Below are 112,250 nucleotides of genomic sequence, written 5' to 3'. Positions count from 1 at the left end.
CCATGAGCCAACGCCCTTTCCAACAAGTCGACGTCTTCACCGAAACCGCCGGGTACGGCAACCCGCTGGCCGTGGTGCTGGACGGGCGCGGCCTCGACGACGAGGCCATGCAGCGCTTTGCGCGCTGGACCAACCTGTCCGAGACCACTTTTGTGCTGCTGCCCAGCGAGGCCGCCCGCGCTCAGGGCGCGGACTACCAAGTCCGCATCTTCACGCCCGGCGGCGAACTGCCTTTTGCCGGCCACCCCACGCTGGGCAGCTGCCACGCCTGGCTGCGCCAAGGCGGCCAGCCGCAGCGCGCCGATGAAGTGGTGCAAGAGTGCCGCGTCGGCCTGGTGCGCATCCGCCGTGACGGCAGCGGCGCGCAGCAGCGCCTGGCCTTTGCCGCGCCGCCGCTGACGCGCAGCGACCCCAGCCCGGCCGTGCTGTCGCAAGTGGCGCGGGCCCTGGGCCTCAAGCCGCAGCAGGTGCTGGCGGCCCAGGTGCTGGACAACGGCCCGGTCTGGATGGGCCTGCTGCTGGACCACCCGCAAACCGTGCTGGCCCTGCAACCCAACCACCTGGAGCTCAAAGCCCTGGGTCAAAAAGTGGGCGTGGTGGCCATCGAACACCCTGAGGTGCGCACCGGCCTGATCGTGCGCTCCAACCGCGAGGCACGCGCCTTTGGTCAAAACCAGCGCATGGCCCCGCCCGTGCAAGACGCCACGGCGCCCAGCCTGGAGGTGCGCGCCTTTGCCGCCCCCATCGGCGTGCCGGAAGACCCGGTCACCGGCAGCCTCAACGCCAGCCTGGCCCAGTGGCTGATCGCCGACGGCCATGCGCCGCGCGAGTACATCGCCGCCCAAGGCACTTGCCTGGACCGCGCCGGGCGCGTGCACATCCGCTGCGACGACAGCCAGCAAGTGTGGGTGGGCGGTGCCAGCGTGACCTGCATCGAAGGCACGGTGGACCTGTGAGCGCCGCCACCCTCGACCACCTGGTGGTGCTGGCCGCCACCCTGGACGAGGGTGTGGCCTGGTGCGAAGCCACGCTGGGCCTGACGCCCGGACCGGGTGGCGCCCACCCGCTGATGGGCACGCACAACCGCCTGCTGCGCCTGGACCGCCCCAACGGCCCGCCCAGCTACCTGGAAATCCTGGCCATCGATCCCTCGCAAACCCCGCAACGCCAGCCCCCCTTGAAGCGCTGGTTCGACCTGGACCAGCCTGAACTGCAAGCCCAGTTGCGCCAGCAGGGCCCCAGCCTGCAGCACTGGGTGGCGCGCTGCCCCGATGTGCAGGCTGCCTGCCGGGCCTGGCAAACGCAGGGCCTGGCGCGTGGCCCGGTGTTGGCCGCCTCGCGCCAAACCGCCAGCGGCCTGCTGTCCTGGCAGATCACCGTGCGCGACGATGGCCAGCGCCTGCTCGGCGGCACCCTGCCCACCTTGATCCAGTGGGGTGCGCAGCACCCGGTCGACCAGTTGCCCGCCTCGGGCCTGCAGTTGCTGGACTTCAGCCTGTCCCTGCCCGAGCCCGCCCCGCTCAGTGCGGCCCTGCAAGCCTTGGCGCTGGAGGTGCCGGTGCAGCGCGGCCCGGCCCAATTGCACGCCCGCTTGCTCAGCCCCCGCGGCCCAGTGAGCCTGAGCACCCCCGTCTGACCACCGCCCCACCGAAAGCCCGCCATGCCCTTGAATGCCTTGCCCACGCTGTCCGACATCGAAGCCGCGGCCCAGGTCGTGTACCGGGCCTTCCCGCCCACACCGCAGTACCGCTGGGGACTGTTGAGCGAGCGCCTGGGCGCCGACTGCTGGCTCAAGCACGAAAACCACACCCCGGTGGGTGCCTTCAAGATCCGTGGCGGCCTGACCTACTTCGAGCAACTGGCCAAGCGAGGCGAACTGCCGCGCGAGGTGATCAGCGCCACCCGAGGCAACCATGGCCAGAGCATTGGCTGGGCCGCGCGCCAGCATGGCGTGACCTGCACCATCGTCGTGCCCCTGGGCAACTCGGTGGAGAAAAACGCCGCCATGCGCGCCCTGGGCGTGCAGCTGATCGAACACGGTGACGACTTCCAGGCCGCGCGTGAACACGCCATCGGCCTGGCCGCCACGCGAGACGCCCACATGGTGCCCAGCTTCCACCCCGACTTGCTGCGCGGCGTCAGCACCTACTGGTGGGAGTTCCTGCGCGCCGTGCCCACACTGGACGTGGTCTATGTGCCCATCGGCCAGGGCTCGGGCGCCTGCTCGGCCATTGCCGCCAAACAGGCCCTGGGCCACCGCGCCCGCATCGTGGGCGTGGTCAGCGCCCACGCCACCACCTATGCCGACTCGCTGGCCGCCGGCCGGGTGGTCGAAGCCCCGGTCAGCACGCGGCTGGCCGACGGCATGGCCTGCCGCGTGGCCGACGCAGCCGCCTTGCCAGTACTGGCCAAAGGCCTGGACCACCTGGTGCAAGTCAGTGACGACGAAGTGGCGCGCGCCATGCACCACCTCTACACCGACACCCACAACCTGGCCGAAGGCGCCGGCGCGGCCGCCCTGGCCGCGGCCCTGCAAGAGCGCGATTCACTGCGCGGCCTGACCGTGGGCCTGGCCCTGTCGGGGGGCAATGTGGACGCCGCGATGATGGCCGAAGTCCTGAGCACGGCGGCCATCGCCGCTTAAAAGGGGGCTAACGCCAGCGATCCCGGTCACCCGGGTGACGCCGCGGGGCCAAACGGTCGCCCGGGCGACTGTGCGGCCTGGGGGGCCCGGCCAGAATCCGCCCCATGGGAACCCTCTACCTTGTGCGCCATGGCCAGGCCTCGTTTGGAGCCGACGACTACGACCGATTGAGCGAGCTTGGGCACAAGCAAAGCGTGCGCCTGGGGGAATACTTCCGGCTCAAGGGCATTGAGTTCAACGCCGTGCTGACCGGCACCCTGCGGCGCCACCAGGAAACCTTGGCCGGCATGGCCAAGGGCCTGGACTGGCAAGCCCAACCGCTGCTCTGGCCCGGCCTCAACGAGTACGACAGCGAAGCCGTGATCCAGGCCATCCACCCCATGCCCCTGGCCAAGCCGGACACGCCCGAGCTGTACCGCCACCACTTTCGCCTGCTGCGCGACGGCCTGACACAGTGGATGGCGGGCGTGGTCAGCCCGCGCGGCATGCCCAGCTACAACGACTTTGTGCACGGCGTGAGCAGCGCTTTGGAACATGTGCGGCAGAACTTCGACGGCAACGTGCTGCTGGTTTCCAGCGGCGGTCCCATCTCCACCGCCGTGGGCCACATCCTGGGCACCAGCCCCGAAGCCACCATCGAGTTGAACCTGCGCATCCGCAACAGCTCCGTGAGCGAGTTCCACTTCACCCCCAAGCGCCACAGCCTGGTCACCTACAACACCTTGCCGCACCTGGACGCGCCCGAGTACGCCGACTGGATCACCCACGCCTGAGGCGCCAGCCCCCAGTGGGCGGCCTCAGGGTATGTCCGAGTCCGACAAACGGGTTTTCACGGGGGTTGAGTCACGCCCCCGCTGCCGATACTGCCTGTATGAGCGCCCTGAAACAGGCCTTGACGCCCTTCCCTGCTGCCGCCCCCCAGACCGCCCCGGTACGGGGTGGCGTGCTGCTGCGCAGCCCGGACGGCCAAGCCCTGCAGTCCATGCACTGGGCCAGCATGCGTCAGCTGCAACAGCACGGTCTGGCCAGCCTGGTCGACGTGGCCCTGCTGCCCGAGCACGGCGGCCTGCCGGGCCCGGCCTTGCACTTCAGCCTGCGCCCGGCACTGGCCGAGCACTGGGTGCCTGATCACGACACACGCCAACTGTGTGACACCCTGGGCCTGGACACCCGCCATGCCGACGACTTGGCGCGCGAGATCCTGGTGGCCATGCTGGCCAGCCCCCAGGCCTTGGCGTTTCCCAGCCATGAAGAATGGGCCGCCGCCATCCGCGTGCGGCAAAACACCGTGTGGGCGGCCCGGGACACCCGGCTCAACCCCGACCCCAACGCGCCAAGGTGTCCGGCTGAAGACTGGCTGCAGGACCCGCCGCAGGGCCTGCGCTTGCGGCCAGGCCGCTCGCTGATCGCCGCCCTGCAAACCACCTTGCAGCCGGACCGGCAGCACCCTGGCCACCACTTGAGCAGCTACCGCGCCTCGGAATGGGTGCTGTTGCTGGGCTTGGCGCAGGAACTGCAACGCCACCACCCGGCCCTGTACAGCCGGCTGCAGCAGCGCTTTGAGCGCCGCGTGATGCGCAACTGCGAAGTGCACCAGGGCCTGATGCACCAGCTGGGCCAGCCCGAGGCCGCCTTGCCCAGGCACTTTGCCGTGCCGGGCGACCGCCTGTGGTTCGGTCACACCTCGGCCACGCAACGCTTGCTGCCTGACGAACAAGGCACCTGGTCGATTTACCTGGGCCAAGGCCGCTTCCAGCATTTCCTGCCTGCGGTGCATTCACCCTCAGCGCCCGCCCTGGCTGGCGATGTGGCACCGATGCGTGAATTTGCGCGCTGGGTGTGCCCGGGCAGCAGCGACATCGAGCTGCCCCTGGCCTGAGGCCGTCGCGGGCAGACCTCAGGGCAACATGCCGTAGATCCGCAACAGGCCCGCGCCCAGGTCCGAGGGCGCATCGGGTCGAACCGCGCGCTGGCGGTTCACCTCCGCCACCAGGGACGGCCCGGCAGACCCGGCGAGCGCGGGGCCTGCCCAATGGGTGTCGTCTCCCGCCATCTGAATCTCACGCAAGACGGGGTCGTCCTGGGTGCGCACCAGGATGCGATCGCGCTCCACCCCTTCCGCGTGCAGGATGTACTTGGCTGGCTTGGCGTCCACCAGGAAGCGCCCCTGGTAATCGCTGGTGCAAGAGTCCAGGCCCGCAGCGGCCAGCAGCGATGGCAGGAAGTCCACCTGCTGCCAGCGCCCCGGGATGCGGCCCTTGGGCACACCGGCCCCGCCAACCAAGATGGCGGGGATGCGGCTCATGGCCTCCTTGCCCCACTGGGCCACCTCTTGCGGGCGGGTGAAGGTCATGCTGCGGTGGTCGCCCGTGATCAACAAAATGCCTTGGTCAAAGAAATGCCTTTGTTCCAAAGCACGCACAAAGTCACCGATTTGCTGGTCGGCGTAACGAAAAGCCTTTTCCTCGCCACCCTCGGCCTGGCCCGGAATCACAAAAGGCGGGTGGGTGGTGGTGGTTTGAATGACCGAGAAAAATCGGCTGTGGGCCGGCTGTTCGTCCAACCAGGACAGGTAACGGCGGTACAGCGCGGCGTCCCCCGGCTCATTGAAAGAGCCTCGCGGCATCCCGTCGTAAAACGGGTTTTCTGGCCCCTCCACACTGTCAAAACCCAGGGTTTTCAGCCATTCGCCGGTGCCGATGAATTCCAAATCAGCGGAGCGGAAATACCGGGCCTGAATATGCGCGGCCGCCAGCTTCTGGAATGCATCCTGGCTGGCATGTTCAAAGCCCATGTAGGCTTGAGCGCTCTGATAACGGTTGATATTGGGCAAGGGAAAATGCCCAGTCAACAAGGAAATCAATCCGCCATCGGTGGTAAAGCCATTGGCATAAAACTGATCGAAATAGGCGTACTGGGCCGCAATGCGGTCCAACTCTGGCAAGTAATCGTGAATGCCCGACTGGGCCTGACTCTGGTAGAGCGACAGTGACTCGACCACCAGCAAAATCACGGGCCGAAATTGCCCGTCACCGGGCCGACATTGCTGTTCGGGTTCAGGGGCGGCCTGCAATTGGGCTTGGTAAGCCGGGCTGAAGGCGCGGTTCTCCCCCTCCGGCAACATGGCCGCCAGCACACTCTCGAACACATTCTTGGAGATGTGGGCCGGGGGGGTGGACAGTTTCTCCGCAGACACCAGCACCGGCAGCAACATGCACAAGCCCAACACCGCTTTGCGGCCCCGGCCACGGGACAGCAAGAGCGTGGAAAAAAGCAGCTCGCTCAACACCAGCAGCACCAGCCAGGCCAAACCCGTCAGGGTGTAAATGGCGGGCATGACCACGCTTTCATTGAGTCGGACCTGGCCCCCGTATTTGAAAATATCGGCCACATCCAGCCGGTGCTTCAACACGGTGTAAATCAGAATATCAATGGCATACAGGGCGATGAGCAATTGCCCGGCCAAACTGCAGGCCCAGCGCAAACAGCCCCGGCTCCAACGCCCCAAAAGCGCACAGGTTAAAACCAGCCCCAGCACCTCCAAATCATTCGCCAAAGTCGACAGGGTGACGCACTGATAACCACAGCCCTCTGTTTGACGGAAGGCGCCATAGATCTGCCAGCCACGCAGCAACGCCAGCCCCAACAGGGCCAGACACAAACTCACCAGCAAACCGAGCACATGCTGAGCCGAGAACTGACGAAGGAACGATTCGTCCCGATGATTCATTTATCCCCCTGCGGCGCCGTTGCGGAGGCAAGGGCTGCTCTTCTATTTTCTAAGTCCGTCGTCAAGCTGAATAGCCCAATTTATTATTTTTACCGGACTTTAATGTGACCAATTGTTTTTTTCATCCCCTGAACGGGGGATGGGACAGCGGGCAGGCGCAGGCCTCCCCGCCCACGGTCACGGGGGGCAGGGACGCGTACGAAAGGCCTTAAGGGGCTGGGGAGGGGGACGGGCTCGGGTGCCAGTGCACGGGCTGTTCTGCCGCGCTGGCGCGGGCCCGCAGCTGGCCGCAGCCGCCGTCCACGTCCTGGCCGGCGGACTGGCGCAGCTTGGTCAGCACGCCCTGGCGGTGCAGCTGACGGGCGATCTCGGCAGCGCGCTCCCAGCTGGGGCGGCGGTAGGGCAGATCGGGCACGCTGTTGTAGGGGATCATGTTGAGCACGCCGTACTTGCCCTTCAACAGGCGCACGATGCCGGCCAACTCGTCCTCGGTGTCGTTGATGCCTTCGAGCAAGGTCCACTGGTACTGCACCGGGTAGCCGGTCAAGCGGGCGTAGTGCTCGCCAGCCTCCACCAGGGCTTCGGGTGTGAAGCGCGGTGCGCGCGGCAGCAGTTGCTCGCGCAGGTCGGCACGGCTGGTGTGCAAGGACAAGGCCAGCGCGGGTTTGACCCGGCCTTGGGGCAGGCGCTCAAAGGCGCGCGGGTCGCCCACGGTGGAGAACACCAGGTTCTTGTGGCCGATGTTGCCCTCGGTGCCCAGCAGCTCGATGGCTTCCAGCACGTTGTCCAGGTTGTGCGCGGGCTCGCCCATGCCCATGAACACCACTTTTTTGACCGGACGCAGGCGCCGCGCCAGCGCCACCTGGGCCACGATCTCGGCGCTGCCCAATTGACGCAACAGGCCCTCGCGCCCCGTCATGCAAAACACGCAGCCCACGGCGCAACCCAGCTGCGTGGACACACACAGCCCGTCGCGCGGCAGCAGCACGCTTTCGACCGACTGGCCATCGGCCAGGGTGACCAACAGGCGGGCCGAGCCGTCCTCGCCCGGGTGCTGCGACTGCAGCCGGGCCAGGCCCTCCAGCTCGGCGCTGAGGGCTGGCAGGGCCTCGCGCAAGGCGGTGGGCATGAAGTCCTCCAGCCGGCGCCGGCCCTGGTCCTGCGGCAAGGCCTGGGCCCACAGGCGCAGCACGCGCTGCTCGTGGGCGGGTCGTGCGCCAAGGGCGCGCAGGCGGTCGCGGAGGGTCTGGATGCGCATGGGCGGCTTCAAGGTCGGGGAATCAAAACGGCCCCGAGCTTAACGCCTGCGCCCCCAGCCCCTGCGGACTCAGTAGGTCTTGTAGGGCAGGAACTTGCCCGACAGCACGACATTGACGCGGTCCCCCTTGGGATCGGCCTGGCGCTGGATGTCCATGCTGAAGTCGATGGCGCTCATGATGCCGTCGCCAAATTCCTCGTGGATCAGCTCCTTGATGGTGCTGCCGTACACGCTGACGATTTCGTACCAGCGGTAGATCAGCGGGTCGGTGGGCACGGGCGTGGGCAGCGAGCCCTTGTAGGGCACGACTTGCAGCCACTTTTGCTCTTCCACGGTCAGGCCGAAGATCTTGCCCAGCAGCTTGGCCTGCTCGGGGCTGGCCGTCATCTGGCCCAGGCACAGCGCCGTGGTCCATTCCTTGGACTGGCCGAGCTTCTTGGCCACGGCCTCCCACTTGATGCCCTTGAGCACTTTGGTGGAGATGATTTTTTCAGTGACGTCATTGCGGTTCATGGTGACTCCTTGGGTGTGTTGAAAACAAGGCCGGGTTGAAAACAGGGCGCAGGCCGCCCCGCCCTGGGTCCAGGGGACCCTGGGTGCCTGTCGGGGTGTCTGCGGGAAAGGGGCTCAGTGCGCCTTGGCGCGGCTGACCAGAAAGTCCACGATGTGGTTGCGCAGCGCGTAGTAGCCGTCCAGGTGGTGCAGGCTGGCCCGGGTGCGCTCGCGCGGCAGCGGGTTGACCACCACCTCGGCCATGCCGCCAGGGCGGTAGCCCTCCGCGGTTTCGCTGCCGTTGCTCATGAGCAGGATGCGGTCGGCCAGCAAAATGGCCTCATCCACGTCGTGGGTGATCATGAACACGGTCTGCTGCGTCTGGCGCACGATGGCCATCAGCTCGTCCTGGATGGTGCCGCGGGTGAGCGCGTCCAAGGCCCCGAAGGGCTCGTCCAGCAAGAGCATCTTGGGCTGGATGCTGAAGGCCCGGGCAATGCCCACGCGCTGCTTCATGCCGCCCGACAACTGCGAGGGCTTTTTGTCGATGGCCGGGCTCAGGCCCACCAGGGCGACGAACTTTTCGACATGCTCATTGACCTGGGCCGCGCGCCAATCGGGCCAGCGCGACTTGACGGCAAACGCGATGTTCTGCTGCACGGTCAACCAGGGCATGAGGGCATGGCTTTGAAACACGACACCGCGCTCCAGGCTGGGCCCGACGACCTCGCGCCCTTCCATGAACACATGGCCTGCGCTGGCCTGGTCCAGGCCCGCCAGCACGTTCAGGATGGTGGTCTTGCCACAGCCGGAGTGACCGATGATGCAGACAAATTCGCCTCGGTCGAGCGTGAAGGACACCTCGCTGAACACGGGCTTGCTGGGCAGGTAGGCCTTGCCCAAACCTTGCACCTGGAGCAGTTCATTCTTCATGGCAGGTCCCTGGGTCTTGACGGGGTCGGCGGCGCGCGGGCTCAGTTCACTCCACATAGGTCACCGCCTTTTGCAAACGGGCGAAGGCCACATCCAGCAGCATGCCCACCACGCCGATGACGCCGATGGCAAAGATCACATGGCTCAGCGACAGGTTGTTCCACTCGTTCCAGACGAAGTACCCAATGCCGGTGCCGCCGACCAGCATCTCGGCCGCCACGATGACCAGCCAGGCAATGCCCATGCTGATGCGCATGCCCGTCAAGATGGTGGGGGCGGCGGCTGGCAGGATCACCAGCAGCGCGCGGCGCAGCGGGTTGACCTCCAGCGTGGCCGACACATTGAGCCACTCGCGCTTGACCGAGGCCACGCCAAAGGCCGTGTTGACCAGCATGGGCCAGACCGAGCAGATGAAGATCACAAAGATGCCGGAGATCGACGAGTCCTTGATGGTGTAGAGCGCCAGCGGCATCCAGGCCAGGGGGCTGATGGGCTTGAGCACCTGGATGAAGGGGTCCAGCGCCCGGTACAGGAGCGGCGACATGCCGATCGCAAAGCCCAGCGGAATGGCCACCAGGCAGGCCAGGCCAAAGCCCAGGGCCACCCGGCCCAGCGAATGCGCCAGTTGAATGGCGATGCCTTTGTCGTTGGGCCCGTTGTCGTAGAACGGGTTGCTCAACAACTTCCAGGCCGTGCTGGCGGTCTGCCAGGGCGTGGGGAAGCCCCCGGTCTTGCCACTGGCTTCGGCACCTGCGTCGGCGCTGGTGGCCGCTGTGGGGTCCTTGCCCATCATCTTGAGGTACTCGATCTGCTCGGGGCTCAAGGCCTTGACCGCCGCCGCGCTGGGCGGCTTGGCGTCGGGCAAGGTGGCGGCGCGCCAGGCGCCCACCAGGACGACAAAGATCAGCAGCGACAGCATGGCCGCGCGAAATCCCAGGGTCTTCCAGGGGCTCATATCAGGCCGCCTTGCTGATGGCAAAGCTCTTGGCATAGGCCGAGGCCTTGGCCGCGTCAAACTCTTTGCCCATGATGGTGAACTTGGGGTACGCGCCGTCGGGCACCTTCTGGTCCAAGGCCTTCATTTGCTTTTTGGCCTCGGTCAACAGGAAGACCTTCTCGGCGATCTGCTTGTAGTCGACCTCGCCCTTGATGTAGCCCCAGCGCTGCATCTGGGTCAGCATCCACACGGCCATGCTCTGCCAGGGCATGGGGTCGAAGTCGGCGCGGTCCGGCACGGTGCGGATGTTGCCCAGACCGTCGGCAAACTTGCCGGTCAGCACCTGCTGCAACACCACCTCGGGCTGGTTCAGGTAAGCCTGGGGCGCGATCACCTTGGCGATCAGCTCGCGGTTCTTGGGGTCGCGCGCCATGGCGGCCGAGGTCAGCACCGCGCGGTACAGGGCCGCGAAGGTGTTCGGGTTCTTCTGGATGAACTCGGTGCTGGTGCCAAAGGCGCAGCAGGGGTGGCCGTTCCACAGGTCTTTGGTGAGCAGGTGGATGAAGCCCACCTCCTCGAACACGGCGCGCTGGTTGAACGGGTCCGGACCCAGGAAGCCGTCGAGGTTGCCCGCCCGCAGGTTGGCCACCATCTCGGCCGGCGGCACGACGCGGATCTGCACGTCGGTGTCGGGGTTGAGGCCCGCCTCGGCCAGGTAGTAGCGCAACAGGAAGTTGTGCATGCTGTACTCAAAGGGCACGGCAAACTTGAAGCCCTTCCAGTTCTTGGGGTCGCGGTTGTCCTTGTGCTTGAGGCTCAGGGTGATGGCCTGGCCGTTGACGTTTTGGATGGTGGCCACGTTCATGGGCGTGGCGTTGGCGCCCAGGCCCATGGAAATGGCCAAGGGCATGGGGCTCAAAAAGTGCGTGGCGTCGTACTCCTTGTTGATCATCTTGTCGCGGATCAGGGCCCAACCCGCCGTCTTGGTGACTTCCACATTCAGGCCTTGCTGTTTGTAGAAGCCCAGCGGGTGGGCCATGATCAAAGGCGTGGCGCAGGTGATCGGGATGAATCCGATCTTCAGGTCTTTCTTCTCGAGGTTGCCGCCGCCCTTGCCTGCTTCCTGGGCCATGGCTTGCAGGCTGGCCACGGGCAGCACGCTGCTGATGGCGGCCATGGCCGTGTCCTTGCCCACGGCGCGCAGAAAGCGCCGGCGCAGCGCGTCCTGCGGGAACAGGGCTTTGACCAGCGTGGCTTCGATGAACTCGTTGCTGTAGGCCTCGAACTCGCTCGTCAGGCTGCGCTGGCGCAAGGTGGCGGCGGCGGCCTCGGCACTCAGTTCGGCCTGGTGGTCGGCAGCGCTGTGGTCACGGCCACAGCTGCACTTGAGCATCAAGGGGCGGTCGGCATCGTAGGGCGAAAAGAACTCGGACATGGCACACCTTTGTAGAGTGGATGCGGGTCCCTCGCAAAGCGCGGGCCAGTTTCAGGGCCAGTCCCCCCATGCCCCTCAATTCGCGGCGCCCGCATCGACACGCTGTAGGGCGGCCCCTACAAATGCGGCTTGCCGCCAGCGCGATCGACAGGCGTGCTCACTCCAGAGGATGGCCCCGGGCCAGCAAAGCCAACTCCACGTCGTTGCGCGCACCGGTTTTTTCCAGCACCCGCGTCCGGTAGGTGCTGACGGTGTTCACCGCCAACTTGAGCTGCGCACCAATCTGGGTCACGCTGTGCCCGCTGCTGAGCAGGCGAAACACCTGGTGCTCGCGGTGCGACAGGCTGTCGATGCCGGCCTGCCCCAGCAAGGTGCCTGCTGCCGCTTTGGGCCCAGGTGCGCTCGGCCCCAAGGCCTGGGCCAGGGCTTCGGCCGTGGCCGGGCTCACATAGCGCCCGCCAGCGGCCACCTTGCGCACCGCCGCCACCATGTCGTCGGGGTCCGCGCTTTTGTTCAGGTAGCCCGAGGCGCCGAGCTTGAGGCAGCGCACCGCGTACTGGCGCTCCGGGTAGGTGCTGAGCATCAGCACCGGCAGGCTGGGCCAGCGCTGGCGCAGGCACTGCAGCAACTCCAGGCCGTCCTGGCCCGGCATGGCGATGTCGAGCACCACCACGTCCAGCGCTGGCTCGGGCCCTTGGGACGCCAGCAGTTGCAGCAACTCCGCGCCGCCCGTGGCCTCGGCCTGGACCCGGATTTCGGGCTGGCCGTTGGCCGGGTCGGAAAACACCTGTTTGAGGCCCTCGCGCACGATGCGGTGGTCATCGGCCAGCAGCACGCGCAGGGGTGGCGGCGTCGTGTTCATGCCGCCTCCAGGGGAATCTGCAGCTGAAAACACGTGCCGCGCCCAGGCGCGCTGTCGATGTGCAAGGTGCCGCCCAGGTGGCGCGCCCGCTCGCGCATGCCCATCACGCCGTAGGCGGTGGGTGCCTCAAAAGCCTGGGCCGGCGCCCCCCGGCCGTTGTCCTGCACACGCAGGTGCAGGCTTTGTTCGCGGCATTCGATCCGCACCGCCAGGGCGCTGGCCTGGGCGTGGCGACCGACGTTGCTGAGCATCTCCTGGAAGATGCGGAACACCGCCATGGCGGCGGGCTCGGGCAGGGCCCAGGTCTCGGGCACATGCATGCACCAATCCAGGGCCAGCTCGGCAGACTGGCTGAATTCATGCGCCTGCCACTCCAGCGCCGCCCACAGGCCCTGGTGGTCCAGGATGCTGGGGCGCAGGTCGGTGATGATGCGGCCCACGTTGTCGACGGCGGTTTCGATCAGCCGGCTCATGTTCTGGCACTTGCACCGCAGGGTCTGGCGCATGGCTTCGGCGGCCTCGGGCGGGCGCTCAGCCTGCTCGCCCAGGCGCTTGTGCAACCAGTTGACGTCCATTTTCAGGGCCACCAGCAGGCTGCCCAGTTCGTCATGCACCTCGCGTGCGATGCGGGTGCGCTCGTCCTCCCGCACTTTCTCGGAGTAGGCCGCCAGCTCGCGCAACTGGCCCAGGGCCTCGCTCAAGGCCTGGGTGCGGGCCTGCACGCGCAGCTCCAGCTCGTCGTTGGTGCGCTCCAGCGCGCGGTAGGCCTGCTGCAGCCGGTCGGCCGCCTGCTTGCGGCTGCTGATGTCGACAAAGGTGATCACCGCCCCCCGCACCAAGGCGCCGTCCAGGATGGGGTGGCTGGAATACTCGACCGGGAAGGCCGTGCCATCGCGGCGCCAAAACACCTCGGTGTCGATGCGGCAGGGCAGGCCTTGGCGGAAGGCGTTGAAGATGGGGCAGTCGTCATCCAGGTAGGGGCGACCGTCGGCGTGGCTGTGGTGGGTCAGCGCGTGCATGTTGCGGCCCATGACCTCGGCGGGCTCAAAGCCCAGGGCGGCAGCGCCCGCGCGGTTGATGAAGACGCAGTCCCCCGCCAAGTCGATGCCGAAGATGCCCTCGCCGGTGGAGTCCAGAAGCAGGCTCAGGCGCTGCTGCCACAGCGCATCGGTGCCGGCAGGGATGTTGAAACGGGAGGCGAGCATGAGACCGTCAAGCAACGGTCATGCCCAACAGCGGACGCCGCCCTGGCGTCCGCCCCCGCTGGGGCTCACAAGCCCAGCGCGCTCAGGCCGGGGTGGTCGTCCGGGCGGCGGCCCAGCGGCCAGTGGAACAGGCGCTGTTCGGCCTGGATGGGCTGGTCATTGATGCTGGCGAAGCGGCGCTGCATCAGGCCCTGGGCGTTGAACTCCCAGTTCTCATTGCCATGGCTGCGGAACCAATGGCCCGAGTCGTCATGCCACTCGTAGACAAAACGCACCGCGATGCGGTGTTCGGTGAAGGCCCACAGCTCCTTGATCAGGCGGTAGTCCAGCTCGCGTGCCCATTTGCGCTCCAGGAACTCGCGCACCTGTTCGCGCCCGACCGGGAACTCGGCGCGGTTGCGCCAGCGCGTGTCCTCGGTGTAGACCTGGGCCACGCGGGCTGGGTCACGGGAGTTCCAGGCGTCTTCGGCCATGCGCACTTTTTGCACAGCGCTGTCCTGGGTGAAGGGAGGGAGAGGCGGCTTGGTTTCCATGGGGCGTCCTTGAGAAAAGATTCGGATGTAGACAAGTCTGTCTACCTGCAGATTAAAGCATGTAGACAGATCTGTCTACAATCCCCCCATGACCCTGGCCTCTTCTGCCGCCCCCACCTTGAACCCATCGCCCGACCTGAGCGCCCTGCCTGCGCGCGAGCGCATCCTGGAGGCCGCCCACAGTTTGTTCTACCGCGAAGGCCTGCGCGCCACCGGGGTGGACCGGGTGATTGCCACAGCCGGGGTCAGCAAGGTCACCTTCTACCGGCACTTCCCCTCCAAGGACGACTTGATTCGCGCTTTTTTGCAGTACCGGCATGAACGCTGGATGGCCTGGTTCCAGGCGGCGCTGGCACGCCACCAAGCCGAGCAAGCCGAGCCGGCACGCGAGCGGCAGCCGCTGCAACCGGTGGCCCTGGCCTTGAGCGAGTGGCTGCGCGACCCCGGCTTTCGGGGTTGCGCCTTCATCAACGCCGTGGCCGAACTGGGCGGCGGGCTGGCCGAAGCCCTGCCCATGGCCGCCGCCCACAAGCAGGACATGGTGGACGCCATCGCCGCGCTGCTGCCCGGCTGGCCCGAGGCCGAAGCCCAGTCGATGGCGGCGGCGGCTGGGCTGGCGGTCGACGGCGCCATCGTGCGGGCGCAGACCGGCGGCGCCGCGGTCGAAGCCGCTGTGCAGGCACTCACCCGGGTGCTGGCCGCGCTGGACGCCCTGCCCCCGCCCAAGCCGATGACGCCCTGACGCCACAGCCGCCGACAAAGCCCGGTTGCGGACCTTGCCAACCTTTACCAGGGCGCCAGGCCTGTCAGGCCTGAAGCGCTGAAAACGGCTTTTAAAGTGGCCCGGCCCCTTGCGGCCGCGGTCCGGACCTGGCTTCCGCGTGGCCTTGCAGGGGCCGCATCGTCCATCGGCCGATGTGTCTTCCATCTGCCTGGCCCCTCGGAGTACCGCCATGAACAAACGCCTTGCCCTGACCACCCTTGCCACCCTGGCCTGCAGCCCCTGGCTGCTGAGCGCCTGCTCCAGCACCAAGCTTGACAACCAATGGAGCGATCCGCGCTTCACCAGCCAACCTTTGCGTCATGTGCTGGTGTTCTCACGGAGCAAGGACATCGGTGTGGCCCGCTCGGTGGAGCAGGACATCGCCGCCCGCCTGAGCGGCGTCACGCGGGCCACGCCCGCCTATGAAATCTTCAACGACACCGACCTCACCACCTTGCCCAAGGCCACCATCCAGGCCACGCTGCAAAAACACCAGATCGATGGCCTGGTGATGACCGGCGTCAGCCGCACCACCTACACCGAAAAATACGTACCGCCCGAGTACGCGGGCGGCTTCTGGTCCGACGGCTGGGGTGGCGGCTGGAGCGACACCCTGGTCACCCCGGGCTACAACTACACCAGCACCAGCACCTATGTGCAAGGCGCGCTGTACGCCGTGGCCGACGGCCAACTGGTGTGGTCGGCCCAAACCAAGACCACCGACCCCAGCAGCCTCGAAGATGTGCGCAAAGACATCATCAAGCTGATCGTGGGCAACCTGATGAAGTCCCAGGTGCTGGGCCGATGAGCCCACCAGGCACAGGCTGCGCGCTCAGCGCTGGGGCATGTCCTTGGCGCCGTAGCCGAGGCTGACGGTGGCGTCCTCGGGAATCGGCGGCATGCTCTCGTTCCAGGCTTCCCAGGCGGCGCGCAGCTCGGCCAGGCGCTCAGGCTGGCGGCTGGCGTGGTTGGCACGCTCGCGCTCGTCGGCCGGGATGTTGAACAGGTAGTCGTGGCCGTCCACGCGCAGGTACTTCCAGTCGCCCTGGCGCGCGGCGCGCTGGCCCCGGTGGTTCATGCGCCAGAACATGGGGCGCTCAAACGCCGGCGCGCTGTCACGCAACACCGGAAGCAGCGACACGCCGTCGAGCGGGTAGTCCGGGTGCGCGGCCACGCCAGCGGCGTCCAGCATCGTGGCCGACCAGTCCATGGTCAGGCAATGCTGGTCGCTGACCCGGCCCGGGGCGATGGCGGCCGGCCAGTGGGCGATCCAGGGCACGCGGATGCCACCCTCGGTAAGGTCCATCTTGCCGCCCACCAAGGGCCAACTGTCGGAGAAGCGCTCCCCCCCGTTGTCGCTGGTGAACACCACCAGGGTGTTGTCGGCCAGGCCGTGCTGGCGCAGCGCCGCCATCACGCGGCCAATGCCTTCGTCCATGTGGTGGATCATGCGGCGGTAGGTATGGATGTTGCCGCCATGCAGGTGAAACAGGTTGTCCTTGACCTCCTGCGCCAGCGCTTCATCGTCACGGGTCTCCCAGGGCCAGTGCGGCGCGGTGTAGTGCAGGCTCAGGAAGAAGGGCTTGCCCTGGGCCGCGTCGGGGGCCATGCGGCCCACCCAGTCCACGGCGCGGTCGGACAGCAGGTCGGTCAGGTAGCCATCTTGGCGGTGCTCCTCCTCGCCAAACCACAGGTCGTGGGTGCCGCGCGAATCGCAGTGGGTGAAGTAGTCCACACCGCCCGACATGGGGCCGAAGAACTCGTCATAGCCCGAGCGCAGCGGTCCGAACACGGGCGGGTAACCCAAGTGCCACTTGCCAATCAAGGCGGTGTTGTAGCCACTGGCCTGGAGCAGCGAGGGCAGCGTGGGGTGATCGGTGGGCAGGCCCAGGGTGGTGCTGCCCCGGCTCTTGCTGTTGATGGGCTCTTCGGCCGCGCCGCGCAGGCGGTACTGGTAGCGCGCGGTGATCATGGCGAAGCGGGTGGGCGAACACACCGGCGAGTTCGAGTAGCCCTGGGTGAAGCGCAGGCCTTGCGCGGCCAGGCTGTCGAGCACCGGCGACACCGGTGCGCGGCCGCCGTAGCAACCCAGGTCGGCATAACCCAGGTCGTCGGCGACGATGAAGATGATGTTGGGGCGTTGAGAGGGGTTCATTCGACTTTCATTCCTGTGGCCTGGATGACGCGGCGGTAGCGCTCGGACGCCTGGTTGAGGCGCTGCACCATGGCCTCGCCACTGTCTTTCTCGGCCTGCAAGTCCAGGGCCTGCAGGCGGGTTTGGATCTCTGGGCGCGCCATGGCCTCGGCAAAGGCACGCTGCAGCGTCTGCACTACATTGTCGGGGGTGGCCGCAGGCACCAAGGCGATGTAGAGCACCTCTTGCTCCAGTTCCTTGAAGCCCAGCTCTGCCACCGTCGGCACCTCCGGCGCCAAGCGCGAGCGCTGCCGGCTGGTCACCGCCAGGGGCGTGATCTTGCCTGCCTTGACATGGGGCAGCATGCCCGGTGTGGCCAGCACGCCCGCGTCCACCTCACCGGCCAGCACTGCGGCCACCGCCGGGGTGTTGCCCTTGTAGGGGATGTGCTGGATGTGGGCCCCGGTGGCCTCGGACAAGACCTCCACCGCCAGGTGGCCCGGGCTGCCGCTGCCGCCCGAGCTGAAGTTGAGCGTCTGCTGCTTGGCCTTTTGCACCAGCTGCGCCATGCTGCGCAGGCCGGTGCCAGGGGAGGCGCCCGCCATCAAGCCCGAAGACGCCATCACCATCACCGGCTTGAAGTCGCTGAGCTTGAACGGCAGGTTCTTGTAAATGTGGGGGTTGACGGTGAAAGTCGAGTCGATGCCGATCAACACCGTGTGGCCATCGGCCGGGCTTTTGGCCACCTGGTCCGTGCCCAGGTTGCCGCCCGCTCCGGGGCGGTTGTCGACCACAAAAGGCTGTTTGAACACGCCCTGCAAGACCTCGCCCACCGAGCGCGCCAGGATGTCGGACGGCCCCCCGGGTGGAAAGGCATTGATCAGCTTGACCGGGCGCGCCGGGTAGGCCGGGGCCTGAGCCTGAGCCTGAGCCCCCCAGGGCGCCAACAAGGCCAGCGTGCCCAGTTGGCGGCGGTTCAAGAGGACGGAGGTGGGCAGCGATGGCGGGTGCATAGCGGATTTGGAAAAGGGCTGGGGAGCGGTGACGCAGACTGTAAAACCCAGCCCAATGATTGTTCTAATCAACCATCCTCCCAACAAACCCTGAGCCCGGCGCTACAGCGAACACCTCCATGCACTCGACCAGCCGCCTCGCCGCCCCCACGGCCATTGATGACCTGCTGCTGTTTCGCCTCAGCGTGTTGCTGGCCACCGGCGGAGCACCGGTGATTCGCTTGTGCGAAGGCCGGCATGGCATCACCCGGCGCGAGTGGCGTGTGCTGTCCTTGCTGGGGCGGCACGCCGACCTCAGCCCCTCCCAACTGGCCGAGCATGCCCACCTGGATCGGGCCCGGACCTCGCGCACCATCGGCACCTTGGTCGACAAGCAGCTGCTGCAACGCCTGCCGCGACCTGGCGACCGGCGCCAGGCGACCCTGCAACTGACGGACGCGGGCCAAGCCTTGGTGGCCGAAATCTTTCCCCGAGTGCGGGACATCAACCACCAGCTGCTGGCCGCGCTCAGCGCCGAACAGGTGAGCCTGCTCGACGGCCTGCTCGACGCCCTTCAAGCCCAGGCCGATGGCCTGCCCCCGGCGGCTGACCTGCCCAAGGCCGATCGCCACCGGGGCAAGGGCCGCCTGCCCCGCACCGACTGACCCCCGAGAAAACCCGGCCCCTGCCTTCGCAAAACGCGAAACCCTGCGCTGCCATCGGAAATGGACAGGGCCCGACCCTCGGCCGCACACTCCGCGGCCATGACACAGACCGAATTCCCCCCCGCCACCGGCCCCCTGGCTGGCCTCAAGGTGCTGGAGCTGGGCCAGCTGATTGCCGGCCCTTTTGCCGCCAAGACCCTGGCCGACTTCGGCGCCGATGTGGTGAAGATCGAACCCCTGGTCAGTGGCGACCCGCTGCGCAAATGGCGCCTGCTCAAAGACGGCACCTCGGTCTGGTGGCAAGTGCAGTCGCGCAACAAGCGCTCGCTGGCACTGGACCTGAAGGCGCCCGAGGCCCAGGCCATCGTGCGCCAACTGGCCACCGAAGCCGATGTGCTGATCGAAAACTTCCGCCCCGGCGCCATGGAAGGCTGGGGCCTGGGGCCCGACGAGCTGCTGGCCCTGAACCCGCGCCTGGTGATGCTGCGCATCAGCGGCTATGGCCAGACCGGCCCTTACCGCGACAAGCCCGGCTTTGGCGTGGTGGCCGAAGCCATGAGCGGGCTGCGCCACCTCACCGCCGAGCCCGGTCGCGTGCCGGTGCGCGTGGGCGTGTCGATCGGTGACACCCTGGCCTCGCTGCACGGCGTGATCGGCATCCTGATGGCGCTGCAAGAACGGCACAAGAGCGGTCAAGGCCAGGTGATTGACGTGGCCTTGTACGAGGCCGTGTTCAACTGCATGGAAAGCCTGCTGCCCGAGTACAGCGCCTTTGGTGCGGTGCGCGGCCCGGCCGGCAGTGCCTTGCCCGGCATCGCGCCCAGCAACGCCTACCGCTGCGCGGACGGCGGCTACGCGCTGATCGCGGGCAATGGCGACAGCATCTTCAAGCGCCTGATGCACGAGATGGGCCGCGACGACCTAGGGCAGGACCCAGCCCTGGCCGACAACGCCGGACGCGTGGCGCGCATCGCCGAAATCGACGCCGCCATCGGCGCCTGGGCCGCGCAGCTCAGCGTGGACCAGGTGCTGGCCGCCATGGACCGCGCCGCCGTGCCGGCCGGGCGCATCTACACCGTGGCCGACATCGCCGCCGACCCGCACTACCAGGCGCGCGGCATGATCGAACAGGTGCAAATGCCCGACGGCAGCGCGCTGGCCGTGCCCGGCATCATTCCCAAGCTCTCGCGCACGCCGGGCAGCCATCGCCGCAACGCCCCGCTGGGCGTGGGCCAGGACAGCGACGATGTGCTGCGCGAAATCGGCCTCAGCGCCGAGCAAATCCAGGCCTTGAAAGACCGCGGCATCGTGGGCCAGGCCGCCGCTCAAAAGGACCCCGCATGACCCGCATCCACTTCAACGAAGTCGCCACCCGCGACGGCTTCCAGATCGAGCCCAACTTCATCCCCACCGACACCAAGGTGGCCCTGGTCGACGCGCTCAGCGCCTGCGGCTACGCCAAGATCGAGGTGACCTCGTTCACCTCGCCCAAGGCGATCCCGATGCTGCGCGACGCCGAAGAAGTGATGGGCCGCATCCAGCGGGTCCCTGGCGTGGAGTACACGGTGCTGGTGCCCAATTTGCGCGGCGCCGAGCGCGCGCTGGAATCCAAGGCCGACGAACTGAACCTGGTGATGTCGACCTCGGAAACCCACAACCTGGCCAACCTGCGCATGCCGCGCGAAAGCAGCTTCGAGGCGCTGGCCAACGTGATCCGCCACGTCAACGGCACCACGCCCATCAATGTGTCGCTGTCGACCTGCTTTGGCTGCCCCATGGAGGGCGATGTGCCGCTGGCCGAAGTACTGCGCTTTGCCGACCGCTTTGCCGACCTGGGCGTGCGCGGCCTGACGATTTGCGACACCACCGGCATGGCCCATCCGGCCCAGGTGCGGGCCGTGTGCGAGGCCTTGCAGGCCCGCTTCCCCGCGCTGCAACTGACCCTGCACTTCCACAACACGCGCGGCATGGGGCTGGCCAATGTGCTGGCCGCCGTGCAAAGCGGCATCACGCGCTTTGATGGCTCGCTCGGCGGTCTGGGTGGCTGCCCCTACGCGCCCGGCGCCAGCGGCAACATCAGCAGCGAAGACGCCATCCACATGCTGGACGCCATGGGCTACGACACGGGCATCGACCTGGTTCGCCTGCTGGCCGTGGCGCGCGAGCTGCCCGCCATCGTTGGCCATGAGGTGCCCGGCCAGGTCGCCAAAGCCGGCCGCATCCAGGACCTGCACCCGGCTATCACGCAATGAAGCCCCCACGCTCCCTCACTTCGTGTAGGTCGCTGCCCCCCGAGGGGGCCCCGGCCGCCTTGGGAGCGGCCCGGCGGCAGCCGGACTTGAAGCCCCCACGCTCGCGCACTGCGTGTCGGCCCCAGCCCCCCGAGGCGGCCGGCCGTTCTGAGTTTGTTTGACAGCACTGGAGAGCTTCCATGATCGACCACCTGGACCACCTGGTTCTGACCACCCACGACGAAGTCGCTTGCGTGGACTTCTACACCCGCGTGCTGGGCATGCAGCTGGAGAGCTTCATCGGCGGCACGCCGCCGGTGGAACGCAAGGCCTTCAAGTTTGGCCACCAGAAGATCAACCTGCATGTGCGTGGGCGTGAGTTCGAGCCCAAGGCCCACCTGCCCGTGCCCGGCGCGCTGGACCTGTGCTTCATCGCCAGCATCCCGCTGACCGAGGTGATCAGCCGCCTGCAAGCGGCCGCCTGGCCCATCATCGAAGGGCCGGTGATGCGCACCGGCGCCACGCAAAAGATCCGCTCGGTCTACGTGCGCGACCCGGACCTGAACCTGATCGAGATATCCGAACTGGCCTGAGCCCCACGCGGGCCCCTGACCGACAACAACAACGGAGACAACGCCATGCAACGACGCCACCTTTTGAGCCAGATCGCCGCGCTGAGCGCCGGGACCAGCCTGCTCACCCCCACCTGGGCCCAAGGCAAATACCCGCAGCGCCCCATCACCCTGGTCGTGCCCACGGCGCCCGGCGGCACCACCGATTTCACCGCGCGCCTGATCACCGAGCCGCTGAGCCGCGCGCTGGGCCAATCGGTGATCGTGGACAACAAGCCCGGCGCCTCGGGCAACATCGGCAACCAGATCGTGGCCCGCGCCAAACCGGACGGCTACACCTTGCTGGTGTCCTACAGCGGCTACCACGTCGGCAACCCCCACCTGTTCAAGCAGGCCGGCTGGGACCCAATCAAGGACTTCACCCCCGTGGCCATGATGACGCGCGCGCCCCAGGTGATCGCCATCAACCCGAAGCTGCCGGTGAACAACCTCAAGGAGCTGATCGCCTACGCCAAGGCCAACCCGGGCAAACTGAACTACGCGTCCTCGGGCAATGGATCGATCCAGCACATCGCGGGCGAGCTGTTCAAGCAACTCACCGGCACCTTCATCACCCACATCCCCTACCGCGGCTCGGGCCCGGCGGTGCAGGACCTGATGGCCGGCCAGGTGGACATCTTCATCACCACCCCGGCCGGCGTGGTGAGCCAGATCCAGGGCGGCCGACTCAAAGGCGTGGGCGTGACCAGCAAGAAGCGCCTGAGCTCCCTGCCCGACGTGCCCACCACCACCGAAGCGGGCCTCACGGGCTATGAGCTGGATTCGTGGTTTGCCCTCTACGCCCCGGCCAACACCCCGGCCGACGTGGTGCAAACCCTGAACACCGAGATCAACCGCATCCTGGCCTCGGGCGAAGCGCGCAAGAAAGCCGAAGACTCCGGCACCGATGTCGAGCAGATGAGCCCCAAGCAGCTGGCCGACTTCACCCAGTCTGAGTTGAAACGTTGGGGGCAGATCATCCAGACAGCGCACATCACATTGGAGTGAGGCCTGCCAAAACAAAGGCCCCGTCGCGGGCGCGCACGGGGCCGTGGTGAGGGCTGAAAGGGCTGGAAGGGCTGGAAGAGGCGCCAGCCCCCCAGGCGATCAGCTCAGCGACTGGATCAGGTCGATGTAGAGCTGCTTGGCCTCGTCGGTGCTCTTGCCCTTGAGCTTGTCCCAGGCGTCCCACTTGAAGCGGCCCACCTGGTCGGTGAAGCCGGGCTTCTTCTCGGTGTTGTCGCCTTGGGTGGCCTGCTTGTACAGCGCGTAGATCTTCAACAGCGTGGGGTTGTCCGGGCGCTCGCTGAGGTTTTTGGAGTTGGCCACGGCGGCTTCGAACAGGGTGTTCAGGTCAGACATCTTGCTTGTTTCCTTGGGTTTTGATCGGGACCGTCCCCGGCTGGCAGCGGCCAGTCTGGGTGACATCGGCTGGACAACGGCCGGCAAACACCGCCATCGTCACGCCAATGTCGCTCATATTAAGCGGCGAAACCATCGGATGACGGGAGTTCAATCCCAACCCGAGCCAGACTGTCAGCTAGTGTCCAATCTGGCAGCGCCAGTTCTGCCCGGGCGGCCAGCCTGCCTCAGGCCAAGCCGTCCACCGCCTGGAACAAGGCCTGCCGGGCCTGGGCGATGACCAGCTCTTTCCAGGCGTCGGTGTCGGTGTAGAAGGCGGCCAAGACCTGCTGGCGAATGGCCTCGGCCTGCTCGGCAGGGGCCTCGGGGTGCAGGTTCAGCCAGTGCTCGGCGCGCAGGGCCTGCAACACGGCCAGCGGGGGCTCGGTCCCGTATTCGAGGGCGATGCCGGTGAACTCGGCCTGGGGGCATTCCTGGTAAGCACTGTCCCACATCAATCCCGTGAGAAAGACCGAGCTGGACGAGCCGTCGTAGATCGAAGTCACCGGCGTGGCGCCACCGCCGTCCCACCAGGCGCGGGCCCGGGCCACGGTGGCCGGGTCGTTGCGGCCGGCAAAAATGCGCTCGCCCACGCCCGACGGGCCCAGGCCAGTGTGCAAATCGATCCAGCCCAGGCGCTGCGCCCGCGTGGCGTGCTCACGCAGCACGCTGCGCAGGGTCTGTTGGCTCCAGGTCGGCGCCTGGCCGCCAAAGAACAGGCCGCCGGGAAATTCATGCTGGCCGCGCGCCACCGCCGACCGGAAGGCGTCGTCCCCGCGCTCGGCGATGAAGTGGGCAATGGCCGCCTGATTGGCGGCGTCGGGCGGCCACCGCTCGGGCAGCAAGAGCGGCGCCAGTTCACGGTATTCGGGGTTGTCGGGCAGGGGCTGGCTGAAGTCCTGGAAGTTGCGGTTCAAGTCCACGTTCTCGTGGGTGACCCGGCGCAGGTGCGAAAACCCATAGGGGTTGAGCGCGTGCACGTACAGCACGGCCACGCCCGCCGCGTGGGCGTGGGCGCGCCACTCGGCGTCTTGCAGTGCAAACAGCTGCACGCCCGAGCCGCAAAAACCCTCCAGGCCGTGGCATCCGCTGCTGACCAGGAGCAGGGCCTGCGCGTCGGCCGGGCCGTCGCGCACCACGTCCATGGCCAGGGCCTCGCCCTCGCGCCCTGGCAAGGGGTGGGGGTGGGATTGGACTGGCAGGCCCAAGGCCTGCGCCGCGGCCACAAAGCGCTGGCGCGCCTCACGGTAAGTGGCGGAAAACGCCTGAGGCGCGGCCGGCATGCTCAGCGCACCGAGGTCGGTTGGCGGAACCAGGCTTCGACCAGCTGCACCCAGTAGGAGCCACCCAGGGGAATCAGCTCGTCGTTGAAGTCGTAGCTCGGGTTGTGCAGCATGCACGGGCCGCCGCCGTGGCCCATTTCGCGGTGCGTGCCGTCGCCGTTGGCAATGAACAGGTAGGCGCCGGGCTTGGCCTGCAGCATGTAGGAGAAGTCTTCGGCGCCCATGGTGGGCTCTTGCGGCAGGGCGCGCTCGGCGCCGACCACCTGCACCATGACCTGGCGCGCCAGCTCGGCCTCAGCCGGGTGGTTGATGGTGGGCGGGTAGTTGCGCACAAATTCAAAGTCGCAGTCGGCGTCGAAGGCCGCGCACAGGTTGCGGGCGATGTCTTCCATGCGCTTTTCGATCAGGTCCAGCAGCTCCAGGGTGAAGGTGCGCACCGTGCCCTGCAGCTCGACGCTGTCGGGGATCACGTTGGTGGCTTCACCGGCGTGGATCATGGTGACCGAGATCACGCCGGCCTCGACCGGCTTCTTGTTGCGCGTGATGATGGTCTGGAAGGCCTGCACCATCTGGCAAGCCACCAGCACCGGGTCGATGCCGGTGTGCGGCAGGGCCGCGTGGCCGCCCTTGCCGCGCACCGTGATCTTGAACTCGTTGCTCGAAGCCATGACCGGCCCCGTGCTGACCGCCATGGTGCCCACGGGCATACCGGGCCAGTTGTGCATGCCATAGACCACGTCCATGGGGAATTTTTCGAACAGGCCGTCGGCGATCATCTCGCGCGCGCCGCCGCCGCCTTCTTCGGCGGGTTGGAAGATCACGTAGACCGTGCCATCGAAATGGCGGTGCTGCGCCAGGTGTTGCGCGGCGGCCAACAGCATGGCCACATGGCCGTCGTGACCGCAGGCGTGCATCTTGCCGGCGTGGCGGCTGGCGTGCTCGAAGGTATTGAACTCTTGCATGGGCAGGGCGTCCATGTCGGCGCGCAGGCCGATGGCGCGCGGGCTGTCGCCGCCCTTGATGATGCCGACCACGCCCGTGGTGCCCAGGCCCCGGTGCACGGGGATGCCCCACTCGGTGAGCTTTTGCGCCACCAGGTCGGCGGTGCGCTGCTCTTCAAAACACAGTTCGGGGTGGGCGTGGATGTCGCGGCGAACTGCGGCGATGCCCGCCGCCTGGGCCAGGATCGAGTCGATGACTTGCATGGTGATGTAGTAAACGCTGAATGTTTCAGTCTAGCAATCCTGCAAGTTCTGCGCCATCAGGGCAAATCCTCCACAATGCCAACGATGATTTCAACACGCGCCCTTGAACTCGCGCAGACCCTGGTCCGCATGGACACGGTCAGCCGCCATTCCAACCTCACGCTGATCCACTTTGTGCGCGACGAGCTCTTGCGCCTGGGGGTCAAAAGCCGCATCACCTACAGCGCCGACAAGACCAAGGCCAACCTGTTCGCCACCCTGGGCGAGGGCAAGCCCGCGGGCGTCATCCTGTCGGGCCACACCGACACCGTGCCCTGGGACGGCCAGGCCTGGAGCCTGGACCCGCTGTCTGCCACGGTGCAGGACGGTCGCCTGTACGGGCGCGGCTCGGCCGACATGAAGGCCTTCATCGGCCTGGCCCTGGCGCAGGCACAGGCCTACCTGGACAGCCCAGCCCCGTTCGCGGTGCACCTGGCGCTGAGCTACGATGAAGAGGTGGGCTGCCTGGGCGTCAAGGAACTGATCGCTGACCTGCGCGACGCCGGCATCCGCCCGCTGGCCTGCATCGTGGGCGAACCCACGCTGATGGTGCCCGCCATCGCGCACAAGGGCGTGTACCGCTACAAATGCTGTGTGCGCGGCAAGGAAGCGCATTCCTCGCTGACACCGCGCTCGGTCAACGCCATCGAAATGGCCGCCCGCCTGGTGGGCAAGCTGCGCGACATGGCCGAAGGCTTTGAACACAACGAGCCGCGCTACGACGGCTTTGACGTGCCCTACTCCACCGCCAGCGTGGGCCAGTTCCATGGCGGCATTGCCGACAACGTGGTGCCGCGCGACGCCGAGTTCCGCTACGAGTTCCGCAACCTGCCGACGGCCGACGCGGCACTCATGCAGGCCGAGGTGCTGGCCCATGCGCGCACGCTGGAGCCGCGCATGCAGCAGGTGGCGCCCGAGGCGGGCTTCCGCTTCGAGCCGATTTGCGAGGTGCCCGCCTTTTTGGGCTCGGCCGACGACGCGGTCACCCGGCTGGCCCAGCGCCTGGCCGGCGAACAAGGCACCACCCTGGTGGCGTTTGGCACCGAAGCGGGGCTGTTCAAGCAAGCCGGCATCCCCACCGTGGTGTGCGGCCCGGGCAGCATCGAACAAGCGCACCAACCCGACGAATACGTCAGCCTGGAACAACTGGGCCGCTGCGAGGCCTTTTTGCAGGGCCTGGCTGGCGTGGCCAGCGTGGCCGACCTGGCCTGAGCCCCGTCGAAGCACGGCCCCAGCAGCGCGCGCGCCGGGCGCCGGGGCTCAGGTGCGCACGCGCCCGTCGCCCACCAGCATGGACAGCTCCACAAAGCGCGATGCCTGGTGGTTGGTGCTGCTCAGCGAAATCGGAAAACCCACCACCGTCTGCTGGCCCAGCGACTCCAGGCCGCTGACCAGGGACTCCCGGCTGAGCCGGCCCGCATTGGCGGCCGCCTTCAAACCCTCGACCAGCACGGCGGCAGCCAAGTAGCCCTCCAGGCTGGAGTAGTTGATCTGCACCTTGCCACCCCCCTTGCGCACCGCCTCCCGGAAGTCGCGCGACAGCGGGTGGGTCGAGGTGTAGGGCGAGGGCATGACCTGGGAGATCACCACCCCTGCCCCGTCCTTGCCCAACGCGTCGGCCAGGGCCTGGGTGCCCACGAAGGACACGTTGTGGAACTGCCCGCCATAGCCCGCCTTGCGCGCGGCCCGCACAAAGGCCGCACTGGCCTGGTAGGTGCAAATCTGCACGATGGCATCGGGCTGGACTGCGACCAGGGCCCGCACCGCGACCGCCACATCGAGGGAATTGCGCTCCACGGCCGCCTGGGCCACGGGCTTGAGGTCATGGCCTTGCAGGGCACGGGTCACCGCGTCCAGCCCCGCCTGGCCATAGGAGTCGTTTTGCCGCAGCACCGCAATGCGGCGCTGGCCCAGGTTGATCAGGTCGCGCACGATCAGGCTCGCCTCTTCCTGGTAGGACGCGCGCACATGGAAGACCTGGCGGTTGAAGGGCTCCCGCAAAGCCGCAGCACCGCTGTAGGGCGCCACAAAGGGGATGCGGGCCTTGGTGGCCAGTGGCAGCGCCGCCAGGCTGGTGGGCGTGCCCACGTAGCCAAACAGGGCAAAGACCTCGTCATCGATCAGGCGGCGTGTGTTTTCGGCGCAACGGTCGGCCTCGTAGCCGTCGTCCAGGATGCGCAACTCCAGCGAGCGGCGGCCCACGCCGCCTTGGGCATTGACGCGCTCCAGCAGCAATTGCGCACCTTGCACATACTGCAAACCCAGTTGGGCCGCCGGCCCCGTCAAGGGCACGGACTGGCCCAGCACCAGCTTGCCTTCAGCCTGTGCACGGACCAGCCCTGGCGCGGCCAGCAGCGCCGCCGCACCCCAGGCGAAGCGGCGACGGCTGGGGGCCTTCAAAACGGCAGACTGATCCATGACAAACTCCAGACAATTTCAGACGCCAAGCTAACCTTTATGCGCCTGGATGACAATTCGGCGAAACACAAGTACTGCTTTAGATCACGATGAACAGCCCCCACGATACACAGGTGCGCGGCGCCTGCCCCCATGACTGCCCCGACACCTGCGCCCTGGTCACCACCGTGCGCGACGGGGTGGCCACCCGCGTGCAAGGCAACCCGGACCACCCGCTGACCGACGGGGTGCTGTGCGCCAAAGTGTCGCGCTACCCCGAGCGCACCTACCACCCCGACCGCCTGCTGTACCCGCAAAAGCGCGTCGGACCCAAGGGGGCTGGCCAGTTCCAGCGCGTCAGTTGGGACGAGGCGCTGACCGACATCGCCGCGCGCCTGAGTGCCTTGGCCGCGCAGCGGCCTGAGGCCGTGCTGCCCTACAGCTACGCCGGCACCATGGGCCTGGTGCAGGGCGATGGCATGGCGGCGCGCTTCTTCAACCGCTTGGGCGCCAGCCGCCTGGACCAGACGATTTGCGCCTCGGCCGGTACCGCAGGCCTGATGAACACCCTGGGCGGCAAGGTCGGCATGAAAGTGCAGTTCTTCGCCGAAGCCAAACTGATCCTGATTTGGGGCAGCAACTCAATTGGCTCGAACCTGCACTTCTGGCGCATCGCCCAGGAAGCCAAGCGCCAAGGCGCGCGCCTGGTCTGCATTGACCCGCGCCGAACCGAAACCGCCGACAAATGCCATGAGCACATCGCCCTGCGCCCGGGCACCGACGCCGCCCTGGCGCTGGCCCTGATGCACGAGCTGATCCAGCACGACTGGCTGGACCACGACTACATCGCCCAGCACACCCTGGGTTGGGCGGAACTGCGCGAGCGCGCCCTGCAATGGCCGCCCGAACGCGCGGCCGAGGTGTGCGGCGTGCCGGTCGAACAAATCCAGCGCCTGGCGCGCGACTACGGCACCACCCAGCCCGCCGCCATCCGCCTGAACTACGGCATGCAACGCGTGCACGGGGGTGGCAATGCGGTGCGCGCCGTGGCCTGCCTGCCGGCCCTGGTGGGTGCCTGGCGGCACCGCGGTGGTGGATTGCTGCTGTCCAGTTCAGGCCAGTTCCCGGTGCAGCGCCAGGCCTTGCAGCGGCCCGACCTGCTGGGCGAGCGCCGTCCACGCCTGATCAACATGTCCACCATCGGAGACGACTTGCTGCGCCCGGCCTCGCCCGAGTTCGGCCCCGCCATCGAAGCCCTGGTGGTCTACAACAGCAACCCGGTCGCGGTGGCGCCCGAATCGGCCAAGGTCGTGGCAGGCTTCCAGCGCGAAGACCTGTTCACCGTGGTGCTGGAGCACTTCCAGACCGACACCGCCGACCACGCCGACTACCTGCTGCCCGCCACCACGCAGCTGGAGCACTGGGACGTGCACCTGGCTTACGGCCACACCGACGTGCTGCTCAACCGCCCCGCCATCGCCCCAGTGGGCGAAGCCCTGCCCAACAGCGAGATCTTCCGCCGCCTGGCGCAAAAAATGGGTTTTGACGAGCCCTGCTTTGCTGAAGACGACCAAGCCCTGTGCCGCCAGGCCTTTGGCGACCAGGTCGACTTCAACACCCTGCTGGCGCAGGGCTTTGCCAGCCTGCCCCTGCCGGACGCGCCCTTCGCCCAAGGGGGGTTCCCCACGCCCTCGGGTCGCTGCGAGTTCCTTAACCCGCAGCTGGTGGCCCAGGGCCTGGACGGCCTGCCCCAGCACCTGCCCAACCGCGAGCTGCCTGACCCACAGGGGCCCTGGCCGCTGGCCATGATCTCGCCGCCGGCGCGCAACTTCCTGAACTCCACCTTCGTCAACGTCAACAGCCTCAACAAGCTGGAAACCGAGCCGCTGCTGGAGATCCACCCCGAAGACGCCGCCGCGCGCCAGATCCGCCACGGCGACGTGGTGCGCGTGTTCAACGCGCGCGGCGAGTACCACTGCAAGGCCGACGTCAGTGCGCGTGCGCGCCCCGGCGTGGTGGTCGGACTGGGCTTGTGGTGGCGCAAGATGGGCCTGAACGGCACCAACGTGAACCAGCTCACCGGCCAGGCCCTGACCGACATGGGACGCGGCCCCACCTTCTACGACTGCGCGGTGCAGGTCAGCGCCCTGGCCTGCACCTGAGTGGCTCCCGAGCAAGGCCCAGGCCTTCACCTGAGCTTTGCTCATTTTTTCAAAAACAAATGAGATTGATTCTCATTTGTGTGCATAATAGAACCCAGCCAGCCCGGTGCGCCTCAGCGCCCTGCACAGCTTCCCGCTGCCGCACCGTGCCACGCCAGAGTTCAACCACTGCCACCGCCATGTCCATGCACAACGCCCTGTCACTCTCGTTTCATGACGCCGTCTCGGCCACCGGCCTGAGCCAGCAGCCCGCCCGCCTGAAGGGTGCCGAACCGCTGCGTGAGCTGCCCAGCCAGGCGCTGCTGGGTGGGCAAAAAGCGGTGGAGATCGTGCACAACGGCCTGCGCTACAAGCTGCAGGCCACCCGACTGGGCAAGTTGATCTTGACCAAATGAGTTTCATCGTGGGGCGACTCAGGGACGCTCATCCGTCCCCCAAAGTCGTTTTGGCCAGCCATCGTTGGCACCGAGACCGGTGACCGCGACCAGCCACGCCTTTTTTCCCCACCTACGCCACGGAAGACGCCGACAAGGCGCTCAGAACATCACCCCAGGCCGGCACCCGGCCACGCCCAAACCCGAGGGGGCCGTCACCAAGGTCCCCTTTTGGGGGATTGGCGCGCCGTGAACGGCAATTCAGCACGCTTGTCATACCGCCGGACAGCAACGCTGGGCACAATGGCGCTGGGCGCCCCGCCCTCCCTTTTTTGTGCTGACTGACCGCCATGCAAGCCCTGCAAAACATCAACCTCGTGTCCCTGGCCGACTCGCTGCTGAGCCTGAGCACCGCCTTCGTGATGGGCGGCCTGATCGGGCTGGAGCGCCAGTTCCGCCAGCGCACCGCCGGCCTGCGCACCAATGTGCTGGTGGCGGTGGGCGCCGCCATCTTTGTTGACATGGCCAACCGGCTGGGAGGCAGCGACGGTGCGGTGCGCGTGATTGCCTATGTGGTGTCGGGCATTGGCTTTTTGGGCGCGGGCGTGATCATGCGCGAAGAAGGCAGCGTGCGCGGCCTCAACACCGCCGCCACGCTGTGGGCCTCGGCCGCCGTGGGCGCCTGCGCGGGCTCGGACCTGGTGGTGGAAGCCTTCGTCGGCACCCTGTTTGTGCTGGCCGCCAACACCTTGCTGCGCCCGGTGGTCAACCGGATCAACCGACGGCCGCTGGCCACGCCCTCGGTCGAGGTCACTTGCACGGTCTACCTGATCACCGCGCGCGAACACCAAAAGCAAGCCATGTCCCTGCTGCACCAACTGCTGGAGCAGTGGCAGCACCCGCTGCGCGACCTGTCGGTGCACGCCTTTGGCGAGCACGAGGTGGAGATCGAGGCCACGCTGTCGGCCACCTCCATCGAGGGCAGCGAACTCAACGCCCTGGTGGCCCAGCTGAAGAGCGAAGCCTTTGTGCATCAGGCCTTCTGGAGCCCCAGCACCACCGAATAAGGCCCCACAAGCGGCTCCGCCCGTCGCCCAAGCGACCCGCACCTCGGGTCAACCCGCTGGTGACCAGGGCGCACACCCGTAACAGTTGCCGCAGGTCAAATCTGAGCGCGCCGGCCCGGCCTACAGTGTGTGCAAAGGGTCGGCCGTACCGGCCCACGACGGAGACTGTTTTGCTGGCCGCCTACATCACCCACGCCGATTGCACCCGCCATGAGATGGGCGCCCAGCACCCCGAGTGCCCGGAGCGCCTGGCGGCCATCCACGACCACCTGCTGATCAAGGGCTTGCTGGACTACATGCTGCCCTATGACGCGCCCTTGGCCACGCCCGAGCAACTGGGCCGCGCGCATTCCTCGCTGTACGTGAGCGAAATCCTGGCCGCCTCGCCCAGCGAGGGTTACCACGCCGTCGACCCCGACACCAACATGAACCCGCACACCGTGACCGCCGCCCTGCGCGCAGCCGGGGCGGCCGTGCAGGCCACCGACCTGGTGCTGAACCGCGAGGTGGCCGCCGCCTTTTGCTGCGTACGCCCGCCAGGCCACCACGCGGCCTACCGCCAGGCCATGGGCTTTTGCTTCTTCAACAACGCCGCCGTCGGCGTGCGCCATGCCCTGGACGTGCATGGCCTGAGCCGGGTGGCCCTGATCGACTTCGACGTGCACCACGGCAATGGCAGCGAAGACATCTTCCTGGGGGACGAGCGCGTGCTGATGTGCTCCATCTACGAAAAAGGCCTCTACCCCTTCCCCGAAGAGGTGCCCAACCGCCCCGGCATGGTCCATGTGGGCCTGCCCTCGCGCTCGGGCCGCGACGCCTTCCGCGACGCTGTCACCCAGCACTGGCTGCCGGCGCTGGACGCTTTTGCACCCGAGCTGATCTACATCTCTGCGGGCTTTGACGCGCACCGCGACGACGACATGGGCAACCTGGCCCTGCTCGAAGCCGACTACGAATGGGTGACCCAGCAGCTGATGGCGGTGGCGCAGCGACATTGCCAAGGGCGCGTCATTTCCTGCCTGGAAGGCGGCTATGTGCTCAGCCCCCTGGCGCGCAGCGCTGGCGCCCACGTCAAAGTGCTGATTGGCGCCGACTGAGATTTCAACGACCATTCACCCCAGCCCAACGCCCCCTGATCGACCGCGACGGACCCCATGGACAAACACTACCTGACCGCCCTTTTCTCGCCCGACTCCATCGTCGTGTTCGCGCCCCACAGCGCCGAGGGGGCGCCGCTGCCGGCGCACACCCAGGCCTTGCAGGACGCGATCAAGGCGCAGCACTTCACAGGCAGCCTGCGCTTCATCGACATCCACACCACCGGCACCCTGGCCGACCTGGCGCAGACCAAGGCCGACCTGGCCATCATCGCGCTGGACGCCGCCGACGTGGGCGCCGCGCTGGAGCTGGCGGCCCGCCTCAGTTGCAAGGCCGCGCTGGTGATCTCCAGCGGCATCAGCGCCGACCAGGCCTTGCAGTTGCGCAAGGTGGCGCTGCGCGAAGGCATCCACCTGCTGGGCCCCAACTGCCAGGGCTTCCAGCGCCCGCCGCTGCAGCTCAACGCCAGCGTCAGCGGCCCGCTGGCGCGCACGGGCTCTCTGGCCTTGGTGTCGCAGTCGGGCTCACTGACCGCCTCGATGCTGGACTGGGCACGCAACAACGCGGTGGGTTTTTCGACCGTGGTCTCGCTGGGCCCCAACACCGTGGTCGACATGGCCGATGTGCTGGACTTCCTGGCCAACGACGGCAAGACGCACAGCATCATCGTGTACCTGGAAGGCATCTCCAACGCGCGCCGCTTCATGAGCGCGCTGCGCTCGGCGGCCAACGCCAAGCCGGTGGTGGTGCTCAAGGCCGGGCGCAAGCCGGCGGGCAACCAGGCCGCGCAAACCCACAGCGGCGCCATCGTGGGCAGTGACGACGTGTTTGACGCCGCCCTGCGCCGCGCCGGGGCGGTGCGGGTGCGCTCGTTTGTCGAGCTGTTCTCGGCCGCCAAATGCCTGGCCTCGCGCTACCGCCCAGTGGGCCGGCGCCTGGCCATCGTCACCAACGGCGGCGGGCCGGGGGTGCTGGCGGCCGACTGGGTCAATGAAATCAAGCTCGAACTGGGCCGGCTGTCGCCCGAGTCGGTGCAAGCCCTGCGCCCGCAGCTGCCCGCCCTGGCCTCGCTGACCGATTTGATCGACCTGTCCGAGGACGCCAGCCCCGAGCACTTCAGTGCCGCCGTGACCGCCGCCAGCAAAGACCGACAGATTGACGGTGTGCTGGTGATCTGCTCGCCCAAGGTGGGCGTGGACGCGCTGGCCATTGCCCAGGCCGTGGCCCTGCTCAAGCCCCAGATCGGCAAGCCGCTGCTGGCCTGCTGGATGGGGGACAACCAAGTGGTGCCCGCGCGCGGTCTGCTCAACGAGGCTTCGATCCCCAGCTTTCGCACGCCCGAGGCCGCCGTCGGCGCTTTTGGCAACCTGTCGGCCTTCTACCAAAACCAGCAGCTGCTGCAGCAAACGCCGCCGCCGCTGTCGACCCTGGCCAAGCCCGACATCGAGGGCGCGCGCCTGGTGATCGAGAGCGTGCTGTCCGAGCGCCGCAAGGTGCTGACCGAGATGGAGTCCAAGACCCTGCTCTCGGCCTTCCACATCCCGGTCACCCACACGGTGCTGGCGCGCAGTGCCAACGAGGCCATGATGACGGCCACGCAAATGGGCTTTCCGGTGGCGCTGAAGATCGATTCGCCCGACATCACCCACAAGTCCGACGTGCAGGGCGTGGTGCTCAACCTGATGAGCGCGGTCAGCGTGCGCGACGCCTACAACGACATGCTGGAGCGCGTGGCCCGGCTGCAGCCCAAGGCGCGCATCAACGGCGCCACGGTGCAGAAGATGGCGCGCTCGCGCCGGGGCCGCGAGATCTGCATCGGCCTGCTGACCGACGACCCCTTTGGCCCGGTGGTCACCTTTGGCGCTGGCGGCACCATGATCGAGCTGATCGACGACCGCGCGGTGGAGCTGCCCCCGCTGAACCAGTTTCTGGCGCGCCGCCTGATTGACCGCTCCCGCGTGGCAGAAACCCTGGGCGACTGGCGTGGCGCCAGCGCCGTCAACCAAGAAGCCCTGGAACAGGTGCTGCTGCGCGTGTCGGAAATGGTGTGCGAGCTGCCCCAGCTGCGCGAGATGGACATCAACCCCATCATCGTCGACCAGGACGGCGCCGTGGCGGTGGACGCGCGCATCGTGATCGACAGCGCGCCCCAGGCCGCCAGTGGCCGGCAAAGCAATTACCAGCACTTGGCCATCCTGCCCTACCCCGCGCGCTACGAGCAGGTGCTGCCCCTGCGCGGCGGTGGCGAGTACACGGTGCGCCCCATCCACCCCGACGACGCGCAGATGCTGCAAGAGCTGGTGCACGGCCTGTCGCAAGAGAGCCGGTACTTCCGCTTTGTGTCTTCCATGACCGAGCTGCCGCCGTCGATGCTGGCCCGCTTCACCCTGATCGACTACGACCGCGAAATGGCCCTGGTCGCGGTGGTGAAGCACCGCAGCCTCAACGACCAGGGCGAGGTGCAGGAACGCGAACGCATCGTGGGCGTGTCGCGCTACATCACCAACCCGGACCAGACCAGTTGCGAGTTCTCGCTGGTGGTGGCCGACGACTTCAACGGCAAGGGCCTGGGCTCACGCCTGATGGAAGCCATCATGGACGTGGCCCGCGAGAAAGGCCTGGCCGAGATCGACGGCCTGGTGCTGGCCAACAACCAGCCCATGCTCAAGCTGATGCGCAGCCTGGGCTTCAGCGTCAAGGCCTTCCCGGAAGACCCCGAGTTCAAGCTCGTGACCCACGCGCTGTGAGAGCCTGCGCGGCGGGCCGGGCCTTGAGCAGGGCTGGCGCCCGCCGAGCGCGGTGCTTGCGCCACCAGATCAGCACGCCAGTGAGGCTGAGCATGGCCACCACCAGGCCCATGACCGAGATCAGGATGCGCCCCGGCAAGCCCAGGATGCGGCCCGAATGCAGCGGAAACTGCGCCTGCACAAACAGGTCCGCGGCCGTGCCCTCCCAGGGCACGCGCTGCCCCAGCACGCGCCCATCCCCCGAATCGATGAACAAGGTGCGGTGGCCCACGCCGCCCGCGCCGTGCCCATCTTCGGGCCGGAAGAACTGCACGCCGTACAGGCCATAGGCACTGGCGTGGTAGAGCGCGCCCACCGGCTCGGTCCAGCCCCGTTCGGCCGCCTGGGCCTGGGCCGCCTGCACCACCTGGGCATGGCCCCAGCGGGGCACGATGCCGCCCGCTTGCGCCGAGGGCGTGCGCTGCTCGAATGGCGTGGGCGTGACCTCGGACACCAGCGACATCACCGGGAAAAACACCTCGCGGTACAGGTTGAGCGAGAACGCCGTGAAGGCCAGGATGAACAGCAGCGCCCAGGTCCACAGGCTGCCCGCGCGGTGCAGGTCAAAGTTGAGCTTGCTGGCCCCGCCCTGCCAACGCACGCGCCACGCCGGCTGCCAACGCGCCCACCAGGACTTGGCACCCGAGTCCGCCGTCGAGGTGGGGGCCTTGCCCGCCGCGCGGCGGGCCCCAGAGGCCACCCACTTGGCGGCCCGGCGCGCGGGCGGCAGCGTGAGGTAGAAGCCCGTGAAGCAGTCCACCGTCCAGAACACCGCCACCACGCCCATCAGCCACACGCCCCAACGGTCGATGCCACCCCAAGCCGGCAGGTGCAGGCTGTAGTGCAGCACGTACAGGAAGGACACCAGGTTCTCGCGCCCCAGCGGCCACACCGCGCCCCACTGGCGCCGCCCCAGCTCAGCCCCGGTGACGGGATCGATGAAGACCTGGTTGAAGCCGGGCTCGTACAAGCCCCCCGTGGCCGGGTTGGCCCGGGGCTCCACGCCAAAAGCCAAGGCATGGCCGGGCTCTGCCGCCATCGGCACGTAGCTGACCTGCACCTGCGGGTGACGGCGCTCGATCTCGGCCACCCACTGCAAGGCCGGGGCGGCTGGCCCGCGCCCCGGGGCCTGGTTCAAATGCGGGTTGAGCCACTCATCGAGTTCGTGGTCCCAGGAGATCACCGCCCCGGTCAGGCCGGCCACGACCAGGAACACGGCCATGCCCAAACCCACCCAGCGGTGCAAGGCCACCAGGGCGGCGCGCATCAGCACTGCCCTCCGACCCGGAGCGTCAGTACTGCCATTGCAGCCCCACATTCACGTTGCGCGGCGCGCCGTAATAGCCCTGGGCCCAGTACAGGCTGTTGATGTATTTGCGGTCCGTCAGGTTGTTGATGTTGAGCGTGGCGCTCCACTGGCGGTTGATGTCGTAGCGCGCCATCAGGCCCAGCAAGGCGTAGGCCGGTTGGCGCGTGACGATGGCCTGGCCCGAGGCCGTGGTCACGCCTTGGTCACGCCAGATGTCGCCCTGCCAGCGCAGGTTGGCCCCCACCTTCAGGCCGGGCACCTGCGGCACCCGCACGGTGCTGGCCAGGCGCAGGGTTTGGCGCGGCACATAGGTGCGCGCGGCGGCACCGGTCTGGTCGTCGCGGATGCGCATGTGGGTGTAGCCCGCGCTCAGCTCCCAGTCGGGGCGGATGCGGCCGGCCACGTCCAGCTCGACACCGGTGGAGGTGGCGTCCACGCCGCGATACACCAGGGTGTTGCCCACGTAAGTACTGGTGGCTTCGGCGGTGTTCTTTTGCTGGGTGCGGAACACGCTGGCGGAGGCGTTCAGGCGCTTGTCCAGCCATTCGCCCTTGATGCCGCCCTCCAGGTTGCGGCCCTGCACCGGCGCCAGCGGCTGCAGGTTGGCGCCCACCTGGGTCTGTGGGTTGAAGATGCCCGCGTAGCTGGCGTACAGCGAGTGCTGCGCGTCCAGCGCGTAGGTGCCGCCCAAGTAAGGCGACGCCTTGGTCTGGTTGTAGCGGTGCGCCACGCCGTAGTTTTGCCCAGTGCTCTCGATCTGGGTCACGTTGGCGCCCGTGATCAGCTTGAGCCGGTCGCTCACGTTCCAGCGTGCGGTAGCGTACAGGCTTTGGCGGCGAATCACAAAGTCGGCCTGGTTGGACGAGGCGTCGAAACTGGGCATGGTGTACTGGCCCGTCCACTGCGACAGCGCGGGCAAGGCCGTGCCGATGTCGTTGCCGTAGAGCGAGAGTTGGCGCATGTCGCTGCGCGCACTGCTGCCACCCAGCACCAGCTCATGCTGGCGGCCCGCCAGGGCCAGGGGGCCACTGGCGTAGACGTCGAGCACGTTCTGCTTCTCCGCGCTGCGGAAGTAAGACGGGTAGCTGAACAAGCCCAAGCCCGTGCTGGCGTTGGGCGTGCCGTAGGCGTAGAACAGATTGCCCTCGGAACGCAGCACGCGGTGGTTGAAGGCCGCCTTGAGCGACCAGCCCTGACCCAGGGCCTGGTTCAGCTCGACAAACTGGCGCGTGTCCGAGGTGTCCCAATACGACCAGGTGGCCGCCGTGCTGGTCGACACCGGGTACTGGGTGGCCGAGCCATCGCTGTTGAACAAGGGCAGCGCGCCCCACATGCTGCCCTGCGGGCTGTTCTTTTGATAACCCACCCCGGTCGTCACCCGCGTGCCCGCGCCCAGATCGGCCTCGATCAGCCCTGAAAACACCTGTTTGTGCAGCGAATAGCGGTCCAGGTAGCTGTTTTTGTTCTCGTCGGCCAGTACCAGGCGGCCGCGCACCGTGCCGGCCTCATTGAGCGGGCCAGCCACATCGGCATCGACCCGGCGCTGATTCCAGCTGCCCAAGGTGAGGCCGGTGCGCGCCTGGAATTCGGACGTGGGCCGCTTGCGCACAAAGTTGATCGTCGCCGACGGGTTGCCCGTGGATGACATCAGCCCGTTGGCGCCGCGCAGCACCTCGACCCGGTCGTAAATCGCCGTGTCCAGGTCGCCATCCTGCCCGCCGTTGGTGAAAGGCAGGCCCAGGCCGTCAACCTGGAAATTGGTCACATCAAAGCCGCGTGCCGAGTAGTAGGTGCGGTCGGTCTCGATGCGCTCAACGTTGATGCCCGTGGCCATCTCCAACACCTCGTTGGCGTTGCGCAGGCCAAAGTCGTCCATCTGTGAGCGCGTGATCACGCTGACCGACTGCGGCGTGTCGCGCAGCGACAGGTCCAGCCGCGTGGCCGTGGACGCCGACCGCACCGAGTAAGCGCCCGTGCCCTCGGTGGCCGTGTCGGGCGCCTCTTTGATGTGGACCTCGCGCAGGCTGGGCTGAGCCCCGGACGCCGACGCGGCCACCGAGCTCGTCTGCGCCCACCCCGCCGGCGCCGCCGTGCCCCAGGCCAAGGCCACCAGAGCCAGCTGCACGGCCTGAGCGGAGGGAGAAGGACGGGTGCGCAGCCTGGTGGATGGCGGAGTTGGTTGATTTGAAATAGGAATCATTCTCAAATTCTAATGCGAATGATTCTCAGTTGATTGAATTTTTCTGCAGTCTGAGACTTCAGCGTCCAACAAAAAACCCCAGCCCACGCCAAAGCGCAGCACTGGGGTACTCTTCATTCAAGACCCAAGCGTGTCACACACGCCGGGTCTGAACTGAATGAATGAATGACCAAATAACTTAACTGACCTCAGGCCAGCAAGGCATTCACCCGCTTCACATAAGCGGCCGGGTCTTCCGGCAGGCCGCCTTCGGCCAGCAAGGCCTGGTCGAACAGAATGTGGGCCAGATCGTTGAAGTGCACGCTGCCGTCCAACTTCTTGACCAAGGGGTGCTCGGCGTTCACTTCCAGCACGGGCTTGCTTTCCGGGGCGGCTTGGCCGGCTTGCTTGAGCATGCGGGCCAGTTGGGTGCTCATGCCACCGTCTTGCACCACCAGGCAGGCAGGCGAGTCAACCAGGCGGGTGGTCACGCGCACGTCGTCGGCCTTGTCCTTCAGGGCTTCCTTGAGCTTGGCCAGCAGGGGCTTGAAGGCTTCGGCGGCCTCTTCGGCGGCCTTCTTCTCGGCTTCGTCTTGCAGCTTGCCCAGGTCGACCGCGCCCTTGGCCACGCTTTGCAGCGGGGTGCCGTCAAACTCTTGCAGGTAGTTGAGCGACCACTCGTCCACGCGGTCCGTCATCAGCAGGACTTCGATGCCCTTCTTCTTGAAGACTTCGAGCTGCGGGCTGTTCTTGGCGGCGGCCAGGTTGTCGGCGGTGATGTAGTAGATGGCGTCTTGGCCTTCCTTCATGCGGGCCTTGTAGTCGGCCAGGCTGACGGTGGCGGTGTCGCTTTGGGTGCTGGCGTAGCGCAGCAGCTTGGCCAGGCGTTGGGTGTTGCCAAAGTCTTCGCCCAGGCCTTCCTTGAGCACGGCGCCAAACTCGGCGTAGAACTGGCTGTACTTGCCTTCCTTGGCCTTGTCGTCGGGGTCGACCACGTCGGTCACGCCGTCGGCGTTGGGCGTGGTGTCATGCTTGTCGTGCTTGGCCAGGTCTTCCAGCATGGACAGCACGCGCTTGGTCGAGCCTTCGCGGATGGCCTTCACGTCGCGGCTTTCCTGCAGCAGCTCGCGGCTCACGTTCAGCGGCAGGTCGGCCGAGTCGATCACGCCCTTCACAAAGCGCAGGTAGGTGGGCATCAGGGCTTCGGCGTCGTCCATGATGAAAACGCGCTTCACGTACAGCTTGACGCCGGCCTTCTTGTCGCGGTTCCACAGGTCAAATGGGGCCTTGGCCGGGATGTACAGCAGCTGGGTGTACTCGGTATTGCCTTCGACGCGGTTGTGGGCCCAGGTCAGCGGGTCTTCAAAGTCGTGGCTGATGGCTTTGTAGAACTCGTTGTACTGCTCGGTGGTGACGTCCTTCTTGTTGCGCGTCCACAGGGCGCTGGCCTTGTTGATGGCTTCCCATTCGCCGGTGGCCACCATGGCGCCGGGCTGGTCGTTCTCTCCTTCTTTCCACTCTTCCTTTTCCATCAGGATGGGCAGGCTGATGTGGTCGGAGTACTTGCTGATGACGGACTTGAGCTTCCAGGCGTTCAGGTACTCCTCGGCGTCGTCGCGCAGGTGCAGGGTGATGCTGGTGCCGCGTTGGGCGCGGGTGATGGCGTCGACTTCAAAGTCGCCCGTGCCGCCGCTGACCCAGCGCACGCCCTCTTCATGCGCCAAGCCGGCGCGGCGCGATTCGACGGTGATCTTGTCGGCCACGATGAAGCCCGAGTAGAAGCCCACGCCGAACTGGCCAATCAGCTGCGCGTCGGCCTTTTGGTCGCCGCTGAGCTTGCCCATGAACTCCTTGGTGCCGCTCTTGGCGATGGTGCCCAGGTTGTCGATGGCTTCTTGTTGCGACAGGCCGATGCCGTTGTCGGTGATGGTGATGGTGCGGGCTGTCTTGTCGAAGGCCACGCGCACTTCGAGGTTGGGCGCGTCCTCCAACAGGGCGGCGTTGTTCAGGCCCTCAAAACGCAGCTTGTCGCAGGCGTCGCTGGCGTTGGAGATCAGCTCACGCAGAAAGATCTCGGGGTTGGAATACAGCGAGTGCGTGACCAGGTGCAGCAGTTGGGCCACTTCGGCCTGGAATGACAGGGTTTGTTTGCTCATGGTGTTGTCTAAGGTGGACTGTTGCAAGACACAAGGTGGGGCGGCAGTGCCGGCCCCGGCAGGCGTGAATTATGGGCGCTGCGGCGGCTTTCAAGAGCCGCCCGGCCAGGGTGGGTGAATCAGCCCGAAATGGGGTGAATGCACGGGCAGGCGGGACGCTGGCGAGGCCGCCCAACCGTCACAGTGCCTGCAGTTGCACCTGCGGCAGCAAGGCCTGGACGTCGGCGGCCTGGCACAGGGCGGTGCCGGGGTGCAGCAAGGCGGCCGCGCTGGCGGCCATGGCCTGCGCCAGGGCCGAGCGCATGTCGTCGCGCTGCGCCAGGCCGGCCACCCAGCCACCCACAAAGCTGTCACCTGCGCCAATGGTGCTGAGCACCTTGACGGCCAGTGGCGGCGCGCGCCAGGCCTGGTCCGCGGTGACCAGCAAGGCGCCCTGCTCGCCCAGGGTCAGGGCCACCACCTGGGTCTGGCCAGTGCTGATCCACTGGCGTGCGGCCTGCAGTTGGTCGGCCTCGGTCGACAGGGGCCGGGCGCTCAGCTCGCTGAGCTCGCGCAGACTGGGCTTGACGCCATAGACGCCCGCAGCCAGGCCTGCGCGCAAGGCGGGGCCGGACGAGTCCAACACCAACCGCGTGCCCTGGGCCCGTGCCTGGCGGGCCAGTTGGGCGTACACGTCGTCCGGGACGCCGGCCGGCAAACTGCCGCTGAGCACCCAGTAACGCGCCCCGGCGCCCAGCTCGGCAATGCGCTGCAGGGCGTGTGCAAGTTCCGTGGGGCTCAGGCGGGGGCCCGGCAGGACAAAGCGGTAATCCAGACCGGTGCTGTTTTCATGAACTGAAAAGCTTTCGCGGGTATCACCCGCAATGGGCAGGCCTTGGGCGGGCACGCCCTCTTGCGCCAGCGAGGTGGCCAATTCCTGCCCGGTGACACCGCCCTGGGTGAACAGGGCCAGGGTGTCGGCGCCCAGGCGGTGCAGCACGCGGGCCACGTTGACGCCCCCACCGCCCGGGTGCATGACGGCGCTGGCGCAACGCAGCTTGTGCGTGGGCACCACGCGGTCGATGCTGCTGAGCACATCGAGCGCGGGGTTGAGGGTGACGGTGAGGATGTCAGGCATCACGAGCGGGCGCGCACCGCGCGCCCCAGCGAAGCCAGCGGGGGTCAGCCGTCGGCGTTGATGCGCTGCACCAAGGTCTGCAGCACGCTGTCGGCCTTGTCGTTGGCGATCTGGCAGGTGCCGGCGGCATTGTGGCCACCGCCGCCGTACTCCAGCATGAGGTTGCCCACATGGGTTTGGCTGCTGCGGTCCAGGATGGACTTGCCCGTGGCCAGCACGGTGTTTTGCTTTTGCAGGCCCCACATGACGTGGATGGAGATGTTGGCCGTGGGGAACAGCGCGTAAATCATGAAGCGGTTCACCGCCCAGATGGTTTCTTCCTGGCGCAGGTCCAACACCACCAGGTTGCCCACTTGGGTGGCGCAACGCAGGATTTGCTCCTTGGCACGCGCAGCGTGGTCAAAGTACAGGGTGACGCGCTCTTGCACGTCAGGCAGCTGCAGGATTTGCTCGATGGTGTGGTCGCGGCAGTACTTGATCAGGTCCATCATCAGCGCGTAGTTGCTGATGCGGAACTCGCGGAAGCGGCCCAGGCCGGTGCGCGAATCCATCAGGTAATTCAGCAGCACCCAGCCTTGCGGGTCAAGCACGTCCTCACGCGAGTACTGGGCCGAATCCGCCTGGTCCACGGCGGCCATCATCTCGTCGGTGATGCGCGGGAAGGCGGCCTTGCCACCAAAGTGGTTGTAGACCACGCGCGCGGCCGAGGGGGCGTGCGCTTCGATGATGTGGTTGGCCCGCTCGCCGGTGTTGCGCACGGTCTCGGACTCATGGTGGTCAAACACCATGTGCGCGCCAGGCACATACGGCAGGTTGGTGGTGATGTCGCGCTCGGTGATCGGCACCTTGCCGTCCTGCATGTCCTTGGGGTGCACGAAGGTGATGTCGTCGATCATCTCCAGCTCATTGAGCAGCACGGCGCACACCAGGCCATCGAAATCGCTGCGGGTCACAAGACGGTATTTGGGGCTGCTCATCCACATCTCCGAAGAATCGTTAGCGGCGAATCGGTTCGCCGGTCACCATGTTACATATTGCTACCCGAGGATACCGTGATGGCGCTCAAAAACGAGCGCCACCGGTCCTCAAAACTGCTCGTGGGCGCCCAGGTAACGCCACTGCCCCACCGGCAGTTGGCCCAGCACCACACGGCCGATGCGGATGCGCTTGAGGCCCACCACCTTCAGGCCCACCTGCTCGCACATGCGGCGAATCTGGCGTTTTTTGCCCTCTTTGAGCACAAATCGCAGCTGCTCGGGGTTTTGCCACTCGACCTGGGCCGGACGCAGGGCCTGGCCGTCCAGGCTCAGGCCGTGGCGCAGCAGGGCCAGTTGCTCCGGCGGAAACGCCGCCTGCACATTCAGCGCCACATCGCCCTGGGGCGTGGCGTAGGTCACGCGCACCAGGTATTCCTTTTCGGTTTCAGAGTCTTCGCCAATCAGTTGGCGCGCCACGCGGCCGTCCTGGGTCAGCACCAGCAGGCCCACCGAGTCAATGTCCAGCCGGCCGGCCGGCGCCAGGCCGCGCAGGTGCGGCACCTGGAAGCGGTGCGGCGAGGTGTCCGCCGCCCAGCGGTTGCGCGACTGCACCAGCACCACGGCGGGCTCGTGCCCGTCTTCGGCCTGGCCGCTGACATAGCCCATGGGCTTGTGCAGCAAGATGGTGACCTGCTGCTCTTGCTGGCCACGGGCTTGGTCGTCGATCTCGATGCGGTCGCTGTGGCGCACTTGCTGGCCCATCTCGGCCACCTCGCCATTGACGCGCACCCAGCCCTTGTCGACCCAGTCGTCGGCTTCGCGGCGTGAGCACATGCCCAGCTCGGCCATGCGCTTGTTCAGGCGCATGGTGTCGGCTTCACCCACGGTGGCCCCAGCGGCGGCGGGCCGGGGGGCCCGGTCCGGACGCGGGCCAGCCGGGGCGCCCTCATTGGAGCGGCTGCCAAACCCACTGGGCTGGCGGCTGGCGGGTGCGCCACGCGGGCCGGCGCCCTGCGGCCCGGCGGGCGGACGCTTGACCGGCACCGGCATGCGCTCCGACGGCACGTTGTAGGTGCGGATGCCGGTGCGGGTGGTGAAGGTTTTGTCCTCGGCCTGTTGGGGCTCCTGGCGGTCACGCGGGCCGCGGGGGCCGGACATGGGGGCGCCACCGCGCGGGCCGCCGGGCCCCCGGGCATCGCGTGGATCGCGCTGGTCGCGCGGGTCACGGAAGTCACGCGGATCACGCGCATCGCGGCCGTCACGGGCATCGCGCCCCATGCGGGCGTCACGGGGGTCACCCCGGCCGCCACGCGGGTCGGCTGGGCCGCGCCGGTCGCCTGAGGCGCGCTGCGCACCACCGGTGCCACCGCCGCCTGGGGGCGGGCCAGCACGCCGGCCTGCACCGGCCGGGGGGCGCGCGGAGGAACGCGCCGGGGCCTGGCGTGGGCTGGCCGCGCCGGCCTCAGATCGGGGGGCGCGCAAAGTGGGGCGGGGTTTGGGTTCGGACATGCTCAATAGGAAAAAGCCGCAACGACGGGCAGTCGATCGGTGCGGTGTGTTGTTGGCCAGCGCAGGCGCTCAGGACTTGGGCAGGGGGGCTGCGGCCCGCTGCGCGCGCCAGTTCAAAAAGGCTTCGGCCGGCAGGGGCCGGCTGATGTGGTAACCCTGGGCCTCGTCGCAGGACAAGGCGGCCAGGCGGCCCAGAATGACGGCATTTTCCACCCCTTCGGCCACCACGCTCAGACCGAGATTGTGCGCGAGGTCGATGGTGGAGCGCACGATCTTGGCGTCATCGTCGTCTTTTTCCATGCCCATGACAAAGGATTTGTCGATCTTGAGCTCGTCCACGGGCAGGCGTTTGAGGTAGGCCAGCGAGGAGTAACCGGTGCCAAAGTCGTCGATGGAGAGCTGAAACCCTTGCTCGGAGAGGCGGTTCAGCGTGGTCTCGGCACGCTGCGGGTCGTCCATGATGGCGCTTTCGGTGATCTCCAGGCAGAACTGGGTGGCCTGCACTTCGTAGCGCTGCAAGAGGTTGCCCAGGCGCACGCTGAGGTCGGGGTCCAGCAGGTCGCGGGTGGACAGGTTGATCGAGATCTTCAGGGGATGCTGCTGCAGGCGCTCGTCGGCCATCAGGCGCGCCGCCTCTTCAAACATCCACAGCGTGAGCTTGCGCACAAAGCCGGTCTGCTCGGCAAAGGGAATGAACTGCATGGGCGGCACCAGGCCACGCTGCGGGTGCTCCCAGCGCACCAGGGCCTCGGCCGCGACCACCGAGCCATCGACCAGGCTGATCTTGGGCTGCAGGAACAGGCGCAGCTCGTTGCCTTCCACGGCGCGGCGCAGCTCGGTGAGCAGCGACAGCATCTGGCTGCTGGCGGAGTCAAACGACGGGTCGTACAACAGCGCACCACTGAGCTTGCGCTTGGCTGCGTACATGGCGATTTCAGAGCGGCTGAGCAGCAAGTCGGCGCTGTCGGCGTCGACCGGCCAGCAGGCCACGCCCATGCCAGCGCTGAGGTCGATGGTCTGGTCATCAAAGGCCAGCGGCACCTCGAAAGAACGCGCAATGCGCTGGGTGAACTCGATCGCCATTTGGGCGTCGGCCCCTTGCAGCAACACGGCAAATTCATTGCCGCCGCGCCGCGCCACCAGGTCGCCCGGGGTGGTCACCAGGCGCTCCAGCCGGCCGGCCACGGCCTGCAACAGGCGGTCGCCAAAAGCGTAGCCCAGCACGTCGTTGACGTGCTTGAAGCGGTCCAGGTCCAGCGAGATGACCGCAACCGGCCGCGCTGGCGTGGTGTTGTCGGCAATCGCCTGCTCCAGCGCTTCGCGGAAGCGCTCCCGGTTGGGCAGGCCGGTGAGGCGGTCCCAATAGGCCAGGTGGCGGATCTCGCTTTGCTGGGCATCGATGTCGACCCGCATGTGGTCAAAAGCCCGGGCCAAGTTGCCGATTTCGTCGCGTCGCGTCAGGTGCAGGATGGGGGTTTGGTACTCGCCCCGCCCCAGGCGCAGCGTGGCATCCAACAAGTCGCGCAGGGGCAAGGTGATGCGTTGCGCCACCCAAGAACTGGCCACCGCAAACAAGAGCAAGGCGCCGGCATTGATCAGCGCCAGCAACAGCTGCAGGCGGCGGTAAGGCGCCAGCACTTCTTCTGCCGAGCGCAGCAGCAGGGTCTCGACCTGACCGCTGTAGCTGGGCTGCTTCACATGGCGCGCCAACACCAGCTCGTTGCTGAGCTCGATCTCGGTCTGGTTGGCGCTCTTCAACAAGACCTCGGCATCGCTGGCCGACAGAGTCGACAAGGCCAGGCTTCGTTGCGCCTCGCCGCCGGTGACCATCACCACATGGACCTTGAGCAGCAGCTGCATCTCATTGGCCAGCTCCACCGAGACCGGAAAGCCCATCAAGACCCAGCCAATGGTGACGGGCGCACGCATGGGCACCATGACAAATTGGTAAGGCACCCCATTGAGCACGGTGAGCTGGGCGCCCGAGGGGTTTTTGGACAGGTAGTCCGGCAGGCCAGCAACCAGCTTGCTGGCCTGGCCCATCTTGTCGTCGGCCAGGCTGGAGGCCGTGACCTGAAAGTCGGTGTCCAAAAAAGCGGTGACCGTGGCGCCGATGCGGCTGCCATGGTTCTCCAGCACCGATTGCACGGTCTCCACGTCGCCGGAGTTGATGGCCGACCGGAAACCAAAGTCGGAGGCCAGCAAGGTGGCACTCTGGCGCAGCTTCTCGGCGTTCTGCGCCAGCATGCGGGCCCAGACGTTTTCAGCCACATCCAGTTCGCGCGCCACCTGTTGGCGGGCGTTGGCTTCGATGCTGCGCCGCACGACCGTGAACCCGGCCACTTGCACCACCAGCAAGAGCAACAAAAACAAGGCCACCAGCCGCGTGATGAGGCTGCTGGTCAAGCGCTTGAAGCGTGGAATCAAGGTGTCAGCCCCGTCAAACGCAAGGCCACCGGCACCGCGCCCGACGCCGGGACGACCAGGGCCTGGTCCAGGGCCGCAGCGCCCACGGCCATGCCGGGGTGCCAGGTGCGCAGCCGGTAGTTGCCGGGGGCCACGTTGTCCAGGTTCAGTTTGCCGTTCTGGCTGATGCCGTGGTAGGGCGTGTTGACCACCAGGATCCAGCCCACCATGGCGTCGTGGATGTTGCAGCCCAACAACACGACCCCGGCCTGGTCAAACAGGACCGGGTTGGCCGGCGTGCCGGCGTAGAGCTTCAACTCGAACTTTTTGGCGGGCGAGAAGGAATAGACGTGGTGGCGCACCTTGTCCAAATTGGGAAAGGCCACCTCACTGCCCCGGTTCACGACCAGCACCCGGGGCTGGAACTGCTTGCTTTCCTGCGCCATTTCGGCGCCCACCGTGGGTTTGACCAAGCGGGCCGCCTCGGGCGACTCCAGAAACACCACGGCTTCAGACAAGGGCTTGCCGGCGGCGTCTCGCACGTCCAGCTGAACCGAGGTCGCGCCCACCGGGCTGGCCAGCGCCCACAGAGCGGCCGCACCGAGCACCAGAGTGCGCCAAGCCGCCGCGGGGCGGGCACCGTCCAAAGCCCGGGAGCCCAGGTCAGTGACCGACGCTGATGGATGAAAGACACGCACCTGAAGCACCTCAAGCAGGAAATAGCCGCGCCCTGGAAAGCGCCAAAGCCCCCATCCTACAAGCATCCCAGCCCCGGTGCCCAACCGGAAAACCGGATGCCCCCAGAGACTCAAGCGCGCATGCAAGCTTCGACACGTTTGGCCTGGTCATCGCTGAGGTTCTTGAACTGCACGCCCAGACGGAAACCACCGTCGCGCTGGCTCAGCACGCTGTAGGTGAGCTGCCCTGGCAAGGCCAGCTCCACAGAGCCCTCGCCGCCGATCAATCGCAAACGGACCGTGCACGTCAACCCTGGGGCCAGGTTCACCGCACAAGCCAGGCCCAGGCCGGAGGCCGACAGCTCCACCGTGCGCACATTCAGCGGAGGGCGGCCGCTGAGCTCGAGCAGGGCCGGCACGCGGATCAGCTTGCGGTTTTGGATGCGCCGCTCTTGCAGCGTCGTGATGGGAGCGTTCATGGGGTGGAGGTGTGGCCAAAGCGCTGACCCAGCGCCAACCGGGGCCAGGGTCGGTTCAAGCCCCTCATTATCGCGGTGGCGGCCTCGCTCAACGAGGCCCCCGTCCCGTGTCGGCGCAGCCCAACAGGGTGGATCGCAAGGCTTCGGCCGAGAGCACACGCAAGCCCCCGTACTCGACGCGGATGATGTGTTGGCGCTCCAGGCTGCGCAACGCCTCGTTCACGCGCTGGCGTGACAGGCCCACCAGGTAGGCCAGCTCTTGTTGGGTGATGCGCAGCACCTCGCCCACGCCGGGGTAAAGCACCGGGTTGAACAGCGCGGCCAGGCTGCGCGCCACGCGCACGTCGGGGTTGTTCATGCGGTCGATTTCGCGCGCCGCGATGAACTGGCCCAGGCGCTCGTTGAGTTGGTTCATGACAAAGCGGTTGAAACCCAGCGAGTGGTCCAGCAGCCAGTGAAAGCTGTCCAGCGGCAGCCCGGCTACCACGCTCTTGCGCAGGGCCTGGATGTTGTAGCGGTAGGGCTCGCGCTTCATGGCCGTGCCCTCGCCAAACCACCCGCCCGGCGGCACGCCGGTGAAGGTGATGGGGTGGCCCTGCGCGCTGTCGGCGCTCATCTTGAGCAGGCCTTCGACCACACCAAACCAGAAGGTCACTGGCCGGCCCATGCGGCAGATGTAGTCGCCCGGCAAGGCATCCCCGACCACCAGGCCCGGCACGATGCGATCGCGCTCCGAGGGCTGCAACTGGCTCAGCCAGGGAATGCCGGTCAACTCATCGGCCGTGGGGGCGCGGCGGCGCTGATACAGCGGGGACTCGGTGACCATGCAATACCTCCGTGACAAGCCTCGGGAAAGTCCGAACAAGGGATAACCCATAAATTGTCATTGCAACGACAACGCGACGTCAAACGCTTGCCTACGATCTCTGTAAATCAACGGGATGGCCCCTGGACCAACCCATTTCATGGAGACAAGGAACCGTCATGCAAACCACGTTTCCCCGCCTGCTGCTGAAGCATGCGACCGAACGGCCCCAAGCGCCCGCGATCCGAGAAAAAGAGTACGGCATCTGGCAAACCCAGACCTGGTCCAGCCTGGCCCAACTGGTGGAGCACATCGCCTGCGGCCTGCACCAGGCCGGCTTGGTGCGGGGTGAGCACATGGTTGTGATCGGTGCCAACCGGCCACGCCTGTACGCCACCATGCTGGCGGTGCAGTCGCTGGGCGCCATCCCCATCCCGCTGTACCAGGACGCGGCCGCCGCCGAGTGCGTGTTCCCCCTGAACAACGCCGAAGTGCGCTTTTGCCTGGTCGAAGACCAGGAGCAGGTCGACAAGATGCTGGAGGTGCGCGAACAGTACCCCGCGCTCAGCCACATCATCTATGACGACCCGCGCGGCCTGCGCAACTACGTGGACCCGGGCCTGGGCGCGCTGGATGAACTGGTGGCCAGCGGCGCCGTGTTCGCCGGCAACCACCCCAGCTTCTGGCGCGATGAGATCGAACAGGCCCAGCCCTCGGACGTGGGCGCCATGTTCTTCACCTCGGGCACCACAGGCAACCCCAAGGGCGTGGTGCACACCCACCAGGCCCTGATCGACCGCGCCCAAGCCGGCGCCGAGTTCGACCACCTGACGGCCAACGAAGACGTGCTGGCCTACCTGCCGCCGGCCTGGATCGGGCAGAACATCTTCAGCTACTCGCAGTGGCTGGCCTGCGGCTATGTGGTGAACTGCCCCGAGTCGGCGGCCACCGTGGCCATCGACCTGCGTGAGGTCGGTCCCACCTATTACTTTGCCCCGCCGCGCGTGTTTGAAGGCCTGCTCACCAGCGTGATGATCCGCATGGAAGACGCGGGCTGGCTCAAGCGCAGCATGTTCCACGCCTGCATGGACATCGCCCGCCGCTTTGGCCCGGCACGCATGGACGGCCAATCGATTGGCCTGCTCGCCTCGCTGCAGTACTGGCTGGGCAACCTGCTGGTGTACGGACCGCTGCGCAACACCCTGGGCCTGTCGCGGGTGCGGGTGGCTTACACCGCGGGCGAGGCGATCGGGCCCGACCTGTTCACCTTCTACCGCTCGATTGGCATCAATCTCAAGCAGCTTTACGGCTCGACCGAAACCGCCGTGTTCGTCTGCCTGCAGCCCGACAACCAGGCCCGCGCCGACACCGTGGGCGTGCCCTGCAAGGGCGTGGAGATCAAGGTCGCCGACAACGGTGAGATTTTGGTCAAGTCGCCCGGCCTGCTCAAGGAGTACTACAAGAACCCCAAGGCCACGGCCGAGGTGCTGACCGCCGACGGCTGGTACCACACCAGTGACGCAGGCTTCATCGACGCGCACGGTCACCTGAAGATCATCGACCGCGTGAAAGACGTGGGCCGCCTCAAGGGCGGTGCCAACGACGGCGCCATGTTCGCGCCCAAGTACGTGGAGAACAAACTCAAGTTCTTCCCCCACATCAAGGAGGTGGTGGCCCTGGGCGACGGCCGCGACCGCGTCTGCGTGATGCTGAACATCGACTTCGATGCCGTGGGCAACTGGGCCGAGCGGCGCAACCTGGCCTATGCCGGCTACACCGACCTGGCGCAAAAGCCCGAGGTCTACCAGCTGATGCGCGAGTGCGTCGAAAAGGTCAACGCCGACCTGGCCAACGACAGCCTGTTGGCCGGCTCGCAGGTCAGCCGCTTCCTGGTGCTGCACAAGGAGCTGGACGCCGACGACGGCGAACTGACCCGCACCAACAAGGTCCGCCGAGGCTTCATCGGCGAGAAGTACGCGGTGCTGGTCGACGCGCTGTACGGCAACAAGACCGAGCAGTACATCGAGACCCAGGTCAAGTTCGAAGACGGCCGCACCGGCAGCGTGAGCGCCACGCTCCAACTGTCGGACGCCAAAACCTTTGCCTCGGTCAAGACCGCAGCCTGAGCAGGAAGCTGACACCCCATGAGCACCAAAAAGATTGGCGACGTCATCCTCGACGTGCAAAACATCAGCCTGAGATTCGGCGGCGTGAAGGCGCTGACCGACATCTCCTTCAATGTGCGCGAGCACGAGATCCGCTCCATCATCGGCCCCAACGGCGCGGGCAAGAGCTCCATGCTCAACTGCATCAACGGGGTGTACACCCCGTCCGAGGGTTCGATCACCTTCCGTGGCAAGACCTTTGACCACATGAACTCGCGCCAGGTGGCCGAGATGGGCGTGGCCCGCACCTTTCAGAACCTGGCCTTGTTCAAGGGCATGAGCGTGCTCGACAACATCATGTCGGGCCGCAACCTGAAGATCAAAAGCAACCTGCTGCTGCAGGCCCTGCGCATCGGCCCGGCCGAGCGCGAGGAAATCAAGCACCGCGAGTTTGTCGAACGCATCATCGACTTCCTGGAGATCCAGGCCTTCCGCAAGACCCCCGTGGGCCAACTGCCCTACGGCCTGCAAAAGCGCGTCGACCTGGGCCGAGCCCTGGCGATGGAGCCGCAGGTGCTGCTGCTCGACGAGCCCATGGCGGGCATGAACGTCGAAGAGAAACAGGACATGTGCCGCTTCATCCTCGACGTGAACGACGAGTTCGGCACCACCATCGTGCTGATCGAGCACGACATGGGCGTGGTGATGGACATCTCTGACCGCGTGGTGGTGTTGGACTACGGCAAGAAGATCGGTGACGGCGCGCCGGACGAAGTGCGCAACAACGAAGACGTGATCCGAGCCTATTTGGGCACCTCCCACTGAAGTTATGAAGACCCCCACGCTTGCCACTTCGTGTGCTGCGCTGCCCCCCAAGGGGGCCTCGGTCGCCTTGGGGCGGCCCGGCGGCGACTCGAACATGCCCCCCACGCTTGCCACTTCGTGTGCTGCGCTGCCCCCCAAGGGGGCCTCGGTCGCCTTGGGGCGGCCCGGCGGCGACCGAATCTGATTGGAGAACCCTATGGCATTCTTTCTCGAAACCCTCACTGGCGGCCTCATGGCCGGCATGCTGTATTCCCTGGTCGCGCTCGGCTTTGTGCTGATTTACAAGGCCTCGGGCGTGTTCAACTTTGCGCAGGGCGCGATGGTGCTGTTCGCCGCTCTGGCGATGGCCCGCTTTGCCGAATGGATCCCGGCCTGGACGGGCATCACCCACCCAGTGGCGGCCAATGTGCTGGCCTTCATCGCTGCGGGCGGTGTGATGTTCGCGGTGGCCTGGCTGATCGAACGCCTGGTGCTGCGCCACCTGGTCAACCAGGAAGGCGCCACCTTGCTGATGGCCACGCTGGGCATCACCTACTTCCTTGAAGGCCTGGGTCAAAGCATCTTTGGCAGCGACGTCTACAAAATCGACATCGGCATGCCCAAGGACCCCATCTTCGCGCTGGAGTCGATGTTTGAAGGCGGCATCCTGATCAACAAGGAAGACGTGATCGCCGCCGCCATCGCCGCCGCGCTGGTGGCCGCCTTGAGCGTGTTCTTCCAGAAGACCGCCACCGGCCGCGCGCTGCGCGCCGTGGCCGACGACCACCAGGCAGCCCAGTCGATTGGCATCCCTCTGAACCGCATCTGGGTCATCGTGTGGTGCGTGGCCGGCGTCGTGGCCCTGGTGGCCGGGATGATCTGGGGCAGCAAGCTGGGCGTGCAGTTCTCGCTCGCCACCGTGGCCTTGCGGGCCCTGCCGGTGGTGATCCTGGGCGGCCTGACCTCGGTGCCCGGCGCCATCATCGGCGGCCTGATCATCGGCGTGGGCGAGAAGCTGTCCGAGGTCTACCTGGGCCCCTTCGTGGGCGGCGGCATCGAGATCTGGTTTGCCTACGTGCTGGCCTTGGTGTTCCTGCTGTTCCGCCCCCAAGGGTTGTTCGGCGAGAAGATCATCGATCGCGTGTGACCCCACAACAAGAATTCCCAGGAGACAACCATGTTCTACCGTGAAAACGGTCAATTCAAGACCACTTACCGGGCCGACCAGCAGATCTTCCCGATCGCCCAGGACCGCATCGCCATGGCCCTGCTGCTGGTGCTGGCCTTTGCCGTGGTGCCCATGGTGGCCAGCGACTACATGTTCCGCGCCATCCTGATTCCGTTTGTGATCATGTCGCTGGCCGCCCTGGGGGTGAACATCCTCGTGGGCTACTGCGGCCAGATCTCGCTGGGCTCGGGCGCCTTCATGGCCGTGGGCGCTTACGGGGCCTACAACTTCTTCGCCCGCATTCCCGGCATGCCGCTGATCCCGACCCTGATCCTCGGCGGCCTGTGCGCCACGGTCTTCGGCATCTTGTTCGGCCTGCCCAGCCTGCGCGTCAAGGGCCTGTACCTGGCGGTGGCCACGCTGGCCGCGCAGTTCTTCGCGGACTGGATGTTCCTGCGCATCAAGTGGTTCACGCTGGACAACTCCTCGGGCTCGGTGGCCGTGTCCAACCTGCAGGTGTTTGGCATGCCGCTGGACAGCGACGTCAGCAAGTACCTGTTCTGCCTGGGCATGCTGGCCGTCATCGCACTGGGGGCCAAGAACCTGGTGCGTGGCGCCATCGGCCGCGAGTGGATGGCCATCCGCGACATGGACGTGGCCGCCGCCGTGATCGGCATCCGCCCCATGTACGCCAAGCTCAGCGCGTTCGCGGTCAGCTCCTTCATCATCGGTGTGGCGGGCGCCCTGTGGGCCTTCTTCTACCTCGGCGCCTGGGAGCCGGGGGCCTTCTCGGTGGACCTGTCCTTCAAGCTGCTGTTCATGGTGATCATCGGTGGCCTGGGCTCGGTGATGGGGGGCTTTTTTGGCGCCGCCTTCATCGTCATCCTGCCCATCGTGCTCAACCAGGTGCTGCCCCTGCTGGCCGGCCTGACGGGGTTCGAGATCTCGACCACCGCCGCCTCGCACGCCGAGTTGATGATCTTCGGCGGCCTGATCGTCTGGTTCCTGATCGTGGAGCCGCATGGCCTGGCCAAGCTGTGGTCCACCGCCAAGCAAAAACTCCGTCTGTGGCCCTTCCCGCATTGAGCCCACCAGGGCGCCATGCTCGCAAGTCCCGATGCTTTTTGAACGCTGAATCCGTTTACTGACTGTGCTTCCCCTTAAAACCAACAGGAGACATCCATGAAGAAGTTTCGTCAATTGGCCCTCGCTACCGCCGTGCTGGCCCTCGGCGGCTCGACCCTGCTCAGCAGCGCGGCTTTCGCGCAAGCGAAAGAGCAGTACATGCCGGTGCTCTCTTACCGCACCGGCCCCTACGCGCCCAACGGCACACCGATTGCCAACGGCATCGTCGACTACTACAAGCTGGTCAACGCCCGCGGCGGCATCAACGGCGTGAAGCTGTTGGTGGAAGAGTGCGAGACCGGCTACGACACGGCCCGCAGCGTGGAATGCTATGAACGCCTGAAGGGCAACAACGGCGGCGCGGCCGTGATCCAACCCTGGTCTACCGGCGCCACCTTCGCCATCACTGAAAAGGCCCCGGCCGACAAGATCCCGCTGGTGACCCTGGGCTATGGCCGCAGCGAAAGCGCGGACGGCACGGTGTTCAAGTGGAACTTCCCCCTGGCCGGCAATTACTGGGTGGCCGGTGACGTGATCATCCAGGCCATTGCCAAGAAAGAAGGCGGCCTGGACAAGCTCAAGGGCAAGAAGATCGCCTTGGTCTACCACGACAGCCCCTTCGGCAAAGAAGCCCTGCCCATCATCCAGGAGCGCGCCCGCGCCCACGGCTTTGAGTTGCAGCTGCTGCCGGTGACCGCCCCTGGCGTGGAGCAAAAAGCCACCTGGCTGCAGGTGCGCCAATCGCGTCCGGACTACACCATCTTGTGGGGCTTTGGCGTGATGAACTCCACCGCCCTGAAAGAAGCCCAGGCCACGGGCTACCCGCGCGAAAAGATGTATGGCGTGTGGTGGTCGGGTGCTGAGCCCGATGTGCGTGACGTGGGGGATGGCGCCAAGGGCTACAACGCCGTCGCGCTGCAAAACAGCGCCGACTACGACGCCAAGCTGGTCAAAGAAACCCTGGCCACCCTGCACGGCAAGGGCCAGGGCACGGGTCCGAAGGAAGAAGTGGGCCAGGTGCTGTGGCTGCGCGGCGCCATGAGCGCCATGCTGACGGTCGAAGGCATCCGTGCCGCGCAAGAGCGCTTCGGCAAGGGCAAGGTCATGACCGGCGAGCAAGTGCGCTGGGGCCTGGAAAACCTGAACCTGACCCAAGCCAAGCTCGACGCGCTGGGCTTTGGCGGCGTGCTGCGCCCCATCAGCACCTCGTGCCAGGACCACATGGGCGCTTACTGGGCGCGCATCCACAGCTGGGACGGCAAGGCCTGGAAGATCACCAGCGACTGGATGCAAGGCGATGAGCAGATCATCAAGCCCATGGTCAAGGCCGCTGCGGCCAAGTACGCCGCCGAGAAGAAGCTGACGCCGCGCACCCCGGCCGACTGCCAATCCTGATGGCCTGACGGCCTGGTGAACCCACCAGCCGCCCGCCCTGACCGGGCGGCGGCCGGAAGCCTGAAAAACCGGGGGCCAGCGGCCTGGCCCCCACCCCGAAGAACAGCCATGGACCAACCCAACATCGTTCTCAACGTCAACGGCATCGAGGTCATTTACAACCACGTGATCCTCGTGCTCAAGGGCGTGTCGCTGCAAGTGCCCGAAGGCGGCATCGTGGCCATCCTGGGCGGCAACGGCGCTGGCAAGACGACCACGTTGCGCGCCATCTCCAACCTGCTGCAAGGCGAGCGCGGCCAGGTCACCAAAGGCTCGATCGAGCTGCGCGGCGAACGCATTGAGAACCTCAGCCCCGCCGAGCTGGTGCAGCGCGGCGTGGTGCAGGTGATGGAGGGCCGCCATTGCTTCGCCCACCTGACCATCGAAGAAAACCTGATGACCGGGTCCTACACCCGCAAGGACAAGGGCGAGATCGCCGCCAACCTGGACAAGGTCTACACCTATTTCCCGCGCCTGAAGACGCGCCGGACCTCGCAAGCGGCCTACACCTCGGGCGGTGAGCAGCAAATGTGCGCCATTGGCCGCGCCATCATGGCCAACCCCAGCATGGTCTTGCTCGATGAACCCTCGATGGGCCTGGCGCCGCAAATCGTCGAAGAGGTGTTCAACATCGTCAAGGACCTGAACGCCAAAGAGAAGGTCACCTTCTTGCTGGCCGAGCAAAACACCAACATGGCCCTGAAGTACGCCGACTACGGCTACATCATGGAAAGCGGCCGCGTGGTCATGGACGGCGCCGCCGCTGACCTGGCCAGCAACGAAGACGTCAAAGAGTTCTACCTCGGCGTGGGCGGAGGCGAACGCAAGAGCTTCAAGGACGTGAAGAGCTACAAGCGCCGCAAGCGCTGGCTGGCCTGAGCACCGATTGCGCACGATGACCGCCATGGCCTCCTCCCACCCCCTGCACTCCGCCAACAACGCCTGGCGCGCGCCCTGCATCTGGGCCAGCCCCGACCGCCAGCCCCGACCGCCAGCCCAGCCGTCTGCCCGGTCAGGATGCGGCTTGGCTGCGCCCCTGCGCCTGGTCGCAACCCGGCGACACCCTGTCCTTGCCCCTGCCTGAGCCCCTCTCCCACAGGACCTTGCCATGACCTCTTTCTACGACGCGCTGGAAACGCGCTCCCCCGCCGAGCGTGAGGCCGCGCTGATGCAAGCCCTGCCCACCCAGGTGGCCCACGCCAAAGCCCACGCGCCGGCCTTCGCCCGCTTGTTGGCCGAGGTGGACCCCACCCAGATCAACAGCCGCGCCGCGTTGGCCCGCCTGCCCGTGACGCGCAAGCACGAGCTGCTGGAGCAGCAAAAAGCCTCGCGCGCCGCGGGCGGTGATGTGTTTGGCGGCTTCAGCGCGCTGCGCTTTGGTGCCCAGCTGCCGCGCGTGTTCGCCAGCCCCGGCACGCTGTACGAGCCCGAAGGCGTCGGCCGCGACCACTGGCGCCTGGCGCGCTCGATCTACGCGGCCGGTTTTCGCGCGGGCGAGCTGATCCACAACAGCTTCAGCTACCACTTTGTGCCCGCCGGCTCGATGATGGAGACCGGCGCCCACGCGCTGGGTTGCAGCGTCTTCCCGGGCGGCACGGGCCAGACCGAGCAGCAGGTGCAGGCCATGGCAGAGCTGCAGCCGGCCGGCTACATCGGCACCCCCAGCTTTTTGAAAATCCTGCTCGAGAAAGCCGCTGAACTGAAGACGCCGCTGCCCAGCCTCAAGAAGGCCTTGTTTGGCGGCGAAGCCTTTCCGCCCAGCCTGCGCGACTGGTTCCTGGCCCAAGGCGTGGACGGCTACCAGTGCTACGCCACGGCCGACCTGGGCCTGATCGCGTACGAAACCACGGCCCGCCAGGGCCTGGTGCTGGACGAGGGCGTGATCGTCGAGATCGTGCGCCCCGGCACCGGTGACCCGGTGCCTGAAGGCGAGGTCGGAGAGGTGGTGGTCACCACCCTGAGCGCAGGCTACCCGCTGATCCGCTTCGGCACGGGCGACCTGTCGGCCGTGCTGCCGGGTCACTGCCCCAGCGGCCGCACCAACACCCGCATCAAGGGCTGGATGGGGCGCGCCGACCAAACCACCAAGGTGCGCGGCATGTTCGTGCACCCCAGCCAGGTGGCCGAGATCGCGCGCCGCTTTCCGCAGGTGCAAAAGGCCCGCCTCGTGGTCAGCGGTGAAATGGCCAACGACCAGATGCTGCTCAAGGTCGAAACCACCGAGGTGGCCGAAGGCCTGGCGCGGGCCATTGGCGAGGCCATCCGCGACGTGACCAAGCTGCGCGGCGAGGTCGAATTGCTCAACCCCGGCAGCCTGCCCAACGACGGCAAGGTGATCGAAGACGCACGCAGCTACCAATGAGCCGCGCCTGCGCCCGGGCTCTAACACAGCACCGTTAGAGCCCCGTTAGCGCGCAGCGCGCGCGATCCCAGGGCTTTCCGTCGACGCCGCCGGGGGCCATCCCTAGACTTGGGCTTGCTGTCACCAGCGCCTGCCAAGGCACTGGGCATCAAGAAAAAAATGGGAGTGATTTCAGGTCGCTTGACCGACAGACCCGCCGCCCCTGGGCGGCCCGGGTCGGACAAGGCATGGGGGCGGCGCAGGCGTGCCGCGCCCCTCAACACGAGGTCACCCCGCTCCCCCGCGCGGGCGACCTCCAGCCAGCGCAGCCCCCAACCGACGGCCGCGCTGGCGGCACCTTGTTTGTGCAGACATTTCTTCACCTCCTTCGTCCCACCGTTTGCGGCTTGGCCGCACTGACCTTCTGCGGCGCCAATTGGGCCGCCAACCTGGTGCAAAACCCATCGTTCGAGTCGGGGCTGGCCAACTGGACCACCAGCTCCACCCCAGCCAACCAGTGCAGCTGGCAAGCCCTGGGGAACAATGTCACCACCAACCCGTACCGCAGCCACAACAGCGACCAACCCACGGACGGCGCGCTGGCCCTGATCACCGACTCCACCAGCACGGCCGCCGTTTGCAAGGTGTACCAGGATGTGACCTTGCCGGCCGCAGGCAACAGCACCCTGAATTTGGCTGCGGGCTACAAAGTCTGGGACAGAGATGAACGCGGCGCCCCCAACTGCGGTGTCAAAGTCGAGGTCACCGATACCAATGGGAACCTGATCACCACGGTGTACCAAGCGACCGCCACCAACCGGGCGGCACTGGCTCCACAGCCCGCGGTGGACCTGACGGCTCAAAACGGCACCACGGTGCGCATCATCGCCACCGCCACCAGCTGCCTGGACAACGGTTGGCGGGGTGTGGCAGGCGTGACCCTGGACAACGTGGTGCTCAACAACACCAGCGTGGCCGCGCCCGCTGCAGCTGCCGCGGTGACCACCCCCGTGCCCACGCTCAGCGAATGGGCTTTGCTGAGCTGCGCGGCCCTGCTGGGCGGCCTGACCTGCTGGCAAAGTCGCCGCCGGGCGGTGCGTCCGCATTGAACAGACGCAAGCCCGCACGGGCCTTGGGTGATAAGTAGTTCCCGTGATGTTCTGCGCGTGACCCGTCGGTATGATTTACCGACAGATCACATAGGAGACACCATGAAGAAACTGCTCACCCTGGCTGCGATGCTGAGCATGGCCTGGAACGCCCTGGCCACCGACTACCCCCTGAAGGACAAGCCCATCACCCTGGTGGTGCCCTTCTCGGCTGGTGGCCCCACCGACCGCGTGGCGCGTGACCTGTCCGAAGCCCTGCGCAAGCAACTGGGCACCTCTGTCGTGATCGAGAATGCCGCCGGTGCAGGCAGCTCCATCGGCTCGGCCAAAGTGGCCCGCGCCACCCCGGACGGCCACACCCTGCTGGTCAACCACATCGGCATGGCCACCATGCCCGCGCTGGTGCGCAACCTGCCGTTCAAGGTGGAAAGCGACTTTGAGTACCTGGGCATCATCAACGACGTGCCCATGACCCTGATCGCCAAGCCCAGCATGCCGGCCAACAACTACAAAGAGCTGAGCGCCTGGATTGCCCAAAACAAGGGCAAGATCAACCTGGGCAATGCCGGTGTGGGCTCGGCTTCGCACCTGTGCGGCCTGCTCTACCAAAACGCCATCGAAACCGACATGACCACCGTGCCCTACAAAGGCACGGCCCCGGCCATCACTGACCTGATTGGCGGCCAGATCGACCTGCTGTGTGACCAGACCACCAACACCAGCAGCCAGATCGAAGGCAAGAAGGTCAAGGCCTTCGCCGTCACCACGCCCAAGCGCCTGAGCACCCCCTCGCTGAAGGACCTGCCCACGCTGGCCGAGTCCGGCGTGAAGGACTTCCAGATCACCATCTGGCACGGCCTGTACGCCCCCAAGGGCACGCCCGCCGACGTGCTGGCCAAGATCAGCACCGCCCTCAAGGCAGCGCTGAAAGACCCGGACTTCATCAAGAAGGAAGAAGCCCTGGGCGCCGTGGTGGCCACCGACAAGCGCATCGAGCCAGCCGAGCACAAGAAGTTCGTGCAAGCTGAAATTGCCAAGTGGACCCCCATCATCAAGGCCGCAGGCGTTTACGCCGACTGATGATCCCCCTGCGCTGATCCAGCCCAACCGCCAAGCCTCACCAGAGGTTGGCGGTTTTTTTTCGCCCCCCCGCACGCTGAACCGGGATTCCCTCAACATCCTCGGCGGGTGGGCGGGTTAGAGTGAAGACCTGAAACAAAAAACTGCCTCCGGCACCCGCCGGTGAGCCCATGGAGACCTGCATGACTTCTCACCCCCATTCGTTCGGCGCCACGACCGGCGCTTCCGTCCAATCTGCCTCCCGCCGCCAATGGCTGCGCGCACCGCTGGGCCTGGCCCTGGTGGCAGCAGGCCTGGGTGGGCTGGCCACCAGTTCGGCCCTGGCGCAAAGCACCTGGCCAACCAAGCCGGTGCGCATCGTCGTGCCCTTTGCGGCGGGCGGCACCACCGACTTGCTGGGCCGGGCCATGGCGGTCGAACTGCAAAAAGCCTTCGGCCAAGCTTTTGTGGTGGACAACCGCGCCGGCGCCGGCGGCAACGTGGGCGCCGACATGGTGGCCAAGGCGCCGGCTGACGGCTACACCCTGCTGATGGGCACGGTGGGCACGCACGGCATCAACCGCGCGCTGTATGAAAAAATGCCCTTCGACCCGATCAAGGACTTCGCCCCCATCTCCCTGGTGGCGGCAGTGCCCAACGTCATGGTGGTCAACCCCGACAAGGCACGCGAGCTGAAGATCAACACCGTGCAGGACTTCATCAAAGTGGCCAAGGCCAGCCCGGGCAAGCTGAACATGGCGTCCAGCGGCAACGGCACCTCGATCCACCTGGCGGGTGAGCTGTTCAAAAGCATGACGGGCACCTACTTGATCCACTTTCCCTACCGCGGCTCAGGCCCCGCTCTGATGGACCTGGTGGGCGGCAACATGGACGTGATGTTCGACAACCTGCCCTCGGCCATGCCGCAGATCAAGGCGGGCAAGCTCAAGGCCCTGGCCGTGACCAGCGCCCAGCGCTCGCCGGCCCTGCCGGATGTGCCCACCCTGGCCGAGGCCGGCGGCCCCAGCCTGAAAGGCTTTGACGCCAGCTCCTGGTTCGGCCTGCTGGCCCCAGCCGGCACCCCGCCCGAGGTGATCAACCGCATTCAGCAAGAAGTGGCCAAGTCACTGGCCAGCCCCGCAGTCAAAGAAAAGCTGCTGGCCCAAGGCGCCATCCCCAGCGGCATCACACCGGCCGAGTTCGCCAAGCTCATCGACAGCGAACACAAGAAGTGGGCCCAGGTGGTCAAGACCTCGGGCGCCAAGGTCGACTGAAGCGCGCAGGCCCGCGCCTGCGTGGGCGCCTGATCGGGGGCTCAAACGCCCCAGGTCACATCGTGGCCTTCGGCCTCGCTGCGGCGCAGCATGTCCATGAAGGGCGCCACGCGCTGGCGCAGCGACACCGCGGCTGAGCGCTGGCTGTCCTCGTCTTCCTCGGGCGACTCTGCTCGCGCCTGGGCGGCCAGTGCATCTTCGGCCGCCAGCGCCGACTCCAAAGCCCCCAGCGCAGCGGCGATTTGCGAGGCCAACACAATGCCTTGCGGGCCTGGCGTCTTGCCAATGATCTCCAGCACCCGGCGCCCGTTGGGCTCGAGCATGATCAGGTCGGCGGTCGATTTGGATTTGAACTTGTAAAGCATCACGTCTTCCTGGCGGCGCAGGGCCGCAGCCGCTTAATTCTGCACCCATTGCCGCGCCGTGTCTGGCGGCCGGGACACCGTCCCTGACACGGCCCCCAGGCAAACCCTATTGTTGAGAAATAGTTTAGACCTAAACTATTTCCACATGAACATCCTCTGCATTGGCGGTGGGCCCGCCGGACTCTACTTCGCCCTGCTCATGAAGCAGCAGAACCCGGCGCACCGCGTCACCGTTGTGGAGCGCAACCGCCCCTACGACACCTTTGGCTGGGGCGTGGTGCTGAGCGACCAAACCCTGGACAAACTGCGCGCCGCCGACGCACCCAGTGCCCAACTGATTGGCGACGCCTTCAACCACTGGGACGACATCGAGGTGTTTTTCAAAGGCCGCAGCCAGCGCTCCACCGGCCACGGCTTTTGCGGCATTGGGCGCAAGCACCTGCTCAACATCCTGCAGGACCGTTGCCAAGCCCTGGGGGTGGACTTGGTGTTCGAGTGCGATGTGCAGGACGACCAGACTCTGGCCGCGCAGTACCAGGCCGACCTGGTGATCGCCAGCGACGGGCTCAACAGCCGCATCCGCACGCGCTACGCCGACACCTTCCAGCCCGACATCGACACCCGGCGCTGCCGCTTTGTCTGGCTGGGCACCAAGAAGACCTTTGACGCCTTCACCTTCGCGTTCGAAGAGACCGAGCACGGCTGGTTCCAGGCCCATGCCTACAAGTTCAACGCCGACACCTCGACCTTCATTGTCGAAACCCCTGAAGCGGTCTGGAAGGCGCACGGCCTGGACCAGATGTCGCAAGAAGAAGGCGTGGCTTTTTGCGAGCGCCTGTTCGCGCGCTACCTGGACGGCCACGCATTGATCAGCAACGCCAAGCACCTGCGCGGCTCGGCGATCTGGATCAACTTCCCGCGCGTGATCTGCCAGAACTGGGTGCACGAGGTGCAGGGCCCGGACCGCGCCTGGCCCGTGGTGCTGATGGGCGACGCCGCCCACACCGCGCACTTCTCGATCGGCAGCGGCAGCAAGCTCGCGCTGGAAGACGCCATCGACCTGGCCGACACGTTCGCAGCGGCCGCCGACAGCGGCGCCTCGGTAAGCGAGGTGCTGCAGCAGTACCAGGCGCGGCGCAGCGTGGAGGTGCTGAAGATCCAGAACGCGGCGCGCAACTCGACCGAGTGGTTCGAGAACGTGTCGCGCTACAGCGGCATGGAGATCGAGCAGTTCAGCTACTCGCTGCTGACGCGCTCACAGCGCATCAGCCACGACAACCTGCGCCTGCGCGACCCGCAGTGGATCGCCGGCTACGAGACCTGGCTGGCCCAGCGCAGCGGCGCCCCGGCGCAGGCCGTGCCGCCCATGTTCACCCCGCTGTCAGTGCGCAGCGCTCGCCTGAAAAACCGCATCGTGGTCTCGCCCATGGCCACCTACAGCGCGGTGGACGGCCTGGTGCAGGACTTTCACCTGGTGCACCTGGGCGCGCGTGCGCTGGGTGGCGCCGCCTTGGTGATGGTGGAGATGACCAGCCCCAGCCCCGATGGCCGCATCACCCTGGGCTGCCCCGGCCTGTGGAACGACGCGCAAGCCCAGGCCTGGCGCCGCGTCGTGGACTTTGTGCACGGCCAGAGCAGCGCCCTGATCGGGGTGCAGCTGGGCCATGCCGGTCCCAAGGGCTCGACCCAGCGCGGCTGGGAAGCCACCGACGAGCCCCTGCCCAGCGCCAGCGGCGCGCCCGACGCCGCCCCCAACTGGCCCCTGTTGGGCGCCAGCGCCCTGCCCTATGGCGCACAAAACCAAACCCCGCAGGCCATGACCGCGGCCGACATGGCCCGGGTGCGCGACGAGTTCGTGGCCGCCACCCGGCGCGCTGCGGCCATCGGCTTTGACTGGCTGGAGCTGCACGCGGCCCACGGCTACCTGCTCAGCGCCTTCATCAGCCCCTTGAGCAACCAGCGCCAGGACGCCTACGGCGGCTCGCTGGAGAACCGCTGCCGCTTCCCGCTGGAGGTGTTTTCCGCCATGCGCGCCGCCTGGCCTGCCGAGCGCCCCATGAGCGTGCGCCTGTCCGCCCACGACTGGGTGGATGGCGGCACCACGCCCGACGAGGCCGTGGCCATCGCCCGCCTGTTCAAGGCCGCCGGCTGCGATGTGATTGACGTCTCCTCGGGCCAGACCTCGCGGGCCGCCAAGCCAGTCTATGGCCGCATGTACCAAACGCCGTTTGCCGACCGCATCCGCAACGAGGCCGGCATCCTGACCATCGCCGTGGGCGCCATCACCGACGCCGATCAGGCCAACAGCATCATCGCCGCCGGCCGCGCCGACCTGTGCGCGGTGGCCCGCCCGCACCTGGCCGACCCGGCCTGGACGCTGCACCAGGCCGCGCGCCAGCAATGCACGGTCAGCCCCGCCGTGGACTGGCCACGCGCGTACTGGAGCGGGCGCGACCAGCTCTACCGCGAGCAACTCAAACAAAGCCAGGCCGAGGCCGCCAACCGGCCACCGGCCCCCAAAGAAGACCACTGACCATGGACCTGGAAGCCCGTCTCCAAGACAGCGCCCCCAGCGAGCACCCCGAGGCTTTGCGCCTCTGGCTGCGCCTGCTGACCTGCACGCAATTGATCGAAAAGCAGGTGCGCAGCCGCCTGCGTGAACGCTTTGACACCACCTTGCCGCGCTTTGACCTGATGGCCCAACTCGAGCGCGAGCCCGAGGGTCTGAAGATGAAAGACCTGTCGCGGCGCCTGATGGTGACCGGTGGCAATGTGACCGGCATCACCGACCAACTGGTGGCCGAGCAACTGGTGGAGCGCGTCGAAGTCCCTGACGACCGCCGCGCCTACCGCGTGCGCCTGACCGCACAGGGGCGCGAGCAATTCCACGCCATGGCGCGCGAGCACGAAGGCTGGATCGTCGACGCCTTGAGCGCCCTCAGCGAACGCGAAGTCAGCACCCTGCACCGCCTGCTGGGCAAGGTCAAAGCCCAAGCCCAAACCCCCGAACCTGACCCGGAGACCCCATGAAGCACTACCTCGGCGCCAGCAACCCGATGCGCGCTCAATTCAAGCCACTGCAGGCCTACCAGGCCCAGCATTTCAGTTGGGCCTTCGAGGCGGGTGTGGCCACGCTCACGCTGAACCGCCCCGAGCGCAAGAACCCGCTCACCTTCGAGTCCTACGCCGAGCTGCGCGACCTGTTCAACGCCCTGCGCTACGCCACCGACGTGAAGGCTGTGGTCATCACCGGCGCGGGCGGCAACTTCTGCAGCGGCGGCGATGTGCACGACATCATCGGCCCGCTGACCCGCATGAGCATGCCCGAGCTGATCGAGTTCACCCGCATGACGGGTGACCTGGTCAAAACCATGCGCCAGTGCCCCCAGCCCTTGATCGGCGCCATCGACGGCATCTGCGCCGGCGCCGGCGCCATGATGGCCCTGGCCTGCGACCTGCGACTGGGCAGCCCGCGCGCCAAGACCGCGTTTTTGTTCACCCGCGTGGGCCTGGCCGGCGCCGACATGGGCGCCTGCTCTTTGCTGCCGCGTCTGATTGGCCAGGGCCGCGCCTCCGAGCTGCTGTTCACGGGCCGCGCCATGGTCGCTGACGAGGGCCTGGCCTGGGGCTTCTTCAACAGCTTGCACCCGGCCGAAGCCCTGCTGGCGCAAGCACAGCAGCTGGCACGCAGCCTGGCCGACGGCCCCACCTTCGCGCACGGCATGACCAAGACCATGCTCCACCAGGAGTGGGCCATGACGCTGGAACAAGCCATCGAAGCCGAAGCCCAGGCCCAGGCCATCTGCATGCAGACGCAGGACTTCCGGCGCGCCTACGAAGCCTTCGCCGCCAAGCAACAACCCCAGTTCCAGGGAGACTGAGATGCAGCACCCCGCCCCTTGGCCCGCGCGGCCCAACACCCAGCACCTGGGTCTGCCTTTTTTTGACGCGGCGCACCGCACGCTGGTGGCCGAGCTGCTGCCCTGGACCGAGGCCCAGCAGGTGGACGAGGGCGACGACCGCGCCGCTTGCCGCGACTGGGTGCAGCGCCTGGGCCAGGCCGGCTGGCTGCGCTACTGCGTGCCCGCGGCCCATGGCGGGGCACTGGCACAGCTCGACTCGCGGGCCCTGGTGCTGCTGCGCGAAACGCTGGCGTTTCACTCGCCGCTGGCCGACTTTGCCTTCGCCATGCAGGGCCTGGGCAGTGGCGCCATCACGCTGGCGGGCAGCCCCGCCCAACAGGCGCGCTGGCTGCCGGCCGTGGCGCGTGGCGAGAAGATCGCCGCTTTTGCCCTGACCGAACCCGAGGCCGGCTCGGACGTGGCCGCCATCGCCACCGAAGCCACCCTGGCCGGTCCGGCCCGCTACCGCCTGAACGGCGTCAAGACCTGGATCAGCAACGGCGGCCTGGCGGACTTTTACTGCGTCTTCGCCCGCACCGGCGAAGCCCCGGGCACACGCGGCCTGTCCGCCCTGGTGGTGGAGGCCGGAACGCCCGGCCTGGACGATCACGAACACCTGCAGGTGATGGCCCCACACCCGCTGGCCACGCTGCGCTTTGAGGGCTGCGAGGTCGGCACCGAGGCCTTGCTGGGCGAGGCCGGCGGCGGCTTCAAACTGGCTTTGCAGACGCTGGACATCTTCCGCCCCTCGGTGGCGGCGGCGGCCCTGGGCATGGCGCGTCGTGCCCTGGCCGAGGCGGTGGCGCACGCGCGTCAGCGCCGCATGTTTGGCGCCACCCTGGCCGACTTCCAGCTGACGCAGGCCAAGCTCGGCGAGATGAGCGCCCTGATCGAGGCCGGTGCCCTGCTGACCTACCGCGCGGCCTGGCTGCGCGACACCGGCGCACCCCAGGCTGAACGCACCCAGGCGGCGGCCTGCGCCAAGATGGTGGCCACCGAAAACGCCCAACGCGTGATCGACATGGCGCTGCAAATGCACGGCGGGCGCGGCGTGCAGGTGGGCTGCAAGGTCGAGAGCCTGTACCGCGACATCCGCGCGCTGCGCATTTACGAAGGCGCGACCGAGGTGCAGCAACTGATCCTCGGCAAAGCCGCACTGCAGGGCTGAACCATGGCCACGCCCACCCCCACCCCATCGCCCGAGCACAGCGCGCCCAGCGCCCAACTCGACCGCTTTGTGCACGACCGCCTGCCGCCCCCCGCGCAGTGGCCGCGCCTGCACTACGACTTGCCCGACCTGCCCCTGGGCGGCCAGCTGAACCTGGTGGAAGAACTGCTGGACAAGGCCGCCCTGCGCGGCTGGGGCCCGCGCCCCTTGTTGCGCTCGGCCCACCTCACCCTGAGCTATGCCGAGGTGCGTCAGCGGGTCGACCGAATCGCCCATTGGCTGTGCCGCGAGGCCGACCTGGTGCCAGGGCAGCGCGTGCTGCTGCGCGGCGGCAACTCGATCGGCATGGCCCTGGCCTGGCTGGCCGTGGTCAAGGCGGGCGGCATCGCGGTGGCCAGCATGCCGTTGCTGCGTGCGCGGGAACTGGGTGACATCATCGACAAGGCCCTGCCCGTGCTGGCCTTGTGCGACGCCCGCTTGGTCGATGAATTGGCCCAGGCCCAGGCCGAGCACCCGGTGCTGCGCCGCATCGTGTGCTTTGGCGCCGCAGGCGACCCGCAGGACCTGGGCGCGCTGGTGGCCGGGCAGCCTGATCATTTCACGCCCTGCCCCACAGCCGCCACGGATGTGGCTTTGCTGGCCTTCACCTCCGGCACCACCGGCCGCCCCAAGGCGGCGGTCCACACCCACCGCGATGTGCTGATGGCTTGCGAGGCCTGGCCGCGCCATGTGCTGCGCGCCACGCCCGACGACATCGTGCTGGGTTCGCCCCCGCTGGCCTTCACCTTTGGCCTGGGCGGGCTGCTGGTGTTCCCGATGTGGGCCGGGGCCTCGGTGTATTTTCCGGATGCGGGCTACACGCCCGAGTCCATGGTGCGCACCATCCAGAACGTGGGCGCCACGATTTGCTACACCGCGCCCACCTTTTACCGCCAGATGTCGCCCGTGGCCCAGGCCCTGGGCGTGCCCACGCTGCGGGCCTGTGTCAGTGCGGGTGAGGCCTTGCCCGAGGCCACGCGCCAGCTCTGGCACGCGGCCACCGGGCTGGAGTTGGTCGACGGCATTGGCGCCACCGAGATGTTCCACATCTTCATCTCCTCGCCCGCCCACGAGGTGCGGCGCAGCTCCCACGGCACCGCCATTGGCCGCGTCGTGCCGGGCTACGTGGCACGTGTGGTGGACGACTCGGGCCGCGAGCTGCCACGCGGCCAGGTCGGCAAGCTGGCCGTCACGGGCCTGACCGGCTGCCGTTACCTGGACGAACCCCGCCAGACGCAGTACGTGAAGGACAGCTGGAACTACCCCGGCGATGCCTTTGTCGAGGACGATGACGGCTACTTCTACTACCAGGCGCGCGATGACGACATGATCATCACCGCGGGCTACAACGTGGGCGGCCCCGAGGTCGAAGACGCCCTGATGCGCCACCCCGCCGTGGCCGAGTGCGCCGTCATCGGCGTGCCCGACGAGGAACGCGGCATGGTGGTCAAGGCCTTTTGCGTGCTGCGCCCCGGCCAGGTCGGTGACGCGGCCCTGGTGCGGGTGCTGCAGGACCACGTCAAGGCCAGCATCGCCCCCTACAAGTACCCGCGCCAGATCGAATTTCGCAGCAGCCTGCCCCGCACCGAGACCGGCAAACTGCAACGCTTCAAACTGAGGAACCCCGCGCCATGATCGAGCACCTGCAACCGCCCGGCTGGGCCGCCCCCAAGGGCTATGCCAATGGCGTGGCCGCCCGAGGCACGATGATTTTTGTCGGCGGCCAGATCGGTTGGAACGCCGACCAACAGTTTGAGAGCGACGACTTCATCGCCCAGACCCGGCAGGCGCTGCTCAACGTGCGTGCCGTACTGGAAGCGGGCCAGGCCAGCCCCGAGCACATGGTGCGCATGACCTGGTACATCGTGGACCGCGACGAGTACAACGCCCGTCTGCGCGAGTTGGGCGCGGTCTACCGTGAGGTGATGGGCCGCCATTTCCCCGCCATGAGTTGCGTGCAGGTGGCGGCGCTGGTGGAGGCCCGGGCCCAGGTGGAGATCGAAGTCACCGCGGTTCGACCCGACTGAGTGCATCCCGCCAGTGGGGCCACGCCCCGCCAAAGCGGCGGAAGTAGGGTGGTGGGTTTCCGACGGATTGGCTTCGTCCACCACAACAAATGCCACAAAACTTTGCGAATATGTAAATGCTCGGGTTAGCATTTACAAGTTGGGTACAGGCCGCTTGCGGCCCGTGGACTGGTGCGCGCCACCGCGATGAAGAGACCGTCGTGCCGTGAGAAAGCGCCCAGGTCAGGCTCAGGGATTCAGGAGGAGCCGACGCCCGTGCCCAACGGCGACCTGAGGAGGGTCGCTCTGTTCAATCAACAAAGTTACAACATGGCAAAAACTCACCCATCTTCCCTGACCCTGCTGGCCCTGGCCGCGACCCTCGCCGCCCTGTCGGGCTGTGCCACCATGGACACCGGCTCGGCCCAGGCCAAGACCGAAGCCACCGGCTCGGCCGGTGGTGCCAACAGCCAGGGCGCCAACAGCAAGCTGCCGCGCTGCGAAGAGACCCTGGGCACGATCGCCATCGTGGAAGACACCAACGCACCTTGGTATGTGATGCTGACCCAGCAACGTCACCTGGGTCCGACCACCCCGGTGTTGAAGCTCCTGATCCAGCAGTCGAACTGCTTTGTCGTGGTGGACCGCGGCCGCGCCATGAACAACATGATGCAAGAGCGAGCCCTGGCCCAGTCGGGTGAGCTGCGCAACAACTCCAATTTCGGCAAGGGCCAGATGGTGTCGGCCGACTACTCGCTGACGCCCTCGATCACGTTCTCCAACAACAACGCCGGTGGCGCCGGCGCCATGGTGGGTGGCCTGTTGGGCCCGGTCGGTGCCCTGGTGGGTGGCAACATGAGCGCCAAGGAAGCCAGCACCTTGCTGACCTTGGACGACAACCGCTCCAGCGTGCAAATTGCCGCGGCTGAAGGCAGCGCGCGCAACATGGACTTCGGGGCCTTCGGCGGCATGCTCGGCGCCGGCTTCGGCGCCATGGGTGGCGGCTACACGAACACAGCCGAAGGCAAGGTCATCGTGGCCGCCTTCCTGGACTCGTATGCCAACATCGTGAAGGCGGTGCAAAACTACAAGGCCCAAACCGTCAAGGGTGGCCTGGGCACCGGCGGCCGACTCAACGTGGACGGCGGCGTCAACCCCAATGCACCGCGCGCTGCCGCAGCCCCTGCCGCGGGCGCTGGCATGACCGTGCAGGCGGCTCAGCAAAAGCTCAATGCGCTTGGCTTCAACGTGGGCAAGCCCGATGGCTCCATGGGCGCGCGCACCAAGGGCGAATTGACCAAGTTCCAGAAGTCGCGCCAATTGCCGGCCACCGGCGAACTGGACGAAGCCACCAAGGCTGAACTGGCCAAATAAGGCCCGCTGGAGCCCCGCCGCCCGCGCGGCGCGGGGGCTCCATCCCTGCAGGTGCCACAGCAGGCCCGGCCGGGTTATCGTTAGGCCATGCGCCTGCCCTGCTTGCCTTCCCGTGTCTTCCCCCTGCGCCGTGGCTTGGCTGCGTGCTTGTTGGTCCTCGCGCTGCTGGGTCTGAGTGGCTGCGCCCAGTTCGGCTACTACTGGCAATCGGTCAGTGGCCACTTGAAGCTGATGCAAGCCGCCCGCCCCATTGACGACTGGCTGGCCGACCCGCAGACCCCTGCCCCCCTGCAAACCCAACTGCGCTCGGCCGTCCATTTGCGCCGCTACGCGGTGCAAGCCCTGGGCTTGCCCGACAACGCCAGCTACCAACGCTATGCCGACCTGAAGCGCCCAGCGGCCGTCTGGAACGTGACGGCCGCCGAGCCCTTGTCGCTGACGCTGCGCACCTGGTGTTTCCCAGTCACTGGCTGCATTGGCTACCGGGGCTACTACGACCCGGCCGAAGCCCAAGCCATGGGTCAGACCTTGCAAGCGCAAGGCTTGGAGACGCTGGTTTACGGTGTGCCAACCTACTCCACCCTGGGCTGGCTCAATTGGCTGGGCGGCGACCCCTTGCTCAACACCTTCATCGGCTACCCGGAGGGTGAGTTGGCCCGGCTCATCTTCCACGAGCTGGCCCACCAAGTGGTCTATGTGCACGATGACACCACCTTCAACGAATCCTTCGCCACTGCCGTCGAGCAACTGGGGGTGCGCCAGTGGTTGAACGAGCAAGCCAGCCCCTCGGCCCGCGAGGCCTACGCGCGATCCGACCGCCAGCGACGCGAGTTCCGCCAACTGGTGCGCGAGACGCGCAAGGCCCTGCTGGACATTTACCGCGCGCCGAGGCCACCAGCCCAGGTCGAGCAGCGCCCCCCTGGCCCCTCCAGCGAGCAGACCGACACCACGCCGCCTCGCCACTGGACCGGTACACCCGAGCAAGCGCAAGAGGCCTTGTCCCGCAAGTCCGAGACCATGGCCCTTTTCCGCACCCGCTATGCCGAACTGCGCTCGCAATGGGGACTCCAGCCAGACCAGCGCTCGGGCTATGACCTGTGGGTGGCCCAGGCCAACAACGCCAGCTTCGGGACACAGGCCGCCTATGACGCGCTGGTCCCCGCATTCGAGCGCTTATTTGAGCAAGTGCGCCAAAAACACGCCCAGCCCTGGCCCGCGTTTTATGATGCAGTCCGCCAATTGGCGCCCCTGACTGCCGAACAACGGCGCCAGGCCCTGCCCACCCCCTATCGAGCCGCTCCCGGAGACTGACCTTGCCCGACATTCATATTCACCGCCTTCATCACCTGGGACTGGTCGCTGCGCGCGAAGTGGCCCGCAGCTGGGCCGACAAGGCCGAACGCAAGCTCGACATGCAATGCACTTACGAAGAAGGGGACGCGCAAGACCTGCTGCAGTTCTCCCGCACCGGGGCGAGCGGCACCTTGCAGGTCGACAGCGAGGCCTTCGAGCTCAACGCCAAGCTGGGCTTTTTGCTGGGTTCATTTCAAAGCCAAATTGAAGCTGAAATCACACGTCAGCTCGATGAGTTGATCGCTGCACAAGCCCCGGGCGGTGCAGCAGAGGCATCGGATACCCCGGCAGGCTGAGACCGGGAAGGCCTGGCGCCAGAGGCGCGGCACGGCTCCTGCTTGCTGGCAGGCCATGATCGCCCTTGACACCCCCGCCCAGCTTCTTCTGCGGCCCCTGACCCCTTCCGCCTTCGCGCCTTATGGCACGGTGCTGGAAGGCTTTGACAGCAGCGATGCGCCCACCGCCGCACGGCCCATCAACAATGGCAGTTGCTGGCGGCTTGACCTGGCCATCCCTCTGGCCTTGAGCCATGCCAGCGGCCAAGCAGGCTTGGCCATCTACCAAGCCCAGGCCCGTCACTTTCCGATCATGGTGCATGAGATGGAGCGCCACGCGCTGGGCAGCCAGAGCTTCATCCCCCTGGAAGGACAACGCTTTGTGGTGGTGGTCGCCCCCGCCAATACCTTGCCCGGGCCGGATGATGTTCAGGCCTTTGTCACCAATGGCCGCCAAGGGGTGGTGCTGCACCCGGGGACCTGGCACCACGCCTTGCTGGCCGTCCAGGCGGGTGCTTTTGTGGTGCTGGAGCGGCATGTGCCGCTGGGAGCCCCAGTGGACTGTGATGTCACTTGGCTGGCGGCCCCCCTGCAGGTTCAAGACCCCAACGCAGCTTGAGCGCTAGAGCACCAGAGGCGCATCAAACCGCCTCAAAGAAAACCCGAGCTCAAAAACAAAAAGCCCACCGAAGTGGGCTTTTTGAAACCAGCGGGCAACCGCTTGTATTTGGTTGCGCGAGAAGGATTTGAACCTCCGACCTTTGGGTTATGAGCCCAACGAGCTACCAGACTGCTCCATCGCGCGGTAAGCTAGTAGTATAAGCGCTTATTCAGCAGCTTGACCGGCTTCAGCGGAATTATTTTCTTCAGCGCGCTGAACCAGCTCAACCAGGGCCATGGGGGCGTTATCGCCAACACGGTAACCCATCTTCAAGATGCGGGTGTAGCCACCAGGACGGGCGTTGAAACGCGGGCCCAGGTCGGTGAACAGCTTGGTGACGCTGTCGCGGTCGCGCAGGCGGTCGAATGCCAGACGGCGGTTGGCCACAGTGTCAACCTTGGCCAGGGTGATCATGGGCTCGACCACGCGGCGCAGTTCCTTGGCCTTGGGGACGGTGGTCTTGATGACTTCGTGCTCGATGAGCGAGTTCATCATGTTTTGCAGCATCGCCAGGCGGTGCGAGCTGGTGCGGTTGAGTTTACGAAGGCCGTGTCCGTGACGCATAGTGCTTTCCTTTCTTTATTTAAAAACAGCCAGCCGGATCAGGTACTGGCCGTTGCACTTGCTGCCCTGGCGTGAGCCGGGCAGCTGGGTTGTTCGCCCAAAAAGAGCGAAGCCCAAAATTATAACTTAACGCTTGTCCAAGCCGGCGGGCGGCCAGCTTTCGAGCTTCATGCCCAAGGTCAAACCGCGCGAAGCCAAGACTTCCTTGATTTCGTTGAGCGACTTGCGACCCAGGTTCGGGGTCTTGAGCAACTCGTTTTCGGTGCGCTGAATCAGATCGCCGATGTAGTAGATGTTCTCGGCCTTCAGGCAGTTGGCCGAACGCACCGTGAGTTCCAGCTCGTCCACCGGACGCAGCAGGATCGGGTCGAACGACGCACCACCACGAGGAGCCGGTTGGTCGAATGCAGCGAGTTCGCCGCCTTCGAGCTGAGCGAACACCGCCAGCTGTTCCACCAGGATCTTGGCCGAAGCGCGCACAGCGTCTTCAGCGGTGATGGCACCGTTGGTTTCGATTTCAACGACCAGCTTGTCAAGGTCGGTGCGCTGTTCAACACGAGCGCTTTCCACGGTGTAGCTCACGCGACGAACCGGGGAGAACGATGCATCGAGAACAATGCGGCCAATCGACTTGGTCGACTCATCGGCAAAACGACGGATGTTGCCCGGCACATAGCCACGGCCCTTTTCCACCTTGATCTGCATGTCCAGCTTGCCACCAGCCGACAACGTGGCGATCACGTGTTCGGGGTTGATGATCTCGACATCGTGCGGGGTTTGGATGTCACCAGCCGTCACCACGCCTTCGCCATCTTTGCGCAGGCTCAGGGTCACTTCGTCACGGTTGTGCAACTTGAACACAACGCCCTTCAGGTTCAGAAGGATGTTGACGACGTCTTCCTGAACACCGTCGATCGACGAGTACTCATGCAGAACACCGGCGATCGTGACTTCAGTCGCTGCGTACCCCACCATGGAAGAGAGCAGGACGCGCCGAATGGCGTTGCCCAGCGTGTGCCCGTAGCCGCGTTCAAACGGTTCCAGAGCGACCTTGGCGCGGTTGTTGCCAAGCTGTTCCACGGTAATTGCTTTGGGTTTCAGCAAATTGGTTTGCATTCAGACTTCCTCTCAATACCCCCGGCTCGTTACACCGGTAAGGCTGGTGAAGCACCTATACCGCGGTGCCCCGCGGTATAGGAACGATTTCAATTGAACGGATGATTAACGCGAATACAGTTCAACGATCAGCGATTCGTTGATGTCTGCACCGAATTCATCACGGTCGGGCGACTTCTTGAAAGTGCCTTCGACCTTGTCCGCATTGACTTCAACCCAAGCCGGGATGCCGACTTGTTGAGCCAATTGCAGAGCTTCAGCCACACGGCCTTGCTTCTTGGACTTTTCGCGAACAGCGATCACGTCACCGGCCTTGACCAGGTAAGACGGGATGTTGACCGATTGACCGTTGACGGTGATGGCCTTGTGCGAAACCAGCTGACGTGCTTCAGCGCGGGTCGAACCGAAGCCCATGCGGTACACCACGTTGTCCAGGCGGGACTCGAGGATGAACAGCAGGTTGGCGCCGGTGTTGCCACGGCGGCGATCAGCTTCTTCGAAGTAACGGCGGAATTGCTTTTCCAGCACGCCGTACATGCGCTTGACCTTCTGCTTTTCACGCAGTTGCAGACCGAAGTCAGAGGTACGGGCACCGGAGGTGCGGCCGTGCTGACCGGGCTTGGAATCAAACTTGGCCTTGTCCGCGATCGAACGGCGAGCGCTCTTCAGGAACAGGTCGGTGCCTTCACGGCGGGAGAGTTTGGCCTTGGGGCCGAGGTAACGTGCCACTTGAGCTTCCTTTTATGTCATCTTCCACACGAAACGTGCGGGAGCCATCGGCGCGCAGCCGATGGCGGTGGGCTTACAAAATCAGATACGACGACGCTTTTGCGGGCGGCAGCCGTTGTGCGGCACCGGCGTCACATCAGAGATGGACGTGATGCGGATGCCCAGGGCACCCAGTGCACGAACGGAAGACTCGCGACCAGGACCGGGGCCCTTGATCTCGACGTCCAGGTTCTTGATGCCTTGCTCAATGGCAGCGCGACCAGCCACTTCCGACGCGACCTGGGCCGCAAAGGGCGTGGACTTGCGGGAGCCCTTGAAGCCTTGACCACCCGACGAAGCCCAGGACAGGGCGTTGCCCTGACGGTCCGTGATGGTGATGATCGTGTTGTTGAACGATGCGTGAACGTGAGCAATACCGTCCGAAACGTTCTTGCGGACCTTCTTGCGCACGCGTTGTGCTGCGTTATTGGCGGGTGCTTTTGCCATATTGATCTCTCAATTATTTCTTCAGAGCGGCTGCTGCCTTACGCGGACCCTTGCGAGTACGGGCATTGGTGCGGGTACGTTGACCACGCATCGGCAGGCCACGGCGGTGACGGAAGCCACGGTAGCAACCGATGTCCATCAAGCGCTTGATGTTCATCGTCGTTTCGCGACGCAGGTCACCTTCAATGGTGAACTGCTCGATTTGTTCGCGAATTTTTTCCAGATCGCCGTCCGTCAGATCTTTGATCTTCTTGGTGTAAGCGATACCGGTTGCTTCGCAAATCTTGCGAGCGCGGGTGCGACCGATGCCAAAGATGGCGGTCAGACCGATTTCCGCATGCTTGTGCGGAGGAATGTTAATCCCAGCAATACGTGCCATGGTGCGTCCTCTATAACTTGTCTAAATCAACCTTGGCGCTGCTTGTGACGTGCATCTGTGCAGATCACACGCACCACGCCCTTGCGGCGGATGATTTTGCAGTTGCGGCAAATTTTCTTGACCGAAGCCGAAACTCTCATTTCATTCTCCTAAAACTCTTCAAACCGCAACCATCACTTGGCGCGGAAAACAATACGTGCCCGAGACAGATCGCAGGGCGTGAACTCAACAGTGACCTGGCGGGGTTCTGATCGCCTTGCCCATCATCTGGGCAAGGTGGCCAGGTCCTGTCAAATCAAGCACCCGGCGATGTCTTGAAGTTAGCCTTCTTAAGGAGTGACTCGTACTGCTGCGACATCATGTAGTTTTGAACCTGGGCCATGAAGTCCATGGTCACCACCACGATGATCAACAGGGAAGTACCCCCAAAGTAAAACGGAACGTTGTACTTCAGGATCAGGAACTCAGGCAGCAAACACACAAACGTGATGTAAGCCGCACCAGCCAAGGTCAGGCGCACGAGAATCTTATCGATGTAGCGTGCGGTCTGGTCACCAGGCCGAATTCCAGGGACGAAAGCCCCACTCTTCTTCAAGTTATCTGCTGTCTCACGGCTGTTGAAAACCAGCGCCGTATAGAAGAAGCAGAAAAATACGATCGCGGCGGCGTAGAACATGACGTAGATGGGCTGACCCGGGGTCAACGCACCTGCAATGTCCTTCAACCAACGCATCGATTCACCGGTGCTGAACCAACCCACCACCGTTGCCGGCAACAGGATGATCGACGAAGCAAAGATCGGCGGCACCACACCAGCCATGTTGAGCTTCAAGGGCAGATGGGAAGACTGGCCCCCATAAACCTTGTTGCCAACTTGACGCCGGGCATAGTTGACTAGGATCTTCCGCTGACCACGTTCGACGAAAACGACGAAGTAGGTCACCAAAATCACCACAGTCACAATGAACAGGGCGGCCAGAATGCTCATCGCACCCGTGCTGACCAGCTCCAACAAGCCGCCGATGGAATTCGGAAGACCTGCTGCGATACCTGCAAAAATCAGGATCGAGATGCCGTTACCCAAACCGCGCTCAGTGATCTGTTCACCCAGCCACATCAGGAACATGGTCCCTGCCGTCAGACTCACCACAGCGGTCAGGCGGAAGCCAAAACCGGGAGCGATGACCAGACCTGCGGTGCCTTCCAGTGCCACGGCAATGCCGAGGGACTGAAAAAGCGCCAGACCCAGTGTCCCATAACGGGTGTATTGGGTGATCTTGCGACGACCTGCCTCACCTTCCTTCTTGAGCTGCTCCATGGCAGGAAGGACGTAAGACAGAAGTTGCATGATGATCGACGCCGAGATGTACGGCATGATGCCCAGTGCGAACACCGTGAATCTGGACAGTGCTCCACCGGAGAACATGTTGAACAGATTCAGAATCCCACCCTGCTGGCCCTTGAAGAGCTGCTGGAGTTGCGCCGGGTCAATGCCCGGCACAGGGATGTGGGCGCCAATGCGATACACCACGAGCGCGAGCAACAGAAACACCAGGCGCCGGCGCAGATCGCCGAACTTCCCAGTCTTTGCCATTTGTGCTGCGCTAGTTGCCACGATGGACGTCTTTCAAAGACCGATCAGGCGGCGAAACTGCCGCCGGCGGCTTCGATCACGGCCTTGGCGCCGGCGGTAGCGCCGATGCCATTGAGCTTGACAGCCTTGGTCAGGGTGCCGGTCTTGACGACCTTGACAACCTTGGCCAATTCGCCAACCAGACCAGCGACCTTCAGAGCGCCCAGATCAACTTCGGCCAGGCCCAACACTTCCAGATCGCCCAGGGTGATCTCAGCGTTGAACTTCAGCAGATGCGACTTGAAACCGCGCTTGGGCAGGCGACGTTGCAGAGGCATTTGACCGCCTTCGAAACCCACCTTGTGGTAGCCGCCCGAACGCGACTTCTGACCCTTGTGACCACGGCCGGCCGTCTTGCCGAGACCGGAGCCAATGCCACGGCCAACGCGACGCTTGGCGTGCTTGGCGCCAGCTGCGGGCTTGATGCTATTGAGTTCCATGTTCTCTTCTCTCAGAGCACTTTGACCAGGTAGCTGATCTTGTTAATCATGCCGCGCACTTCAGGGCTGTCCTGCAGTTCGCTGATGCTGTTCAGCTTGCGCAGGCCCAGACCACGAACGGTGGCGCGGTGCGATTCCTTGGTGCCGATCGGGCTGCGAACCAGCTGGATCTTCACGGTGTTTTGCGTTGTCATGTGGAGGCTTCCTTAGACAAAGAGGTCTTCAACAGACTTGCCGCGCTTGGCCGCGACGTTCGAAGGCGTCGTGGAGTTCTTCAGCGCGTCAAACGTTGCGCGAACCATGTTGTAAGGGTTCGAGGAACCATGGCTCTTGGCCACGATGTCCGTCACGCCCATCACTTCGAACACAGCACGCATCGGGCCGCCAGCAATGATGCCGGTACCCTTGGGAGCGGGAGCCATCATCACAACAGCGGCGCCATGGTGGCCGGTCACGTTGTGGAAAATGGTGCCGTTCTTCAAGGAGACCTTGGTCATGTTGCGACGGGCTTCTTCCATCGCCTTTTGCACAGCAGCAGGCACTTCTTTCGACTTGCCCTTGCCCATGCCAACACGACCATCGCCATCGCCGACCACGGTCAGGGCTGCGAAACCGAGAATTCGGCCGCCCTTAACCACTTTGGTCACGCGGTTCACGGCGATCATCTTCTCGCGCATGCCGTCGTCACGACCTTCGTCTTTTACTTGGGGTGAAAATTTAGCCATTTTTTATTCCCGTCCGCTTAGAACTGCAGGCCTGCTTCACGGGCTGCGTCGGCCAAAGCCTTGACGCGACCGTGGTATGCGAAACCAGCGCGATCGAATGCAACCTTCTCAACGCCGGCAGCCTTCGCCTTTTCAGCGATGCGCTTGCCGATCAGTTGAGCGGCAGCGGCGTTGCCGCCCTTGCCGGAAGCACCCAGGGTGGTGCGCACTTCGGCTTCTGCCGTCGATGCGGCAGCCAACACCTTGGTGCCGCAACCAGAGATCACAGTGGCGTAGATGTGCAGGTTGGTGCGGTTCACGCTCAGACGCGCAACGCCTTGATTGGCAATGCGAATGCGAGTTTGACGTGCACGGCGCAGACGCTGCTCTTTTTTGGTCAACATGCTGCAGCTCCTTACTTCTTCTTGGTCTCTTTGATCGTGATCTTTTCGTCCGAATAACGGATACCCTTGCCCTTGTAAGGCTCGGGAGGACGAACAGCACGGATCTCGGCAGCCACTTGACCCACGCGCTGACGGTCAGCGCCCTTGATCAAGATTTCAGTTGCCGTCGGAGTGGCCACGGTAATGCCTTGGGGCATTTCGATGTTCACGGGGTGGGAGTAACCCACAGCCAGGTTCAGCTTGGTGCCTTGAGCAGCGGCCTTGTAGCCCACGCCGACCAGAGTCAGCTTCTTCTCAAAACCCTTGCTGACGCCCAACACCATGTTGTTGACCAACTGGCGGAACGTGCCATACATGGCGTTCGCTTCGCGGGAGTCATTCACGGGAGCAAACGTCAGCTTGCCGTCTTCGATTGCGACCTTCACCAGGGCGTTTTGCGCCAGGGTCAGAGCACCGCCGGTGCCCTTCACGCTGATTTGGTCTTCTTTGATCTGCACATCCACACCTTGGGGGATGGCGACCGGTGCTTTGCCTACGCGGGACATTTCAGTTTCTCCTCAATGTCACGGTTTAAGCCACATAGCAGAGCACTTCGCCACCGACACCGGTAGCACGTGCTTTGCGATCAGTCATCACGCCCTTGGGGGTGGTGACGATGGCCACGCCGAGGCCATTCATGACTTGGGGGATGGCGTCACGGCCCTTGTAGACACGCAGACCGGGGCGGCTGACGCGCTCAATGCGCTCAATCACCGGGCGACCAGCGTAGTACTTCAGGGAAATTTCGAGTTCGGACTTGCCTTCAACTGCCTTCACTTGGAAGCCGTCGATATAGCCTTCATCTTTCAGCACTTGGGCGATGGCAACCTTCACTTTGGACGAAGGAACCAACACGGTAGCCTTGGCCACCATTTGTGCGTTGCGGATGCGGGTCAGCAAGTCAGCGATGGGATCACTCATGCTCATGTTTAATCTCTCCTGCCTGCTTACCAGCTGGCTTTGGTGATACCGGGGATATCACCAGCAAATGCCAGTTCACGAATCTTTGCACGGCCCAGACCGAATTGACGGAAGGTGCCACGCGGACGGCCCGTGATCTCGCAACGGTTGCGTTGACGGGTCGGGTTGGCGTTGCGCGGGAGCTTTTGCAGACCCAGACGGGCAGCAGCACGCTCTTCTTCGCTACGCTTGGAATCGTTGGCGATGGCCTTCAGTTCGGCGTGTTTTTTCGCGAACTTAGCAACCAGTTTTTCTCGCTTGAGCTCGCGCTCGATCAAAGCTACTTTAGCCACACGACACCTCAGTTCTTGAACGGGAAACGGAAGCCGGCGAGCAGTGCCTTGCACTCTTCGTCCGTCTTGGCCGTCGTGGTGATGCTGATATTGAGACCGCGCAGGGCATCGACCTTGTCGTACTCAATTTCCGGGAAGATGATTTGTTCCTTGACGCCGATGTTGTAGTTGCCACGGCCGTCAAAGGCACGACCCGAGATACCGCGGAAGTCGCGGACGCGGGGCAGAGCAACCGTCACAAAACGGTCCAGGAATTCATACATCTGAACGCCACGCAGGGTCACCATGCAGCCAATGGCTTGGCCTTCACGGATCTTGAAACCAGCGATAGCCTTCTTGGCCTTGGTCACCACGGGCTTTTGGCCGGCAATCTTGGTCAGGTCGCCAACGGCGTTGTCCATGACCTTCTTGTCCGACACAGCTTCGCTCACGCCCATGTTCAGGGTGATCTTGGTCAGACGCGGCACTTGCATCGGAGACGTGTAGCCAAACTTGGCCATCAGTTCCGGAGCCACTTTTTCGCGGTAGTGTTGTTGCAGTCGTGCCATGGTCATGCCACCTTGATTTCTTCGCCGCTGGACTTGTAAACGCGAACGCGCTTGCCGTCAGCTTGCAGCTTGATGCCCACGCGGTCAGCCTTGCCAGTGGCGGCATTGAAAATGGCCACGTTGGACTGGTGGATAGGCATGGTCTTTTCAACGATGCCACCGGTCGTACCCTTCAGGGGGTTCGGCTTGGTGTGCTTCTTAACCAGGTTGACGCCTTCCACAATCACGTGGGAGTCGTCTTTGCGCAGCACAACTTGGCCACGCTTGCCCTTGTCGCGCCCTGTGAGCACGATCACTTCATCGCCTTTGCGGATCTTGTTCATGATTCGCGTCCTCAGAGAACTTCAGGAGCCAGGGACACGATCTTCATGAACTTTTCGTTACGCAGTTCACGCGTCACGGGTCCAAAGATGCGGGTGCCGATGGGCTCCAGCTTGGCGTTCAGCAGCACTGCTGCATTGCCGTCAAATTTAACGAGCGAGCCATCGCCACGGCGGATGCCCTTGGCGGTGCGAACGACCACTGCGCTATAGATCTCGCCTTTTTTGACGCGACCACGCGGAGCGGCTTCTTTGATGCTCACCTTGATGATGTCGCCAACACTTGCATAGCGACGCTTGGAACCGCCGAGCACCTTGATGCACAGGACGGACTTGGCGCCAGTGTTGTCGGCAACCTCTAACCGAGATTCTGTCTGGATCATTTCAATATTCCCAACTTGTACCAGGGCTCTTGACCATCAAAAGCACCAGTCAGTCTTGGGCCCGTCGTCCGCGCCGCAAACCATTTGCGGCGCTTCCGCTGGGCAAGAAACTTCACTTTTTACAGCGAAGCCTGTGAGTATTGCAAAAAATCCAGGTGGCGTCAAGCCCCTGCCGCTGAAATGTCAGGGCAGGGTCGCATAGCGCTGGGCCAGCGCGAGAAAGTCTTCCACCGACTGGGGCAGACCCAGTTCCTGCTCGAGGATGAGGGCCACGGCGGGCGCCGCGGCAGCAGCGGCGCGGGCGTCCAGGAAGAGCATGCGGTGACGGCGCGCGAGCACATCTTCAATGGTGCGCGCGTATTCATACCGGGCGGCGAATCGTACCATTGCTTCGGACAGGTTCGGACCGACCCAGTGGTCAGCCCCCGGCAGACTGGCCAGCAGCGCCGCTTCCTGGCCGTACAGATGCGCACCAGGCGGCTGACTCAAGCGCACCGTGGGCGCACCGACCTCAGGCGCACCGACCAGCCGGTGTTGCGCGGTGGTGGATGCCGGCAACGTCGGCAGCAGCCCCGCCTGTTCGCATTTTTGCAACACATCCTCGGCCATGGCCCGGTAAGTGGTCCATTTGCCACCCGTCACCGTGACCAGGCCGGATTTGCTGACCGCCACGGTGTGCTCTCGGCTGATGCCCTTGGTATTGCCATCGTCTTCGACCGGCTTGACCAGCGGGCGCAGGCCGACCCAGACGCTGCGCACGTCTTCGCGGCGCGGCGCACGCTTCAAGTAGCGAGCAGACTCTTCCAGGATGAAGGCCACCTCGTCGGCAAAGGCCTCGGGCTCACGCGCCAGGTCGTCGCGTGGGGTGTCGGTGGTGCCCAGGATGACCTTGCCCAACCAGGGCACGGCAAACAGCACGCGGCCATCGGCCGTTTTGGGCACCAGCAAGGCATGGTCGCCAGGCAGGAATTCGCGGTCCACCACCACGTGCACCCCCTGGCTGGGGGCCACCATGGGCTTGCTGGTCCGGCCCATGGCCTCACCGTCCATTTGACGCAGGGCATCGACCCAGACGCCTGCGGCATTCACCACGCAGCGGGCGCGCACGTCGTAGCTTTGGCCGCTTTCCTGGTCGACACAGCTCAGACCGTCGATGCGCCCTTGCGTGTGGTGCAGACCGGTGACGGCACAGTAATTGACCAGCAAAGCGCCCAACTGGGCGGCCGAGCGCGCCAGCACCAGCGCCAGGCGCGCGTCGTCAAACTGGCCATCCCAGTACTTCACGCCGCCCCAGAGGTGGTCTTCGCTGATGGTGGGCAGGCAAGCGCGGGTGCGCGCCTGACCCAGGAATTCGGTCGGGCCCAGGCCTGCTTTGCCAGCCAGGGCGTCATACATCTTGAGACCGATGCCATAAAAGGGCGACTCCCACCAGTGGTAGGAAGGCATCACAAAAGGCAGCGGTTGCGCCAAATGGGGCGCATTGTTCAACAGGGTGGTGCGCTCGTGCAGCGCTTCGCGCACCAGGGAAATATTGCCCTGCGCCAGGTAGCGCACGCCGCCGTGCACCAGCTTGGTGGCGCGCGAGGAGGTGCCCTTGGCAAAGTCGTGCGATTCCAGCAGCACCACGCTCAGGCCGCGCAGGGCGGCGTCCAGCGCGACCCCCAGACCGGTCGCCCCGCCACCGATGATGGCCAGGTCATAGACATGCGGCTGGGCCAGACGCTCGATGAGGTCGGCTCGCAGGGTCGCTTGGGGCAGTGGGGTATCGCTCATGTCTTTACAGGCAGACCGCTCGGCCAAAAAGCCGGCAGCCTGGCATTCAGGGCGGGGCCTTGATCGGGCCCCGCGTGGATTTCAATCCGGCGCCCACCCGATCAGGCGGGCGCCGGAACCTGTTCGCTCAGCCGGGGCTCAGCGAACCTTGCCGTCCTTCCAAGCTTGCAACAGCTTGTCGTAATTGACGGTTTCGCCCTTGGGCTTCTCGTTGGCCAGCTTGGCCCAGGGCGCACCCTTGTCGCTCAGCCACTTGGAGGCGTCGCTCTTGGGGTTCAGCTTGGGAGCGCAGCTGGCCATGCCGGCGCGCTCGAGGCGGGCCATGACTTGGTCCATTTCCTCGGCCAGGTTGTCCATCGCGGCTTGCGGGGTCTTTTCACCCGTGACGGCCTGGGCCACGTTCTTCCACCACAGCTGGGCCAGCTTGGGGTAGTCGGGCACGTTGTTGCCGGTGGGGGTCCAGGCCACGCGGGCCGGGCTGCGGTAGAACTCGATCAGGCCGCCGTACTTGGCCGCGTTCTGCGTGAAGTAGTCGTGGCGGATGTCGCTGTCACGGATGAAGGTCAGACCCACCACCGACTTCTTGGCCGACACGGTCTTGGCGGTCACGAACTGGGCGTACAGCCAGGCCGCCGCGGTCTTGTCCGCATCGTGGCCCTTGAAGAAGGTCCACGAACCCACGTCCTGGTAGCCGTTTTGCATGCCTTGCTTCCAGTACGGGCCGTTCGGGCCGGGCGCCATGCGCCACTTCGGCGTGCCGTCCTCGTTCACCACGGGCAGACCCTTCTTGGTCATGTCGGCGGTGAAGGCGGTGTACCAGAAGATCTGCTGAGCGATCTGGCCTTGGGCAGGCACCGGGCCGGCTTCGCCGAAGGTCATGCCCGAAGCTTCCTTGGGCGCGTACTTCTTCATCCAGTCCACGTACTTGGTCAGCGCGTAGACCGCGGCCGGCGAGTTGGTGGCGCCACCGCGCGAGACCGAGGCGCCCACCGGGGTGCACTTGTCGGCCGCGACACGGATGCCCCACTCGTCCACGGGCATGCCGTTGGGGATGCCCTTGTCGGCGGTACCGGCCATGGACAGCCAGGCGTCGGTGAAACGCCAGCCCAGCGAGGGGTCCTTCTTGCCGTAGTCCATGTGGCCATAGATGGGCTTGCCATCGATGTTCTTCACGTCGTTGGTGAAGAACTCTGCGATGTCTTCGTAGGCGCTCCAGTTTTGCGGCACGCCCAGTTCGTAGCCGTACTTGGCCTTGAACTTGTCTTGCAGGTCCTTGCGCGCGAACAGGTCGGCGCGGAACCAGTACAGGTTGGCGAATTGTTGGTCGGGCAACTGGTACAGCTTGCCGTCCGGTGCGGTGGTGAAGCTGGCACCGATGAAGTCCTTCAGGTCCAGATCGGGGTTGGTGTATTCCTTGCCGGCACCGACCATGTAGTCGGTGAGGTTCATGATCTTGCCGTAGCGGTAGTGGGTACCGATCAGGTCAGAGTCGCTGATCCAGCCGTCATAGATCGACTTGCCCGACTGCATCGAGGTCTGCAGCTTTTCAACCACGTCGCCTTCTTGGATCAGGTCGTGCTTGACCTTGATGCCGGTGATTTCTTCAAAGGCCTTGGCCAGGGTCTTGGACTCGTACTCGTGGGTGGTGATGGTTTCAGACACCACCGAGATTTCCTTCACGCCCTTAGCCTGCAGCTTCTTGGCGGCCTCGATGAACCACTTCATTTCGGCCATCTGCTTGTCCTTGGACAAGGTCGACGGCTGGAACTCGCTGTCAATCCACTTCTTGGCTTCGGCCTCGCCAGCATGGGCGTAAGAGCCGGCGACCAGGGCCGCAGCCATGGCGAGCGCCGTGTAACGCAATTTCATGAGATGTCTCCTCAAGTGCAAATCCCCGGTTTATGAAAAGGTTGTCCGGCCCCGGGGAAGGGTCGAGCCGAATTCCTGTCTGTCCACAGAGCCCCTCAGCCCTTGTGCATGACCAGCGCCAGAACCCCCATGGACAGCACGAAGCTGACCCACACCGAGGGCTCTGAATCGAGGCTCAGCCAAGCTTGGAACTTGTCGCTGAGGCCCACAAACATCAGGTTCACATAGGCCGCGCTGAGCAGGCCAATGAAGAGGCGATCGCCACGCGTGGTGCGCAGCGGCAAGAAGCCCTTGCGCTCCACGGTGGGCGAGCGGATTTCCCACACCGTCATGCCAATCAGCATCAGGACGATGGAGATGAAGAACACCGCGACCGGCAAGGTCCAGGCCATCCATTCAAGCATTGCGGTCTCCTTAAACACGGCCCATCGCGAAACCCTTCGCGATGTAGTGGCGCACAAACCAAATCACGATCGCTCCAGGCACGATGGTCAGCACCCCGGCGGCGGCCAGCGTGGCCCAGTCCATGCCGCTGGCCGAGACCGTGCGGGTCATGGTGGCGACGATGGGCTTGGCGTTGACGCTGGTCAGCGTGCGCGCCAGCAACAGCTCGACCCAGCTGAACATGAAGCAGAAGAAAGCTGCCACGCCCACACCAGCCTTGATCAGGGGCAGGAAGATGGTCAGGAAGAAGCGCGGGAAGCTGTAGCCGTCGATGTAGGCGGTCTCGTCGATCTCACGCGGGATGCCGCCCATGAAGCCCTCCAGAATCCAAACCGCCAGCGGCACGTTGAACAGCAGGTGGGCCAGCGCCACCGCGATGTGCGTGTCCATCAGGCCCACGGTTGTGTAGAGCTGAAAGAAGGGCAGCAAGAACACAGCCGGGGGCGTCATGCGGTTGGTCAGCAGCCAGAAGAACACATGCTTGTCGCCCAGGAAGCGGTAGCGCGAAAACGCGTACGCGGCCGGCAACGCCACCGACACCGAGATCACCGTGTTGATGGCCACGTAGATCATCGAGTTGATGTAGCCCGAGTACCAGGACGGGTCCGTGAAGATGGTCCGGTAGTTGGCCCAGGTGAAGTGCTGTGGGAAGAAGGAGAAGCTCGACAGGATCTCCTCATTCGTCTTGAAGCTCATGTTGATCATCCAGTAGATGGGCAACAAGGCAAACACCAGGTACAGCGCCAGGAAAATGCTGCGCTTGTGGAAGCGGTTCTCATGCATGGCCGGTCTCCTCCGGGTTCTGCGTGCCCATGCTTTGCATCCAGTTGTACAGGATGAAGCAGAGCAAAAGGATGATCAGGAAGTAAATCAGCGAGAAGGCGGCTGCCGGGCCCAGGTCGAACTGGCCCACGGCCTTCTGCGTCAGGTACTGGCTCAGGAAGGTGGTCGCATTGCCAGGGCCGCCACCGGTCAACACAAAGGGCTCGGTGTAGATCATGAAGCTGTCCATGAAGCGCAGCAGCACGGCAATCATCAGCACGCCGCGCATCTTGGGCAGCTGGATGTAGCGGAACACCGCGAGCTTGGAAGCACCGTCGATGCGGGCCGCCTGGTAGTAAGCATCGGGGATGCTGCGCAGGCCGGCAAAGCCCAGCAGGGCCACCAGCGGCGTCCAATGCCACACGTCCATCACCAGCACGGTCAGCCAGGCGTCAGTGGCGTTGCCGGTGTAGCTGTAGTTGATGCCCAACTGGTGCAGGGTGTGGCCCAGCAGGCCAATGTCCTCGCGGCCATAGATCTGCCAGATGGTGCCCACCACGTTCCAGGGGATCAGCAGCGACAAGGCCACCACCACCAGCACCGCAGACGACTTCCAGCCCTGCGCGGGCATGGACAGGGCCAGCAAAACGCCCAGGGGCAATTCAACCGCCAGCACCGCCAGCGAGAACAACAACTGGCGCAGCAAGGCGCTGTGCAGCTCGCTGTCGCGCATCACGGCCATGAACCATTCGGTGCCCACGAAGACGCGGCGCTCGGGCGAGATGATGTCCTGCACCGAGTAATTCACCACCGTCATCAGCGGCACGATGGCCGAGAAGGCCACGCACAGGATCACGGGCAGGATCAGGAACCAGGCTTTCTGGTTCACGGGTTTGTTGACGGCGCTCATGACACCAGTTCCTCATTCACATAAAAGCAGCTGTGCTGACCCAGCAGCTGCAGCCAGACCTCGTCACCGGGTTTCAAGGACAACCACTCCACGCCCAGGCGGGCCTTGAGGGGCACGCCCTGCACTTCGGCAGTCAGCATCAAATGCGTGCCCACGTCCTGCACCTGGCGCACCTTGGCGGCCACAGCGCCGGGGGCGTTCGGGGCAGTGACCTCCACGTACTCCGGGCGAACCCCCAGCTTGAGCGGGCCCTCGGGCAGTTGCACGCCCGCAGGCAGGGGCCACTCGTCCCCGGCCAACAGCAGCTTGCTGCCACGCACTTCAGCGTTCAAGAAGTTCATGCCGGGCGAGCCGATGAAGTGACCCACAAAAGTGTGTTGCGGGCGCTCGAACAGCGCATCGGCCGGGCCCACCTGCACGGCGCGGCCGCGCGTCATGACCACCACCTGGTCGGCAAAGGTCAGCGCCTCGACCTGGTCGTGGGTGACGTAGATCAGGGTGAGCTTGAGCTCGTGATGAATCTGCTTGAGCTTGCGACGCAGCTGCCACTTGAGGTGGGGGTCGATCACGGTCAGCGGCTCATCAAACAGCACGGCCGACACATCCGGACGCACCAGGCCACGGCCCAGCGAGATCTTTTGCTTGGCGTCAGCCGCCAGGCCAGCGGCGCGCTGGTTGAGCTGGCCGCTCATGTCGAGCATCTCGGCGATCTCACCGACGCGCTTCTTGATCTGGGCCTCGGGCACTTTGCGGTTGCGCAGCGGGAAGGCCAGGTTCTCGGCCACCGTCATGGTGTCGTAGATCACCGGGAACTGGAACACCTGGGCGATGTTGCGCTCCTGCGGGCTCAGACGGGTCATGTCGCGGCCATCAAACAGCACCTTGCCGTGCGAAGGCTGCAGCAGGCCCGAGGTGATGTTGAGCAGCGTGGTCTTGCCACAGCCCGAGGGGCCCAGCAGCGCGTAGGCGCCGCCGTCCTCGAAAGTCATCTTCAGCGGCAGCAGCGCGTAGTCGCTGTCTTGCTGCGGGTTGGGCCGGTAAGCGTGGGCCAGGTCGAGTTCTATGCGGGCCATCTTCAGTGTCCTTTGGCGCGTTCGGGGGCCACGGCCAGGTCGCCGCTGCCGTCAAAGACATAGGCCTGGGCGGGGCTGAAATACATCGTGATCGGCGCGCCCAGGTCAAAGTAGTGCACCCCGGTCAGCTGGGCCACCAGCTCGCCCACCGCCGTGTGGACGTGGACGAAGGTGTCGGAGCCGGAGATCTCGGCCAGCTCCACCTGCCCTGCCAGTGCCACATCGCCCGGACGGGCCTGCACGCGCAGCGCCGGGGCACGCAGGCCCACCGTGACTTGCGAGCCCGACACCCGGCTGGGCAGGCCCAGCGCCAGGCTGGGGCCACCGCGCAGGCTCAAGGTCTGGTCTTGCGCGTCAGCGGTCAGCAGGTTCATCGGCGGATCGCTGAAGGCGCGCGCCACGCGCAGCGAGCGCGGGCGGTGGAAGACCTCAGCCGTTGGGCCGTACTGCAGCAACTCGCCCTGGTCCAGCACCGCGGTGTAGCCGCCCAGCAGCAGGGCTTCGCCGGGCTCGGTGGTGGCATAGACGACGGTCGAGTCGCCGGTGGCAAACAGCTGGGTCAGCTCTTCGCGAAGTTCTTCGCGCAGCTTGTAGTCCAGGTTCACCAGGGGCTCATCCAGCAGCATCAAGGGGGCCTTCTTGGCCAGCGCGCGGGCCAGGGCCACACGCTGCTGCTGGCCGCCCGACAGCTCGGCTGGCAGGCGCTCCAGGAACATGTCGATGTGCAGCTTGGTGGCCAGCTCGCGCACGCGCTGGTCCACTTGCGGGTCCTTGCGCAGCAGCAGGGGCGAGGCGATGTTGCGCGCCACCGTCATCGACGGGTAGTTGATGAACTGCTGGTAGACCATGGACACATCGCGCTGACGCACCGGCACCCCGGTCACATCGCGCCCGTCGACCAGGACCCGGCCCTGGCTCGGGGTGTCCAGGCCCGCCATGATGCGCATCAGGCTGGTCTTGCCTGCCTGGGTCGCGCCCAAGAGCACCGTCACGGCGCCGCTTTGCAAGGCCAGGTCCATGGGGTAGAGCCAGCTCTCCGCCCCCACTTTCTTGCCAATGCCTTCCAATACCAGCTGCATCACGCAACCTTTCAACGTTTTGTCTCTGAGACGGGTCGCGCCAACAGCGGCACACACCCCGGTTCCAATTTTTCGGAATTTTGCGATTATTGTTCTTTTTGATTCGTTTTTGATTCTGGTTAACCCTTAACGGGTTCCTTTTGTTTCCCTTTAAAGTCCTTGACTTCAACCTTGCCTCCCACTGCCCCGTGAACTTCAACCCCCGACAACTCAGACTGATCGACGTCGTGCGCGAGCGTGGCTCGGTGACCGTGGAAGATCTGGCCGAAGAACTCTCGGTCACCCTGCAGACCGTGCGCCGCGATGTGCAACGTCTGGCTGAAAGCGGCACCCTGACCCGCTTCCATGGCGGGGTGCGCGTGCCCAGCTCCACCACGGAGAACATCGCCCACCCGCAGCGCCAGAACCTGCACGCCGAGGGCAAGGCCCGCATCGCGCGCGCTGTGGCACGCCAGGTGCCCAATGACTGTTCGCTGATCCTCAACATCGGCACCACCACCGAGGCCATCGCCGAAGCCTTGCTGCACCACACCGGCCTGCGCGTGATCACCAACAACCTCAACGTGGCCACCATCCTGTGCCGCAACCCCAGCTTTGAAGTGATCGTGGCCGGCGGCGTGGTGCGCGCCCGTGACCGCGGCATCGTGGGCGAGGCGGCGGTCGACTTCATCCGCCAGTTCAAGGTCGACATCGCGCTGATCGGCATCTCGGGCATCGAGTCCGATGGATCATTGCGTGACTACGATTACAGGGAGGTGAAAGTCGCCCAGACCATCATCGAGCACGCGCGCGAGGTGTGGCTGGCCGCCGACGCCAGCAAGTTCAACCGCCCTGCCATGGTCGAGGCCGCCACACTGGCCCAGATCGACCGCCTGTTCACCGACGCCCAGCCCCCCGCCCCCTTCCCGCAGCTGCTGGAAGACGCGGGCGTGCGGCTGGAGCTGTGCCTGGACTGACCCTCTTTTGCCCCGGACTTTCTCCCCATGACCTATTTGTTGGCCCTCGACCAGGGCACCTCCAGCTCGCGCAGCATCGTGTTCGACCGCCAAGGCCATGTGGTGGCCCAGGCGCAGCAAGAGCTGCCGCAGATCTACCCCCAGCCAGGCTGGGTCGAACACGACCCACGCCTGATCTGGCAAACCCAGCTCGACACCGCCCGCGCCGTGCTCAAGCAAGCCGGCCTCAGCGCGCGTGACATCCACGCCGTGGGCATCACCAACCAGCGTGAAACCACCGTGGTCTGGAACCGCAAGACGGGCCAGCCCATCCACCACGCCATCGTCTGGCAGGACCGCCGTGCCGAACCCGCCTGCGCCCGCCTGCGCGAGCAAGGCCATGCGGCCCTGATCCAGCAACGCACCGGCCTGCTGGTCGATGCCTACTTTTCAGGCACCAAGCTGCAGTGGATCCTGAACCAGGTGCCAGGCGCCCGCGCCCAGGCCGAGGCCGGCGAGCTGGCCTTCGGCACGGTGGACAGCTGGCTGATGTGGCAGCTCACTGGCGGGGCGGTGCACGCCACCGACGTGAGCAACGCCTCGCGCACCATGCTGTTCGACATCCGGAACAACCGCTGGGACCCCGAGCTGCTGGCCCTGCTCGACATCCCTGCCAGCCTGATGCCCGAGGTCCGCCCCTCCAGCGCCGACTACGGCCAGGTGCTGCCCGAGCTGCTGGGCGCGCCGATCCGCATCGGCGGCGTGGGTGGCGACCAGCAAAGCGCCCTGTTTGGACAGGCCTGCTTCCGCGCCGGCATGGCCAAGAACACCTACGGCACCGGCTGCTTCATGCTGATGCACACCGGCAACACCTTCCAGACCTCGCAAAACGGCCTGCTCACCACCAGCGCCGCCCAGCCCAGCCACCAGACCGAATTCGCCATCGAAGGCAGCGTCTTCGTGGGCGGTGCCGTGGTGCAGTGGCTGCGCGACGGCCTCAATGCCATCCAGGCCAGCGGCGAAGTGCAGGCGCTGGCGCAAAGCGTGCCGGACTCGGGCGGCGTGATGATGGTGCCCGCCTTCACAGGCCTGGGCGCGCCCTACTGGGACCCCGAAGCCCGGGGCACCATCACCGGCATCACCCGAGGCACCACCCTGGCCCACATCGCCCGTGCGGCGCTGGAAAGCATCGCCTTCCAAAGCACCGCCTTGCTGCAAGCCATGAGCCGCGACGCGGTCGCCGCCGGCGGCAGCCCCGTGACCGAGCTGCGCGTGGACGGCGGCGCCTGCGCCAACGACTTGCTGATGCAAATCCAGGCCGACCTGCTGGGCATCCCCGTGGTGCGTCCCGCCGTGATCGAAACCACCGCCCTGGGCGCGGCCTACCTGGCCGGCCTGGGCACGGGCCTGTACGCCGGCACCGAGGAACTCAGCAGCCAGTGGCGCGCCGAGCGCACCTTCCTGCCCACCCTGGGCCGCGCCCAGGCGCAGGAGCGCATCGCGCACTGGGAGCGCGCCGTCAGACAAGCTACTGCCACTTGAAAAAGCCCAGTACCGGCCGGGCCAGCGCCTCAAAGGCTCTAGACTTCGGCCTCGTGAGCACCGACAACGCTTCTTCTCCGTCCCCTGCGCCCCAGCCCCTGCGCCGCCGCCAATGGCTGCAATGGGCCGGCGTCGCCACCCTGGGCGCGGCCCTGCCCGGCTGCGCGCCGCTCGGCCCACGCCAGCCCCACACGCCCAGCCCGCGCCAGTTGCGCTTGCTGGGTGAGTCGCGAATCCCCTACCGACACCCTTTTCAGGACACCACCGTGGGGGGCCTGTCGGGCCTGGACTACCACCCCGGCACGGGCCAGTGGATCGCCATCAGCGACGACCGATCGGACCGCCAGGCGGCGCGCTTCTACACCCTGAACCTGGACGTCTCCGCTCAGGGCCTGGGCGACCCCCAACTGCTGCGCAGCACGCCCCTCTTGGCGGCCAACGGCCTGCCCTACCCTGGGCGTCAGCACAGTGCGGCGCCCGGCCAGCCCCAGCCCGACATTCCCGACCCTGAGGCCATCCGCTACCGCGCCGGGACCGGCACCCTGCTCTGGACCAGCGAGGGCGATGTGCGCCTGGGCCTGTCGCCAGCGCTGCGCGAAATCAGCCTGGACGGTCGCCACCTGCGCGACTTCACCCTGCCCGACATGCTGCGCGTGGGCAGCGACCCCGCCCGCGGCCCGCGCAAGAACCAGTGCTTTGAAGGCCTGGCCCTGACGCCCAACGAAAGCCACGCCTGGGTCGCCATGGAAGGCCCCTTGCTGCAAGATGGCCCCGAGCCTCGCGTGGGTCAGGTCGGCGGCCCAGTGCGCCTGACCCGCTTTGACCTGCGCAGCGGCCGGGCCGACCGGCAAATCGCCTACGTGCCCGACGCCCTGCCCCACCAACCCATCCCGCCTGGGGCGCCAGCGGACAACGGCCTGAGCGAAATCCTGATGCTCAACGCGCACGAGATGCTGGTGCTGGAGCGCGCCTACATGAGCGGCGTGGGCCTGTCCCTGGCGCTGTACCGCATCGACACCCGCCAGGCCAGCGACACCCTGAACCAAGCCACCTTGCAGGCCGGCCGCTTCGAGCCCGCCCGCAAGACCCTGGTGGCCGACTTCAGCCAGCTCGGCATCTCGCGCTTGGACAACACGGAAGGCATGTGCTGGGGCCCCACCCTGCCCAACGGCCACCGCACCCTGGTGTTCGTCAGCGATGACAATTTCAACCCCCTGCAAATCACCCAGTTTCTGGCCTTTGAATATTTGGATCCCTCTCTGACATGACCTCGAAAATCGCATTCATCGGCGGCGGCAACATGGCCAGCGCCATCATCGGAGGCCTGCTCAAGCAAGGCCTGAAGGCGGCCGACATCCTGGTGGTGGAGCCCTTTGCCGAGGCCCGCGAGCGCCTGGCGCGTGACTTGGGCGTGCACGCGCAAGAAGTCGCCGATGCCCGCCTGGCCCAAGCCGGCCTGGTGGTCTGGGCCGTCAAGCCACAGACCTTCCGCGACGCGGCGGCCGCCGTGCAAGCGCATGCCACGGGCGCGCTGCACCTCAGCGTGGCCGCCGGCATCCGCAGCGACAGCATCGCCGCCTGGCTGGGCACCGAGCGCGTGGTGCGCTGCATGCCCAACACCCCGGCCCTGGTGGGCAAGGGCATGACGGGCCTGTTTGCCCGCGCGGCCGTCACCGACGCCGACCGCCAGCAGGTCGAACAGGTGGTCCGAACCACCGGCGACCTGCTGTGGGTGGCGCAAGAAACCCAACTCGACGCCGTGACCGCGCTGTCGGGCTCTGGCCCGGCCTATGTGTTCTATTTCATCGAGGCCATGGCCGCCGCAGGCGCCCAGATGGGCCTGAGCCCGGAGCAATCGCTCCAACTCGCCATTGGCACCTTTGTGGGGGCAGCCGATCTGGCCCAGGCGTCGACCGAAGGCCCCGAGGTGCTGCGCCAGCGCGTCACCTCCAAGGGGGGCACCACCTACGCAGCCCTGAGCTCGATGGAAGAAAGCCGCATCAAGGAACACTTCATGCTTGCGATGGAGAAGGCGCGCGCGCGTGCTGTGGAGTTGGGTAACGAATTCGGTACCGTTTGAGGGGCGCAAGCGCGCCCCAAATTCGGTCAGAATAGCGCCCGACAAGAGACAAACCCACGGGGCCAAGAGGGGCCTCGTCCATCAACCACCTTTTTCGCAGAACGAGAAACACCATGAAAAAACTGATGACCGCCATCCTGTCGGCTGCCCTGGTGGTCCTGCCCCTGGCAGTGACCAGCACCCCCGCTGCGGCCAAGACCAGCAGCAGCGCCAAGCCGCATGCCAAGGCCCATGCCAAAGCCGGCAAGAAGGCTGGCAAGCACGCCAAAAAAGCCAAGAGCAGCAAGCACGCCAAGGCCGCCAAGGCCGCCAAGGCCGGCAAGAACAACCTGCCCAAGGCCAAGACGAAGATTCACCACGCTTACTGAGCCCCGCCCTGAGTCGGGCTGCCCACAGGTGGTCCGGCGGGTCGATCAGCCCAGCAGCGAGCCCAAGACCAGCGCCGCGAACAGCGTGGCGCCCAGCCAGTGGTTGGCTCGAAACGCCTGAAAACAACCCGCGCGCTCGCGCCGGCGAATCAGGCTGACGTGCCAGCCCACCTGGCCCAGCGCCCCCAGCGAGCCCAGCACCAGGCTCCAGGCGGGCCACCGATCCCACAAGACCGCCACCCAGATCAACAGGCTGCCCAGGTAGAAAGCCGTCACGGCCATGACATCCCAGCGGCCCAGGGTGATGGCGGAAGTCTTCATGCCGATCTTCAGGTCGTCGTCCCGGTCCACCATGGCGTACTCGGTGTCGTAAGCCAGCACCCACAGCAAATTGCTCAGCACCAGCCAGGCCACCAGCGGGCTCAGCGGCACAGCCAAGGCGGTGAAAGCCATCGGAATGCCAAAGCTGAAGGCCACGCCCAGCACCGCCTGGGGCATGGACACCCAGCGTTTGGCATAGGGGTAGAGCAGGGTCACCGCCAGCGCACCCAGGGACCAGAACACCGTCACGGTGTTGGTGCTCAGCACCAGCACCAAGGACAGCAGGGCCAGGCCCGCGGCCAGCAGCAGGGCCTCGCGCACCGACACCGCGCCGCTGGTCACGGGGCGCTGCGCCGTGCGTTTGACGTGGCGATCAAAGTCGCGGTCGGCCACGTCGTTGATGCAGCAGCCCGCGCTGCGCATCAAGATGGTCCCCAGGGTGAACACCAGCAGCAGGTGCCAACCCGGGAACCCGCCCGCCGCCACCCACAGCGCACTCAGCGTGGGCCACAGCAACAGCAACCAGCCAGCAGGCCGGTCCCAGCGGATCAGGTCCAAGTACAGCGAAAGCCGGCCACGGGGCCGGGGGGCAGTAGAAGCAGTCATCGCACGGTGCGGCGGGGGCCACCGCCAAAGCAGAAAGACCTTGATTTTCGCAGCAAGCCCGAACCCGACCGTGCGCTCAGCCTCACTCTTCCAACAGGGAACGCAGCATCCAGGCGGTTTGCTCGTGCACCGTCAGGCGCTGGGTCAGCAGGTCGGCCGTGGGCTCGTCACTGGCTTTGTCGGCCAAGGGGAACAGTTCACGGGCCGTGCGGGCCACCGCCTCGTGGCCGGTGACGAGGATGCGCACCATTTCCAGCGCCTTGGGTGGCGTGCCGGGCGCGTCCGGCACGCTGGCCAGACGACCAAAGTCCGCGTACGAACCCGGCGCGGGATGGCCCAGCGAGCGGATGCGCTCAGCGATCGGGTCCACCGCCGTCCACAGCTCGGTGTACTGGGTCATGAACATGGTGTGCAGGGTGTTGAACATCGGACCCGTCACGTTCCAGTGGAAGTTGTGCGTGGTCAGGTACAGGGTGTAGGTGTCGGCCAGCAGGCGCGACAAACCCTTGGCGATGGCAGCGCGGTCTTTGTCGCTGATGCCGATATTGATGACAGGCGCCGACTTGGCGCTGCTGCTGCGGGGGGATTTGGCCATGCGAGAAACTCCAGAAAACAGGTCAACAAAAGGCCGACGCCATGCCGCGCTTGGCAGGGCGAAGGCCTACCAAACACTGTAACGCCAAGCGCCGGGCGCTGTCGCACGGGCGGGCCAATCCACAGTGGCGCACTTGGGGCTCAGGACAGGCGCTTCACGCCCGGCAGTTCGCAGGCGTAGATGGCGTTGCGCAAGGCCGCAATGGCCTCGTAGCGGGTGAAGCTGCGCCGCCAGGCCAGGGACACGCGGCGGTAGGGCACGTCGCCCTCAAACGGCAGGTAGACCACATGGGCTTCGCTGTCGGCCTTGCGCCGGCGCGCGCGCGGCGCCAGCGCCTCCTTGGGCACGCTCAGGCGCGGCACCAGTGTCACGCCCATGCCGGCAGCCACCATGTGCTTGATGGTCTCCAGCGAGGAGCCCTCGAAGCTCTTGCGAATGCCTTCAGCGTTGCTGGAGAAGCGCGCGAACTCGGGGCAGACCTCGAGCACATGGTCGCGAAAGCAGTGGCCATTGCCCAGCAGCAGCATGGTTTCGCTCTTCATCTCCTCGGCAGTGATGTGCTTACGGCTGGCCAGCGGGTGGGTGCTGGGCACTGCGGCCATGAAGGGCTCGTCGTACAGCGGCGCCAGCGCCAGGCCGGTGTCGGGAAAAGGCTCGGCCATGATGGCGCAGTCGATCTCACCGGTACGCAGCATCTCCATCAGCTTGACGGTGAAGTTCTCCTGCAGCATCAGGGGCATTTGCGGCGTGCGCGCAATCGCCTGGCGCACCAGGTCGGGCAGCAGGTAGGGGCCGATGGTGTAGATCACGCCGAGCTTCAGGGCGCCGGCCAAGGGGTCTTTGCCGCGCTTGGCGATCTCCTTGATGGCGGCGGCCTGCTCCAACACGCTTTGCGCTTGGCGCACGATTTCCTCGCCCAGCGGGGTGACGCTGACTTCGTTGGCGCTGCGCTCGAACAGCTTCACTTCCAGCTCGTCTTCGAGCTTGCGGATGGCCACCGACAGCGTGGGCTGGGACACAAAGCAGGCCTCAGCGGCCTTGCCAAAGTGCTTTTCGCGGGCCACGGCAACGATGTATTTGAGTTCGGTCAGGGTCATGGGGTGGCATTCAGGCCCGCGCACCGGTGGAGGTCGGCGCCAGGCTCAGGCTTTGAGGAATTCGGATTTTCCTCCCAACCAGCGCCCGACGTGCAAACGGGCTTGCACCGGGTGCTGGTCCAGCATCACGGGTGCGGCCTCGCGGGCCCAGTCCAGCAGCACGGTGTCGGTGGCCAGGTCGGCAAAACGCAGCAGTGGCGCGCCCGACTGGCGAGCCCCCAAAAACTCGCCCGGCCCCCGGATCTCGAGGTCGCGGCGCGCGATCTCGAACCCATCGGCGGTCTCGGCCATGGCGCGCAGCCGCTCGCGCGCCGTCTCGCCCAAGCGGCCGCTTTCGTTGGTGGCGTAAAGCAGCACGCAGGCCGAGGCCGCAGCCCCCCGCCCGACCCGGCCGCGCAACTGGTGCAGCTGGCTCAGGCCAAAGCGCTCGGCGTGTTCGATCACCATCAACGAGGCATTGGGCACGTCCACGCCCACCTCGATCACCGTGGTGCTGACCAGCACGCCCATCTCGCCACGCGTGAACAAGTCCATCACCGCTTTCTTCTCGGCCGTGGGCATGCGTGAATGCAGCAGACCCACCATGACGCCGGGCAGGGCGTCGCTGAGGTCGGCGTGGGTGGCGGTGGCGTTGCTCAGGTCCAGCGCCTCGCTCTCCTCGATCAGCGGGCAGACCCAGTACACCTGGCGGCCCTGGGCGATCTGGTCGGCGATGCGCGCCACCACCTCGTCGCGGCGGCTGTCCGACACCAGCTTGGTGACGATGGGGGTGCGCCCAGGCGGCAACTCGTCGATCGTGGAGACGTCGAGGTCGGCGTAATAGCTCATGGCCAGGGTGCGCGGGATGGGGGTGGCGCTCATCATCAGCAGGTGCGGCTCGCGCCCCGTGCCATCGTCGAGCTTGCTGCGCAAGGCCAGGCGCTGGGCCACGCCAAAACGGTGCTGCTCGTCGATCAAGGCCAGGGCCAGGTTCTTGAACTTGACCTGTTCCTGGATCACCGCGTGGGTGCCCACCACCAGCGCGGCCTCGCCGCTCTCCACCAGGGCCAGGGCGGCCGTGCGCTCCTTCTTTTTCTGCGCGCCCGCCAGCCAGGCCACTTTCTTGCCCAGGGGCGCGAGCAGGGGCTCCAGCCAGCCGATGAGCTTGCCAAAGTGCTGCTCGGCCAGGATTTCGGTCGGCGCCATCAACGCGCACTGCCAGCCCGAGTCGATGCAGATGGCCGCGGCCAGCGCCGCCACCACCGTCTTGCCCGAGCCCACGTCGCCTTGCAGCAGGCGGTGCATGGGCACCCCGCGCGCCAAATCACCGGCGATCTCTTCGCACACCCGGCGCTGGGCGGCGGTCAGGGCAAAGGGCAGCACCGCCAGCAATTGTTCGTGCAGCGACAGCACGCCCCGCTGGTGCAGCGGCTTGAGCGCCGGCGCGCGCAGGCGGGCGCGCTCGCGCTTGGACTCGAGTTGCGACAGCTGCTGGGCCAGCAGCTCTTCGGCCTTCAGGCGCTGCCAGGCCGGGTGGCTGTGGTCTTCCAATGCGGCCAGCGACACATCGGGCGTCGGGTGGTGCAAAAAGACCAGCGCCGAGCGCAGGTCGGACAGGCGCAGGTAGTCGATGCCCTGCAGCACCGGGGCGGGGATGGTCTCGCTCAGGTCCGCGCGCATCAGGCCCGACTGCACGGCGCGGCGCAGGTAGGGCTGGGGCAGTTGGGCCACCGTGGGGTAGATCGGCGTCAGCGCGGTGGGCAGCTCGCCCCCGGCCAGGCGGAACGCCGGGTGCAGCATTTGCCGCCCCCAAAAACCACCTTTGATCTCGCCGCGCACGCGCAGCAAAGCGCCCACCGCCAGGGTCTTTTGGTGCGAGGGGTAGAAGCTGAAAAAGCGCAGCTCGCAGCTGCCGCTCTCGTCCTCCACCGTCACCACCAGCTGGCGGCGCGGACGCATGGAGATCTCGCTCTTCACCACCGTGGCCTCGATCTGTACCGTGTCGCCGTCGCGGGCATTGCGCAGCAAGGTGATGCGGGTTTCGTCCTCGTAGCGCAGCGGCAGGTGCAGGGCCAGGTCGATGTCGCGCGTCAGGCCCATCTTGATCAAGGCCTTTTGGGGCGGCGACAGCTCACGCCCAGCGCCAGCCGCCGCGGTCTTGGCGGGGGCTTTGGCTGGGGCAGTGGGCGAGGAGGCCATACCTGTATTTTTACCCAGGGATTCAAGCCTGGGGGCCTTGGCATGAGAAAATCCCGGCCTTTTCCCACTTGGCACGGGCCTGTCAGGCCCTCAAGCACCATGACGCTTCACCCCGCTTCCCGTCCGTTCACGCTGGCCGATTTCGACTTCGAGCTGCCGCCTGAACTGATCGCCCAACACCCCGCCGCCGAACGCAGCGCCTCGCGCCTGCTGGACGGCCGCAACGACACCCCAACGGACCGCATCTTCCGTGAACTGCCCAGCCTGCTGCGCGCCGGGGACCTGCTGGTCTTCAATGACACGCAAGTGATCAAGGCCCGCCTGTTTGGCGAGAAAGCCACCGGCGGCAAAGTCGAGCTGCTGGTTGAGCGCGTGCTGCAGGACCACGAGGTGGTGGCCCACATGAAGGTCAGCAAAAAGCCGCCCGTGGGCAGCACCCTGCACATGGTGGGCGGCTTCAGCGCCACCTTGCTGGGCCGCTGGCCCGACGAGGACGGCGCGCTGTTCCGCTTCCGCTTCAGTGGCGAACCGCACGCGCTGATGGCCGCCCATGGCCATGTGCCGCTGCCGCCCTACATCGAACACAGTGACTCCGCCGAGGACGAGCAGCGCTACCAGACCGTGTTCGCGCGCCACCCCGGCGCCGTGGCCGCGCCCACCGCCGCGCTGCACTTTGACCAGGCCTTGCTGGACCAATTGAGCGCCCAAGGCATCGAGCGCGCCAGCGTCACCCTGCATGTGGGCGCGGGCACCTTCCAGCCCGTCAAAACAGACAACCTGGCCGAGCACAAAATGCACCGCGAGTGGTACCAGGTGCCAGTCGCCACCCTGGCCGCACTGGAGCGCTGCCGCCAGCGCGGCGGCCGCGTGGTGGCCGTGGGCACCACCACCGTGCGCACCCTGGAGTCCTGGGCCCAGTCGGGCCAGACCACGGGCGACACGCAGATCTTCATCACCCCGGGCTTTGACTTCCAGGTGGTCGATGTGCTGATCACCAACTTCCACCTGCCCAAAAGCACCCTGATGATGCTGGTCAGCGCCTTGGCCGGATACGAACGCATCATGGGCCTGTACCGCCACGCCATCGCCCAGGGCTACCGCTTCTTCAGCTATGGCGACGCCATGCTGCTGGAGCGCCAGCGCCCAGCTTGAAGCCCACGGCGCCGCTCCCTCACAACGCATTCCAGGCCGGCGCCCACGCTGGCCACCGGGGCCTGGTGCCCCGGACACCCCCCTCCTAAAATCCCGCCATGCTCAAATTCGACCTCCTCGCCACCGACCCCGACAGCCACGCGCGCCGGGGCACGCTCACGCTCAACCACGGCGTGGTGCAGACGCCCATCTTCATGCCCGTGGGCACCTACGGCACGGTCAAGGGCGTGATGCCGCGCAGCCTGGAGGACATGGGCGCGCAAATCATCCTGGGCAACACCTTCCACCTCTGGATGCGCCCCGGCCTCGATGTGATGCAGAGCTTTGGCGGCCTGCACCAATTTGAAAAATGGAACAAGCCCATCCTGACCGACTCGGGCGGCTTCCAGGTCTGGAGCCTGGGCGCCATGCGCAAGATCAGCGAAGAAGGCGTCAAGTTCGCCAGCCCCGTGAACGGCGACAAGCTGTTCCTCACGCCCGAGATCAGCATGCAGATCCAGACCGTGCTGAACTCCGACATCGTGATGCAGTTCGACGAGTGCACGCCCTATGAGACCAAGGGCCACCTGACCACCGAGCGCGAGGCCCGCACCTCGATGGAGCTGTCGCTGCGCTGGGCCCAGCGCTGCAAAACCGAATTCGCCCGCCTGGAGAACCCCAACGCCTTGTTCGGCATCGTGCAAGGCGGCATGTTCGAAAACCTGCGCGACGAGTCCCTGGCCGCCCTGGTGGAGATGGACTTCCCCGGCTACGCGGTCGGCGGCGTCAGCGTGGGCGAACCCAAGGACGAGATGCTGCGCATCATGGCGCACACCCCGCACCGCCTGCCCGCGCACAAGCCCCGCTACCTGATGGGCGTGGGCACGCCCGAAGACCTGGTCGAGGGCGTGGCCCAGGGCGTGGACATGTTCGACTGCGTGATGCCCACGCGCAACGCACGCAATGGCACCATCTTCACGCGTCATGGCGACCTGAAGCTGCGCAATGCGCGCCACAAGAGCGACCCCCAGCCGCTGGACGCCACCTGCACCTGCTACGCCTGCGCGGGCCAGTCTGGCGTGTCCTGGGCCGATGGCGGTCGCGACGGCTTCAGCCGCGCCTACCTGCACCACCTGGACCGCTGTGGCGAAATGCTGGGCCCGATGCTGACCACGGTGCACAACCTGCACTACTACCTGAACCTGATGCGCGAGGTGCGCGAGTCCCTGGACGCGGGCCAGTTCAGCGCCTTCCGCGCCCGCTTCAAGACCGAGCGCGCGCGCGGCGTCTGAGCCCTGGGCACCTGCCGGGCCAGCGCCGCCCGGCCGCTCGCCCAGGCCAGATCCTCTCGCGCGACGGCGTGGCCAGGCTGGGGCTCAACAGTGCAATTTGTCACGCTGAAACGACAAATGTCCCCATCAGCCGCCAACAGCGCCCTTGATGGAGACTTTTCGCACGGTTCCACCCTCGCCTCAATCTGTGAGCAGAAGTAAGCTCCGGTTCGGAGGAACCCCATGAACACCGAAGTCATCTGGCATTTTCTGAGCACACAAGGGGCCGATTTCGGCCTCAAGGTCCTGGGCGCCATCGCCGCCTGGGTGATTGGGCGCTGGCTGATCAGCCTCACGCTGCAACTGCTGGGCAAGGTCCTGGCGCGCGGCAGCCGGGTCGACGCCACCCTGGCCGAGTACCTGAGGTCCATTCTCAGCGTCTTGCTGAACATCGTCCTGGTGCTGGCCATCCTGGACATCTTTGGCGTCAGCACCACCTCGTTTGCCGCCTTGCTGGCGGGAGCGGGCCTGGCCATCGGCACCGCCTGGGGCGGCTTGCTGACCCACTTTGCAGCCGGGGTCTTCCTGCAGGTGCTGCGGCCCTACAAGGTGGGTGACTTTGTCAGCGCAGGCGGCGTCACCGGCACGGTCAAGGAACTGGGCCTGTTCGGCACCACCATCATCACGCCCGACAACGTGATCACCATCGTGGGCAACAACAAGGTGTTCTCGGACACCATCCAGAACTACAGCACCCTGGCCGTGCGCCGCGTGGACTGCGTGGCCAAGGTGGCCAACGGGGTGGACGTGCAGGACGCCATGGCCCGCCTCAAGGCCGCGGTGAGCGCCCTGCCCCATGTCGCAGCCCAGCCCGCGCCCGACGTGGAAATTCTGCAATTCACGCCCGAAGGCCCGCTGCTGTGCGTGCGCCCCTACACCCACACCGACCACTACTGGCAGGTCTACTTCGACACCCACAAGGCCGTGGTCAGCACCTTCGGAGCGGCCGGCTACCCGGTGCCCGAAACCCCGGTGGCGCACCGCACCCTGTGAACGGGGGCCCGCAACACGCCCCAGGCGTGTTCGCGGTTCGCGGGCCCAGCGCTGGAGCCTCAGGCGTCCAAGTCGAACTTGACGCCCTGGGCCAGCGGCAGCTCGGTGGAGTAGTTGATGGTGTTGGTGGCGCGGCGCATGTAGGCCTTCCAGCTGTCTGAGCCGGCTTCGCGGCCACCGCCGGTTTCCTTCTCGCCGCCAAAAGCCCCGCCGATTTCAGCCCCGCTGGGGCCGATGTTCACATTGGCAATGCCACAGTCCGAGCCGGTGGCGGAGACAAAGCGCTCGGCCTCGCGCAGATTGAGCGTGAAGATCGACGAGGACAAGCCCGCACCCACAGCGTTGTTCAGCGCGATCGCCTCGTCCAGCGTCTGGTAGCGCAGCACGTAAAGGATGGGCGCAAAGGTCTCGTGCAGCACCGGGCCGGTGTGGGTGGGCATTTCCACCAGCGCCGGACGCGCGTAGCAGGCGGCGGCGCCAGCGGCGGTCAGCACCCGCTCGCCACCATGCACCGTGCCGCCAGCCGCGCGGGCCGCGTCCAGCGCCTGTTGCATGGCCTGCCAAGCGGCCTCGTCGATCAGCGGGCCAACCAAATTGCCAGGCTCGCGCGGATCCCCCACCCCCACGCTGGCGTAGGCGCGCACCAGGCGCGGCACCAGGGTGTCGTAAATCGATTCATGCACGAACAGGCGGCGCAGCGTGGTGCAGCGCTGGCCGGCTGTGCCCATGGCGGCAAAAGCGATGCCGCGCAGCGCCAGGTCCAGGTCGGCCGAGGGCGCCACGATGGCGGCGTTGTTGCCGCCCAGCTCCAGCAAGGCACGCGCAAAACGCGCCGCCAGCTTGGGCGCCACCGCCCGGCCCATGGCGGTGGAGCCCGTGGCCGAGACCAAGGCCACGCGCGGGTCGTCCACCAAGTCGGCGCCGGTGTCGCGTTCGCCGATCAAGAGGCTCAGCAAACCCTCGGGGGCATCGCCAAAACGCGCCAGGGCGCGCTGCGCAATGGCGTGCGTGGCCAGGGCCGTGAGCGGGGTTTTCTCAGACGGCTTCCAGACCACCGGGTCGCCACAGACCAGCGCCAGCGCCGCGTTCCAGGACCACACGGCCACCGGGAAGTTGAAGGCCGAGATGACGCCGCAAACGCCCAGCGGGTGCCAGGTTTCCATCATGCGGTGCTGAGCCCGTTCGGTGGCCAGGGTCAGGCCATGCAATTGGCGTGACAGGCCGACGGCAAAGTCGCAGATGTCGATCATCTCTTGCACCTCGCCCTCGCCTTCGGACGGGCTCTTGCCCACCTCCAGCGTGACCAGTTGGCCCAGTTGGGTCTTGGCCGCGCGCAGCTCTTCGCCCAACAAGCGCACCAACTCGCCGCGGCGCGGTGCCGGCACCTCGCGCCAGGCCAAGAAGGCGCGCTGTGCCTGGTCCACCACCGCCGTCACGGCGCTGGCGGGCTGCAGCGCGACCTGGCCCAGCAACTCGCCCGTCAAGGGCGAACGAACCGGCCAGCCGCCTTCGGCCTGCACCTGGTCCAGGGGCACCCCCAAGGCCTGCAACAGCGCGTGGGCCTGGGCCGTGACGCTGGACGGCGTGGCGGATGAAGAAGCGGGGAGGGAAGCAAGGGAAGCAGTCATGGCAAGTCCTGGTCAGCAAAGCCCGGGGCGCGGGGCCCGGAAGGTCAACACCCCAGGCCCAGGGCCCGGAGATTGCGGCCGACTATCCAAGATGGCGCAGGCCTTGGCTATCGAATGTTTGGCAAGACTTGATGCCTTGACGGCATCAAGTCCCCACAGCCTATTCGATTGATCGGGCGCACATGATGCGATCGCCGCATCAGCTGACCGAAGCGCTCCCCGACTCGGGCCAGGGCTCGGCCAGGCTTTGCGAGGGCCGGCGCAGCACCGGATCAAAGGGGTTGATGCGCGGCCCCAACTGGGCCGCCTCGCGTTGCAGGAGCGCCACCACGGTGGGCAGGCGCTCGGGGTTGAGGCGGTCGGCAATGGTGCCCACGCTGAGCGCGGCCACCGGCCGGCCCTCGGCGCTGAGCACCGGCACCGCCACGCCCGCCATGCCGTCCAACAGCCCGGTGTTGCGCCCGGCGTAGCCGAGCTGGCGCACACGCTCGATTTCGGTGCGCAGGTAAACCTCGTCATAGACACCGAACTCGCGCACCCGCGACAGGTTGAAACGGATCACCTCCTCGCGCTCGTCCTCGGGCAGGAAGGCCAGGATGGCCAGCGCGCCCTGGCCCACGCCCAGGGCCACGCGCCCGCCGATGTCGCCGGTGAAAGAGCGGATCGGGAACGGCCCCTCGGCCCGGTCCAGGCAGACCGCATCAAAGCCGCTGCGCACCAGCAGGAACAAGGTGTCCCCCAGGCTGGCACACAGGCGCAGCAAGGCCGGGCGGCACAGCGCGCGCAGCCCTCCCGTGTTGCCCGCCTGCGCGGCCAGGGCGAAGAAGTCGACGCTCAGGCGGTACAGCTTGCTGCGCTCGTCTTGCTCGACCATGCCCTCGGCCACCAGGGCCTGCAGCAAACGGTGCGTGGTGGCCTGGGTCAGGCCCACGCTTTGCGCCAGATGGGTGACGCGCGCACCTTCGGGGGGCACCCGGCTCAGGGCCCGGATCACGGCAAACACGCGCGGCACGCCGCCGCTGGCTGGTTCTGGAGTGCTCATCTTCACCTCGGTGGAATTCTTGGGGGATTATCTCGCCAATGATTTCATTCAATGGAATATTTTAAATAAACCTTCCGATTAATGGAATTCACCATTGTTTCTGGCCCGACCTTTGCAATAGAGTGAAAAAAAGCAGGCCTCTTCATTCACCCTCTTTTGAAACCGCTGCCAAAGGCTCAGACGATGTCGTTTCTGCAACTGCACGAGGTGTGCAAAAACTACGGTGCCACACCGGCCGTGTCCTCCCTCAACCTGAGTGTGGACAAGGGCGAGTTCATCTCCTTGCTGGGCCCCTCGGGCTGCGGCAAGACCACCACGCTGCAAATGATTGCGGGCATTGAGGCGGTGACGGCCGGGCGCATCGTGCTGGACGGCCAGGACATCACCCACACCAAGACGCACCAGCGCGGCCTGGGCATCGTGTTCCAGACCTACGCCCTGTTCCCCCACATGACCGTGGCCGACAACGTGAGCTTTGGCCTGGAGATGCGCCGCTGCCCGGTGGCGGAGCGGCGTGAACGCGTGCAGGCCGCCCTGGCCCTGGTGCACCTGGACCAGCACGGCCAACGCTACCCGCGCGAGCTGTCGGGCGGCCAGCGCCAGCGCGTGGCCCTGGCACGCGCCCTGGTCATCGAGCCACCCGTGCTGCTGCTCGACGAGCCCTTGTCCAACCTGGACGCCAAGCTGCGCGAAGAAATGCAGTTCGAACTGCGCCGCATCCAACGCCGCGTGGGCACCACCACGGTGATGGTCACGCACGACCAGAGCGAAGCCCTGTCGGTGAGCGACCGCGTGGTGGTCATGGAGGCGGGCCGCATCACCCAAGTGGCCGATCCGCTGGCCGTCTACGAACACCCGGGCAACCGCTTCATCGCGACCTTTGTGGGCAAGGCCAACCTGCTGCCCGGCACCGTGCTGGAGGACGAAGCCGGTCTGGCGGTGCAGGTGGGTGCACTGCGCCTGCCACTGCCGGGCCCGGTGTTCGCCGCGGGCAGCGCGGTGCTGATCGGCCTGCGCCCGGAGAAACTGCAACTGCGCCCCGCCGGCCAAGGGCGGGTGCCAGGCCGGGTGGAAGAGTGCTTCTTCCTGGGCAGCCAATGGCTGTACCGCCTGGCCACGCCGCTGGGTGAACTGATGCTGCTGGCGCCCAATGACGGCAGCGCCGCGCTGAACGTGGGCAGCGAAGCCGGTGTGGACTGGCCCGACCACGCGCTGCGCCTGCTGCCCGCCGACAGCCACAGCGCCCGTGCCGGAGCGCTGGCATGACAGCGCGCACGCCCTGGCTGCTCAGCGCCCCGGCGTTGAGCCTGTTTGCCACCCTGCTGGTGACGCCGCTGCTGCTCACCGCCTTGCTGTCCTTCAATGTGTTTGACCCCGCCACGGGCGTCAAAGAGGGGGCCTACACCCTGGCGCACTACGCCACGGTGTTCACCGACAGCTACTACCTGGGCATCTTCTGGCGCACCTTCTGGACAGCGGGCCTGACCACCTTGATCTGCGTGCTGATCGGCGCGCCGCAAGCCTATGTGCTCAGCCGCATGGGCAGCCCATGGCGTTCCATCTTGCTGCTGGTGGTGCTGGCCCCGCTGCTGGTGTCGGTGGTGGTGCGGGCTTTTGGCTGGTCCATGCTGCTGGGCCCCGAAGGCCTGATCAACCAGGCGCTGATGGCCGTGGGCATCGGCCGGGTCAAGCTGCTCTACACCGAGGCCGCCGTGCTGATCGCCTTGGTGCATGTGATGCTGCCCTTCATGATCATCCCGGTCTGGACCTCGCTGCAAAAGCTGGACCCGAGCGTGGCCCAGGCCGCGGCCTCGCTGCGCGCGGGGCCGTTCACGATCGCGCGGCGCATTGTGCTGCCGCAGGTCTTGCCAGGCATTTTGTCGGGCAGCCTGATTGTGTTTGGCCTGGCCGCAAGTTCTTTTGCCATTCCCGGCCTGCTGGGTGGGCGCCGCCTGAAGATGGTGGCCACCATCGTCTACGACGAGTACCTGCACGAACTCAACTGGCCCCAGGGCGCGGCCGTGGCCCTGACCCTGCTGGTGGCCAACCTGATCGTGATGCTGAGCTACAACCGCCTGCTGGAGCGGCGCTACCAAAAAGCGCTGGGGTGAATCACCATGTCCCAATCAAGCCAAAGCCCTGGCCGCAACGGCCCCATCGCCCTGGTCTTCAATGCGCTGGTGGTCAGCTTCATGCTGGCCCCGCTGCTCATCGTCTGCGTGGTCGCTTTCACGCCCGAGAACACGCTGACCCTGCCCACGCACAGCCTGTCGCTGCGCTGGTTCCGGGCGGTGTTCGAGCACCCGGACTTTGTGCAGTCCTTCTGGAACAGCCTGTGGCTGGCCCTGGGCTCGGCCACCCTGTCCACCGCGCTGGCCGTGCCCGCTGCGATGGCGCTGACGCGCTACCAATTTGCCGGCCGCAACCTGCTCAACGGCCTGTTCCTGTCACCGCTGATCATCCCCCACCTGGTGCTGGGTGTGGCCTTGCTGCGCCTGTCCAACCTGGTGGGTGGCTCGGGCAGCTTTGGCTTCTTGCTGCTGGCCCACGCCCTGGTGGTCACGCCTTACACGCTGCGCCTGGTGGTGGCCTCGCTGGTGGGTTTTGACCGCAGCATCGAGCAAGCGGCGCTGTCACTGGGCGCGACGCCGGCGCGCACCTTCTGGCGCGTCACCGTGCCCCTGATCCTGCCCGGCGTCAGCGGCGGCTGGTTGCTGGCCTTCATCAACAGTTTTGACGAAGTGACCATGTCGATCTTCGTCACCTCCCCCGCCACCGTGACCCTGCCGGTGCGCATGTACATGTACGCGACCGAGTCCATCGACCCGCTGATGGCGGCCGTCTCGGCCCTGATGGTGGGCGTGACCGCGCTGGCCATGCTGGTGCTGGACCGCCTCTACGGACTCGACAAGGTCTTGGTCGGAGGCAGCAAATGAACCCCCATGCCCTGAAGAAAACCGGCCCCGGCCTGTTGCACCGCGTGACTGAACTGGCGCGCGAGCCCGTGCCCATGCGCGTCGACGGCCAAGCCATCACCGCGCTGGCGGGCGACACCGTGCTGACCGCCATGCTGACCCACGGCGCCGTGCTGCGCCAGAGCGACTTCAGCCTGGAGCCGCGCGCCGGCTTTTGCCTGATGGGCGCCTGCCAAGACTGCTGGGTGGGCACCGAAGACGGCCAGCGCCTGCGCGCCTGCGCCACCCCGGTCAGCCCAGGCTTGAGCGTGCTGACCCGCCGCCCGCAAGGACCCACATGAGCCGCGCCACCCTCCCCCCCGAAACCGAGCTGCCTCCGGTGATCGTCGGCGCCGGCCCGGCCGGCATCCGCGCCGCACAAACCCTGGCCGCGCACGGCCTGCGCCCCATCGTGCTGGACGAAGGCGCACGTGGCGGTGGCCAGATTTACCGCCAGCCCCCCACGGGCTTTGCGCGCAGCGCCAAGGCCTTGTATGGCTTTGAAGCCCGCCGCGCCCAAGCCGTGCACGCGGCCCTGGACGACAACCTCAGTCGCATCGACTACCGGCCCGAGCGCCTGGTCTGGAACGCCGGCCCGGGCTGGCTGGACGTGTTGCACCAAACGCGCAGCCAGCGCCTGCCCTGGCGCGATGTGATCGTGGCCACAGGCGCCACCGACCGCATCCTGCCCCTGCCGGGCTGGACCCTGCCCGGCGTCTACAGCCTGGGCGGCGCCCAAGTAGCGCTCAAAGCCCAAGGCTGCGCCATTGGTCAGCGCGTGGTGTTGATGGGCACCGGCCCCCTGCTTTACCTCGTGGCTTACCAGTACGCCCGGGCCGGGCGCGGCCACGGCGTGAGCGTGGCCGCCGTGCTGGACACCGCCCACTGGCGCGACAAACTGGCCGGCACACCCGGCCTGCTGAGCCAACCCGCCACCCTGGCCAAGGGCAGCTACTACCTGGCCTGGTTGCGCGCCCACGGCGTGCCCGTGCACTGGGGCGTGCAGCCCGAGCGCGTGCAGGGTCTGACCCAGGTGCAGGGCCTGCAGTGGCGTGACCGCCAGGGCCGCCCCCAGCACACCGAATGCGACGCCGTGGCCCTGGGCTACGCGCTGCGCCCCGAAAGCCAACTGGCTGATTTGCTGGACTGCCGCTTTCACTTTGACGCCCTCAACCGCGCCCAGGTGCCCGAACGCGACAGCGCCGGACGCAGCAGCGTGGGCGGCGTCTACCTGGCTGGTGACGGCGCCGGGATCCAAGGCGCGGACGCCGCCGAATGGGCCGGCGAACGCGCCGCCCTGGCCTTGCTGCAGGACCGGGGCCTGGCCGTGGACGGCCAGCGCGCCCAGGCGCTGGAGCAGCGTCTGGCCCGACTGCAGCCCTTTCGCCAAGGACTGGAGCGGGCCTTCCCCTTCCCCGTGCACTGGGCCGCGCAAGCGCCTGACGATTTGGTCGTGTGCCGATGTGAAGAAATCACCGCCGGTGAACTGCGCCGCCAGGTGCGTGAAGCCGGTGCGCCCGAGATGAACCGCCTGAAAGCCCTCAGCCGCGTCGGCATGGGCCGCTGCCAGGGCCGCATGTGCGGCGCCGCAGCCGCTGAAATCCTGGCCCACGCCAGCGGCCAGGACATTGCCCAAGTGGGCCGGCTGCGCGCCCAGGCGCCGCTCAAGCCGCTGCCCCTGGCCATGGTCTGCGAGCCCGCTGCCCCGGAGGCCCCATGAACGCACCCAGCACCAATTCGCCCAGCGGCCAGCGCCTGGACTGTGACGTGGTCATCGTCGGCGGCGGCATTGTCGGCAGCTCGGCCGCCCTGGCCCTGGCCCGCGCGGGCCGGCGCGTGGTGCTGCTGGAGCGCGACCTGTGCGGCGCCCGCTCCAGCGGCGTCAACTACGGCGGTGTGCGCCGCCAGGGCCGCCCGCTCAACCAACTGCCACTGGCCCAGCGTGCCCACGCCATCTGGGGCCGTTTGCCCGAGCTGCTGGGCACCGACGGCGAATACCAACGCAGCGGCCACCTCAAATTGGCGCGCAGCGAGGCCGACCTGGCCGCGCTCGAACAGTACCGCGCACTGACCCGCGACTTCGACCTGGGCCTGCAGCTGCTGGACCGCGCCGCCCTGCGCGCGCGCTGCCCCTGGCTGGGTGAGCGCGCGATCGGCGGCTCGCTGTGCCCCGAAGATGGTCAGGCCAACCCCCGCCTGGTGTCGCCCGCTTTTGCCCGTGCCGCCGCCCGCGCCGGCGCCCAGGTGCTGGAGCGCCAGGCCGTCAGCGCGGTCGAGCACAGCGCCGCCGGCTTTGAGGTCCACACCCAGGCCGGCCTGCGGGTGCACGCGGCCCAACTGATCAACTGCGCCGGCGCCTGGGCCGCCCCGCTGGCCGCGCAGTTTGGCGAACCCGTGCCCATGGTGTCGGGCCACCCGGCCATGGCCGTGACCGAGCCCCTGCCCTTCTTCATGCCCCTGAGCCTGGGGGTGGAGGGTGGCGGCATCTACGGCCGCCAAGTGCTGCGCGGCAACCTGGTGCTGGGCGGCGGCTCCGGCTTGGCGCTGGACCCGCTGCGCGCACGCAGCAGCAGCGAGGCGCTGAGCAGCCTGATGCAGCAGGCCATCGAGCTGCTGCCCGCGCTGCGTTCGGCCCACATCATCCGCACCTGGAGCGGCACCGAGGGCTACCTGCCGGACCGCCAACCGGTGCTGGGCCCCAGCCACCGCGTGCCCGGCCTGCTGCATGGGTTTGGCTTTGCCGGCGCCGGCTTCCAGATTGGCCCCGCCGCCGGCGAGGTGCTGGCCGAGCTGGCCTGCGACGGTCGCAGCAGCACGCCCATCGATGCTTTTGACATGGCCCGTTTCAGCCCCCCGCCCAGCACCGACTGAGCGCTTTTTTCACCCCCGTTGACCCAGGAGTCCCCATGAAAAAAACCTCTACCTTCCAGTTGCGCTGCGGCGCGGTGCTGGCTGCCACCAGCCTGCTTTGCGCGGCCGGCGCCGCCACAGCCCAGACCAAGACGATCTACATCGGCATGAACGGCGGCACGATGGAGAAGGCCTACACCCAGTACGTGTTCCCGGCCTTTGAAAAGCTGCACGGCGCCAAGGTGGTGGTGGTGCCCGGCACCTCGTCGGACATCCTGGCCAAGGCGCAGGCCAACAAGGACAAGCCGCAGATGCACCTGATGTTCCTGGACGACGGCATCATGTACCGCGCCATCGGCATGGGCCTGTGCGAAAAGCAACAAGCCAGCCCGGTGCTCAACGACATCTACCCCGCCGCCCGCCTGAAGAACGACATGGCCACCGGCGTCAGCCTGGGCATGACAGGCCTGGCCTACAACAAGAAAATGTTCACAGAAAAGGGCTGGGCCGCGCCCACGTCCTGGATGGACCTGGCCGACCCCAAGTACAAGGGCAAGGTGGTGTTCCAGTCCATGCCCTCATCGACCTTCGGCCTGCATGGCTTCCTGATGTTCAACCGCATCCAGGGCGGCACCGACAAGAATGTGGAGCCCGGCTTCAAGGCCTGGGGCGGCAGCATCGGCCCCAATGTGCTGGAGTACATCCCCAGCTCGGCCAAGATCTCTGAGATGGTGCAGACCGGCGAGGCCGCGCTGTTCCCGCTCACGCCCACCGCCGTGGCCGCGCTCAAGACCAAGGGCATCCCGGTCGAGTACGCCCAGCCCAAGGAAGGCTCGGTGGTGCTGATGGTGGCGCAGTGCGTGATCGCCAAGAACAGCGAGCCAGACCTGGCACAGAAGCTCGCGCAGTTCCTGCTGTCGCCGCTGGCCCAGGCCAATGTGCTGCAGTTTGGCGCGCAGATCCCGACCAACCCCAAGGCCCCGGTGGTGGGCGATGGCGTGGAACAGGTCAAGATGATCAACGGCTACATGAAGAACGCCGTCACCCTGGACTGGGACGCCATCAACGAAAGCCGCCCGGCCTGGAACACGCGCTGGAACAAGACCATCGAGCGTTGAAGTCCACAGCCCCCCGCGCCAGGCGGGGGCGCCCAGCAAAAAGGCCACCCGAAGGTGGCCTTTTGCGTGGGAAGCTCAGGAACTGAGGATCAGTTCAGAGCCACCTTCTTGCCGTCCTTGTACGTGTACAAGGTGATGGCCGGGTTCTTCAGTTCGCCAT

General features: G+C 66.1%; 109 protein-coding genes and 1 tRNA gene. 53 read left to right on the top strand and 57 right to left on the bottom strand.

Annotated features, from left to right (window positions below; translation table 11 throughout):
* The first annotated feature begins 2 nt into the window (after positions 1-2).
* The 5 genes from PSQ39_RS18030 (at position 3) to PSQ39_RS18010 (ending at position 4,523) form a co-directional block, all read left to right on the top strand.
* Complete coding sequence (locus tag PSQ39_RS18030) at positions 3-956, top strand: PhzF family phenazine biosynthesis protein (RefSeq protein WP_273928392.1); 954 nt, start codon at positions 3-5, stop codon at positions 954-956.
* Entirely contained in the window at positions 953-1,636 is a 684-nt protein-coding gene (locus tag PSQ39_RS18025) for a VOC family protein (protein WP_273928390.1), read from the top strand. The genes PSQ39_RS18030 and PSQ39_RS18025 overlap by 4 nt, the downstream gene beginning before the upstream one ends.
* A 24-nt stretch (positions 1,637-1,660) precedes the next feature.
* Positions 1,661-2,644: a threonine dehydratase gene (locus PSQ39_RS18020; protein WP_273928388.1), complete on the top strand. Its 984-nt coding sequence runs from the start codon at positions 1,661-1,663 to the stop codon at positions 2,642-2,644.
* A 104-nt stretch (positions 2,645-2,748) separates the two neighbouring features.
* Entirely contained in the window at positions 2,749-3,417 is a 669-nt protein-coding gene (locus PSQ39_RS18015) for a histidine phosphatase family protein (RefSeq protein ID WP_273928386.1), read from the top strand.
* Between the two features lie 98 nt (positions 3,418-3,515).
* Positions 3,516-4,523: a hypothetical protein gene (locus PSQ39_RS18010; RefSeq protein WP_273928384.1), complete on the top strand. Its 1,008-nt coding sequence runs from the start codon at positions 3,516-3,518 to the stop codon at positions 4,521-4,523.
* Positions 4,524-4,541: 18 nt separating this feature from the next.
* Here the strand turns inward: PSQ39_RS18010 and PSQ39_RS18005 are convergent, their stop codons facing one another.
* From PSQ39_RS18005 to PSQ39_RS17965, 9 genes are all read right to left on the bottom strand, one after another.
* The gene (locus tag PSQ39_RS18005; protein ID WP_273928383.1) at positions 4,542-6,098 is read right to left on the bottom strand and encodes an LTA synthase family protein; all 1,557 of its coding nucleotides are present in this window, start codon (positions 6,096-6,098) and stop codon (positions 4,542-4,544) included.
* Between the two features lie 484 nt (positions 6,099-6,582).
* Positions 6,583-7,632, bottom strand: a complete 1,050-nt coding sequence (locus PSQ39_RS18000; protein WP_273928382.1) for an RNA methyltransferase — start codon at positions 7,630-7,632, stop codon at positions 6,583-6,585.
* Between the two features lie 69 nt (positions 7,633-7,701).
* Positions 7,702-8,145, bottom strand: coding sequence for a cyanase (cynS, locus tag PSQ39_RS17995; protein WP_273928381.1), 444 nt, complete (start codon positions 8,143-8,145; stop codon positions 7,702-7,704).
* 114 nt (positions 8,146-8,259) lie between these two features.
* Complete coding sequence (locus tag PSQ39_RS17990; protein WP_273928380.1) at positions 8,260-9,057, bottom strand: ABC transporter ATP-binding protein; 798 nt, start codon at positions 9,055-9,057, stop codon at positions 8,260-8,262.
* A 46-nt stretch (positions 9,058-9,103) separates the two neighbouring features.
* Positions 9,104-10,012, bottom strand: coding sequence for a nitrate ABC transporter permease (gene ntrB / locus PSQ39_RS17985; RefSeq protein WP_273928379.1), 909 nt, complete (start codon positions 10,010-10,012; stop codon positions 9,104-9,106).
* A 1-nt stretch (position 10,013) separates the two neighbouring features.
* Positions 10,014-11,429, bottom strand: coding sequence for a CmpA/NrtA family ABC transporter substrate-binding protein (locus PSQ39_RS17980; RefSeq protein ID WP_273928377.1), 1,416 nt, complete (start codon positions 11,427-11,429; stop codon positions 10,014-10,016).
* A 157-nt stretch (positions 11,430-11,586) separates the two neighbouring features.
* The gene (locus tag PSQ39_RS17975) at positions 11,587-12,291 is read right to left on the bottom strand and encodes a response regulator transcription factor (RefSeq protein WP_273928375.1); all 705 of its coding nucleotides are present in this window, start codon (positions 12,289-12,291) and stop codon (positions 11,587-11,589) included.
* Positions 12,288-13,496, bottom strand: coding sequence for a sensor histidine kinase (locus PSQ39_RS17970; protein WP_273928373.1), 1,209 nt, complete (start codon positions 13,494-13,496; stop codon positions 12,288-12,290). Before PSQ39_RS17970 ends, PSQ39_RS17975 begins: the two co-directional genes overlap by 4 nt.
* Before the next feature lie 65 nt (positions 13,497-13,561).
* Positions 13,562-14,029 (bottom strand): nuclear transport factor 2 family protein, encoded by a 468-nt coding sequence (locus PSQ39_RS17965; RefSeq protein ID WP_273928371.1) that lies wholly within the window; start codon positions 14,027-14,029, stop codon positions 13,562-13,564.
* Between the two features lie 88 nt (positions 14,030-14,117).
* On the opposite strand from PSQ39_RS17965, the gene PSQ39_RS17960 reads away from it, so the two are divergent.
* Together PSQ39_RS17960 and PSQ39_RS17955 are read left to right on the top strand one after the other, a co-directional pair.
* The gene (locus tag PSQ39_RS17960) at positions 14,118-14,771 is read left to right on the top strand and encodes a TetR/AcrR family transcriptional regulator (RefSeq protein WP_273928369.1); all 654 of its coding nucleotides are present in this window, start codon (positions 14,118-14,120) and stop codon (positions 14,769-14,771) included.
* A gap of 211 nt (positions 14,772-14,982) precedes the next feature.
* On the top strand, positions 14,983-15,600 hold the full coding sequence (locus PSQ39_RS17955) for a hypothetical protein (RefSeq protein WP_273928368.1): 618 nt from the start codon (positions 14,983-14,985) through the stop codon (positions 15,598-15,600).
* Positions 15,601-15,624: 24 nt separating this feature from the next.
* Here PSQ39_RS17955 and PSQ39_RS17950 read toward each other — a convergent pair whose 3' ends face one another.
* Positions 15,625-16,947 (bottom strand): sulfatase family protein, encoded by a 1,323-nt coding sequence (locus PSQ39_RS17950; protein WP_273928367.1) that lies wholly within the window; start codon positions 16,945-16,947, stop codon positions 15,625-15,627.
* The gene (locus tag PSQ39_RS17945) at positions 16,944-17,939 is read right to left on the bottom strand and encodes a tripartite tricarboxylate transporter substrate binding protein (RefSeq protein WP_273928364.1); all 996 of its coding nucleotides are present in this window, start codon (positions 17,937-17,939) and stop codon (positions 16,944-16,946) included. Before PSQ39_RS17945 ends, PSQ39_RS17950 begins: the two co-directional genes overlap by 4 nt.
* A gap of 119 nt (positions 17,940-18,058) precedes the next feature.
* On the opposite strand from PSQ39_RS17945, the gene PSQ39_RS17940 reads away from it, so the two are divergent.
* The 5 genes from PSQ39_RS17940 (at position 18,059) to PSQ39_RS17920 (ending at position 22,433) form a co-directional block, all read left to right on the top strand.
* A complete protein-coding gene (locus PSQ39_RS17940) occupies positions 18,059-18,583 on the top strand; it encodes a MarR family winged helix-turn-helix transcriptional regulator (protein ID WP_273928362.1) in 525 nt (174 codons plus the stop codon).
* A 99-nt stretch (positions 18,584-18,682) separates the two neighbouring features.
* Positions 18,683-19,927: a CaiB/BaiF CoA transferase family protein gene (locus PSQ39_RS17935; RefSeq protein ID WP_273928360.1), complete on the top strand. Its 1,245-nt coding sequence runs from the start codon at positions 18,683-18,685 to the stop codon at positions 19,925-19,927.
* The gene (locus PSQ39_RS17930; RefSeq protein ID WP_273928358.1) at positions 19,924-20,835 is read left to right on the top strand and encodes a hydroxymethylglutaryl-CoA lyase; all 912 of its coding nucleotides are present in this window, start codon (positions 19,924-19,926) and stop codon (positions 20,833-20,835) included. The genes PSQ39_RS17935 and PSQ39_RS17930 overlap by 4 nt, the downstream gene beginning before the upstream one ends.
* 179 nt (positions 20,836-21,014) lie before the next feature.
* Positions 21,015-21,407, top strand: a complete 393-nt coding sequence (locus PSQ39_RS17925) for a VOC family protein (RefSeq protein ID WP_273928356.1) — start codon at positions 21,015-21,017, stop codon at positions 21,405-21,407.
* 45 nt (positions 21,408-21,452) lie between these two features.
* Positions 21,453-22,433, top strand: a complete 981-nt coding sequence (locus tag PSQ39_RS17920) for a Bug family tripartite tricarboxylate transporter substrate binding protein (RefSeq protein WP_273928355.1) — start codon at positions 21,453-21,455, stop codon at positions 22,431-22,433.
* Positions 22,434-22,532: 99 nt separating this feature from the next.
* Here PSQ39_RS17920 and PSQ39_RS17915 read toward each other — a convergent pair whose 3' ends face one another.
* From PSQ39_RS17915 to PSQ39_RS17905, 3 genes are all read right to left on the bottom strand, one after another.
* The gene (locus PSQ39_RS17915) at positions 22,533-22,787 is read right to left on the bottom strand and encodes an acyl-CoA-binding protein (protein WP_273928353.1); all 255 of its coding nucleotides are present in this window, start codon (positions 22,785-22,787) and stop codon (positions 22,533-22,535) included.
* 227 nt (positions 22,788-23,014) lie between these two features.
* On the bottom strand, positions 23,015-24,109 hold the full coding sequence (locus PSQ39_RS17910; RefSeq protein WP_273928350.1) for a M14 family metallopeptidase: 1,095 nt from the start codon (positions 24,107-24,109) through the stop codon (positions 23,015-23,017).
* A gap of 2 nt (positions 24,110-24,111) precedes the next feature.
* Positions 24,112-25,314 carry a M20 aminoacylase family protein gene (locus PSQ39_RS17905; RefSeq protein ID WP_273928348.1) on the bottom strand — a complete coding sequence of 401 codons (1,203 nt, stop codon included), beginning with the start codon at positions 25,312-25,314 and terminating at the stop codon, positions 24,112-24,114.
* Between the two features lie 84 nt (positions 25,315-25,398).
* On the opposite strand from PSQ39_RS17905, the gene argE reads away from it, so the two are divergent.
* Entirely contained in the window at positions 25,399-26,565 is a 1,167-nt protein-coding gene (gene argE / locus PSQ39_RS17900; protein ID WP_273928347.1) for an acetylornithine deacetylase, read from the top strand.
* 48 nt (positions 26,566-26,613) lie between these two features.
* Here the strand turns inward: argE and PSQ39_RS17895 are convergent, their stop codons facing one another.
* Positions 26,614-27,771: an ABC transporter substrate-binding protein gene (locus PSQ39_RS17895; RefSeq protein ID WP_273928345.1), complete on the bottom strand. Its 1,158-nt coding sequence runs from the start codon at positions 27,769-27,771 to the stop codon at positions 26,614-26,616.
* An 89-nt stretch (positions 27,772-27,860) separates the two neighbouring features.
* On the opposite strand from PSQ39_RS17895, the gene PSQ39_RS17890 reads away from it, so the two are divergent.
* From PSQ39_RS17890 to PSQ39_RS17870, 5 genes are all read left to right on the top strand, one after another.
* Complete coding sequence (locus PSQ39_RS17890) at positions 27,861-29,912, top strand: molybdopterin-containing oxidoreductase family protein (RefSeq protein WP_273928343.1); 2,052 nt, start codon at positions 27,861-27,863, stop codon at positions 29,910-29,912.
* A gap of 185 nt (positions 29,913-30,097) precedes the next feature.
* On the top strand, positions 30,098-30,307 hold the full coding sequence (gene hemP / locus PSQ39_RS17885) for a hemin uptake protein HemP (RefSeq protein WP_273928531.1): 210 nt from the start codon (positions 30,098-30,100) through the stop codon (positions 30,305-30,307).
* A 329-nt stretch (positions 30,308-30,636) separates the two neighbouring features.
* Positions 30,637-31,353: an MgtC/SapB family protein gene (locus PSQ39_RS17880; RefSeq protein WP_273928341.1), complete on the top strand. Its 717-nt coding sequence runs from the start codon at positions 30,637-30,639 to the stop codon at positions 31,351-31,353.
* Between the two features lie 170 nt (positions 31,354-31,523).
* A complete protein-coding gene (locus PSQ39_RS17875) occupies positions 31,524-32,450 on the top strand; it encodes a histone deacetylase family protein (protein WP_273928339.1) in 927 nt (308 codons plus the stop codon).
* Between the two features lie 57 nt (positions 32,451-32,507).
* Positions 32,508-35,198: a bifunctional acetate--CoA ligase family protein/GNAT family N-acetyltransferase gene (locus tag PSQ39_RS17870; RefSeq protein WP_273928337.1), complete on the top strand. Its 2,691-nt coding sequence runs from the start codon at positions 32,508-32,510 to the stop codon at positions 35,196-35,198.
* Here the strand turns inward: PSQ39_RS17870 and PSQ39_RS17865 are convergent.
* From PSQ39_RS17865 to PSQ39_RS17820, 10 genes are all read right to left on the bottom strand, one after another.
* Positions 35,173-36,504, bottom strand: coding sequence for a PepSY-associated TM helix domain-containing protein (locus tag PSQ39_RS17865; RefSeq protein WP_273928335.1), 1,332 nt, complete (start codon positions 36,502-36,504; stop codon positions 35,173-35,175). The two genes, PSQ39_RS17870 and PSQ39_RS17865, sit on opposite strands and share 26 nt — an antisense overlap.
* A 25-nt stretch (positions 36,505-36,529) precedes the next feature.
* Positions 36,530-38,671: a TonB-dependent siderophore receptor gene (locus PSQ39_RS17860; RefSeq protein WP_273928333.1), complete on the bottom strand. Its 2,142-nt coding sequence runs from the start codon at positions 38,669-38,671 to the stop codon at positions 36,530-36,532.
* Positions 38,672-38,934: 263 nt separating this feature from the next.
* A complete protein-coding gene (htpG, locus tag PSQ39_RS17855) occupies positions 38,935-40,881 on the bottom strand; it encodes a molecular chaperone HtpG (protein ID WP_273928331.1) in 1,947 nt (648 codons plus the stop codon).
* 178 nt (positions 40,882-41,059) lie between these two features.
* Positions 41,060-41,998 carry a 1-phosphofructokinase family hexose kinase gene (locus tag PSQ39_RS17850; RefSeq protein WP_273928330.1) on the bottom strand — a complete coding sequence of 313 codons (939 nt, stop codon included), beginning with the start codon at positions 41,996-41,998 and terminating at the stop codon, positions 41,060-41,062.
* Between the two features lie 44 nt (positions 41,999-42,042).
* Positions 42,043-42,975: an exopolyphosphatase gene (locus PSQ39_RS17845; protein ID WP_273928328.1), complete on the bottom strand. Its 933-nt coding sequence runs from the start codon at positions 42,973-42,975 to the stop codon at positions 42,043-42,045.
* A gap of 108 nt (positions 42,976-43,083) precedes the next feature.
* The gene (locus tag PSQ39_RS17840; protein ID WP_273928326.1) at positions 43,084-44,484 is read right to left on the bottom strand and encodes a pseudouridine synthase; all 1,401 of its coding nucleotides are present in this window, start codon (positions 44,482-44,484) and stop codon (positions 43,084-43,086) included.
* A 69-nt stretch (positions 44,485-44,553) separates the two neighbouring features.
* Positions 44,554-46,908, bottom strand: coding sequence for a bifunctional diguanylate cyclase/phosphodiesterase (locus PSQ39_RS17835; RefSeq protein WP_409242053.1), 2,355 nt, complete (start codon positions 46,906-46,908; stop codon positions 44,554-44,556).
* The gene (locus tag PSQ39_RS17830) at positions 46,908-47,501 is read right to left on the bottom strand and encodes a methylamine utilization protein (RefSeq protein ID WP_409242052.1); all 594 of its coding nucleotides are present in this window, start codon (positions 47,499-47,501) and stop codon (positions 46,908-46,910) included. Before PSQ39_RS17830 ends, PSQ39_RS17835 begins: the two co-directional genes overlap by 1 nt.
* Before the next feature lie 197 nt (positions 47,502-47,698).
* Complete coding sequence (locus PSQ39_RS17825) at positions 47,699-48,046, bottom strand: PilZ domain-containing protein (protein WP_273928321.1); 348 nt, start codon at positions 48,044-48,046, stop codon at positions 47,699-47,701.
* A gap of 88 nt (positions 48,047-48,134) precedes the next feature.
* Positions 48,135-48,872, bottom strand: coding sequence for a Crp/Fnr family transcriptional regulator (locus tag PSQ39_RS17820; RefSeq protein ID WP_273928320.1), 738 nt, complete (start codon positions 48,870-48,872; stop codon positions 48,135-48,137).
* A 158-nt stretch (positions 48,873-49,030) separates the two neighbouring features.
* Between PSQ39_RS17820 and PSQ39_RS17815 the strand changes: the two genes are divergently transcribed.
* The 10 genes from PSQ39_RS17815 (at position 49,031) to PSQ39_RS17770 (ending at position 61,270) form a co-directional block, all read left to right on the top strand.
* Positions 49,031-50,977, top strand: coding sequence for an AMP-dependent synthetase/ligase (locus tag PSQ39_RS17815; RefSeq protein WP_273928318.1), 1,947 nt, complete (start codon positions 49,031-49,033; stop codon positions 50,975-50,977).
* 18 nt (positions 50,978-50,995) lie between these two features.
* A complete protein-coding gene (locus tag PSQ39_RS17810; RefSeq protein ID WP_273928316.1) occupies positions 50,996-51,781 on the top strand; it encodes an ABC transporter ATP-binding protein in 786 nt (261 codons plus the stop codon).
* A gap of 196 nt (positions 51,782-51,977) precedes the next feature.
* Complete coding sequence (locus tag PSQ39_RS17805; protein WP_273928314.1) at positions 51,978-52,907, top strand: branched-chain amino acid ABC transporter permease; 930 nt, start codon at positions 51,978-51,980, stop codon at positions 52,905-52,907.
* Between the two features lie 30 nt (positions 52,908-52,937).
* Positions 52,938-54,014, top strand: a complete 1,077-nt coding sequence (locus PSQ39_RS17800; protein WP_273928312.1) for a branched-chain amino acid ABC transporter permease — start codon at positions 52,938-52,940, stop codon at positions 54,012-54,014.
* 96 nt (positions 54,015-54,110) lie between these two features.
* The gene (locus tag PSQ39_RS17795) at positions 54,111-55,448 is read left to right on the top strand and encodes an ABC transporter substrate-binding protein (protein WP_273928311.1); all 1,338 of its coding nucleotides are present in this window, start codon (positions 54,111-54,113) and stop codon (positions 55,446-55,448) included.
* Between the two features lie 108 nt (positions 55,449-55,556).
* Positions 55,557-56,366, top strand: coding sequence for an ABC transporter ATP-binding protein (locus PSQ39_RS17790; RefSeq protein WP_273928310.1), 810 nt, complete (start codon positions 55,557-55,559; stop codon positions 56,364-56,366).
* A gap of 229 nt (positions 56,367-56,595) precedes the next feature.
* Positions 56,596-57,849, top strand: coding sequence for a phenylacetate--CoA ligase family protein (locus tag PSQ39_RS17785; RefSeq protein WP_273928309.1), 1,254 nt, complete (start codon positions 56,596-56,598; stop codon positions 57,847-57,849).
* Positions 57,850-58,235: 386 nt separating this feature from the next.
* Positions 58,236-58,937, top strand: coding sequence for an IPTL-CTERM sorting domain-containing protein (locus PSQ39_RS17780; RefSeq protein ID WP_273928308.1), 702 nt, complete (start codon positions 58,236-58,238; stop codon positions 58,935-58,937).
* 102 nt (positions 58,938-59,039) lie between these two features.
* The gene (locus PSQ39_RS17775) at positions 59,040-60,017 is read left to right on the top strand and encodes a tripartite tricarboxylate transporter substrate-binding protein (protein ID WP_273928307.1); all 978 of its coding nucleotides are present in this window, start codon (positions 59,040-59,042) and stop codon (positions 60,015-60,017) included.
* Positions 60,018-60,199: 182 nt separating this feature from the next.
* Positions 60,200-61,270, top strand: coding sequence for a Bug family tripartite tricarboxylate transporter substrate binding protein (locus PSQ39_RS17770; protein WP_273928305.1), 1,071 nt, complete (start codon positions 60,200-60,202; stop codon positions 61,268-61,270).
* 41 nt (positions 61,271-61,311) lie between these two features.
* Here PSQ39_RS17770 and PSQ39_RS17765 read toward each other — a convergent pair whose 3' ends face one another.
* Positions 61,312-61,635, bottom strand: a complete 324-nt coding sequence (locus tag PSQ39_RS17765; protein WP_273928304.1) for a DUF1840 domain-containing protein — start codon at positions 61,633-61,635, stop codon at positions 61,312-61,314.
* 145 nt (positions 61,636-61,780) lie between these two features.
* Here PSQ39_RS17765 and PSQ39_RS17760 point away from each other — a divergent pair, with 145 nt between their 5' ends.
* The 10 genes from PSQ39_RS17760 (at position 61,781) to PSQ39_RS17715 (ending at position 72,371) form a co-directional block, all read left to right on the top strand.
* Positions 61,781-64,168 carry a bifunctional salicylyl-CoA 5-hydroxylase/oxidoreductase gene (locus PSQ39_RS17760; RefSeq protein ID WP_273928302.1) on the top strand — a complete coding sequence of 796 codons (2,388 nt, stop codon included), beginning with the start codon at positions 61,781-61,783 and terminating at the stop codon, positions 64,166-64,168.
* Positions 64,169-64,170: 2 nt separating this feature from the next.
* Positions 64,171-64,665, top strand: coding sequence for a MarR family winged helix-turn-helix transcriptional regulator (locus tag PSQ39_RS17755; protein ID WP_273928300.1), 495 nt, complete (start codon positions 64,171-64,173; stop codon positions 64,663-64,665).
* Positions 64,662-65,516 carry an enoyl-CoA hydratase family protein gene (locus PSQ39_RS17750; RefSeq protein ID WP_273928298.1) on the top strand — a complete coding sequence of 285 codons (855 nt, stop codon included), beginning with the start codon at positions 64,662-64,664 and terminating at the stop codon, positions 65,514-65,516. Before PSQ39_RS17755 ends, PSQ39_RS17750 begins: the two co-directional genes overlap by 4 nt.
* A 1-nt stretch (position 65,517) precedes the next feature.
* The gene (locus tag PSQ39_RS17745; protein WP_273928296.1) at positions 65,518-66,705 is read left to right on the top strand and encodes an acyl-CoA dehydrogenase family protein; all 1,188 of its coding nucleotides are present in this window, start codon (positions 65,518-65,520) and stop codon (positions 66,703-66,705) included.
* Between the two features lie 3 nt (positions 66,706-66,708).
* A complete protein-coding gene (locus PSQ39_RS17740) occupies positions 66,709-68,379 on the top strand; it encodes an AMP-binding protein (protein WP_273928294.1) in 1,671 nt (556 codons plus the stop codon).
* Complete coding sequence (locus PSQ39_RS17735) at positions 68,376-68,771, top strand: RidA family protein (protein WP_273928293.1); 396 nt, start codon at positions 68,376-68,378, stop codon at positions 68,769-68,771. The genes PSQ39_RS17740 and PSQ39_RS17735 overlap by 4 nt, the downstream gene beginning before the upstream one ends.
* Before the next feature lie 309 nt (positions 68,772-69,080).
* On the top strand, positions 69,081-70,124 hold the full coding sequence (locus PSQ39_RS17730; RefSeq protein ID WP_273928291.1) for a peptidoglycan-binding protein: 1,044 nt from the start codon (positions 69,081-69,083) through the stop codon (positions 70,122-70,124).
* 102 nt (positions 70,125-70,226) lie between these two features.
* Positions 70,227-71,435 carry an aminopeptidase gene (locus tag PSQ39_RS17725; protein ID WP_273928290.1) on the top strand — a complete coding sequence of 403 codons (1,209 nt, stop codon included), beginning with the start codon at positions 70,227-70,229 and terminating at the stop codon, positions 71,433-71,435.
* 2 nt (positions 71,436-71,437) lie between these two features.
* Positions 71,438-71,773 (top strand): polyhydroxyalkanoic acid system family protein, encoded by a 336-nt coding sequence (locus tag PSQ39_RS17720; protein WP_273928288.1) that lies wholly within the window; start codon positions 71,438-71,440, stop codon positions 71,771-71,773.
* 55 nt (positions 71,774-71,828) lie between these two features.
* The gene (locus PSQ39_RS17715; RefSeq protein WP_273928286.1) at positions 71,829-72,371 is read left to right on the top strand and encodes an ureidoglycolate lyase; all 543 of its coding nucleotides are present in this window, start codon (positions 71,829-71,831) and stop codon (positions 72,369-72,371) included.
* A gap of 109 nt (positions 72,372-72,480) precedes the next feature.
* Here PSQ39_RS17715 and PSQ39_RS17710 read toward each other — a convergent pair.
* The 25 genes from PSQ39_RS17710 to PSQ39_RS17585 all read right to left on the bottom strand — a co-directional run bounded on the left by PSQ39_RS17710 (position 72,481) and on the right by PSQ39_RS17585 (position 89,321).
* Positions 72,481-72,557: transfer RNA gene (locus PSQ39_RS17710), tRNA-Met, on the bottom strand.
* A gap of 21 nt (positions 72,558-72,578) precedes the next feature.
* Positions 72,579-72,977, bottom strand: coding sequence for a 50S ribosomal protein L17 (gene rplQ, locus PSQ39_RS17705; RefSeq protein WP_273928284.1), 399 nt, complete (start codon positions 72,975-72,977; stop codon positions 72,579-72,581).
* A 126-nt stretch (positions 72,978-73,103) separates the two neighbouring features.
* Positions 73,104-74,093 carry a DNA-directed RNA polymerase subunit alpha gene (locus PSQ39_RS17700; protein ID WP_273928282.1) on the bottom strand — a complete coding sequence of 330 codons (990 nt, stop codon included), beginning with the start codon at positions 74,091-74,093 and terminating at the stop codon, positions 73,104-73,106.
* A gap of 105 nt (positions 74,094-74,198) precedes the next feature.
* Positions 74,199-74,822, bottom strand: a complete 624-nt coding sequence (rpsD, locus tag PSQ39_RS17695) for a 30S ribosomal protein S4 (protein ID WP_273928280.1) — start codon at positions 74,820-74,822, stop codon at positions 74,199-74,201.
* An 81-nt stretch (positions 74,823-74,903) separates the two neighbouring features.
* Positions 74,904-75,308, bottom strand: a complete 405-nt coding sequence (rpsK, locus tag PSQ39_RS17690; protein ID WP_019576343.1) for a 30S ribosomal protein S11 — start codon at positions 75,306-75,308, stop codon at positions 74,904-74,906.
* Positions 75,309-75,321: 13 nt separating this feature from the next.
* The gene (gene rpsM, locus PSQ39_RS17685) at positions 75,322-75,687 is read right to left on the bottom strand and encodes a 30S ribosomal protein S13 (protein ID WP_019576344.1); all 366 of its coding nucleotides are present in this window, start codon (positions 75,685-75,687) and stop codon (positions 75,322-75,324) included.
* Positions 75,688-75,713: 26 nt separating this feature from the next.
* Positions 75,714-75,827 (bottom strand): 50S ribosomal protein L36, encoded by a 114-nt coding sequence (rpmJ, locus tag PSQ39_RS17680; RefSeq protein ID WP_019576345.1) that lies wholly within the window; start codon positions 75,825-75,827, stop codon positions 75,714-75,716.
* Positions 75,828-75,982: 155 nt separating this feature from the next.
* On the bottom strand, positions 75,983-77,302 hold the full coding sequence (gene secY / locus PSQ39_RS17670; protein WP_273928278.1) for a preprotein translocase subunit SecY: 1,320 nt from the start codon (positions 77,300-77,302) through the stop codon (positions 75,983-75,985).
* Between the two features lie 23 nt (positions 77,303-77,325).
* Complete coding sequence (rplO, locus tag PSQ39_RS17665) at positions 77,326-77,760, bottom strand: 50S ribosomal protein L15 (protein WP_273928276.1); 435 nt, start codon at positions 77,758-77,760, stop codon at positions 77,326-77,328.
* Between the two features lie 11 nt (positions 77,761-77,771).
* The gene (gene rpmD, locus PSQ39_RS17660) at positions 77,772-77,954 is read right to left on the bottom strand and encodes a 50S ribosomal protein L30 (RefSeq protein ID WP_273928274.1); all 183 of its coding nucleotides are present in this window, start codon (positions 77,952-77,954) and stop codon (positions 77,772-77,774) included.
* A gap of 12 nt (positions 77,955-77,966) precedes the next feature.
* The gene (gene rpsE / locus PSQ39_RS17655; protein ID WP_273928272.1) at positions 77,967-78,485 is read right to left on the bottom strand and encodes a 30S ribosomal protein S5; all 519 of its coding nucleotides are present in this window, start codon (positions 78,483-78,485) and stop codon (positions 77,967-77,969) included.
* Positions 78,486-78,502: 17 nt separating this feature from the next.
* Complete coding sequence (gene rplR, locus PSQ39_RS17650) at positions 78,503-78,868, bottom strand: 50S ribosomal protein L18 (RefSeq protein WP_273928270.1); 366 nt, start codon at positions 78,866-78,868, stop codon at positions 78,503-78,505.
* 11 nt (positions 78,869-78,879) lie between these two features.
* Complete coding sequence (rplF, locus tag PSQ39_RS17645) at positions 78,880-79,413, bottom strand: 50S ribosomal protein L6 (protein WP_273928269.1); 534 nt, start codon at positions 79,411-79,413, stop codon at positions 78,880-78,882.
* 25 nt (positions 79,414-79,438) lie between these two features.
* The gene (gene rpsH, locus PSQ39_RS17640) at positions 79,439-79,834 is read right to left on the bottom strand and encodes a 30S ribosomal protein S8 (protein WP_273928267.1); all 396 of its coding nucleotides are present in this window, start codon (positions 79,832-79,834) and stop codon (positions 79,439-79,441) included.
* 20 nt (positions 79,835-79,854) lie between these two features.
* Positions 79,855-80,160 carry a 30S ribosomal protein S14 gene (rpsN, locus tag PSQ39_RS17635; protein ID WP_273928265.1) on the bottom strand — a complete coding sequence of 102 codons (306 nt, stop codon included), beginning with the start codon at positions 80,158-80,160 and terminating at the stop codon, positions 79,855-79,857.
* 8 nt (positions 80,161-80,168) lie between these two features.
* Complete coding sequence (gene rplE, locus PSQ39_RS17630) at positions 80,169-80,708, bottom strand: 50S ribosomal protein L5 (protein ID WP_273928527.1); 540 nt, start codon at positions 80,706-80,708, stop codon at positions 80,169-80,171.
* 2 nt (positions 80,709-80,710) lie between these two features.
* Positions 80,711-81,031, bottom strand: coding sequence for a 50S ribosomal protein L24 (gene rplX / locus PSQ39_RS17625; RefSeq protein ID WP_273928263.1), 321 nt, complete (start codon positions 81,029-81,031; stop codon positions 80,711-80,713).
* 11 nt (positions 81,032-81,042) lie between these two features.
* Positions 81,043-81,411 (bottom strand): 50S ribosomal protein L14, encoded by a 369-nt coding sequence (gene rplN, locus PSQ39_RS17620; RefSeq protein WP_273928261.1) that lies wholly within the window; start codon positions 81,409-81,411, stop codon positions 81,043-81,045.
* A 183-nt stretch (positions 81,412-81,594) separates the two neighbouring features.
* Positions 81,595-83,184, bottom strand: coding sequence for a glycerol-3-phosphate dehydrogenase/oxidase (locus tag PSQ39_RS17615; protein WP_273928259.1), 1,590 nt, complete (start codon positions 83,182-83,184; stop codon positions 81,595-81,597).
* Between the two features lie 138 nt (positions 83,185-83,322).
* The gene (locus PSQ39_RS17610) at positions 83,323-85,053 is read right to left on the bottom strand and encodes an ABC transporter substrate-binding protein (protein WP_273928257.1); all 1,731 of its coding nucleotides are present in this window, start codon (positions 85,051-85,053) and stop codon (positions 83,323-83,325) included.
* 95 nt (positions 85,054-85,148) lie between these two features.
* Positions 85,149-85,457: a DUF2160 domain-containing protein gene (locus PSQ39_RS17605; RefSeq protein ID WP_273928255.1), complete on the bottom strand. Its 309-nt coding sequence runs from the start codon at positions 85,455-85,457 to the stop codon at positions 85,149-85,151.
* A 10-nt stretch (positions 85,458-85,467) separates the two neighbouring features.
* Positions 85,468-86,280, bottom strand: coding sequence for a carbohydrate ABC transporter permease (locus PSQ39_RS17600; RefSeq protein WP_273928253.1), 813 nt, complete (start codon positions 86,278-86,280; stop codon positions 85,468-85,470).
* On the bottom strand, positions 86,273-87,169 hold the full coding sequence (locus PSQ39_RS17595) for a carbohydrate ABC transporter permease (protein ID WP_273928251.1): 897 nt from the start codon (positions 87,167-87,169) through the stop codon (positions 86,273-86,275). Before PSQ39_RS17595 ends, PSQ39_RS17600 begins: the two co-directional genes overlap by 8 nt.
* Positions 87,166-88,242, bottom strand: coding sequence for an ABC transporter ATP-binding protein (locus tag PSQ39_RS17590; protein WP_273928249.1), 1,077 nt, complete (start codon positions 88,240-88,242; stop codon positions 87,166-87,168). The genes PSQ39_RS17595 and PSQ39_RS17590 overlap by 4 nt, the downstream gene beginning before the upstream one ends.
* Positions 88,243-88,244: 2 nt before the next feature.
* Positions 88,245-89,321, bottom strand: coding sequence for an ABC transporter ATP-binding protein (locus PSQ39_RS17585; protein ID WP_273928247.1), 1,077 nt, complete (start codon positions 89,319-89,321; stop codon positions 88,245-88,247).
* Between the two features lie 188 nt (positions 89,322-89,509).
* Between PSQ39_RS17585 and PSQ39_RS17580 the strand changes: the two genes are divergently transcribed.
* From PSQ39_RS17580 to PSQ39_RS17560, 5 genes are all read left to right on the top strand, one after another.
* Positions 89,510-90,277: a DeoR/GlpR family DNA-binding transcription regulator gene (locus PSQ39_RS17580; protein WP_273928245.1), complete on the top strand. Its 768-nt coding sequence runs from the start codon at positions 89,510-89,512 to the stop codon at positions 90,275-90,277.
* Positions 90,278-90,304: 27 nt separating this feature from the next.
* A complete protein-coding gene (glpK, locus tag PSQ39_RS17575) occupies positions 90,305-91,798 on the top strand; it encodes a glycerol kinase GlpK (protein WP_273928244.1) in 1,494 nt (497 codons plus the stop codon).
* A 53-nt stretch (positions 91,799-91,851) separates the two neighbouring features.
* Positions 91,852-93,066 (top strand): esterase-like activity of phytase family protein, encoded by a 1,215-nt coding sequence (locus tag PSQ39_RS17570; RefSeq protein WP_273928241.1) that lies wholly within the window; start codon positions 91,852-91,854, stop codon positions 93,064-93,066.
* Complete coding sequence (gene proC / locus PSQ39_RS17565) at positions 93,063-93,878, top strand: pyrroline-5-carboxylate reductase (protein ID WP_273928239.1); 816 nt, start codon at positions 93,063-93,065, stop codon at positions 93,876-93,878. The genes PSQ39_RS17570 and proC overlap by 4 nt, the downstream gene beginning before the upstream one ends.
* A 113-nt stretch (positions 93,879-93,991) precedes the next feature.
* The gene (locus PSQ39_RS17560; protein WP_273928238.1) at positions 93,992-94,246 is read left to right on the top strand and encodes a hypothetical protein; all 255 of its coding nucleotides are present in this window, start codon (positions 93,992-93,994) and stop codon (positions 94,244-94,246) included.
* A 45-nt stretch (positions 94,247-94,291) separates the two neighbouring features.
* On the opposite strand, the gene ubiA is transcribed toward PSQ39_RS17560, so the two are convergent.
* The 4 genes from ubiA to recG all read right to left on the bottom strand — a co-directional run bounded on the left by ubiA (position 94,292) and on the right by recG (position 99,043).
* Positions 94,292-95,173 (bottom strand): 4-hydroxybenzoate octaprenyltransferase, encoded by an 882-nt coding sequence (gene ubiA / locus PSQ39_RS17555; protein WP_273928237.1) that lies wholly within the window; start codon positions 95,171-95,173, stop codon positions 94,292-94,294.
* A gap of 82 nt (positions 95,174-95,255) precedes the next feature.
* Complete coding sequence (locus PSQ39_RS17550; RefSeq protein WP_273928236.1) at positions 95,256-95,768, bottom strand: Dps family protein; 513 nt, start codon at positions 95,766-95,768, stop codon at positions 95,256-95,258.
* A gap of 140 nt (positions 95,769-95,908) precedes the next feature.
* Positions 95,909-96,865: a LysR substrate-binding domain-containing protein gene (locus PSQ39_RS17545; protein WP_273928235.1), complete on the bottom strand. Its 957-nt coding sequence runs from the start codon at positions 96,863-96,865 to the stop codon at positions 95,909-95,911.
* 45 nt (positions 96,866-96,910) lie between these two features.
* Positions 96,911-99,043 (bottom strand): ATP-dependent DNA helicase RecG, encoded by a 2,133-nt coding sequence (gene recG / locus PSQ39_RS17540; RefSeq protein ID WP_273928234.1) that lies wholly within the window; start codon positions 99,041-99,043, stop codon positions 96,911-96,913.
* 99 nt (positions 99,044-99,142) lie between these two features.
* Between recG and queA the strand changes: the two genes are divergently transcribed.
* The 3 genes from queA to PSQ39_RS17525 all read left to right on the top strand — a co-directional run bounded on the left by queA (position 99,143) and on the right by PSQ39_RS17525 (position 102,498).
* Positions 99,143-100,195 (top strand): tRNA preQ1(34) S-adenosylmethionine ribosyltransferase-isomerase QueA, encoded by a 1,053-nt coding sequence (gene queA, locus PSQ39_RS17535; protein ID WP_273928233.1) that lies wholly within the window; start codon positions 99,143-99,145, stop codon positions 100,193-100,195.
* 98 nt (positions 100,196-100,293) lie between these two features.
* The gene (tgt, locus tag PSQ39_RS17530; RefSeq protein ID WP_273928231.1) at positions 100,294-101,466 is read left to right on the top strand and encodes a tRNA guanosine(34) transglycosylase Tgt; all 1,173 of its coding nucleotides are present in this window, start codon (positions 100,294-100,296) and stop codon (positions 101,464-101,466) included.
* A gap of 222 nt (positions 101,467-101,688) precedes the next feature.
* Positions 101,689-102,498 carry a mechanosensitive ion channel family protein gene (locus PSQ39_RS17525; RefSeq protein WP_273928229.1) on the top strand — a complete coding sequence of 270 codons (810 nt, stop codon included), beginning with the start codon at positions 101,689-101,691 and terminating at the stop codon, positions 102,496-102,498.
* A 59-nt stretch (positions 102,499-102,557) separates the two neighbouring features.
* Here PSQ39_RS17525 and amaB read toward each other — a convergent pair whose 3' ends face one another.
* Both amaB and PSQ39_RS17515 read right to left on the bottom strand, forming a co-directional pair.
* The gene (gene amaB / locus PSQ39_RS17520) at positions 102,558-104,126 is read right to left on the bottom strand and encodes an L-piperidine-6-carboxylate dehydrogenase (RefSeq protein WP_273928227.1); all 1,569 of its coding nucleotides are present in this window, start codon (positions 104,124-104,126) and stop codon (positions 102,558-102,560) included.
* A 199-nt stretch (positions 104,127-104,325) separates the two neighbouring features.
* Positions 104,326-105,168, bottom strand: coding sequence for an IclR family transcriptional regulator (locus PSQ39_RS17515; protein WP_273928225.1), 843 nt, complete (start codon positions 105,166-105,168; stop codon positions 104,326-104,328).
* Positions 105,169-105,351: 183 nt separating this feature from the next.
* Between PSQ39_RS17515 and PSQ39_RS17510 the strand changes: the two genes are divergently transcribed.
* Genes PSQ39_RS17510 through PSQ39_RS17480 form a run of 7 tightly spaced genes read left to right on the top strand, consistent with a single transcriptional unit; the run spans position 105,352 to position 112,090 of the window.
* Complete coding sequence (locus PSQ39_RS17510) at positions 105,352-106,434, top strand: ABC transporter ATP-binding protein (protein WP_273928223.1); 1,083 nt, start codon at positions 105,352-105,354, stop codon at positions 106,432-106,434.
* Positions 106,431-107,279: an ABC transporter permease gene (locus PSQ39_RS17505; protein ID WP_273928222.1), complete on the top strand. Its 849-nt coding sequence runs from the start codon at positions 106,431-106,433 to the stop codon at positions 107,277-107,279. The genes PSQ39_RS17510 and PSQ39_RS17505 overlap by 4 nt, the downstream gene beginning before the upstream one ends.
* Positions 107,280-107,285: 6 nt before the next feature.
* Positions 107,286-108,104 (top strand): ABC transporter permease, encoded by an 819-nt coding sequence (locus PSQ39_RS17500; RefSeq protein ID WP_273928220.1) that lies wholly within the window; start codon positions 107,286-107,288, stop codon positions 108,102-108,104.
* The gene (locus PSQ39_RS17495; RefSeq protein ID WP_273928218.1) at positions 108,101-108,424 is read left to right on the top strand and encodes a (2Fe-2S)-binding protein; all 324 of its coding nucleotides are present in this window, start codon (positions 108,101-108,103) and stop codon (positions 108,422-108,424) included. The genes PSQ39_RS17500 and PSQ39_RS17495 overlap by 4 nt, the downstream gene beginning before the upstream one ends.
* Positions 108,421-109,842 carry an FAD/NAD(P)-dependent oxidoreductase gene (locus PSQ39_RS17490; RefSeq protein ID WP_273928216.1) on the top strand — a complete coding sequence of 474 codons (1,422 nt, stop codon included), beginning with the start codon at positions 108,421-108,423 and terminating at the stop codon, positions 109,840-109,842. Before PSQ39_RS17495 ends, PSQ39_RS17490 begins: the two co-directional genes overlap by 4 nt.
* Positions 109,839-110,993, top strand: coding sequence for an NAD(P)/FAD-dependent oxidoreductase (locus tag PSQ39_RS17485; protein ID WP_273928214.1), 1,155 nt, complete (start codon positions 109,839-109,841; stop codon positions 110,991-110,993). Before PSQ39_RS17490 ends, PSQ39_RS17485 begins: the two co-directional genes overlap by 4 nt.
* Before the next feature lie 35 nt (positions 110,994-111,028).
* The gene (locus PSQ39_RS17480) at positions 111,029-112,090 is read left to right on the top strand and encodes an ABC transporter substrate-binding protein (protein ID WP_273928213.1); all 1,062 of its coding nucleotides are present in this window, start codon (positions 111,029-111,031) and stop codon (positions 112,088-112,090) included.
* Positions 112,091-112,250 lie beyond the last annotated feature (160 nt).

Origin of the sequence: Curvibacter microcysteis, assembly GCF_028649455.1 — a bacterium.
Classification (GTDB): domain Bacteria; phylum Pseudomonadota; class Gammaproteobacteria; order Burkholderiales; family Burkholderiaceae_C; genus Curvibacter; species Curvibacter microcysteis.
This window is presented reverse-complemented; position numbering and strand designations above follow the sequence as displayed.

Bases quoted from the DNA above. Each gene is read 5' to 3' on its own strand.
- PSQ39_RS18030 (WP_273928392.1), top strand. From the start codon at position 3: ATGAGCCAACGCCCTTTCCAACAAGTCGACGTCTTCACCGAAACCGCC.
- PSQ39_RS18020 (WP_273928388.1), top strand. From the start codon at position 1,661: ATGCCCTTGAATGCCTTGCCCACGCTGTCCGACATCGAAGCCGCGGCC.
- PSQ39_RS18015 (WP_273928386.1), top strand. From the start codon at position 2,749: ATGGGAACCCTCTACCTTGTGCGCCATGGCCAGGCCTCGTTTGGAGCC.
- PSQ39_RS18010 (WP_273928384.1), top strand. From the start codon at position 3,516: ATGAGCGCCCTGAAACAGGCCTTGACGCCCTTCCCTGCTGCCGCCCCC.
- PSQ39_RS18000 (WP_273928382.1), bottom strand. From the start codon at position 7,632: ATGCGCATCCAGACCCTCCGCGACCGCCTGCGCGCCCTTGGCGCACGA.
- cynS (WP_273928381.1), bottom strand. From the start codon at position 8,145: ATGAACCGCAATGACGTCACTGAAAAAATCATCTCCACCAAAGTGCTC.
- PSQ39_RS17990 (WP_273928380.1), bottom strand. From the start codon at position 9,057: ATGAAGAATGAACTGCTCCAGGTGCAAGGTTTGGGCAAGGCCTACCTG.
- ntrB (WP_273928379.1), bottom strand. From the start codon at position 10,012: ATGAGCCCCTGGAAGACCCTGGGATTTCGCGCGGCCATGCTGTCGCTG.
- PSQ39_RS17980 (WP_273928377.1), bottom strand. From the start codon at position 11,429: ATGTCCGAGTTCTTTTCGCCCTACGATGCCGACCGCCCCTTGATGCTC.
- PSQ39_RS17975 (WP_273928375.1), bottom strand. From the start codon at position 12,291: ATGAACACGACGCCGCCACCCCTGCGCGTGCTGCTGGCCGATGACCAC.
- PSQ39_RS17970 (WP_273928373.1), bottom strand. From the start codon at position 13,496: ATGCTCGCCTCCCGTTTCAACATCCCTGCCGGCACCGATGCGCTGTGG.
- PSQ39_RS17965 (WP_273928371.1), bottom strand. From the start codon at position 14,029: ATGGAAACCAAGCCGCCTCTCCCTCCCTTCACCCAGGACAGCGCTGTG.
- PSQ39_RS17960 (WP_273928369.1), top strand. From the start codon at position 14,118: ATGACCCTGGCCTCTTCTGCCGCCCCCACCTTGAACCCATCGCCCGAC.
- PSQ39_RS17955 (WP_273928368.1), top strand. From the start codon at position 14,983: ATGAACAAACGCCTTGCCCTGACCACCCTTGCCACCCTGGCCTGCAGC.
- PSQ39_RS17950 (WP_273928367.1), bottom strand. From the start codon at position 16,947: ATGAACCCCTCTCAACGCCCCAACATCATCTTCATCGTCGCCGACGAC.
- PSQ39_RS17945 (WP_273928364.1), bottom strand. From the start codon at position 17,939: ATGCACCCGCCATCGCTGCCCACCTCCGTCCTCTTGAACCGCCGCCAA.
- PSQ39_RS17940 (WP_273928362.1), top strand. From the start codon at position 18,059: ATGCACTCGACCAGCCGCCTCGCCGCCCCCACGGCCATTGATGACCTG.
- PSQ39_RS17935 (WP_273928360.1), top strand. From the start codon at position 18,683: ATGACACAGACCGAATTCCCCCCCGCCACCGGCCCCCTGGCTGGCCTC.
- PSQ39_RS17930 (WP_273928358.1), top strand. From the start codon at position 19,924: ATGACCCGCATCCACTTCAACGAAGTCGCCACCCGCGACGGCTTCCAG.
- PSQ39_RS17925 (WP_273928356.1), top strand. From the start codon at position 21,015: ATGATCGACCACCTGGACCACCTGGTTCTGACCACCCACGACGAAGTC.
- PSQ39_RS17920 (WP_273928355.1), top strand. From the start codon at position 21,453: ATGCAACGACGCCACCTTTTGAGCCAGATCGCCGCGCTGAGCGCCGGG.
- PSQ39_RS17915 (WP_273928353.1), bottom strand. From the start codon at position 22,787: ATGTCTGACCTGAACACCCTGTTCGAAGCCGCCGTGGCCAACTCCAAA.
- PSQ39_RS17910 (WP_273928350.1), bottom strand. From the start codon at position 24,109: ATGCCGGCCGCGCCTCAGGCGTTTTCCGCCACTTACCGTGAGGCGCGC.
- PSQ39_RS17905 (WP_273928348.1), bottom strand. From the start codon at position 25,314: ATGCAAGTCATCGACTCGATCCTGGCCCAGGCGGCGGGCATCGCCGCA.
- argE (WP_273928347.1), top strand. From the start codon at position 25,399: ATGATTTCAACACGCGCCCTTGAACTCGCGCAGACCCTGGTCCGCATG.
- PSQ39_RS17895 (WP_273928345.1), bottom strand. From the start codon at position 27,771: ATGGATCAGTCTGCCGTTTTGAAGGCCCCCAGCCGTCGCCGCTTCGCC.
- PSQ39_RS17890 (WP_273928343.1), top strand. From the start codon at position 27,861: ATGAACAGCCCCCACGATACACAGGTGCGCGGCGCCTGCCCCCATGAC.
- hemP (WP_273928531.1), top strand. From the start codon at position 30,098: ATGCACAACGCCCTGTCACTCTCGTTTCATGACGCCGTCTCGGCCACC.
- PSQ39_RS17880 (WP_273928341.1), top strand. From the start codon at position 30,637: ATGCAAGCCCTGCAAAACATCAACCTCGTGTCCCTGGCCGACTCGCTG.
- PSQ39_RS17870 (WP_273928337.1), top strand. From the start codon at position 32,508: ATGGACAAACACTACCTGACCGCCCTTTTCTCGCCCGACTCCATCGTC.
- PSQ39_RS17865 (WP_273928335.1), bottom strand. From the start codon at position 36,504: ATGCGCGCCGCCCTGGTGGCCTTGCACCGCTGGGTGGGTTTGGGCATG.
- htpG (WP_273928331.1), bottom strand. From the start codon at position 40,881: ATGAGCAAACAAACCCTGTCATTCCAGGCCGAAGTGGCCCAACTGCTG.
- PSQ39_RS17850 (WP_273928330.1), bottom strand. From the start codon at position 41,998: ATGCCTGACATCCTCACCGTCACCCTCAACCCCGCGCTCGATGTGCTC.
- PSQ39_RS17845 (WP_273928328.1), bottom strand. From the start codon at position 42,975: ATGAGCAGCCCCAAATACCGTCTTGTGACCCGCAGCGATTTCGATGGC.
- PSQ39_RS17840 (WP_273928326.1), bottom strand. From the start codon at position 44,484: ATGTCCGAACCCAAACCCCGCCCCACTTTGCGCGCCCCCCGATCTGAG.
- PSQ39_RS17825 (WP_273928321.1), bottom strand. From the start codon at position 48,046: ATGAACGCTCCCATCACGACGCTGCAAGAGCGGCGCATCCAAAACCGC.
- PSQ39_RS17820 (WP_273928320.1), bottom strand. From the start codon at position 48,872: ATGGTCACCGAGTCCCCGCTGTATCAGCGCCGCCGCGCCCCCACGGCC.
- PSQ39_RS17815 (WP_273928318.1), top strand. From the start codon at position 49,031: ATGCAAACCACGTTTCCCCGCCTGCTGCTGAAGCATGCGACCGAACGG.
- PSQ39_RS17810 (WP_273928316.1), top strand. From the start codon at position 50,996: ATGAGCACCAAAAAGATTGGCGACGTCATCCTCGACGTGCAAAACATC.
- PSQ39_RS17805 (WP_273928314.1), top strand. From the start codon at position 51,978: ATGGCATTCTTTCTCGAAACCCTCACTGGCGGCCTCATGGCCGGCATG.
- PSQ39_RS17800 (WP_273928312.1), top strand. From the start codon at position 52,938: ATGTTCTACCGTGAAAACGGTCAATTCAAGACCACTTACCGGGCCGAC.
- PSQ39_RS17795 (WP_273928311.1), top strand. From the start codon at position 54,111: ATGAAGAAGTTTCGTCAATTGGCCCTCGCTACCGCCGTGCTGGCCCTC.
- PSQ39_RS17790 (WP_273928310.1), top strand. From the start codon at position 55,557: ATGGACCAACCCAACATCGTTCTCAACGTCAACGGCATCGAGGTCATT.
- PSQ39_RS17785 (WP_273928309.1), top strand. From the start codon at position 56,596: ATGACCTCTTTCTACGACGCGCTGGAAACGCGCTCCCCCGCCGAGCGT.
- PSQ39_RS17775 (WP_273928307.1), top strand. From the start codon at position 59,040: ATGAAGAAACTGCTCACCCTGGCTGCGATGCTGAGCATGGCCTGGAAC.
- PSQ39_RS17770 (WP_273928305.1), top strand. From the start codon at position 60,200: ATGACTTCTCACCCCCATTCGTTCGGCGCCACGACCGGCGCTTCCGTC.
- PSQ39_RS17765 (WP_273928304.1), bottom strand. From the start codon at position 61,635: ATGCTTTACAAGTTCAAATCCAAATCGACCGCCGACCTGATCATGCTC.
- PSQ39_RS17760 (WP_273928302.1), top strand. From the start codon at position 61,781: ATGAACATCCTCTGCATTGGCGGTGGGCCCGCCGGACTCTACTTCGCC.
- PSQ39_RS17755 (WP_273928300.1), top strand. From the start codon at position 64,171: ATGGACCTGGAAGCCCGTCTCCAAGACAGCGCCCCCAGCGAGCACCCC.
- PSQ39_RS17750 (WP_273928298.1), top strand. From the start codon at position 64,662: ATGAAGCACTACCTCGGCGCCAGCAACCCGATGCGCGCTCAATTCAAG.
- PSQ39_RS17745 (WP_273928296.1), top strand. From the start codon at position 65,518: ATGCAGCACCCCGCCCCTTGGCCCGCGCGGCCCAACACCCAGCACCTG.
- PSQ39_RS17740 (WP_273928294.1), top strand. From the start codon at position 66,709: ATGGCCACGCCCACCCCCACCCCATCGCCCGAGCACAGCGCGCCCAGC.
- PSQ39_RS17735 (WP_273928293.1), top strand. From the start codon at position 68,376: ATGATCGAGCACCTGCAACCGCCCGGCTGGGCCGCCCCCAAGGGCTAT.
- PSQ39_RS17730 (WP_273928291.1), top strand. From the start codon at position 69,081: ATGGCAAAAACTCACCCATCTTCCCTGACCCTGCTGGCCCTGGCCGCG.
- PSQ39_RS17715 (WP_273928286.1), top strand. From the start codon at position 71,829: ATGATCGCCCTTGACACCCCCGCCCAGCTTCTTCTGCGGCCCCTGACC.
- rplQ (WP_273928284.1), bottom strand. From the start codon at position 72,977: ATGCGTCACGGACACGGCCTTCGTAAACTCAACCGCACCAGCTCGCAC.
- PSQ39_RS17700 (WP_273928282.1), bottom strand. From the start codon at position 74,093: ATGCAAACCAATTTGCTGAAACCCAAAGCAATTACCGTGGAACAGCTT.
- rpsK (WP_019576343.1), bottom strand. From the start codon at position 75,308: ATGGCAAAAGCACCCGCCAATAACGCAGCACAACGCGTGCGCAAGAAG.
- rpsM (WP_019576344.1), bottom strand. From the start codon at position 75,687: ATGGCACGTATTGCTGGGATTAACATTCCTCCGCACAAGCATGCGGAA.
- rpmJ (WP_019576345.1), bottom strand. From the start codon at position 75,827: ATGAGAGTTTCGGCTTCGGTCAAGAAAATTTGCCGCAACTGCAAAATC.
- rplO (WP_273928276.1), bottom strand. From the start codon at position 77,760: ATGGAACTCAATAGCATCAAGCCCGCAGCTGGCGCCAAGCACGCCAAG.
- rpmD (WP_273928274.1), bottom strand. From the start codon at position 77,954: ATGACAACGCAAAACACCGTGAAGATCCAGCTGGTTCGCAGCCCGATC.
- rpsE (WP_273928272.1), bottom strand. From the start codon at position 78,485: ATGGCTAAATTTTCACCCCAAGTAAAAGACGAAGGTCGTGACGACGGC.
- rplR (WP_273928270.1), bottom strand. From the start codon at position 78,868: ATGTTGACCAAAAAAGAGCAGCGTCTGCGCCGTGCACGTCAAACTCGC.
- rplF (WP_273928269.1), bottom strand. From the start codon at position 79,413: ATGTCCCGCGTAGGCAAAGCACCGGTCGCCATCCCCCAAGGTGTGGAT.
- rpsH (WP_273928267.1), bottom strand. From the start codon at position 79,834: ATGAGCATGAGTGATCCCATCGCTGACTTGCTGACCCGCATCCGCAAC.
- rplE (WP_273928527.1), bottom strand. From the start codon at position 80,708: ATGGCACGACTGCAACAACACTACCGCGAAAAAGTGGCTCCGGAACTG.
- rplX (WP_273928263.1), bottom strand. From the start codon at position 81,031: ATGAACAAGATCCGCAAAGGCGATGAAGTGATCGTGCTCACAGGGCGC.
- rplN (WP_273928261.1), bottom strand. From the start codon at position 81,411: ATGATCCAGACAGAATCTCGGTTAGAGGTTGCCGACAACACTGGCGCC.
- PSQ39_RS17615 (WP_273928259.1), bottom strand. From the start codon at position 83,184: ATGAGCGATACCCCACTGCCCCAAGCGACCCTGCGAGCCGACCTCATC.
- PSQ39_RS17610 (WP_273928257.1), bottom strand. From the start codon at position 85,053: ATGAAATTGCGTTACACGGCGCTCGCCATGGCTGCGGCCCTGGTCGCC.
- PSQ39_RS17605 (WP_273928255.1), bottom strand. From the start codon at position 85,457: ATGCTTGAATGGATGGCCTGGACCTTGCCGGTCGCGGTGTTCTTCATC.
- PSQ39_RS17600 (WP_273928253.1), bottom strand. From the start codon at position 86,280: ATGCATGAGAACCGCTTCCACAAGCGCAGCATTTTCCTGGCGCTGTAC.
- PSQ39_RS17595 (WP_273928251.1), bottom strand. From the start codon at position 87,169: ATGAGCGCCGTCAACAAACCCGTGAACCAGAAAGCCTGGTTCCTGATC.
- PSQ39_RS17590 (WP_273928249.1), bottom strand. From the start codon at position 88,242: ATGGCCCGCATAGAACTCGACCTGGCCCACGCTTACCGGCCCAACCCG.
- PSQ39_RS17585 (WP_273928247.1), bottom strand. From the start codon at position 89,321: ATGCAGCTGGTATTGGAAGGCATTGGCAAGAAAGTGGGGGCGGAGAGC.
- glpK (WP_273928244.1), top strand. From the start codon at position 90,305: ATGACCTATTTGTTGGCCCTCGACCAGGGCACCTCCAGCTCGCGCAGC.
- proC (WP_273928239.1), top strand. From the start codon at position 93,063: ATGACCTCGAAAATCGCATTCATCGGCGGCGGCAACATGGCCAGCGCC.
- PSQ39_RS17560 (WP_273928238.1), top strand. From the start codon at position 93,992: ATGAAAAAACTGATGACCGCCATCCTGTCGGCTGCCCTGGTGGTCCTG.
- ubiA (WP_273928237.1), bottom strand. From the start codon at position 95,173: ATGACTGCTTCTACTGCCCCCCGGCCCCGTGGCCGGCTTTCGCTGTAC.
- PSQ39_RS17550 (WP_273928236.1), bottom strand. From the start codon at position 95,768: ATGGCCAAATCCCCCCGCAGCAGCAGCGCCAAGTCGGCGCCTGTCATC.
- PSQ39_RS17545 (WP_273928235.1), bottom strand. From the start codon at position 96,865: ATGACCCTGACCGAACTCAAATACATCGTTGCCGTGGCCCGCGAAAAG.
- recG (WP_273928234.1), bottom strand. From the start codon at position 99,043: ATGGCCTCCTCGCCCACTGCCCCAGCCAAAGCCCCCGCCAAGACCGCG.
- queA (WP_273928233.1), top strand. From the start codon at position 99,143: ATGACGCTTCACCCCGCTTCCCGTCCGTTCACGCTGGCCGATTTCGAC.
- tgt (WP_273928231.1), top strand. From the start codon at position 100,294: ATGCTCAAATTCGACCTCCTCGCCACCGACCCCGACAGCCACGCGCGC.
- PSQ39_RS17525 (WP_273928229.1), top strand. From the start codon at position 101,689: ATGAACACCGAAGTCATCTGGCATTTTCTGAGCACACAAGGGGCCGAT.
- amaB (WP_273928227.1), bottom strand. From the start codon at position 104,126: ATGACTGCTTCCCTTGCTTCCCTCCCCGCTTCTTCATCCGCCACGCCG.
- PSQ39_RS17515 (WP_273928225.1), bottom strand. From the start codon at position 105,168: ATGAGCACTCCAGAACCAGCCAGCGGCGGCGTGCCGCGCGTGTTTGCC.
- PSQ39_RS17510 (WP_273928223.1), top strand. From the start codon at position 105,352: ATGTCGTTTCTGCAACTGCACGAGGTGTGCAAAAACTACGGTGCCACA.
- PSQ39_RS17505 (WP_273928222.1), top strand. From the start codon at position 106,431: ATGACAGCGCGCACGCCCTGGCTGCTCAGCGCCCCGGCGTTGAGCCTG.
- PSQ39_RS17500 (WP_273928220.1), top strand. From the start codon at position 107,286: ATGTCCCAATCAAGCCAAAGCCCTGGCCGCAACGGCCCCATCGCCCTG.
- PSQ39_RS17495 (WP_273928218.1), top strand. From the start codon at position 108,101: ATGAACCCCCATGCCCTGAAGAAAACCGGCCCCGGCCTGTTGCACCGC.
- PSQ39_RS17490 (WP_273928216.1), top strand. From the start codon at position 108,421: ATGAGCCGCGCCACCCTCCCCCCCGAAACCGAGCTGCCTCCGGTGATC.
- PSQ39_RS17485 (WP_273928214.1), top strand. From the start codon at position 109,839: ATGAACGCACCCAGCACCAATTCGCCCAGCGGCCAGCGCCTGGACTGT.
- PSQ39_RS17480 (WP_273928213.1), top strand. From the start codon at position 111,029: ATGAAAAAAACCTCTACCTTCCAGTTGCGCTGCGGCGCGGTGCTGGCT.